103 protein-coding genes, 2 tRNA genes and 2 pseudogenes (2 of these 107 only partly in view) are annotated in these 111,848 nt (G+C 67.8%); 62 read left to right on the top strand and 45 right to left on the bottom strand.

Annotation, left to right across the window (positions count from 1 at the left end; all coding sequences use genetic code 11):
• The 5 genes from sucD to recA all read right to left on the bottom strand — a co-directional run.
• Positions 1 to 385, bottom strand: partial view of a succinate--CoA ligase subunit alpha gene (gene sucD / locus F7Q96_RS06645; RefSeq protein ID WP_006576698.1) — the beginning only. 497 nt of this gene lie to the left of the window's left edge; 385 of the gene's 882 nt are visible here — the first part of the coding sequence; its start codon is at positions 383 to 385; its stop codon lies beyond the left edge, outside the window.
• 73 nt (positions 386 to 458) lie between these two features.
• Positions 459 to 1,625: an ADP-forming succinate--CoA ligase subunit beta gene (gene sucC, locus F7Q96_RS06640; protein WP_053822362.1), complete on the bottom strand. Its 1,167-nt coding sequence runs from the start codon at positions 1,623 to 1,625 to the stop codon at positions 459 to 461.
• A gap of 102 nt (positions 1,626 to 1,727) precedes the next feature.
• A complete protein-coding gene (locus F7Q96_RS06635) occupies positions 1,728 to 2,420 on the bottom strand; it encodes a DUF2889 domain-containing protein (protein WP_053822363.1) in 693 nt (230 codons plus the stop codon).
• Between the two features lie 248 nt (positions 2,421 to 2,668).
• The gene (recX, locus tag F7Q96_RS06630; protein ID WP_053822364.1) at positions 2,669 to 3,136 is read right to left on the bottom strand and encodes a recombination regulator RecX; all 468 of its coding nucleotides are present in this window, start codon (positions 3,134 to 3,136) and stop codon (positions 2,669 to 2,671) included.
• A gap of 174 nt (positions 3,137 to 3,310) precedes the next feature.
• A complete protein-coding gene (recA, locus tag F7Q96_RS06625) occupies positions 3,311 to 4,363 on the bottom strand; it encodes a recombinase RecA (protein WP_006576703.1) in 1,053 nt (350 codons plus the stop codon).
• 404 nt (positions 4,364 to 4,767) lie between these two features.
• Between recA and F7Q96_RS06620 the strand changes: the two genes are divergently transcribed.
• From F7Q96_RS06620 to F7Q96_RS06600, 5 genes are all read left to right on the top strand, one after another.
• Positions 4,768 to 5,460: a response regulator gene (locus F7Q96_RS06620; RefSeq protein ID WP_053822365.1), complete on the top strand. Its 693-nt coding sequence runs from the start codon at positions 4,768 to 4,770 to the stop codon at positions 5,458 to 5,460.
• A 105-nt stretch (positions 5,461 to 5,565) separates the two neighbouring features.
• Complete coding sequence (locus tag F7Q96_RS06615) at positions 5,566 to 7,137, top strand: sensor histidine kinase (RefSeq protein ID WP_053822366.1); 1,572 nt, start codon at positions 5,566 to 5,568, stop codon at positions 7,135 to 7,137.
• Entirely contained in the window at positions 7,134 to 7,454 is a 321-nt protein-coding gene (locus F7Q96_RS06610) for a DUF4212 domain-containing protein (RefSeq protein WP_053822367.1), read from the top strand. The genes F7Q96_RS06615 and F7Q96_RS06610 overlap by 4 nt, the downstream gene beginning before the upstream one ends.
• A gap of 288 nt (positions 7,455 to 7,742) precedes the next feature.
• Positions 7,743 to 9,443 (top strand): MFS transporter, encoded by a 1,701-nt coding sequence (locus tag F7Q96_RS06605; protein WP_053822368.1) that lies wholly within the window; start codon positions 7,743 to 7,745, stop codon positions 9,441 to 9,443.
• Between the two features lie 149 nt (positions 9,444 to 9,592).
• Positions 9,593 to 9,669, top strand: a tRNA-Met gene (locus F7Q96_RS06600).
• Between the two features lie 139 nt (positions 9,670 to 9,808).
• On the opposite strand, the gene F7Q96_RS06595 is transcribed toward F7Q96_RS06600, so the two are convergent.
• Positions 9,809 to 10,843 (bottom strand): helix-turn-helix transcriptional regulator, encoded by a 1,035-nt coding sequence (locus F7Q96_RS06595; RefSeq protein WP_082371534.1) that lies wholly within the window; start codon positions 10,841 to 10,843, stop codon positions 9,809 to 9,811.
• Positions 10,844 to 11,180: 337 nt separating this feature from the next.
• On the opposite strand from F7Q96_RS06595, the gene F7Q96_RS06590 reads away from it, so the two are divergent.
• Both F7Q96_RS06590 and F7Q96_RS06585 read left to right on the top strand, forming a co-directional pair.
• Positions 11,181 to 11,444 carry a hypothetical protein gene (locus tag F7Q96_RS06590; protein ID WP_053823184.1) on the top strand — a complete coding sequence of 88 codons (264 nt, stop codon included), beginning with the start codon at positions 11,181 to 11,183 and terminating at the stop codon, positions 11,442 to 11,444.
• A gap of 298 nt (positions 11,445 to 11,742) precedes the next feature.
• Positions 11,743 to 12,180 carry a universal stress protein gene (locus tag F7Q96_RS06585; RefSeq protein WP_006579090.1) on the top strand — a complete coding sequence of 146 codons (438 nt, stop codon included), beginning with the start codon at positions 11,743 to 11,745 and terminating at the stop codon, positions 12,178 to 12,180.
• A 131-nt stretch (positions 12,181 to 12,311) separates the two neighbouring features.
• Here F7Q96_RS06585 and F7Q96_RS06580 read toward each other — a convergent pair whose 3' ends face one another.
• Together F7Q96_RS06580 and F7Q96_RS06575 are read right to left on the bottom strand one after the other, a co-directional pair.
• Positions 12,312 to 13,343 (bottom strand): serine/threonine protein kinase, encoded by a 1,032-nt coding sequence (locus tag F7Q96_RS06580; protein ID WP_170266009.1) that lies wholly within the window; start codon positions 13,341 to 13,343, stop codon positions 12,312 to 12,314.
• 31 nt (positions 13,344 to 13,374) lie between these two features.
• Complete coding sequence (locus F7Q96_RS06575) at positions 13,375 to 14,913, bottom strand: DEAD/DEAH box helicase (protein WP_053822370.1); 1,539 nt, start codon at positions 14,911 to 14,913, stop codon at positions 13,375 to 13,377.
• Between the two features lie 343 nt (positions 14,914 to 15,256).
• Here F7Q96_RS06575 and miaB point away from each other — a divergent pair, with 343 nt between their 5' ends.
• The 12 genes from miaB to gloA all read left to right on the top strand — a co-directional run bounded on the left by miaB (position 15,257) and on the right by gloA (position 28,425).
• Positions 15,257 to 16,669, top strand: coding sequence for a tRNA (N6-isopentenyl adenosine(37)-C2)-methylthiotransferase MiaB (miaB, locus tag F7Q96_RS06570; protein WP_053822371.1), 1,413 nt, complete (start codon positions 15,257 to 15,259; stop codon positions 16,667 to 16,669).
• A 67-nt stretch (positions 16,670 to 16,736) separates the two neighbouring features.
• The gene (locus F7Q96_RS06565) at positions 16,737 to 17,732 is read left to right on the top strand and encodes a PhoH family protein (RefSeq protein WP_053822372.1); all 996 of its coding nucleotides are present in this window, start codon (positions 16,737 to 16,739) and stop codon (positions 17,730 to 17,732) included.
• 1 nt (position 17,733) lies between these two features.
• Positions 17,734 to 18,495, top strand: a complete 762-nt coding sequence (gene ybeY / locus F7Q96_RS06560; protein ID WP_082371536.1) for an rRNA maturation RNase YbeY — start codon at positions 17,734 to 17,736, stop codon at positions 18,493 to 18,495.
• Between the two features lie 282 nt (positions 18,496 to 18,777).
• On the top strand, positions 18,778 to 19,650 hold the full coding sequence (locus F7Q96_RS06550) for an HlyC/CorC family transporter (RefSeq protein WP_043440367.1): 873 nt from the start codon (positions 18,778 to 18,780) through the stop codon (positions 19,648 to 19,650).
• Complete coding sequence (lnt, locus tag F7Q96_RS06545) at positions 19,647 to 21,350, top strand: apolipoprotein N-acyltransferase (RefSeq protein ID WP_151022266.1); 1,704 nt, start codon at positions 19,647 to 19,649, stop codon at positions 21,348 to 21,350. The genes F7Q96_RS06550 and lnt overlap by 4 nt, the downstream gene beginning before the upstream one ends.
• Before the next feature lie 434 nt (positions 21,351 to 21,784).
• Positions 21,785 to 22,759, top strand: a complete 975-nt coding sequence (glyQ, locus tag F7Q96_RS06540) for a glycine--tRNA ligase subunit alpha (protein WP_151022264.1) — start codon at positions 21,785 to 21,787, stop codon at positions 22,757 to 22,759.
• Complete coding sequence (locus F7Q96_RS06535) at positions 22,756 to 23,349, top strand: hypothetical protein (RefSeq protein ID WP_053822375.1); 594 nt, start codon at positions 22,756 to 22,758, stop codon at positions 23,347 to 23,349. The genes glyQ and F7Q96_RS06535 overlap by 4 nt, the downstream gene beginning before the upstream one ends.
• A gap of 64 nt (positions 23,350 to 23,413) precedes the next feature.
• Positions 23,414 to 25,537, top strand: coding sequence for a glycine--tRNA ligase subunit beta (glyS, locus tag F7Q96_RS06530; protein ID WP_053822376.1), 2,124 nt, complete (start codon positions 23,414 to 23,416; stop codon positions 25,535 to 25,537).
• 67 nt (positions 25,538 to 25,604) lie between these two features.
• Entirely contained in the window at positions 25,605 to 26,258 is a 654-nt protein-coding gene (gene gmhB, locus F7Q96_RS06525) for a D-glycero-beta-D-manno-heptose 1,7-bisphosphate 7-phosphatase (protein WP_082371537.1), read from the top strand.
• Entirely contained in the window at positions 26,255 to 27,007 is a 753-nt protein-coding gene (locus F7Q96_RS06520; RefSeq protein WP_053822377.1) for a lysophospholipid acyltransferase family protein, read from the top strand. The genes gmhB and F7Q96_RS06520 overlap by 4 nt, the downstream gene beginning before the upstream one ends.
• A complete protein-coding gene (locus F7Q96_RS06515) occupies positions 27,004 to 27,885 on the top strand; it encodes a M48 family metallopeptidase (protein ID WP_226994762.1) in 882 nt (293 codons plus the stop codon). Before F7Q96_RS06520 ends, F7Q96_RS06515 begins: the two co-directional genes overlap by 4 nt.
• A gap of 132 nt (positions 27,886 to 28,017) precedes the next feature.
• Positions 28,018 to 28,425 (top strand): lactoylglutathione lyase, encoded by a 408-nt coding sequence (gloA, locus tag F7Q96_RS06510; RefSeq protein WP_006576854.1) that lies wholly within the window; start codon positions 28,018 to 28,020, stop codon positions 28,423 to 28,425.
• 73 nt (positions 28,426 to 28,498) lie between these two features.
• On the opposite strand, the gene F7Q96_RS06505 is transcribed toward gloA, so the two are convergent.
• From F7Q96_RS06505 to F7Q96_RS06485, 5 genes are all read right to left on the bottom strand, one after another.
• The gene (locus F7Q96_RS06505) at positions 28,499 to 29,767 is read right to left on the bottom strand and encodes an ankyrin repeat domain-containing protein (RefSeq protein ID WP_151022262.1); all 1,269 of its coding nucleotides are present in this window, start codon (positions 29,765 to 29,767) and stop codon (positions 28,499 to 28,501) included.
• A gap of 205 nt (positions 29,768 to 29,972) precedes the next feature.
• Positions 29,973 to 30,785 (bottom strand): 16S rRNA (adenine(1518)-N(6)/adenine(1519)-N(6))-dimethyltransferase RsmA, encoded by an 813-nt coding sequence (rsmA, locus tag F7Q96_RS06500; RefSeq protein WP_053823188.1) that lies wholly within the window; start codon positions 30,783 to 30,785, stop codon positions 29,973 to 29,975.
• A 10-nt stretch (positions 30,786 to 30,795) separates the two neighbouring features.
• Positions 30,796 to 31,890 (bottom strand): 4-hydroxythreonine-4-phosphate dehydrogenase PdxA, encoded by a 1,095-nt coding sequence (gene pdxA / locus F7Q96_RS06495; protein WP_151022260.1) that lies wholly within the window; start codon positions 31,888 to 31,890, stop codon positions 30,796 to 30,798.
• Between the two features lie 45 nt (positions 31,891 to 31,935).
• A complete protein-coding gene (locus F7Q96_RS06490; RefSeq protein ID WP_053823189.1) occupies positions 31,936 to 33,441 on the bottom strand; it encodes a peptidylprolyl isomerase in 1,506 nt (501 codons plus the stop codon).
• Between the two features lie 9 nt (positions 33,442 to 33,450).
• A complete protein-coding gene (locus F7Q96_RS06485) occupies positions 33,451 to 35,874 on the bottom strand; it encodes an LPS-assembly protein LptD (protein WP_053822379.1) in 2,424 nt (807 codons plus the stop codon).
• A 157-nt stretch (positions 35,875 to 36,031) separates the two neighbouring features.
• Here F7Q96_RS06485 and F7Q96_RS06480 point away from each other — a divergent pair, with 157 nt between their 5' ends.
• From F7Q96_RS06480 to F7Q96_RS06410, 15 genes are all read left to right on the top strand, one after another.
• Positions 36,032 to 37,075, top strand: a complete 1,044-nt coding sequence (locus F7Q96_RS06480) for an aminoglycoside phosphotransferase family protein (RefSeq protein ID WP_053822380.1) — start codon at positions 36,032 to 36,034, stop codon at positions 37,073 to 37,075.
• Positions 37,075 to 37,806: an AzlC family ABC transporter permease gene (locus F7Q96_RS06475; RefSeq protein ID WP_053822381.1), complete on the top strand. Its 732-nt coding sequence runs from the start codon at positions 37,075 to 37,077 to the stop codon at positions 37,804 to 37,806. Before F7Q96_RS06480 ends, F7Q96_RS06475 begins: the two co-directional genes overlap by 1 nt.
• Positions 37,803 to 38,126, top strand: a complete 324-nt coding sequence (locus F7Q96_RS06470) for an AzlD domain-containing protein (protein ID WP_053822382.1) — start codon at positions 37,803 to 37,805, stop codon at positions 38,124 to 38,126. The genes F7Q96_RS06475 and F7Q96_RS06470 overlap by 4 nt, the downstream gene beginning before the upstream one ends.
• Positions 38,123 to 38,872 (top strand): N-acetylmuramate alpha-1-phosphate uridylyltransferase MurU, encoded by a 750-nt coding sequence (gene murU / locus F7Q96_RS06465; protein WP_053822383.1) that lies wholly within the window; start codon positions 38,123 to 38,125, stop codon positions 38,870 to 38,872. Before F7Q96_RS06470 ends, murU begins: the two co-directional genes overlap by 4 nt.
• A 133-nt stretch (positions 38,873 to 39,005) precedes the next feature.
• Positions 39,006 to 40,391, top strand: coding sequence for an aminopeptidase P N-terminal domain-containing protein (locus F7Q96_RS06460; RefSeq protein WP_053822384.1), 1,386 nt, complete (start codon positions 39,006 to 39,008; stop codon positions 40,389 to 40,391).
• The gene (locus tag F7Q96_RS06455; protein WP_053822385.1) at positions 40,391 to 40,864 is read left to right on the top strand and encodes a hypothetical protein; all 474 of its coding nucleotides are present in this window, start codon (positions 40,391 to 40,393) and stop codon (positions 40,862 to 40,864) included. The genes F7Q96_RS06460 and F7Q96_RS06455 overlap by 1 nt, the downstream gene beginning before the upstream one ends.
• Entirely contained in the window at positions 40,845 to 42,164 is a 1,320-nt protein-coding gene (locus tag F7Q96_RS06450; RefSeq protein ID WP_053822386.1) for a UbiH/UbiF/VisC/COQ6 family ubiquinone biosynthesis hydroxylase, read from the top strand. Before F7Q96_RS06455 ends, F7Q96_RS06450 begins: the two co-directional genes overlap by 20 nt.
• A gap of 280 nt (positions 42,165 to 42,444) precedes the next feature.
• A complete protein-coding gene (dusB, locus tag F7Q96_RS06445) occupies positions 42,445 to 43,503 on the top strand; it encodes a tRNA dihydrouridine synthase DusB (protein WP_053822387.1) in 1,059 nt (352 codons plus the stop codon).
• Positions 43,500 to 43,733 carry a Fis family transcriptional regulator gene (locus F7Q96_RS06440; RefSeq protein ID WP_006578759.1) on the top strand — a complete coding sequence of 78 codons (234 nt, stop codon included), beginning with the start codon at positions 43,500 to 43,502 and terminating at the stop codon, positions 43,731 to 43,733. Before dusB ends, F7Q96_RS06440 begins: the two co-directional genes overlap by 4 nt.
• Positions 43,734 to 43,749: 16 nt before the next feature.
• On the top strand, positions 43,750 to 45,324 hold the full coding sequence (gene purH / locus F7Q96_RS06435; protein WP_053822388.1) for a bifunctional phosphoribosylaminoimidazolecarboxamide formyltransferase/IMP cyclohydrolase: 1,575 nt from the start codon (positions 43,750 to 43,752) through the stop codon (positions 45,322 to 45,324).
• Positions 45,325 to 45,668: 344 nt separating this feature from the next.
• Entirely contained in the window at positions 45,669 to 46,214 is a 546-nt protein-coding gene (gene ruvC, locus F7Q96_RS06430; protein WP_006578757.1) for a crossover junction endodeoxyribonuclease RuvC, read from the top strand.
• Positions 46,215 to 46,393: 179 nt separating this feature from the next.
• Entirely contained in the window at positions 46,394 to 47,581 is a 1,188-nt protein-coding gene (locus F7Q96_RS06425; RefSeq protein ID WP_082371538.1) for a glycerophosphodiester phosphodiesterase, read from the top strand.
• A 98-nt stretch (positions 47,582 to 47,679) separates the two neighbouring features.
• Positions 47,680 to 48,261 carry a Holliday junction branch migration protein RuvA gene (ruvA, locus tag F7Q96_RS06420; protein ID WP_053822390.1) on the top strand — a complete coding sequence of 194 codons (582 nt, stop codon included), beginning with the start codon at positions 47,680 to 47,682 and terminating at the stop codon, positions 48,259 to 48,261.
• Positions 48,262 to 48,401: 140 nt separating this feature from the next.
• Positions 48,402 to 49,475, top strand: coding sequence for a Holliday junction branch migration DNA helicase RuvB (gene ruvB, locus F7Q96_RS06415; RefSeq protein WP_053822391.1), 1,074 nt, complete (start codon positions 48,402 to 48,404; stop codon positions 49,473 to 49,475).
• A gap of 29 nt (positions 49,476 to 49,504) precedes the next feature.
• Entirely contained in the window at positions 49,505 to 50,098 is a 594-nt protein-coding gene (locus F7Q96_RS06410; RefSeq protein ID WP_053822392.1) for a hypothetical protein, read from the top strand.
• An 88-nt stretch (positions 50,099 to 50,186) separates the two neighbouring features.
• Here the strand turns inward: F7Q96_RS06410 and cobA are convergent, their stop codons facing one another.
• The 7 genes from cobA to F7Q96_RS06375 form a co-directional block, all read right to left on the bottom strand.
• The gene (gene cobA / locus F7Q96_RS06405) at positions 50,187 to 50,951 is read right to left on the bottom strand and encodes a uroporphyrinogen-III C-methyltransferase (RefSeq protein ID WP_053822393.1); all 765 of its coding nucleotides are present in this window, start codon (positions 50,949 to 50,951) and stop codon (positions 50,187 to 50,189) included.
• Between the two features lie 46 nt (positions 50,952 to 50,997).
• Entirely contained in the window at positions 50,998 to 52,314 is a 1,317-nt protein-coding gene (locus tag F7Q96_RS06400) for a sulfate adenylyltransferase subunit 1 (protein WP_053822394.1), read from the bottom strand.
• Between the two features lie 48 nt (positions 52,315 to 52,362).
• Positions 52,363 to 53,349: a sulfate adenylyltransferase subunit CysD gene (gene cysD, locus F7Q96_RS06395; RefSeq protein WP_006577229.1), complete on the bottom strand. Its 987-nt coding sequence runs from the start codon at positions 53,347 to 53,349 to the stop codon at positions 52,363 to 52,365.
• 8 nt (positions 53,350 to 53,357) lie between these two features.
• On the bottom strand, positions 53,358 to 54,176 hold the full coding sequence (locus F7Q96_RS06390; RefSeq protein ID WP_053822395.1) for a phosphoadenylyl-sulfate reductase: 819 nt from the start codon (positions 54,174 to 54,176) through the stop codon (positions 53,358 to 53,360).
• Positions 54,173 to 54,751: a DUF934 domain-containing protein gene (locus F7Q96_RS06385; protein WP_053822396.1), complete on the bottom strand. Its 579-nt coding sequence runs from the start codon at positions 54,749 to 54,751 to the stop codon at positions 54,173 to 54,175. Before F7Q96_RS06385 ends, F7Q96_RS06390 begins: the two co-directional genes overlap by 4 nt.
• Positions 54,752 to 54,792: 41 nt before the next feature.
• A complete protein-coding gene (locus F7Q96_RS06380; RefSeq protein ID WP_053822397.1) occupies positions 54,793 to 56,472 on the bottom strand; it encodes a nitrite/sulfite reductase in 1,680 nt (559 codons plus the stop codon).
• Between the two features lie 66 nt (positions 56,473 to 56,538).
• Complete coding sequence (locus F7Q96_RS06375) at positions 56,539 to 57,312, bottom strand: sulfite exporter TauE/SafE family protein (RefSeq protein ID WP_053822398.1); 774 nt, start codon at positions 57,310 to 57,312, stop codon at positions 56,539 to 56,541.
• A gap of 157 nt (positions 57,313 to 57,469) precedes the next feature.
• On the opposite strand from F7Q96_RS06375, the gene F7Q96_RS06370 reads away from it, so the two are divergent.
• From F7Q96_RS06370 to denD, 15 genes and pseudogenes are all read left to right on the top strand, one after another.
• On the top strand, positions 57,470 to 58,411 hold the full coding sequence (locus F7Q96_RS06370) for a CysB family HTH-type transcriptional regulator (protein WP_006577802.1): 942 nt from the start codon (positions 57,470 to 57,472) through the stop codon (positions 58,409 to 58,411).
• A complete protein-coding gene (locus tag F7Q96_RS06365; RefSeq protein WP_053822399.1) occupies positions 58,408 to 59,613 on the top strand; it encodes a methyltransferase in 1,206 nt (401 codons plus the stop codon). The genes F7Q96_RS06370 and F7Q96_RS06365 overlap by 4 nt, the downstream gene beginning before the upstream one ends.
• Positions 59,614 to 59,724: 111 nt before the next feature.
• Positions 59,725 to 60,924: an ABC transporter substrate-binding protein gene (locus F7Q96_RS06360; RefSeq protein WP_053822400.1), complete on the top strand. Its 1,200-nt coding sequence runs from the start codon at positions 59,725 to 59,727 to the stop codon at positions 60,922 to 60,924.
• Positions 60,925 to 60,975: 51 nt separating this feature from the next.
• Positions 60,976 to 61,869, top strand: a pseudogene (locus F7Q96_RS06355) (NAD(P)-dependent oxidoreductase); the annotation flags it as partial.
• Between the two features lie 22 nt (positions 61,870 to 61,891).
• A complete protein-coding gene (locus F7Q96_RS06350) occupies positions 61,892 to 62,266 on the top strand; it encodes an HNH endonuclease (protein ID WP_053822402.1) in 375 nt (124 codons plus the stop codon).
• Between the two features lie 122 nt (positions 62,267 to 62,388).
• Positions 62,389 to 62,473: transfer RNA gene (locus F7Q96_RS06345), tRNA-Leu, on the top strand.
• 929 nt (positions 62,474 to 63,402) lie between these two features.
• Positions 63,403 to 63,816: a hypothetical protein gene (locus tag F7Q96_RS06335; RefSeq protein WP_144425831.1), complete on the top strand. Its 414-nt coding sequence runs from the start codon at positions 63,403 to 63,405 to the stop codon at positions 63,814 to 63,816.
• A 288-nt stretch (positions 63,817 to 64,104) separates the two neighbouring features.
• Complete coding sequence (locus F7Q96_RS06330) at positions 64,105 to 65,340, top strand: tetratricopeptide repeat protein (protein WP_082371540.1); 1,236 nt, start codon at positions 64,105 to 64,107, stop codon at positions 65,338 to 65,340.
• A gap of 882 nt (positions 65,341 to 66,222) precedes the next feature.
• Positions 66,223 to 66,927: a FadR/GntR family transcriptional regulator gene (locus F7Q96_RS06325; RefSeq protein WP_053822405.1), complete on the top strand. Its 705-nt coding sequence runs from the start codon at positions 66,223 to 66,225 to the stop codon at positions 66,925 to 66,927.
• 33 nt (positions 66,928 to 66,960) lie between these two features.
• Positions 66,961 to 67,857, top strand: a pseudogene (ltnD, locus tag F7Q96_RS06320) (L-threonate dehydrogenase); the annotation flags it as partial.
• Between the two features lie 55 nt (positions 67,858 to 67,912).
• A complete protein-coding gene (otnK, locus tag F7Q96_RS06315) occupies positions 67,913 to 69,253 on the top strand; it encodes a 3-oxo-tetronate kinase (protein WP_053822407.1) in 1,341 nt (446 codons plus the stop codon).
• Positions 69,250 to 69,888 (top strand): 3-oxo-tetronate 4-phosphate decarboxylase, encoded by a 639-nt coding sequence (gene otnC, locus F7Q96_RS06310; protein ID WP_053822408.1) that lies wholly within the window; start codon positions 69,250 to 69,252, stop codon positions 69,886 to 69,888. The genes otnK and otnC overlap by 4 nt, the downstream gene beginning before the upstream one ends.
• Positions 69,889 to 69,979: 91 nt before the next feature.
• Entirely contained in the window at positions 69,980 to 71,302 is a 1,323-nt protein-coding gene (locus F7Q96_RS06305; RefSeq protein WP_053822409.1) for an MFS transporter, read from the top strand.
• A 53-nt stretch (positions 71,303 to 71,355) separates the two neighbouring features.
• Positions 71,356 to 72,138, top strand: a complete 783-nt coding sequence (otnI, locus tag F7Q96_RS06300) for a 2-oxo-tetronate isomerase (protein ID WP_053822410.1) — start codon at positions 71,356 to 71,358, stop codon at positions 72,136 to 72,138.
• A gap of 69 nt (positions 72,139 to 72,207) precedes the next feature.
• A complete protein-coding gene (gene denD, locus F7Q96_RS06295) occupies positions 72,208 to 73,179 on the top strand; it encodes a D-erythronate dehydrogenase (RefSeq protein WP_053822411.1) in 972 nt (323 codons plus the stop codon).
• A 68-nt stretch (positions 73,180 to 73,247) separates the two neighbouring features.
• Here denD and F7Q96_RS06290 read toward each other — a convergent pair whose 3' ends face one another.
• A complete protein-coding gene (locus F7Q96_RS06290) occupies positions 73,248 to 73,898 on the bottom strand; it encodes a LysE family translocator (protein ID WP_053822412.1) in 651 nt (216 codons plus the stop codon).
• A gap of 293 nt (positions 73,899 to 74,191) precedes the next feature.
• Between F7Q96_RS06290 and F7Q96_RS06285 the strand changes: the two genes are divergently transcribed.
• Complete coding sequence (locus F7Q96_RS06285) at positions 74,192 to 75,415, top strand: MFS transporter (protein ID WP_151022258.1); 1,224 nt, start codon at positions 74,192 to 74,194, stop codon at positions 75,413 to 75,415.
• Positions 75,416 to 75,434: 19 nt separating this feature from the next.
• Here the strand turns inward: F7Q96_RS06285 and F7Q96_RS06280 are convergent, their stop codons facing one another.
• Genes F7Q96_RS06280 through F7Q96_RS06270 form a run of 3 tightly spaced genes read right to left on the bottom strand, consistent with a single transcriptional unit; the run spans position 75,435 to position 78,236 of the window.
• On the bottom strand, positions 75,435 to 75,680 hold the full coding sequence (locus F7Q96_RS06280) for an aminoglycoside adenylyltransferase domain-containing protein (RefSeq protein WP_053822413.1): 246 nt from the start codon (positions 75,678 to 75,680) through the stop codon (positions 75,435 to 75,437).
• Positions 75,681 to 75,683: 3 nt separating this feature from the next.
• Positions 75,684 to 77,144 carry an amidase gene (locus F7Q96_RS06275; RefSeq protein WP_053822414.1) on the bottom strand — a complete coding sequence of 487 codons (1,461 nt, stop codon included), beginning with the start codon at positions 77,142 to 77,144 and terminating at the stop codon, positions 75,684 to 75,686.
• A gap of 12 nt (positions 77,145 to 77,156) precedes the next feature.
• Entirely contained in the window at positions 77,157 to 78,236 is a 1,080-nt protein-coding gene (locus F7Q96_RS06270; RefSeq protein WP_212762909.1) for a Bug family tripartite tricarboxylate transporter substrate binding protein, read from the bottom strand.
• 116 nt (positions 78,237 to 78,352) lie between these two features.
• On the opposite strand from F7Q96_RS06270, the gene F7Q96_RS06265 reads away from it, so the two are divergent.
• Positions 78,353 to 79,306, top strand: coding sequence for a LysR family transcriptional regulator (locus F7Q96_RS06265; RefSeq protein WP_053822416.1), 954 nt, complete (start codon positions 78,353 to 78,355; stop codon positions 79,304 to 79,306).
• Between the two features lie 67 nt (positions 79,307 to 79,373).
• Positions 79,374 to 80,495 carry a Fic family protein gene (locus F7Q96_RS06260; protein ID WP_053822417.1) on the top strand — a complete coding sequence of 374 codons (1,122 nt, stop codon included), beginning with the start codon at positions 79,374 to 79,376 and terminating at the stop codon, positions 80,493 to 80,495.
• A gap of 35 nt (positions 80,496 to 80,530) precedes the next feature.
• Here F7Q96_RS06260 and F7Q96_RS06255 read toward each other — a convergent pair whose 3' ends face one another.
• Positions 80,531 to 81,451, bottom strand: coding sequence for a LysR family transcriptional regulator (locus F7Q96_RS06255; RefSeq protein ID WP_053822418.1), 921 nt, complete (start codon positions 81,449 to 81,451; stop codon positions 80,531 to 80,533).
• 114 nt (positions 81,452 to 81,565) lie between these two features.
• Here F7Q96_RS06255 and F7Q96_RS06250 point away from each other — a divergent pair, with 114 nt between their 5' ends.
• The 3 genes from F7Q96_RS06250 (at position 81,566) to loiP (ending at position 84,235) form a co-directional block, all read left to right on the top strand.
• Complete coding sequence (locus F7Q96_RS06250; RefSeq protein ID WP_151022256.1) at positions 81,566 to 82,573, top strand: zinc-binding alcohol dehydrogenase family protein; 1,008 nt, start codon at positions 81,566 to 81,568, stop codon at positions 82,571 to 82,573.
• A 63-nt stretch (positions 82,574 to 82,636) separates the two neighbouring features.
• Positions 82,637 to 83,293: an oxygen-insensitive NAD(P)H-dependent nitroreductase NfsB gene (locus tag F7Q96_RS06245; protein ID WP_053822420.1), complete on the top strand. Its 657-nt coding sequence runs from the start codon at positions 82,637 to 82,639 to the stop codon at positions 83,291 to 83,293.
• A 177-nt stretch (positions 83,294 to 83,470) separates the two neighbouring features.
• Complete coding sequence (loiP, locus tag F7Q96_RS06240; RefSeq protein WP_151022304.1) at positions 83,471 to 84,235, top strand: metalloprotease LoiP; 765 nt, start codon at positions 83,471 to 83,473, stop codon at positions 84,233 to 84,235.
• A gap of 70 nt (positions 84,236 to 84,305) precedes the next feature.
• Here the strand turns inward: loiP and hutG are convergent, their stop codons facing one another.
• The 11 genes from hutG to F7Q96_RS06185 form a co-directional block, all read right to left on the bottom strand.
• On the bottom strand, positions 84,306 to 85,121 hold the full coding sequence (gene hutG, locus F7Q96_RS06235) for an N-formylglutamate deformylase (RefSeq protein WP_053822422.1): 816 nt from the start codon (positions 85,119 to 85,121) through the stop codon (positions 84,306 to 84,308).
• Positions 85,122 to 85,254: 133 nt separating this feature from the next.
• Positions 85,255 to 86,646, bottom strand: a complete 1,392-nt coding sequence (locus F7Q96_RS06230; protein WP_053822423.1) for a formimidoylglutamate deiminase — start codon at positions 86,644 to 86,646, stop codon at positions 85,255 to 85,257.
• On the bottom strand, positions 86,643 to 87,923 hold the full coding sequence (gene hutI, locus F7Q96_RS06225; protein ID WP_053822424.1) for an imidazolonepropionase: 1,281 nt from the start codon (positions 87,921 to 87,923) through the stop codon (positions 86,643 to 86,645). The genes F7Q96_RS06230 and hutI overlap by 4 nt, the downstream gene beginning before the upstream one ends.
• Positions 87,920 to 88,567: a HutD/Ves family protein gene (locus tag F7Q96_RS06220; protein ID WP_053822425.1), complete on the bottom strand. Its 648-nt coding sequence runs from the start codon at positions 88,565 to 88,567 to the stop codon at positions 87,920 to 87,922. Before F7Q96_RS06220 ends, hutI begins: the two co-directional genes overlap by 4 nt.
• On the bottom strand, positions 88,564 to 90,264 hold the full coding sequence (hutU, locus tag F7Q96_RS06215) for a urocanate hydratase (RefSeq protein WP_053822426.1): 1,701 nt from the start codon (positions 90,262 to 90,264) through the stop codon (positions 88,564 to 88,566). The genes F7Q96_RS06220 and hutU overlap by 4 nt, the downstream gene beginning before the upstream one ends.
• Before the next feature lie 132 nt (positions 90,265 to 90,396).
• Positions 90,397 to 91,986, bottom strand: a complete 1,590-nt coding sequence (gene hutH, locus F7Q96_RS06210) for a histidine ammonia-lyase (protein ID WP_053822427.1) — start codon at positions 91,984 to 91,986, stop codon at positions 90,397 to 90,399.
• A gap of 125 nt (positions 91,987 to 92,111) precedes the next feature.
• A complete protein-coding gene (gene hutC, locus F7Q96_RS06205; protein ID WP_053822428.1) occupies positions 92,112 to 92,909 on the bottom strand; it encodes a histidine utilization repressor in 798 nt (265 codons plus the stop codon).
• An 88-nt stretch (positions 92,910 to 92,997) separates the two neighbouring features.
• Entirely contained in the window at positions 92,998 to 93,777 is a 780-nt protein-coding gene (locus F7Q96_RS06200; RefSeq protein ID WP_053822429.1) for an ABC transporter ATP-binding protein, read from the bottom strand.
• On the bottom strand, positions 93,774 to 94,658 hold the full coding sequence (locus tag F7Q96_RS06195; RefSeq protein ID WP_053822430.1) for an ABC transporter permease: 885 nt from the start codon (positions 94,656 to 94,658) through the stop codon (positions 93,774 to 93,776). Before F7Q96_RS06195 ends, F7Q96_RS06200 begins: the two co-directional genes overlap by 4 nt.
• 15 nt (positions 94,659 to 94,673) lie before the next feature.
• Complete coding sequence (locus tag F7Q96_RS06190; RefSeq protein WP_144425902.1) at positions 94,674 to 95,654, bottom strand: ABC transporter substrate-binding protein; 981 nt, start codon at positions 95,652 to 95,654, stop codon at positions 94,674 to 94,676.
• Positions 95,655 to 96,078: 424 nt separating this feature from the next.
• Positions 96,079 to 97,044, bottom strand: a complete 966-nt coding sequence (locus F7Q96_RS06185; RefSeq protein WP_053822431.1) for an NAD-dependent epimerase/dehydratase family protein — start codon at positions 97,042 to 97,044, stop codon at positions 96,079 to 96,081.
• Positions 97,045 to 97,053: 9 nt separating this feature from the next.
• On the opposite strand from F7Q96_RS06185, the gene F7Q96_RS06180 reads away from it, so the two are divergent.
• The 3 genes from F7Q96_RS06180 (at position 97,054) to F7Q96_RS06170 (ending at position 100,297) form a co-directional block, all read left to right on the top strand.
• Positions 97,054 to 98,109: a CDP-6-deoxy-delta-3,4-glucoseen reductase gene (locus tag F7Q96_RS06180; RefSeq protein ID WP_053822432.1), complete on the top strand. Its 1,056-nt coding sequence runs from the start codon at positions 97,054 to 97,056 to the stop codon at positions 98,107 to 98,109.
• Between the two features lie 335 nt (positions 98,110 to 98,444).
• Entirely contained in the window at positions 98,445 to 99,632 is a 1,188-nt protein-coding gene (locus F7Q96_RS06175; protein WP_053822433.1) for an acetylornithine transaminase, read from the top strand.
• 185 nt (positions 99,633 to 99,817) lie between these two features.
• A complete protein-coding gene (locus F7Q96_RS06170; protein WP_158507269.1) occupies positions 99,818 to 100,297 on the top strand; it encodes a nuclear transport factor 2 family protein in 480 nt (159 codons plus the stop codon).
• A 214-nt stretch (positions 100,298 to 100,511) separates the two neighbouring features.
• Here the strand turns inward: F7Q96_RS06170 and F7Q96_RS06165 are convergent, their stop codons facing one another.
• The 7 genes from F7Q96_RS06165 to F7Q96_RS06135 all read right to left on the bottom strand — a co-directional run bounded on the left by F7Q96_RS06165 (position 100,512) and on the right by F7Q96_RS06135 (position 107,651).
• On the bottom strand, positions 100,512 to 101,228 hold the full coding sequence (locus F7Q96_RS06165) for an ABC transporter ATP-binding protein (protein WP_006575654.1): 717 nt from the start codon (positions 101,226 to 101,228) through the stop codon (positions 100,512 to 100,514).
• A gap of 14 nt (positions 101,229 to 101,242) precedes the next feature.
• Positions 101,243 to 102,019, bottom strand: a complete 777-nt coding sequence (locus tag F7Q96_RS06160) for an ABC transporter ATP-binding protein (protein ID WP_053823191.1) — start codon at positions 102,017 to 102,019, stop codon at positions 101,243 to 101,245.
• A gap of 14 nt (positions 102,020 to 102,033) precedes the next feature.
• Positions 102,034 to 103,191, bottom strand: coding sequence for an ABC transporter permease subunit (locus F7Q96_RS06155; protein ID WP_053822435.1), 1,158 nt, complete (start codon positions 103,189 to 103,191; stop codon positions 102,034 to 102,036).
• Positions 103,192 to 103,204: 13 nt separating this feature from the next.
• Entirely contained in the window at positions 103,205 to 104,140 is a 936-nt protein-coding gene (locus F7Q96_RS06150; RefSeq protein ID WP_006575657.1) for a branched-chain amino acid ABC transporter permease, read from the bottom strand.
• Positions 104,141 to 104,360: 220 nt separating this feature from the next.
• Positions 104,361 to 105,557, bottom strand: a complete 1,197-nt coding sequence (locus F7Q96_RS06145; protein WP_053822436.1) for a branched-chain amino acid ABC transporter substrate-binding protein — start codon at positions 105,555 to 105,557, stop codon at positions 104,361 to 104,363.
• A 599-nt stretch (positions 105,558 to 106,156) separates the two neighbouring features.
• A complete protein-coding gene (gene ispH / locus F7Q96_RS06140; protein ID WP_053822437.1) occupies positions 106,157 to 107,116 on the bottom strand; it encodes a 4-hydroxy-3-methylbut-2-enyl diphosphate reductase in 960 nt (319 codons plus the stop codon).
• A 49-nt stretch (positions 107,117 to 107,165) separates the two neighbouring features.
• On the bottom strand, positions 107,166 to 107,651 hold the full coding sequence (locus F7Q96_RS06135) for an FKBP-type peptidyl-prolyl cis-trans isomerase (RefSeq protein WP_006575659.1): 486 nt from the start codon (positions 107,649 to 107,651) through the stop codon (positions 107,166 to 107,168).
• Positions 107,652 to 107,761: 110 nt separating this feature from the next.
• On the opposite strand from F7Q96_RS06135, the gene radC reads away from it, so the two are divergent.
• The 4 genes from radC to nadB all read left to right on the top strand — a co-directional run bounded on the left by radC (position 107,762) and on the right by nadB (position 110,849).
• On the top strand, positions 107,762 to 108,436 hold the full coding sequence (gene radC / locus F7Q96_RS06130; protein ID WP_053822438.1) for a RadC family protein: 675 nt from the start codon (positions 107,762 to 107,764) through the stop codon (positions 108,434 to 108,436).
• A gap of 178 nt (positions 108,437 to 108,614) precedes the next feature.
• Complete coding sequence (rpmB, locus tag F7Q96_RS06125) at positions 108,615 to 108,848, top strand: 50S ribosomal protein L28 (RefSeq protein ID WP_006575661.1); 234 nt, start codon at positions 108,615 to 108,617, stop codon at positions 108,846 to 108,848.
• Positions 108,849 to 108,861: 13 nt separating this feature from the next.
• Entirely contained in the window at positions 108,862 to 109,032 is a 171-nt protein-coding gene (rpmG, locus tag F7Q96_RS06120; protein ID WP_006575662.1) for a 50S ribosomal protein L33, read from the top strand.
• Between the two features lie 218 nt (positions 109,033 to 109,250).
• The gene (gene nadB, locus F7Q96_RS06115; protein WP_053822439.1) at positions 109,251 to 110,849 is read left to right on the top strand and encodes an L-aspartate oxidase; all 1,599 of its coding nucleotides are present in this window, start codon (positions 109,251 to 109,253) and stop codon (positions 110,847 to 110,849) included.
• A 46-nt stretch (positions 110,850 to 110,895) separates the two neighbouring features.
• Here the strand turns inward: nadB and nadC are convergent, their stop codons facing one another.
• Positions 110,896 to 111,780, bottom strand: a complete 885-nt coding sequence (gene nadC / locus F7Q96_RS06110; RefSeq protein ID WP_053822440.1) for a carboxylating nicotinate-nucleotide diphosphorylase — start codon at positions 111,778 to 111,780, stop codon at positions 110,896 to 110,898.
• Positions 111,777 to 111,848, bottom strand: partial view of a quinolinate synthase NadA gene (gene nadA, locus F7Q96_RS06105; protein WP_151022252.1) — the end only. 1,077 nt of this gene lie beyond the right edge of the window; only the last 72 of its 1,149 coding nucleotides appear in the window; its start codon lies beyond the right edge, outside the window; the stop codon is at positions 111,777 to 111,779. Before nadA ends, nadC begins: the two co-directional genes overlap by 4 nt.

Genomic DNA, 111,848 nt, shown 5'->3' with positions numbered 1-111,848 from the left:
AGTTCGGTCCGAGCAGCAGCGTCTTCTTGTTTTCGCGGCGCATGCGGTCCTTGACTTCCATCATGTCGCGCACGGGGATGCCTTCGGTGATGCAGACCACCAGGTCCAGGTCGGCGTCGACGGCTTCCCAGATCGCGGCCGCGGCGCCTGCGGGCGGAACGTAGATCACCGACACGGTGGCGCCGGTCTGCTGCTTGGCTTCCTTGACGCTCGCGTAGATGGGAATGCCCTCGAAGTCCTCGCCGGCCTTCTTCGGATTCACGCCGGCAACGAACGCGTTCTTGCCGTTGGCGTAGTCGCGGCAGCCACGGGTGTGGAACTGGCCGGTCTTGCCGGTAATACCTTGGGTGATGACCTTGGTGTCTTTGTTGATCAGAATCGACATGCTGTAATCCTTTGCTTGGCTGTCGCGGCGGGCGCACGGCGCCACGCCACTCGCTTTCGGTTTCGCGTCTGGCTTACTTGCCCGCGGCCGCGGCCACCACCTTCTGGGCCGCTTCTTCCATGGTGTCGGCGGAGATGATCGGCAGGCCCGACTCGGCCAGCATCTTCTTGCCGAGGTCTTCGTTGGTGCCCTTCATGCGGACGACCAGCGGCACGCCGAGCTGCACCGCCTTCGAGGCCGAGATCACGCCTTCGGCGATCACGTCGCAGCGCATGATGCCGCCGAAGATGTTGACCAGGATGGCCTGCACGTTCGGGTTCTTCAGCATCAGCTTGAAGGCCTCGGTCACCTTCTCGGTGGTGGCGCCGCCGCCCACGTCGAGGAAGTTGGCCGGCTCGCCGCCGAACAGCTTGATGGTGTCCATGGTGGCCATCGCCAGGCCGGCGCCGTTGACCAGGCAGCCGATATTGCCGTCGAGCGAGATGTAGGCCAGGTCGAACTTCGAGGCTTCGATTTCAGCCGGATCTTCTTCGTCCAGGTCGCGGTAGGCGACGATTTCCGGGTGGCGGAACAGCGCGTTCGAATCGAAGTTGAACTTGGCATCGAGCGCGATCACCTTGCCGTCGCCGGTCAGGATCATCGGGTTGATTTCGGCCAGCGAGGCGTCGGTGTCCCAGAACGCCTTGTACAGCCCCTGCAGCGCCTGGCGCGCTTGCGGCACGCTGGCGTCGGGCACGCCGATCTTGCGGGCGATGTCGTCCGCGTCCTTGTCGGTCAGGCCGATCGACGGCTCGATGATCAGCGTGTGGATCTTCTCGGGCGTCTGCGCGGCGACTTCCTCGATGTCCATGCCGCCTTCGCTCGAGGCCATCAGCGCGACCTTCTGCGACACGCGGTCGACGACCAGGCTGACGTACAGTTCCTTCTTGATGTCGGCGCCTTCTTCGATCAGCAGGCGATTGACCTTCTTGCCCTCCGGACCGGTCTGGTGCGTGACCAGCTGCATGCCCAGGATGTTGCTGGCATAGGTCTTGACCTCGTCCAGGCTCTTGGCCACCTTGACGCCGCCACCCTTGCCGCGGCCGCCGGCGTGAATCTGCGCCTTGACGACCCACACCGGGCCGCCAAGCTGTTCGGCCGCCTTCAGCGCTTCTTCGACCGAGAATGCGGGGATACCGCGCGGAACCGGCACATTGTATTTGCGCAGGATTTCCTTGCCTTGGTACTCATGGATATTCATGCGTGTTTCCTTTCGGGTAGGCGTAAATGGGTAGAAAAGCCGGGTAGTAAAGCGTGGTGATGAAGCGGGAGAGGTCGAGATCTCGGTGGGGACCCCGGCATCTCACCCGGAGGTTCCGGTGGACCGGTGCGAGGCGGCGCCGTCGTCGTCGGGAATCGCCTGCGCGGATTGCGGTGACTGCGGCGGTGACTGCGGCGGCGAGGCCGCGGGCGCATCGGCCCGGACTCTCGGTTTCGGCTGGTGTCCGTACCAGCGCGGGTAAAACTGGCGAACCACTTCCCCTTCGAAATGCAGCGCATGGCAGCCATGCAGCTGGTAGGGCGGTTCGGGATTGCTGTCGTCGCTGGCGCCGTCGCGAATCTTGAAGACGTCGCCAGCAAAGGCCTGGATTGCCGTCGTCGGCAGGATCCCGGCCAGCTCGGTCAGATGGGTGCAGCCGGCCACGCCGCCCAGGCGCTCGCGCACGGCCTTGCGAAAGCCCTTCATCAGGTTCAGGCCGATCAGCTGGCGGTAGGCCGGGCCGATGGTGTCGCAGTGGCCGGGATAGGGAACCCAGTCCGAGCAGGCCTCGGCGTCGACCACGTTCATGCGCAGGTCGATGGTCACGCGCAGCCACAGGTCGTGCAGCGGCTGGCCGATCGGCCGCACGCCGCCGCCGGCCAGCGGAATGTCGCGGGGCTTGGTGTCGGTGAGCCGGGCCTCGATGTCCCACAGGCCGTCTTCGCGGAGATACGCCTCGGCCGTGATGGCGCGGCGATGACGCAGGGCGCGATTGACGGGGGCGGAAAGCGGCATGGCACCAGGCTGTGACAAGGGAAGACGCGGTGGAACCGGCGTCTGAAGACGATTTGCTGCGGGCGCACGAATTCGCGGCGCGCTTGCGGAAAACTCGTGGAGTTTAACATGCCGAGCCACATTGGCCGGGAATACCCGGATGTGTGCAGTGTCGGCCCGGATTGTCGGCGCGGATGATCGGACTACCGGGGCGTCTGCATCACACTCCGCCTCTGGGCCGATCCGGCACGCCGTTCATTCGAACCATCTCACTCGGGCTGCTCGTCCGGCGGCAGATCGGCGTCGCGGATCACCCGGCTGATCGCCGCCTGGGAAAAGCCGCGCGCCGTCAGGAAGCGCAGCTGTTTGGCCTTTTCCTCCGGCGTGGCCGGCGCCACGCCAAAGCGCTTGCGCCAGACCTCTCGCGCGCGCTCCAGTTCCGTGGCGCGCAGCTGCTGCTGCAGGTCGGCCAGTTGCTCGCCGTCGAGCTGGTGCGTGCGGGCTTCCTGCATGACGCGGGAAGCGCCATAGCGGCTGGCGCGCCGGTGCACCAGGCTCTCGGCAAAGCGGGCGTTGGACAGCCAGTTCTCGCGCTCGAGCGTATCGAGCAGGCGCTCCAGTTCCTCCGGCGACTCGGCATGCGGCGCCAGCTTGCGCGCCAGCTCTGCGCGGCTATGCTCGCGGCGCGACAGGTAGCCGACCGCGCGCGCTTTCAGGGACAGCGGGGGACGGGGCATGAAGACGGCTTGGGATGTAGCGCGATCGCGATGCTGGGCAGACTCCCCCTCCCGCTTGCGGGAGAGGGGTGGGGAGAGAGGCAAGCGGCGCCTGGCATGCGGCCGCGGGTTGAAACCACCCGCTCTCCCCGACCCTCCCCCCTGAGGGGGAGAGGGAGAACATCATCAACCCGCTTACTCTTCCGCCAGCGCCGGCGTGCCGTTCATCGGCACCACGCCGAGGGCGGCGCGGACCTTGTTCTCGATTTCGTTGGCGATATCGGGATTCTCGCGCAGGAATTCGCGCGCATTGTCCTTGCCCTGGCCGATCTTCTCGCCGTTGTAGCTGTACCAGGCGCCCGACTTCTCGACGATCTTGGCGTCCACGCCGAGGTCGATGATCTCGCCCTGGCGCGAGATGCCCTGGCCGTACAGGATGTCGAAGAAGGCCTCGCGGAACGGCGGCGACACCTTGTTCTTGACCACCTTGACCTTCGTCTCGTTGCCGATCACGTCGTCGCCCTTCTTGATCGAGCCGATGCGGCGGATGTCGAGGCGGACCGAGGCGTAGAACTTCAGCGCGTTGCCGCCCGTGGTGGTTTCCGGCGAGCCGAACATCACGCCGATCTTCATGCGGATCTGGTTGATGAAGATCACCAGGCAGTTGGTGCGCTTGATGGTGCCGGTCAGCTTGCGCAGCGCCTGGCTCATCAGGCGGGCCTGCAGGCCCGGCAGCGCGTCGCCCATCTCGCCTTCGATTTCGGCCCGCGGCACCAGCGCCGCGACCGAGTCGATCACGATCAGGTCGACCGAGCCGGAGCGCACCAGCGCGTCGGTGATTTCCAGCGCCTGTTCGCCGGTGTCCGGCTGCGAGATCAGCAGGTCGCCGACGTTGACGCCCAGCTTGCTCGCGTAGTTGACGTCCAGCGCGTGCTCGGCATCGACGAACGCGCAGGTGCCGCCCAGCTTCTGCATCTCGGCGACCACCTGCAGCGTCAGCGTGGTCTTGCCCGACGATTCCGGGCCGTAGATCTCGACGACCCGGCCGCGCGGCAGGCCGCCGACGCCCAGCGCGACATCCAGGCCCAGCGAGCCGGTCGACACGACCTGGATATCCTGCTCGACCTCGCCATCGCCCATCCGCATGATCGAGCCCTTGCCGAACTGCTTCTCGATCTGCGCCAGCGCGGCCGCCAGCGCCTTCTGCTTCTCGGCGCTCACGCCAGCTGCCTTCTTGCCGTCATCCATGGTCGTCCTTCCGTCAATGGTGTATAAATAGGCCGCATGCGGCGCGCCGCCTGCTATTCGAAGCCGATATTGTGCGGCCACTCGTTACGCAGACCCACGCGCCCGACCCGCGCCACCCCGGCGGTCTGCATCGTCGGAGCGCGCTGCGGCAACGCATTCTAGAGGCGGAGCATGGCAGCCGTGAATCAGCATCGGCTCAAAAATGCCCGGTTGACCGGCGCGATCTCCGACGCGTGGCCTCGGTTGCGATCCAGCCCCATGCGCCCGCCTGGAATCAGCGGGTACTGTATAAAAAAACAGTATGCTTGGCAAGCCCCATTTCATCCCATAGTGCGCATGCCGATCGGGACGACAGGGGGAGCGGCGCCCGCCAGCGCCCACCCGCCAGGCCAGGGGAGACCACCATGCGCATTCTGATTGCCGAAGACGACGACGTGCTGGCCGACGGCCTGACCCGTTCCCTGCGCCATTCCGGCTATGCGGTCGATCATGTGGCCAACGGCATGGAAGCCGATTCGGCGCTGTCGACGCAGGCCTACGACCTGGTGATTCTCGATCTGGGGCTGCCCCGCATGCCTGGGCTCGAGGTGCTCAAGCGGCTGCGCGCCCGCGGCGCGATGGTGCCGGTGCTGATCCTGACCGCGGCCGACAGCGTCGACGAGCGGGTCAAGGGCCTGGACCTGGGCGCCGACGACTATATGGCCAAGCCCTTCGCGCTGTCCGAACTCGAGGCGCGCGTGCGCGCGCTGGTGCGGCGCGGCACCGGCGGCGGCGCGACGCTGATGCGGCACGGCCCGCTCGCGTTCGACCAGGTCGGCCGCATCGCCTATCTGAACGACCAGATGCTGGACCTGTCGGCCCGCGAGGTCGGCCTGCTGGAGATCCTGCTGACGCGCTCCGGCCGGCTGGTGTCGAAGGAGCAGCTGGTCGACCATCTGTGCGAATGGGGCGAGGAGGTCAGCAACAATGCGATCGAGGTCTACGTGCACCGGCTGCGCAAGAAGATCGAGGTCGGCGGCATCCGCATCGCCACCGTGCGCGGGCTCGGCTACTGCCTGGAGAAATACCAGCCGGCCCCGGCGTCAGCGCATCCCTGACTGCGCTGACGCCGCCGCGAACACCGACACGGACGCCGGCGACGCCGCGGCCTTCCCTGCCACCCTGACCCGCCACCGGCCGCTCTCATCGCTCCCGCCCTTCGCATGTATCCGCTGCGCCTGCCCTGGAAACGCCCGTCGCCGGCGCCAACCGACGCCCGCCGCCGCGCCGGCTCCGCACCCCGCGCCGAGGACGAGGTCAGCGACGAGATGCTGGCCGACGCGCTGCCCCATCTGGAAGACGACGCCGCGCACGCGTCGCCGCGCTCGCTGTTCGGCGAGATCCTCGACTGGATGCTGGCACCGCTGCTGCTGCTGTGGCCGCTGAGCATCGCGGTGACCTATCTGGTCGCAAAGTCGATCGCCAACGGGCCCTACGATCGCGCGCTCGAATCGAGCGCGATCGTGCTGTCGCAGCAGGTGCGCGAGGTCAACGGCGGCGTGACGCTGCAGCTGCCGCTGTCGGCCCGCGAGATCCTGCGCGCGGACGAGACCGACGCGGTCTACTACCAGGTGGTCGGCACACGCGGCGAGCTGGTGGCGGGCGATCGCGACCTGCCGCTGCCGGTCGAGGAGGACCGCGGCCACGCCGGACTGGTGTCGCTGCGCGACGATCAGGTCGCCGGCAACGACGTGCGCGTGGCGTATACCTACGTCGAGATGCCGGCGGTGCCGGGCGGCCATCCGGTGCTGGTACAGGTCGCCGAGACGCTCGACAAGCGCGCGCGGCTGGCCAACGAGATCATCAAGGGCGTGATCCTGCCGCAGTTCGTGATCCTGCCGCTGGCGGTGCTGCTGGTGTGGTTCGGGCTGTCGCGCGGGCTGGCGCCGCTGACCGCGATCCAGCAACGCATCCGCGCGCGCAATCCGGGCGACACCAGCCCGATCGACGAACAGGCCGCGCCGCAGGAGATCACGCCGCTGGTCGCCTCGTTCAACGAACTGCTCGAGCGGCTCGATCAATCGGTGCAGACGCAGAAGCGCTTCATCGCCGATGCCGCGCACCAGATGAAGACCCCGCTGGCCGGGCTGCGCATGCAGGCCGAACTGGCGCAGCGGGAGCAGTCGCCGGAGGAACTGCGCAAGTCGCTGGCGCAGATCGCCGGCAGCTCGCAGCGCACCGCGCATCTGGTCACGCAGCTGCTGTCGCTGGCACGCATGGAGAACTTCGCCGGCAGCGGCAATATGGCGCCGCTCGACCTGGCCGCGCTGGCGCGCGAGGTGGTCAAGGACTGGCTGCCGCAGGCCTGGGCCAAGCGCATCGACCTCGGCCTCGATGCGTCCGACCATCCGGTGATGGTCCGGGGCAATCGCCTGATGCTGACGGAGATGCTGAACAACCTGCTCGACAACGCGATCCGCTACACGCCGCCGGGAGGCCACGCCACCGTGCGGGTCAGCGCCGATCCGTTCGAGCCGTTCGCCTATCTGGACGTCGAGGATACCGGGCCCGGCATTCCGCCGGCCGAGCGGCCGCACGTGATGGAGCGCTTCTATCGCGTGCTGGGCACCAGCACGGAGGGCAGCGGGCTGGGCCTGGCGATCGTGCGCGAGATCGTGCAGCAGCACGGCGGCGACGTCGCCATCGAGGACCACGTCTACCAGCAGCAGCCGCGCCTGGCCGGTGCACGGCTGCGCGTCACGCTGCGGCGTCCGGCGCCCGGGGAGGCGGCATGAACGCGCCCGATCCGGTCCGGCTCGCGCGCCAGCAGCGCGCCGCGGCCGCCTGGCGCACCAACCTGCGCTGGACCGCGGTACTGCTCGCGCTGTGGTTTGCCGGCACGTTTGGCGTCAGCTGGTTCGCGCGCGAACTGCGCTTCGACTTCTTCGGCTGGCCCTTCTCGTTCTGGGCCGGCGCGCAAGGGCTGCTGATCCTGTACGTGCTGATGGCCGCCGCCTACGCCTGGCGCATGAACCGCGCCGACCGCGAGATCGGCGAGCCCAGCAACGATGCCGCGCACGCCGACGATGGCGATGCTGCGCGGCACCGCTGAACGCCGCCGCGCCTGCTGCCGCGCGCAGCGCGGATCGCCGCCCCCTCGCGCGCCCTGCCATCCCGCATCGCAGCATCGCACCGGCCGAGGCAAGGCGAGCCCAATCGCCGCGCGACGCTAGCGTATACCCCGAGCAATAAGGGCGCCCCCGCGCCCTTTGCTGTCAGAACACCGTAAGTTTCGCCTCCCAGAATCCACACACATTCGACGGCCTCCGCCGGTACGCGGCGTTGCCGCCCGCGTAGCGCGGCCGTGCGAAAGGACCCCTGAACAGTAGGAGGAGACAAGATGGCTAACGCCCAGAATGTCGCGATGCCGGGAGGCAGCGCGCAGAATGCGCCGATGACGCGCGAGGAGAGGAAGGTCATTCTCGCCTCGTCGCTCGGCACCGTGTTCGAGTGGTACGACTTTTATCTGTACGGTTCGCTGGCGGCGATCATCGCCAAGCAGTTCTTCGCCGGCCTCGATCCGACCTCGGCCTTCATCTTCGCGCTGCTCGCCTTTGCCGCCGGCTTCATCGTGCGGCCGTTCGGCGCGCTGGTGTTCGGCCGGCTCGGCGACATGATCGGTCGCAAGTACACGTTCCTGGTGACGATCCTGATCATGGGCGTGTCGACCTTCATCGTCGGCCTGCTGCCCAGCTACGCCACCATCGGCTGGGCCGCACCGGTGATCCTGATCGCGCTGCGGATGCTGCAGGGCCTGGCGCTCGGGGGCGAGTACGGCGGTGCGGCGACCTACGTCGCCGAACACGCGCCGCACGGCAAGCGCGGCTCGTACACGTCCTGGATCCAGACCACGGCGACGCTCGGCCTGTTCATGTCGCTGATCGTGATCCTGGTGTGCCGTCAGCTGACGGGTCCCGACTTCGAGGTCTGGGGCTGGCGCATCCCGTTCCTGCTGTCGATCGTGCTGCTCGGCATGTCGGTCTACATCCGGCTGTCGATGGCCGAATCGCCGGCGTTCCAGCGCATGAAGTCCGAGGGCAAGACGTCGAAGGCGCCGCTGACGGAATCGTTCGCGCAATGGCGCAACCTGAAGATCGTCATCCTGGCGCTGGTGGGCCTGACCGCCGGCCAGGCCGTGGTCTGGTACACCGGCCAGTTCTACGCGCTGTTCTTCCTGACCCAGGTGCTGAAGGTCGACGCCAAGACCGCGAACCTGCTGATCGCCGGCGCGCTGGTGATCGGTACGCCGTTCTTCGTGTTCTTCGGCGCGCTGTCGGACAAGATCGGCCGCAAGTGGATCATCATGGCCGGCTGCGCGCTGGCGATGCTGACCTACTTCCCGCTGTTCAAGGCGCTGACCCACTACGCCAACCCGGCGCTCGAACGCGCCCAGCAGTCGGCCCAGATCGTCGTCACCGCCGATCCGAAGCAGTGCTCGTTCCAGGGCAGCCCGATCGCGCGCGAGATCGACTTCCGCAGCTCCTGCGACATCGCAAAGCGCACGCTGGCGCAGTCGTCGGCAAGCTATGAAGTCGTCGAGGCGCCGGCCGGCACCACCGCCACCGTCAAGATCGGCGATCGCGAGATCCAGGCCTTCAACGCCTCGCTGGTGCCGCAGGGACACAGCTTCGATCCGGACAGCAAGGCGAAGATCGATGCCTTCAAGAAGGAGGTCGCCTCGGCCATGACGGCCGCCGGCTATCCGACCAAGGCCGATCCCGCCGAGATGAACACGGTGATGGTGCTGGTGATCCTGGTGATCCTGGTGATCTACGTGACCATGGTCTACGGTCCGATCGCCGCGATGCTGGTCGAGCTGTTCCCGACCCGCATCCGCTACACCTCGATGTCCCTGCCCTACCACATCGGCAACGGCTGGTTCGGCGGCATGCTGCCGACCATCTCGTTCGCCCTGGTCGCGCAGAACGGCAACATCTACTACGGCCTGTGGTACCCGATCGTGATCGCCGGCATCACGCTGGTGATCGGCTCGCTGTTCATCCGCGAGACCAAGGACGTCGATATCTACGCGCACGACTGATCTTCGACCGCGCCACGCCGGCCCGGGGGCCGGCGGCGAAACCGGCGGTCGGCCAGGGCCGCCGGTTTTTTTTTTGGCATCCGGATACCCGTGGACCGCACAAAAGTGTTGACAGCGATCCAGCGGCCCGTATAATGGCGGTCTTCGTCGGCGAATTAGCTCAGTCGGTTAGAGCGACGGAATCATAATCCGCAGGTCCGGGGTTCGAGTCCCTGATTCGCCACCAGTATTTCGAAGGGGTCAGCACAAGCTGACCCCTTTTTGTTTTGGCGCCACCCTCCAGGTTGGCGCCGCCCTCCAGGGTCCCGATCGGGGCTCCTCTCGGGAACCCCTCCCCACCACCCGCCCCCCCCCCAGTTCCGCCCTCAGTTCCGGCAGTAAGCCCGCGCCATCGACTTGACCTCGAGCGCCAGCGCGCGGCGCAGCGCCACCGGCTCCAGCACCTCGACCTGCGGCCCGAACGAGCGCAGCCAGCGCACCAGCCAATCGGCCATCTCCACCGTGCAGCGAACCACCAGCGAACCGTCGGGGCCGATCTCCTCGGTCTGATCGGGCGCCATCGGCGCGTCGCGCACGATGTCGCCGCAGCCCTTGGCAAAGCGCACCGCCAGCTTGATATTGCCGTCGCCGTGCAGCCCGAATTCGGCTGCCTCTTCGACGTAGTCGGCCAGCGAGAAATGGTCGGGATAGATGAAGCGCTCCTTCAACGCGTGCGCCGCGTGGACGCGGTCCAGCCGCAGGCATTGCGGTGCCGGCTCTTCGTCTTCCAGTCCGACCAGATAGACCATGCCGGCCTTCTCGACCACGCCAAGCGGCATCAGCACGGGCTTGCTCTCCGGTTCGAAGCGCGGCCGGTAGACGACCTCCAGGCAGCGCTCCTCGAAGACCGCGGTCAGCACCGGCAGCAGCACGACCTCGCGCAGCCGCGGCGGCACCAGCGGCGAACTGCGCTCGACCACCGACACCTTGCGATGCCAGGCGATCCGCCCGGTGCCGCCTTCTCCGGCGCGCCGGCGCAGCTGCGATTCGGCCGCATCGAACAACGGCCGCAGCAGGGTTGCCATCACCGACGTGATCTGGCGGCCGGCGAACCGTTTCAGCACCTGCAGGGCCAGCGCCTCCTCGTCGCTGAGCCAGGTGCCGGCGTTGGACAGCATCCGGCCGGCGCCTTCGGCGCGGCGCCACATCAGGCCGCGCCCTTGCGCGCGGCACTCCGCCGAGCCGTCGGCGAGCAACAGCACCAGCCGCTGCTGCAGCACCTCGGCGGGCGGCTCGGCGACGCCGAGGGCGGCAAGGCCGTGCGCCACGTCCTCGGCGCTCATCCAGCGGCGGGGACCACCGTCGTCAAGCAGGACGGAAAGAATGGAAACGTCGAGTTGCGAATCGAACTGTTGGGCCATAAAGCGCAATCAGAGGTTGGTCATCCGTGGGGAGAGCGAAGCCTATCAAGCGGGGCGTCCGGAAATGAAGGAAATGGACAAGGAACGACGGTTCCCGGCACGCACTTCGGCCCTCCGAAACGAAAGTGCGAGCAACAGCCTATGCGATGCCCGCCGGCACGCGGAGTGGGCAAGGCCCAGGCCGGTGCAGCACAAGCATTCGCATTGTTAAAAACTTTGAATAACTGATACGAGGCAGCGTCGCGTCGCTGCCCGGATGTGAGCCTATTCTTCTCACATCGGCTGACGACATCCCGCCGCAAAACGATTCTTAAAAATTCAACAAATGGAGAAAATCATGAAGATCACCACCACCCGCCTGGTTCTCAGCGCCGCCATCGCCGGTACCGCGCTGCTGTCGCTGAACAGCGTGTTCGCCGCGCCGGTGCGCGGATCGCATGCCGGCGACGACTATGGCTACACGTTCCGCTCGACGGACCGCTTCGCCGACGGCGGGCGTGCCTTCAACGTCTACGGGGACGGCGCGCGCACGCACGACGTCTACAGCGAGGGCGCACGTGCCAGCACCCGCGGCGATTACCCCGCTCCGATCGGCGAATGAGCCGGCACGTTGTGACGAAGCGAAGGAGCGCGCGATGAGCGTTCGAGACAATGCACTGATCGTGGCGGTGTGGATCGGCGCCTGCCTCGCCAGTGGCTGGCTAGTGACCTTTACGGGGATGCTGCTGTCGCAGTAAGTGCAGGATCAGGCATGCAATTCGGCGAAGTGCCGAGTTTTTGACCGGAATCATGGCGAGATCGCCGCCTAGCTGCCATCATGAATTCAGCCAGGCACGGCAACGCCGAACCGCCTGGCCGTCGACAACGCCTGCAAGGCCCCTGATAGGAGAACCCTCGCCATGACCCATATCGTGCTCGCCACTGACGGCTCCGCCTTCAGCGACGCCGCCGCCCGCTTTATCGCCGAAGGGAAGCTGCTGCAGGGCGAACGGACCGTGCATGTGGTGCACGTCGCCCCGGAGGTCACCGGACAGGTCCGCGCCTTCGTCAGCAAGGACGCGATCGACGACTGGCATCGGGAGGAGAGCGAAAAGGCGATGCGCTCGGTCTGCGACATCCTGGCCGCCGCGCAGCTGCGCGTGGAAAAGCATGCGCTGAGCGGCTTTCCGCCGGACCGGATCGTGGCGCTGGCCAAATCGGTCAACGCCGATGCGATCGTGATCGGCACCCATGGCCGCGGATCGTTCTTCGACGCGGTGCTCGGCTCGGTCGCCGGCCGCGTGGTGGCGCATGCGTCGTGCCCGGTGATCCTGGTAAAGGCGCCGGAGAAGGCGTGATGGTGTGATGGCCTGATGGCCTGATGATGCGGGCCATTCCAGGCCCACAGTGTGACGAGCGCCGCGGTCGCGCCCGGGACGATCGGCAGCCCGGCCGATCAACTCGCGATCAACTCGGGATCAAGCCGCGATCAAGCCGACCACAGCGGCGGCTCGTCCATCAGCGCGATCTGTTCGCGCAGTTCGAGGATGCGGTCCTGCCAGTAGCGCGCCGTGCCGAACCACGGAAACGCGGCCGGAAAGGCCGGATCGTTCCAGCGGCTCGCCAGCCAGGCGCTGTAGTGCAGCAGGCGCAGCGTGCGCAGCGCCTCGACCAGATGCAGTTCGCGCGTCGGGAATTCGGCGAAGTCCTCGTAGCCGGCCACGATATCGGCCAACTGGCTCTGCATCGCGGCGCGGTCTCCTTCCAGCAGCATCCACAGGTCCTGCACCGCGGGGCCGGTCCGGCTGTCGTCGAAGTCGACGAAATGCGGACCGGCGCTGCCGCCGCGGGCCTGATCCGCGTCGATCCACAACAGGTTGCCGCGATGGCAGTCGCCATGCAGCCGCAGCATCGCCACGTCGCCCGCGCGCTCGTAGCAGCGCCGCACGCCATCGATGGCGAGATCGGCGGCGGCCTGCCAGGCCGGCCGGAGATCGGCCGGGATGCAGTCCTGCGCCAGCAGCCAGTCGCGCGGCGCCACGCCGAAGGTCTCGACATCGAGCGCGGGCCGATGAAGATAGGGCCGGGTCGCGCCCACGGCATGGATGCGGCCGATGAATCGGCCCAGCCAGGTCAGCGTATCGGCGCGATTGAGCTCGGGCTCGCGGCCGCCGCAGCGCGGGAACACCGCGAAGCGAAAGCCCGCATGCGACAGCAGCGTGCTGCCGCCGCACTCGAGCGGCGGCACGGCGGGGATCTCGGCCTCGGCGAGCTGCCGCACGAAGGCATGTTCCTCGAGGATGGCGGCGTCGCTCCAGCGTCCGGGACGGTAGAACTTCATCACCAGTGGCGCGCCGTCCTCGACCCCGGCCTGCCAGACCCGATTCTCGTAGCTGTTCAGCGCCAGCAGCCGGCCGTCCGGCATGAAGCCGGCCGCCTCGAGCGCATCGAGGATCAGGTCGGGCGTCAGCCCCGCGAACGGAATGTCCGGCGAGGCGGCGGGATCGGGCGACGTCACCATGGCTAAGCGCTAGCTTAGGACACCGCGCGCGTCAGGACCCCTGCCGCGAACGCTGTCCGCCGAGCAGTGCCGCCTGCGGGCCGGGGCGGCGGTTGCGCGACGGACCGTTCGACTCGGACGCCGGGCGCGGCGCGGCCTGCGCACGTTCGCCGTTGCCGGCCGGGCGGCCGGGGCCCTTCGCCTGACCATTGGCCTGGCCGCCGGGCTTGCCGTTGCGCTGCAGCGCGGCGCCGGCTTCCTGCGGACGCGGGGAACGCGGCTGGCGCGGCGGCCGCGCTTCCGCGCGGCGCTCGCCCGACGGTGCGCCTGAGCCCTTACCGGCACCATTACCGCCAGGATTGCCGGCACCCTGCGAACGCCCCCGTCCGCCGCCGCCATTCTGGCCGCGCGCCTGGCGGCCCTTCTGGATCGGCTCGGGTGCGATGGTGGGATCCGGCTCGAAGCCCGGCAGCACGATCTGCTCGAGCTTGCGCTTGATCAAGCGCTCGATGTCGCGCAACAGGCCATGCTCGTCGACGCAGACCAGCGACACCGCCTCGCCCTCGGCGCCGGCGCGGCCGGTACGGCCGATCCGGTGCACATAGTCTTCCGGCACGTTCGGCAGGTCGAAGTTGACCACATGGGGCAACTGGTCGATATCGATGCCGCGCGCGGCGATGTCGGTCGCCACCAGCAGCCGCAGCGTGCCGGCCTTGAACTCGGACAGCGCACGCGTGCGCGCCGACTGGCTCTTGTTGCCGTGGATCGCCAGCGCCGACAGGCCTTCCTTGCTCAGCTGCTCGGCCAGCCGGTTGGCGCCGTGCTTGGTGCGGGTGAAGACCAGCACCTGGTGCCAGTCGTGCTCGCGCACCAGGTGCGCCAGCAGTTCGCGCTTGCGCTCGCGATCGACCGCATAGACGCGCTGCGCCACGGTCTCGGCCGTGGTGTTGCGGCGCGCGACCTCGATCGAGGCCGGATTGTCGAGCAGGCGGTCGGCCAGCGCGCGGATCTCGTCGGAGAAGGTCGCCGAGAACAGCAGGTTCTGCCGCTTGGGCGGCAGCACGTTCAGGATCTTGCGGATGTCATGGATGAAGCCCATGTCCAGCATGCGGTCGGCCTCGTCCAGCACCAGCATCTCGACATGCGACAGATCGATCGTGCGCTGGCCCACGTGGTCCAGCAGACGGCCGGGCGTGGCCACCACGATATCGACGCCGCGCTTGAGCTGGTCGATCTGCGGGTGGATGCCGACGCCGCCGAACATCACCATCGAACGCAGGCGCAGGTACTTGCCGTAGTTGCGCACGCTTTCTTCGACCTGGGCGGCCAGTTCGCGCGTCGGCGTCAGCACCAGCGCGCGGATGCGGGGCCGTTCGCCGCGGGCCGGCGGCTCGGCGCGCGACAGCAGTTGCAGCATCGGCAGCGTGAAACCGGCGGTCTTGCCGGTACCGGTCTGGGCGCCGGCGAGCAGGTCGCCGCCCTTGAGGATCGCGGGAATGGCTTGCGCCTGGATCGGCGTGGGCGTGGTATAGCCCTGCTCCGCCACGGCGCGGACAAGCTTGTCAGACAAGCCTAGTTCTGAAAAAGACATGGAATTCGTTTCGGCCGCCCCTTGCGCACGGATGCGCCAATCGTCGGGGCCGGCATGGATTGTGGCGACTGGCCGGCTGCCGCCGTCATCGCCTGCATGGGCGGGACGCGGGGTGCCGGGGAAGCGGAACGACTGCCTCCGCCTCCAGGTTCGGAAGGCCCGTAGTGTATCAGCCTCGGCGCATTCGCACCGGACGCCCCATGAGCCGAGCGGGTAGAATAGCGGGCTGTCCCGCCTGCCCTGCCCCCGCCCGCCCGCGCGCCCGGCGCCGGCCCCCGCGGCAGGCCATGTTCCGCCCCCTGAAGCATCCGATGCCCCCAGGTCAACCACTGAGATCGGCACCATGAATCCACGTCCCCAAGCCCCCGAGGCCACCCAGCCTGCGGCCGCCCCCGCCACGCCCGTCAAGAAGGTCTTCGTCAAGACCTACGGCTGCCAGATGAACGAGTACGACTCCGACAAGATGGTCGACGTACTGCACGCCAGCCAGGGCCTGGAGAAGACCGACAATCCCGAAGACGCCGACGTGATCCTGTTCAATACCTGCTCGGTCCGCGAGAAGGCGCAGGAGAAGGTGTTCTCGGAACTGGGGCGGATGAAGGCGCTGAAGGCCGCCAAACCCGACCTGGTGATCGGCGTCGGCGGCTGCGTGGCCAGCCAGGAAGGCGCGGCCATCGTCTCGCGCGCGCCGTATGTCGACGTCGTGTTCGGCCCGCAGACGCTGCACCGGTTGCCCGACATGATCGCGCGCCGCCGCCAGAGCGGCCAATCGCAGGTCGACATCTCGTTCCCCGAGATCGAGAAGTTCGACCATCTGCCGCCCGCGCGCGTCGAAGGCCCGAGCGCCTTCGTCTCGATCATGGAAGGCTGCTCGAAGTACTGCAGCTACTGCGTGGTGCCCTACACCCGCGGCGAGGAGGTCTCGCGCCCGTTCGACGACGTGCTGGCCGAGATCGCGGGCCTGGCCGACCAGGGCGTGCGCGAGGTCACGCTGCTGGGGCAGAACGTCAACGCCTACCGCGGCCGCATGGGCGACACCAGCGAGATCGCCGACTTCGCACTGCTGATCGAGTATGTGGCGGAGATCCCGGGCATCGAGCGGATCCGCTATACCACCAGCCATCCGAAGGAATTCACCGCACGGCTGATCGACGTCTACGCGCGCGTGCCCAAGCTGGTCGACCATCTGCACCTGCCGGTGCAGCACGCCTCGGACCGCATCCTGATGGCGATGAAGCGCGGCTACAGCGTGCTCGAATACAAGAGCATCATCCGCAAGCTGCGCGCGATCCGGCCGACCATGTCGATGTCGTCGGACTTCATCGTCGGCTTTCCCGGCGAGACCGACGCCGACTTCGACAAGCTGATGGCGATGGTCGAGGAGATCGGCTACGACACCTCGTTCTCGTTCATCTTCAGCCCGCGCCCCGGCACGCCCGCGGCCAATCTGCACGACGACACGCCGCACGAGGTCAAGCTGCGCCGTCTGCAAAGGCTGCAGGCGACCATCGAGGAGAACGTGCAGCGCATCAGCCGCGGCATGGTCGGCACGGTGCAGCGCATCCTGGTCGAAGGCCCGGCGCGCAAGGACCCGAACGAGCTGCACGGCCGCACCGAGAACAACCGCGTGGTCAATTTCGCGCTGCCCGGCGTGCCGCAGGCGAGCCGCGACCGGCTGATCGGCCAGATGGTCGAGGTCACGATCACCGAAGCCTTCCCGCATTCGCTGCGCGGCGAGATCCTGGTGCGCGGTTAAGCGGGACCCCCGGCACGCCGCGCGCCCGCCGACGGCCGACGACGAACAACAACGGAGCGCTCTCCCGATGAAAATTCCTTCCGCCGAATTCGTGGCGCCCAAGGACGACAACGCCCGGCTGCAGAACCTGTGCGGTCCGCTGGACGAAAACCTGCGCCAGGTCGAACAGGCGCTGGACGTCACGATCCAGCGGCGCGGCCACAAGATGACGGTGCGCGGCGCCAACGCCAACGAGGCCGCCGCCGCGCTGGAGCGCTTCTACAACCAGGCCCGCACGCCGCTGTCGATCGACGACGTGCAGCTCGGCCTGATCGAGACGCGCCAGTACGCCGCGCATGTCGCCGGCCCGCCGGGCGCGGACAACGACGCGGGGGGCGATGCCGACGACGAATCGCCGGTGCTGCATACGCGCCGCACCGGCCTGGTCGGCCGCACCGCGGCGCAGCGCGACTACCTGCGCAATATCGTCGCGCACGACCTGACCCTGGGCATCGGCCCGGCAGGCACCGGCAAGACCTATCTGGCGGTGGCCTGCGCGGTCGATGCGCTCGAACGCGACGCGGTCAAGCGCATCGTGCTGACGCGTCCCGCGGTCGAGGCCGGCGAACGGCTGGGCTTTCTGCCGGGCGATCTGGCGCAGAAGGTCGATCCGTATCTGCGCCCGCTGTATGACGCGCTGTACGACCTGCTCGGCTTCGACCGCACGCAGAAGATGTTCGAGCGCCAGATGATCGAGATCGCGCCGCTCGCCTATATGCGGGGCCGCACGCTCAACCACGCCTTCATCATCCTGGACGAGGCCCAGAACACCACGCCGGAGCAGATGAAGATGTTCCTGACCCGGATCGGCTTCGGCTCCAAGGCGGTGATCACCGGCGACACCACGCAGATCGACCTGCCGCGCGGCCAGAAGAGCGGCCTGATCGAAGCCCAGCACGTGCTGCGCGACGTGCGCGGCGTCGCCGCGACCCGCTTTACCAGCATCGACGTGGTGCGCCATCCGCTGGTGGCGCGCATCGTCGAGGCCTACGACGAATACCACGCCCAGCACAAGGACACCTGATTTGACCAGCAAGAAGATGGCTCCCAGCGCCGCCCCCAGCCTGATCCTGTTCGACGGCGAAGGCCGGGCCCGCAAGAGCGCCGCGCACGCGCTGCGCGTGCAGCTGCCCGACGGCCGCAGCCTGACCGTGGACCTGTCGCAGGCCGCCGACGGCGTGGTGTCGCTGCTGGCCGAGCACAGCGACCCGCGCCAGCGCGCCGGCCTGCTGGCCCGGCCCGACAGCCACGATGCGCTGGCGGTGGCGGTCACCGCCACGCCGCAGCTGACCACCACCGGCACGCCCGCCACGCCGCCCGAACTGACGCTGGACGTGCAGTACGGCGACGGCATCCGCGGCAGGCGCGGCCTGCCGCCGCGCGCGCGTCTGCAGACGTGGCTGCGCTCGGCGCTGTTCGCCGACGCCCAGCTGACCGTACGCTTCGTCGGCGAGGACGAGGGCCGCGCGCTGAACCGCGGCTTTCGCGGCAAGGACTATGCGACCAATGTGCTGACCTTCGCGTATGCCGAGCACGAGGACGACCCGGTCACCGCGGACATCGTGCTGTGCTGCCCGGTGGTCGAGCGCGAGGCGCGCGAGCAGCGCAAGCCGCTCGAGGCCCATTACGCGCATCTGCTGGTGCACGGCGCGCTGCACGCGCAGGGCTACGAGCACGAGGACGACGCGGAGGCAGAGGAGATGGAGGCCATCGAGACCGAAACGCTGCTGGCGCTGGGCTTCGCCGACCCGTACCGCGACGACCGCGGCCCGCGGCTGGGGCACTGAACGATCAGCGAGGGGGGGATCGGCGGGCGGCCCCGCTTGCCCTCTCCCCGGCTCCCTCCCCGGCTCCCTCCCCGGCTCCCTCCCCGGCTCTCTCCCCGGCTCTCTCGCCGGCTCTCTCCCCCGCTCCGTCCCCCGCAAGCGCGACGGGGAAGAAAACAGTCAGGTGCGGCGCCAGCGCCGCATTCGGCCGGCCAGGCGGCGGCGCCCCCCGGCCACCGCGGTCAGAACCGAAAAACAATTGGTGTATGCTTGCTCCGGTATCCACCACGCGCACCTTGCGCCATGAACGACCCTTACCCTAGTTCGAAACCAGTCGACCGGCCCCGGTCCCTGCTCGAACGACTGAGCGATCTGATTTCTCCCGAGCCCGAATCGCGGGCCGAATTGCTCGAAGTCCTCCAGGATGCCCACGCCCGCAATCTGATCGACGCGGAGTCGCTGTCGATGATCGAAGGCGTGTTCCAGGTCTCGGAATTGACCGCGCGCGACATCATGGTGCCTCGCGCCCAGATGGACGCGGTCAATATCGCCGATGCGCCGGAAGCCTTCATTCCCTTCATGCAGGAGACGGCGCACTCGCGCTTCCCGGTCTACGAAGGCAGCCGCGACAACATCATCGGCATCCTGCTCGCCAAGGACCTGCTGCGCTACTACACCGACAGCGAGTTCGACCTGCGGGAGATGCTGCGGCCCGCGGTGTTCATTCCCGAGTCCAAGCGCCTGAACATCCTGCTGCGCGAATTCCGCAACAACCGCAATCACATCGCGATCGTGGTCGACGAGTACGGCGGCGTCGCCGGACTGGTCACGATCGAGGACGTGCTCGAACAGATCGTCGGCGACATCGAGGACGAATTCGATCTCGACGAGGATGACGACAATATCGTGCCGCTGCCCGACGGCAGCTGGCGCGTGCACGGGCTGACCGAGATCGAGCAGTTCAACGAGGCCTTCGGCACCCAGTTCCCCGACGACGACGTCGATACGGTCGGCGGCCTGCTGACCAACCACGTCGGCCACGTGCCGCACCGCGGGGAAATCATCACGCTGCCGCCGCTGCGCTTCGAGGTGCTGCGCGCCGACGCGCGCCAGCTGCATCTGCTGCTGGTCCGGCGCGAAGCCCCCGCGGTCACCGACGCCGTGGCCAACGCATGAAGCGGCTGGCGCAGGGCTGGAACGGCGCCGCCGCCGCCGAACTCGATACACCACTGACCGACACCCGCCGCGGCCGCGCGCGCTGGGGCCGCCTGCTGCTGGCCGGCGTGCTTGGCGTCGCCCATACCCAGGCCTTCGCGCCGCGTGACTGGTGGTGGCTGCAGCTGCTGGCGCTGGCGGGACTGGCCGCGCTGCTGTTCGATACCCGCCGCGTGCGCGATGCCGCCGCGCTGGGCTACGCCTTCGGACTGGGCTGGTTCCTGTCCGGCATCTGGTGGCTCTATATCAGCATGCATGTCTACGGCGAGATGCCGGCCTGGATGGCCGCGCTCGCGGTGCTGCTGTTCTCGGGCTATCTCGCGCTCTATCCCGCGCTGGCGGCCGCCGCGTGGCATCGCGCCACCGCGTCGCGGCGCTTCGGTCCGGCCGCTTCCACCGCTTCCGCCGCTTCCGCGGACGCCGTCGGCTGGTTCGGGCTGGTGGCCGCGCCGCTGGCGTTCGGCGCCGCCTGGGGCCTGACCGAATGGCTGCGCGGCGTGATCTTCACCGGTTTCCCGTGGCTGGGCAGCGGCTATGCGCATACCGACGGACCGCTGGCCGGCTACGCGCCGCTGCTGGGCGTCTACGGCGTCGGCGCGCTGGCCGCGGTCTGTGCGGCCTGGCTCGCCGCGCTGGCGCGCATCGCGCGGCCGGCATCGGCGAAATTGCCCGATATGCCGGCGGGCGGTCGCACCGCCGGCATATCGGCAACGCTCGCGGTCCCGCTGGGCCTGGCGGTGCTGCTCGGCGCGGGCTGGCTGCTGGCCGGCCGCGCCTGGACCGAGCCGGTCGGCGCGCCGCTGTCGGTGCGGCTGCTGCAGGGCAACGTGCCGCAGGACATCAAGTTCGAGGCGGCCGGCATCGCCCGCTCCAACGCGCTGTACCGCGACATGATCACCGCCGCCCCGGCCGATCTGGTGGTCACGCCGGAGACCGCGTTCCCGCTGATCCTGCAGGACATGCCGCCGGAGATCGCGCTGGCGCTGCGGCAGTTCAGCGTCGGCACCGGCACCGCGCTGCTGTTTGGCGCCGCGGGCGCCGACTCGCCGGTCGACTTCACCAACAGCGTGTTCGGCATCGGCCCCGAGATGAAGGGGCTGTACCGCTACGACAAGCACCACCTGGTGCCCTTCGGCGAGTTCATCCCCTGGGGCTTCCGCTGGTTCGTCGACATGATGAAGATGCCGCTGGGGGACTTCCGCCGCGGCGGACTGGCGCAGGCGCCGCTGCCGGTGCGCGGCGTGATGGTGGCGCCCAATATCTGCTACGAGGATCTGTTCGGCGAGGAAATCGCGCGCACGCTGCGTGGCCAGCGGGAGCCGGCCAATGTGCTGGTCAACGTCACCAATCTGGCCTGGTTCGGCGACACCATCGCGCTGGACCAGCACCTGCAGATCTCGCGGATGCGCGCGCTCGAGACGCGCCGGCCGATGCTGCGCTCGACCAATACCGGCATGACGGCGGTGGTCGCACCCGACGGCAGCGTGCCGGCGCGGCTGGCGACCTTCACCACCGGCACGCTGAGCGCGCAAGTGCAGGGCACGCGCGGGCTGACGCCCTATGTGCGGGTCGGCAATGTACCGGCGGTGCTCGGCTGCCTGCTGGTGCTGCTGGTGGTGGCCTGGCGCGCGGCGTCGGGCCGGCGCGGCGCCGGCGCCTGAGCGTTTCGCCGGCCTGGGCGGCCGAGCCTTACTGGATCACGCTGGCGACGATCGATACCGCGGCAGCCGCTGCCATCACCGCCAGGGCGACCAGATAGGGTTTGCGCGAGAGAAGCGACATGATGTTTGTCCCCGTGGTGTTGGCGCCGGCGGCTGCCTGCACGGCGCCGCCCGCTGCCTCTGTCGAACAGCTTTTCAATAATGTATACAAAAATCGATAACGGCAGGCCCTTGCGGAACTTGAGATCCCTCGGGATTTACCCGAGGTCCTCGTCCAGCTGCCTGCCCCTCCCCGTCGGCGGCTGCCGGGCAAAAAACCGCTAGAATTCTGGGTTTGGCAACGGCGGGACCGGCCGGCCCGGCCGCCGTCCCCGCCCGCTTCCGCTTCGGTGGCCCGCCGCCGGGCCAACACTCCGCGATCCGTCGTCTTCGTTATGCTGACCTTCCAACAAATGATCCTGACCTTGCAGTCCTACTGGGACCGGCAAGGATGCGCGCTGTTGCAACCCATCGATCTGGAGGTTGGCGCCGGTACCTCGCACGTGCATACCTTCCTGCGCGCGATCGGCCCCGAGCCGTGGCGCGCCGCCTATGTGCAACCGTCGCGCCGCCCGAAGGACGGCCGCTATGGCGAGAACCCGAACAGGCTGCAGCACTACTACCAGTACCAGGTCGTGCTCAAGCCCGCGCCGGAGAACATCCTCGAGCTCTACCTGGGCTCGCTCGAGGCGCTGGGCCTGGACCTGAAGCAGAACGACATCCGCTTCGTCGAGGACGACTGGGAAAACCCGACGCTGGGCGCCTGGGGCCTGGGCTGGGAGGTCTGGCTCAACGGCATGGAGGTGACCCAGTTCACCTACTTCCAGCAGGTCGGCGGCATCGATTGCAAGCCGATCACCGGCGAGATCACCTACGGCATCGAGCGCCTCGCGATGTATCTGCAGGGCGTCGAGAACGTCTACGACCTGGTCTGGACCGAGTGGGAAGAGAACGGCAAGACGCGCCGTCTGACCTATGGCGACGTCTACCACCAGAACGAGGTCGAACAGTCGACCTACAACTTCGAACAGAGCAATACCGACATCCTGTTCCGCCATTTCGCCGAGCACGAGGGCGAAGCCAAGCGGCTGATGGGCGTCGGTGCCGAGGGTGACGCGGCACAGGCGGCAAGCGTCAAGCTGGCGCTGCCGGCCTACGAACAGGTACTCAAGGCCGCCCACACCTTCAACCTGCTGGACGCGCGCGGCGCGATCTCGGTGACCGAGCGCGCCGCCTACATCGGCCGCATCCGCAATCTGTCGCGGCTGGTCGCGCAGGCCTACTACGATTCGCGGGAGGCGCTGGGCTTCCCGATGTGCGCGCCGGCTGGCGCCGAGGCCCCCACCGGCACCACCGAGGCCGCCGCATGAACTCGATGGCACGCCGTGCGCTGTGCTGCGCGCTGGCGGTGGCCGCCACGGGCGGCGCGCACGCCATCGTGCCGTCGGCCTATGCCCAGGCCTCGCAGGTGCTCTACCCGTCGGCCGAGCAGGCCAACGTCTGCGAAGGCGATTCGCAGGCGCTGCAGCAGGCCATCAACAAGCATCTGCAGCCGAGCGCCAACGCGATCGACCAGTGGACGCAGCTGGTGCGCTCGATGTCGTGCGACCTGTCCGGGTCCAGGGACCTGGGCTGGCGGCGCGTGCCGCTGCGCGCCTACGAGAGCGCGATCCGCTACCCGCTGACCTGGGTCGAGACCGTACACCGCAACGGCCGGCAACGGCGCCTGGTGCGCACCTACCATTCGGCCTCGCAGCTGCCGCCGCGGATCGACTTCTGGATCGGCGGCCGCATCGACGAGATCCGCTACGATCGCCGCCATCACCGCCTGTATGCGCGCTTCTCCGCCAACAGCGAGAAGCTGGCCGGCAGCACCCAGTCCGCCTGCCGCTCCACCACGCTGCAGTTTCGCCAGCAGCATGGGCTATGGCTGCTGGCGGGCGTCGAACCGCGCTGTTGAGCGCCGCTGAACCTTTCCGGCGCCGCCGATGCCGGCGTGCGCCACAACCCGTTGGAACCGATTCATGTCGCAACCCCTGACCGATTCGCTGCTGATCGAACTGTTCACCGAAGAGCTGCCGCCGAAGGCGCTGGCGCGCCTGGGCGAGGCCTTTGCCCAGGGCCTGTTCGCCGGCCTCGCCGAACGCGGCCTGCTCGACGACGGCAGCACGGTGACGCCGTACGCCACGCCGCGCCGCCTGGCCGCGCGGATCAGCGGCGTGCGCGAAAGCGCGCCGGACCGCGAGCAGCGCGAGAAGGTGTTGCCGGTGTCGGTGGCGCTCGACGCGGCCGGCGAGCCGACCGCGCCGCTGGCCAAGAAGCTGGCCGCGCTGGCCAAGTCGGTCGGCGTCGACGCGATCGACTGGCAGACGCTGGAGCGCGCCTCCGACGGCAAGGCCGAGGCGCTGTTCTACCGCTACACCGCGCGCGGCGCGGTGCTGGCCGAGGGCCTGCAGGCCGCGCTGGACGAAACCATCGGCAAGCTGCCGATCCCGAAGGTGATGAGCTACCAGCGCCCGGACGGCAGCACCGTCAACTTCGTGCGCCCGGCCCACCGGCTGATCGCGCTGCATGGCGACAAGGTCGTGCCCGTCTCGGCGCTCGGGCTGGCGGCGGGCCGACGCACGCTGGGCCACCGCTTCCTGTCCGCCGGCGAGATCGACATCCCGCACGCCGAGCGCTACGCCGCCGTGCTGGAGGACCAGGGCAAGGTGCTGGCCAGCTATGCGCAGCGGCGCGAGCGCATCCGCGAAGGGCTGCTGGCCGCCGCCGGCGCCGATCGCGTGATCATGCCCGAAGCGCTGCTCGACGAGGTCAACGCGCTGGTCGAATGGCCGGTGGTCTATGCCTGCCATTTCGAGGAGGCCTTCCTCGCCGTGCCGCAGGAATGCCTGATCCTGACGATGCAGACCAACCAGAAGTACTTCGCGCTGACCGACGCCAACGGCCAGCTGCGCAACCGCTTCCTGATCGTGTCGAACCTGGCCACCGACACGCCGCAGTCGATCATCGGCGGCAACGAGCGCGTGGTGCGCCCGCGCCTGGCCGATGCCAAGTTCTTCTTCGACCAGGACCGCAAGAAGACGCTGGCCTCGCGCGTGCCCCAGCTCGCCAACGTGGTCTATCACAACAAGATCGGCACCCAGCTGGACCGCGTGCAGCGGCTGCAGCAGATCGCCGGCCATATCGCCGACGCGCTGGCCACGGCCGGCGTGCCGGTCGACAAGGCGGCCGCAATGCGCGGCGCGGAACTGGCCAAGGCCGACCTGCTGACCGACATGGTCGGCGAATTCCCCGAACTGCAGGGCACGATGGGGACTTACTACGCGCGCCACGACGACGAAGCCGAGGAAGTCGCGCTGGCCTGCTCCGAACACTACCGTCCGCGCTTTGCCGGCGATGCGCTGCCGTCGAACCCCGTCAGCATCGCGGTGGCGCTGGCCGACAAGCTCGAGACGCTGGTCGGCATCTGGGGCATCGGCCTGCAGCCGACCGGCGAGAAGGACCCGTTCGCGCTGCGCCGCCATGCGCTGGGCATCCTGCGCATGCTGGTCGAGACGCCGCTGCCGCTGGGCATCGACGCGCTGCTGGCGCTGACCGAGCAGGCCTTCGCCGGCGTGCCGGCGGTCAAGCCGGCGCGCGAGGACATCACCGACTTCCTGTACGACCGTCTGCGCGGCTATCTGAAGGACAAGGGCTACACCACCAACGAGGTGGAGGCGGTGGTCAGCCTGCGCCCGCAGCGGCTCGACGACATCCTCGGCCGCATGGAAGCGGTGCGCACCTTCGCCGCGCTGCCCGAGGCGGACGCGCTGGCGGCCGCCAACAAGCGGATCACCAATATCCTGCGCAAGAATACCGAGGCCGTCGGCGAAGTCGCGCCGGCGCTGTTCCAGGAAGACGCGGAGGGCGCGCTGCATGCCGCCATCGACAGCGTGCGGCCGGAGGTCGAGGCGGCGTTCGCACGCGGCGACTTCACCGCCGCGCTGCGCGACCTGGCCCGGCTGCGCGACGCGGTGGACCGCTTCTTCGACGGCGTGATGGTGATGGCCGAGGACGCGCAGCTGCGCGCCAACCGCCTCGCCCTGCTGGCCTCGCTGCATGCGCTGGCCAACCGCGTCGCGGACATCTCGAAGCTGGCCGCCTGACCCTCGCCGCCTTGCACGGACGCACCGCACAAGCCGCACCGACCGTACCCGTTACCGAAGCGCCGCCATGCCGCAGACACCGCCCAAATTCGTGATCCTGGACCGCGATGGGGTCATCAACCTCGACAGCGACCAGTTCATCAAGACGCCGGACGAATGGATTCCGATCCCCGGCAGCCTGGAAGCGATCGCCGCGCTGAACGAGGCCGGCTACCGCGTCGTGGTCGCCAGCAACCAGTCGGGCATCGGCCGCGGCCTGTTCGAGATGAGCGCGCTGAACGCGATGCACGAGAAGATGTACAAGGCGCTGGCCCGCCTCGGCGGCCGCGTCGAGGCGATCTTCTTCTGCCCGCACACCGCCGCGGACGCGTGCGACTGCCGCAAACCCAAACCCGGCCTGATCCAGCAGGCGGCGCAGCGCTTCGGCATCGAGCTGCGCGGCGTGCCGATCGTCGGCGATTCGCTGCGCGACCTGGAGGCCGGCGTCGCCCTCGGCTGCACGCCGCACCTGGTGCGCACCGGCAAGGGCGAAGGCACGCTGGCCAAGGGTGGCCTGCCGACCGGCACGCTGGTCCACGACGATCTGCGCGCGTTCTCGCGCTGGCTGCTGGAAGGCGATGGCGCGCGGCACGGCGCCGCGGCGGCATCGCATGCGGGTGCGGCACCTGTGGCAACTGCGGGCCGCGCCACGTCACCGGTTGACTCGACGAACCCTCGATGATCTTTCTACGCTCCCTGCTGTTCGCGTTGTACCTGCTGGTACTGACGCCCCCCTATGCCTGCGCCTGCTTCCTGGCCTTCCCCTTCATGAGCGCCAACCGGCGCTACCGCTTCGTGCGCGGCTGGCCAAAGCTGGTGATCGGCGCCGCCCGGCTGATCTGCGGCATCCGCTACCGCATCGAAGGCGGCGAGCACCTGCAGGCCATGATCGACAAGCCGGTGGTGCTGCTGTCCAAGCACCAGTCGGCGTGGGAAACCGTGGCGCTGGTGGCGACGATGCCCAAGCCGCTGTGTTTCGTCTTCAAGCGCGAGCTGCTGTTCGTGCCGTTCTTCGGCTGGGCGCTGGGCATGCTGAAGATGGTCCATATCAACCGCAAGGACGGTTCGCGGGCGTTCGCCTCGGCCGTGCGCCAGGGCCGCGAGCGGCTCGCCGAGGGGGCCTGGATCATCATGTTCCCGGAAGGCACGCGCACCCCGGCCGGCATGGAAAACCCGCGCTACAAGAGCGGCGGAGCCCGGCTGGCGGTCGAGACCGGCGCCTCGGTGATTCCGATCGCGGTCAATTCCGGGCGCCTGTGGCCGCGCAACTCGTTCCTGAAGTACCCCGGCACCATCACGATCTCGATCGGCCCGCCGCTGTCGTCGGCCCACAAGACCGCCGACCTGCTGAACCAGGAGGTCGAGCAATGGATCGAGCGCGACATGCGCCGCATCGATCCGGAGAGCTATCTGCGAGGGCAGCCTGCATGAAGCCGGCCCGCCGCGCCCCGGAACCCGCGGACGGCCAGATGGAGCTGCCGCTGATGGACTCCGGCGCCGGCACGGCCGGCGCGCGGCCGGCGGCCAGCGCGCTGGACGGCACCACGTCGGCCGGCCCGGCCACGGCAACGTGGCCGGCGCCGCAGCCCAACGCCCGGCTGCTGCGGCTTGGCGAACGTCCGCTGCACTACACGCTGAAGCGTTCGTCCCGGCGCACCATCGGCTTCGTCATCGACGACCGCGGGCTGTCGATCACCGCGCCGCGCTGGGTCACCATCGCCGACATCGAAGCGGCGATCGCCGAGAAGCAGCGCTGGATCTTCGGCAAGCTGGCCGAATGGCAGCAGCGCGATGCGCAGCGCGTGCTGCCCGCGGTGCAGTGGCGCGACGGCGCGACGCTGCCCTTCCTCGGCAAGCCGATCACGCTGCGGCTCGATTCGCCGACCGGTACGCTGCTGTTCGATGGGCAGGCGCGCGTGCTGCATCTGGCGCTGCCCGAGCAGGCCGACGAGCAACAGATCAAGGACCGCGTGCAAGCCTGGCTGCAGCACCAGGCCAAGCGGCTGCTGGCCGAACGGCTCGATATCTATGCGGAAAAGCTCGGCGTGCGCCACCGCGCCTTCGCGCTGAGCTCGGCCAATACGCGCTGGGGCAGCTGCACCTCGGACGGCAAGATCCGGCTGAGCTGGCGGCTGATGCATTTCCCGCTGTCGGTGATCGACTATGTGGCCGCGCACGAGCTGGCGCATCTGAAGGAAATGAACCACAGCCCGCGTTTCTGGGACACGGTGGCGTCGATCTTCCCCGAGTTCCGCGACGCCCGCGCGCAGTTGCGCAGCCATCCGCCCGAAGCGTTGCCGGCATTCTGACGCGGCGGCACCGGCGGCGCCCCCCGGATCGCTGCGCCGATCCGTTCTACACTAACGCCTTTGCCGCACTCCCTGCGGCACCCTGCAGTACCCCTACAAGACGTCAATAGAACACCCCAACAGAGGCTCATCATGCGACTCCTCCACACCATGCTCCGTGTCGGCGACCTGCAGCGCTCGATCGATTTCTACACCCGCGTGCTCGGCATGCAACTGCTGCGCGAGAGCGACAATCCCGAATACAAGTACCGGCTCGCCTTCGTCGGCTACGGCCCCGAGAGCGAAACCGCGGTGCTGGAACTGACCTACAACTACGGCGTCGACAAGTACGAGATGGGCACCGCCTACGGCCACATCGCGCTGGAAACGGATGATGCCGCCGGCGCCTGCGAACGCATCCGCGCGGCCGGCGGCAAGGTCACGCGCGAGGCGGGCCCCGTGAAGGGCGGCACCACGGTGATCGCCTTCGTCGAAGACCCGGACGGCTACAAGATCGAGCTGATCGAGCGCAACTCGACGCGCGACGCCAGCCGGCCCTGACGGGCTGCCTCGGGGCCCCAGGGCCCCAACGCCCCGGGGCTGCGCCGTCCGCGCACCGCGGCGACGCGCGGCCTCAAAGGATAGTGCAAACGCTCTCGCCCTTCGCCACGCGACGCATATTGCTTTCGAGCTGATAGTCCCTGACGGTCGCGCCCTTGCCGTCCACCATGTCGGTCCGCGCCCCCGCCACGATGATCTTGAAGATGAAGCCCGGCGGCTGGTCGCTCATATGCGCGTACATCAGTGGCGTGCGGCCCAGCGTATCGCGGCCATTGATGTTGCCGCCGGCATCGCGCAAGCTCTTGACGATGTCCAGGTATCCGTCCGACGCCGCCACCATCATCGGCGAGGTGCCGGCATCGTCGCGGACATCCGGGTCGGCGCCGTAGGCCACCAACTGCTGCACGGCACGCAGCTGACCTAACGTAGCGGCCAGATGCAGCGCCGTAATGCCGAGCGGGCCCGGGGCATCGACGGGAACGCCATGGAGCAGCAAGCGCGCGAACGGCGCGTCCGCGCCGAGCGCTATCGCGGTCATCAACGGCGTCATGCCCATGGCGGGCTCCGCTTGTTCGAGCACGGCGCGGTTGTCGACCGCCGCCGCCAGGTCGATCAGCGCGCAGGCCACGCGCGGCGCCTTGTTGCGCAAGGCCAGCTGCAACAGGTCCAGCCCGTCCTTGATCGGCATGTCGAGGCTCCAGTCGGCGCTGGTCACCAGGTGCCGCACGGCGGCCGCATCGTCGGCCTCGATTCCTGACAGCACGCTGGTCCGAAATCCATTCATCCAGTCGACCAGGGCGTCTTCCAGCGCCGGCAGGATCGCCGCATGGCCGAGTGCCGGCGCGCCCCCCACGTCCTTGCCGAGCTCCAGCGCGCTCCTGCCGTGCCGGTTCGGCTTGCCGAGGGCGCCGAGCCCGATGCCGCCGCCGTACCAGCGCCCGTGGTCCAGCAACGACTGCACCACCGCGGGCATGGTCGGACGCAGACCCAGCGCCAGGTGCATGCAGGTGTCGCCGTCGCAATTGGCGATGGCGGGATCGGCCCGATGGGCGAGCAGCGTATTGATCAGCGCCGGTTCGCAACGCGACTGGATCGCCGTGTGCAACGGTGTGTTGCCCTGCTCGTCGCGCCAGCGGATGGCGGCCGGTTCGCGCTGAAGCCACTCGCGCACCGCCGGGCCGTCGTGGCGCCGCAGCGCCAGCGCCAGTTCGCGGCCTGCGTGGTGGGGGCCGGCGCTGCCGGTGCATTCATCGCCTGTGGCGCGGCGCGCGCCGTGAACGGTGTCGGGTACGGGGCCGGACTGGAACAGCGGGACCTGGCTCGTGATACGGCTAGCATGCATGCTGCGCTCCTTTGCGGTTGAGAGATCGGGCGACGCGGCCCTGGGCCGGTCGCGGCGCGATTCTCATCCGCGCCGGAAGGCGCGCTTTAGCATTCGGGTGGAGTTCTTGCGCAGGCCGGCGACACAGTGCGCGGACACAGTGTGCCGACACCGTGTGCCGACTGCCGCGGCCCGCAGAGGGAAGGAAAGGGAAGAAAAATCGGGCTTACCCGCCGATGCGATTGGCCAGCTCGACGTACTCGGCCACCGGCACCTCTTCGGCGCGGCGGCCCAGGTCGAAGCCGATCGCGTCGAAGTCGACATGATCGCGCAGCATCGACAGCGTGTTGCGCAGCACCTTGCGGCGCTGCGAAAACGCCGCGGTGACCAGGTCGCCCAGCACCGTCATGTCGCACGCGGCGTACGGCGAGCGCAGCCGGCCGTCCTCGTGGCGCGGCCACGGAATCATGCGCACCACCGCGGAATCGACCTTGGGCGGCGGATTGAACGACTCCGGCGGCACGTCCAGCACGTATTCCATGTGGTAGCGGACCTGCAGCATGATCGACAGCCGGCCGAAGGCCTTGCTGCCGGGCTCGGCCACCATCCGCTCGACCACCTCCTTCTGCAGCATGAAATGCTGGTCGCGCACGTGATCGGCGAACTCCATCAGATGGAACAGCAGCGGGCTCGAGATGTTGTACGGCAGATTGCCGACGATGCGAAGCGGGCGTCCGGGCTGCTTCAGCTGGTCGAAATCGAAGGCCAGCGCATCGCCGGCGTGGATCGTCATGCGGTCGCCATAGCGGCGGCGCAGCCGTTCGACCAGATCGCGGTCCAGTTCGACCACGTGCAGATGATCGAGCCGCTCCAGCAGCGGCTCGGTCAGCGCGCCGAGGCCGGGACCGATCTCGACGACCAGGTCGCCGGCGTGCGGGTCGATGGCATTGACGATGCCATGAATGATGCTGTCGTCGACCAGGAAGTTCTGGCCGAATCGCTTGCGGGCCGTATGGCCCTGGTGCACAGGGGAACGCATCGATGTCTCTTCAGTGTCCGGCCGGCGAGCCGCCAGGCAGGTCGCGCCCGGCATGGCCGACCATGCCGATCGCGCAGCGGATCGCCTCGATCATGCTGCCGTGTTCGGCGCGGCCCGTGGCGGCCAGATCGAGCGCGGTGCCGTGATCGACCGAGGTGCGGATGAACGGCAGGCCGAGCGTGATATTGACACCATGGCCGAAGGTGCCGTATTTCAGCGGCGCCAGGCCCTGGTCATGGTACATCGCCAGTACGCAGTCGGCATCGCGCAGCAGCCGGGGCTGGAACAGCGTGTCGGCCGGATAGGGGCCGCGCGCGTCGATGCCCGCCTCGCGTGCCTTCGTCAGCGCCGGCGCGATGATGTCGATCTCCTCGCGGCCGAGGTGTCCGCTCTCGCCGGCATGCGGATTCAGTCCCGTCACCAGGATGCGGGGATGGGCCAGGCCGAAGCGCCGCCGCAGATCGGTGTCGACGATCGTCAGCGTCTCGAGCAGCATCGGCACGTCGAGCGCATCGGCCACGTCGCGCAGCGGCAGATGGGTGGTGGCCAGCGCCACGCGCAGCATCGCATTGGCATGCGCGGGCTGCGGGCCGGCCAGCATCATCACCACGCGCGCGACACCGGCCCGCTCGGCCAGATATTCGGTATGGCCGGTGAACGGTACACCGGCGTCATTGATGGTGCTCTTCTGCACCGGTGCGGTGACCACCGCCGCATAGCGGGCGGTCTGCCCCGGCTGCGGCTGCAGGCCGGCCAGCGCCGCATCGAGCAGCGCCAGCACATGGCGTCCGTTGCGCGCGTCGAGCACGCCGGGCTGGCATGGCACCGCCAGCGGAATATCGTCGACGACGACCTCGCCCGCAACGAGCTTGTCCTGCCATGCCTGCGCCAATCCGAGCACCGCGGCGCGTTCGGCCAGCAGCCGCGCGTCGCCGAGCACATGGAAGCGCGGGCCCGCCTTCCCGCCCGCCAGCTCCAGCACCGCCCGGATCGTGATGTCCGGACCGATGCCGGCCGGCTCGCCGGTCGTGATCGCGATCGGCAGCGACGCGGCCGGATGCGCGGAAACCGTTGGCGGGGAAGATGTGGCAGACGGCGCGGTCATCGTGGTGGCGATACGGTTCCCGTGGCGGGTCCTTCGCTGGATACCTTAGCGGGTCGCCTCGCGGTTGGTCCGGTATTCGACATAGGCGGCCTCGCGCAACTGGCGCAGCCAATCCTCGTAGGCGGCGCGCAGCTTCTGCTCGCGCACCTCGGCGCGGGCGAAGTCGCGCTGCTTCTCCGGCGACACCTCGACCTCGCGGCGGTTGTCGACCTGGATCAGGTGCACGCCGAACTGGCTGGTGACCGGCTCGGACACTTCACCCGGGCGCAGGCGGTTCATCGCCTGCTCGAACTCGGGGACCAGCTCGCCCGGCGACACCCAGCCGAGTTCGCCGCCGTTCTGCGCCGAACCGTCCTGCGAATAGCGCTTGGCGATATCGGCGAAGCTGGTGCCGTGCTGGATGCGGTCGCGCAGCGTCGACAGCTGGCGGCGCGCCTCCGCCTCGGGCATGTTCGGGCCGGTGCGGATCAGGATATGGCGCACCTGCGTCTGCGTGATGCGGCTCGGCGCGACATCGCCGCCAGCGGGCGCGGTGCGCTTGCCGGCGAGCTTCAGCACATGGAACCCGGCCGGGCTTTCGACGACCTCCGGTACCACCTTGCCCGGCTGCAGATCCAGCACGGCGTTGGCGAACTGCGCGGGCAGGCGGCCGATCTCGCGATAGCCGAGCGAACCGCCCTTGGCACCCTCGGCGCCGTCCGAATTGTTCTGCGCCAGCTGCGCGAAGTCCGCGCCGCCCTGGGCCTGCTTCAGCAGCCCCTCGGCCTTGGCGCGCAGTTGCGCCTTCTGCGCCTCGCTGGCGCCCTCGGGCACGCGCACGAAGATCTGCGCGACGTCGTACTGCGCTTCGCCGGCCGGCGCGGCGCCGCTGCGTGCGGCGCGCGCGGCCAGATAGTTGTCGATCTCGCCGTCGAACACCTGCACCTTGGAGTCGACCTCGCGCTCGCGCAGCCGGATCACCTGCACCTGCTTGCGCAGCTCGCTGCGGTACTTGTCCCAGGTCATGCCGCTGCGGTCGACCTGCGCACGCAGATCGGCCACGCTGATGCGGTTCTGCTGCGCGACCGACTCGATCGCGCGGTCGACCTCCTGATCGGTCACGCGGATGCCGGCGTCCTGCGCAGCCTGGGTCTGCACCCGCTCCATCACCAGCCGCTCCAGCACTTCGCCGAGCAGTTCCTCGCGCGGCGGAATCGGACGGCCGGCGGAGCGCAGCTGGTTCTCGATCTCGTCGGCGCTATCGAGCAGCTCGCGCCGCGTGATCACGGTGTTGTTGACGATCGCCACCACCTCGTCGACCAGCTGCGAGCGGCCGGTGCGCTGGCCCGAGCCCAAGCGCGGCTGGGTCGGCGAGGTCGGCGGCGTGGCCTGCGAACCCTGCGGCACGAAGATGCCGCTGGCGCGCGGCGTGGAGCCCGATGCACCGGGGGCCTTCAGCTGCGCGGCCGCCGGAACGGCCACGCAGGCGAGCAATGCGGACAGCACGATGCCGCGCGAACGCCGCGACGATGCCGCGGCAACGGAAAATACGGAGACTGCTTGACGCTTCATCATGGTCCGTCATTCGTAATGGTCGAACTGGGTCTGAGGGATCGGCGCGGCCGAGACAGGCTCGTAGCCAGGCACGTTCAACCTCATGATATCCAGCGGATTGGAGCCGATCTTCGACAGGCCGCGGAACTCCACCTGCAGAAACACGCGGCCGGTGTAGCCCTGCGTGGTATTGCGGAATCGCTGGTAAGCGACCCGGCCGACCCAGCAGTCGGCGGCATATTCGAGCCCCAGCAGCGTATCGACCAGCTGGTTCGCGCTCATGTCGTAGGCGACACGTCCGATGCCGTAGGTTCGCCGCGTGATCGGCCACTGGCTCGAGATCTCGAACTGGTCGATCGCGGTATTGTCGGTGACCGTGGTCGGACGACGGTAGCGGTAGCCGACGTTCAGCAGCTTGCGCGGCTCCGGCCGCCACGCGAACGCGATGTTCGACTGGATCACCCGGTCGTTTTCCGGGTTGTACTGCATCCCGGCATTGATGTAGTAGCCGCGGAACAGCTGGATGGTGGTGGCGCCCAGCAGGTCCGAGTAGCCCTTCTCCGCATCGTCGAGCGTGCCGGTCAACTGCACGCGTTGGCCGCTCATGTCGAAGCGTTGCGCCAGCGTACCACGGAAGCGTTCGATGCCCGTCTCGGACTCGATCAGTCGGGTGGTCACGCCCGCGGTCAGCTTGTTGTTGTCGGCGATGCGGTCGTAGCCGGTAAACGGATTCTCGCTGAAGATCTGGCCGTAGCCGAAGTCCGACTGCACCGTGTCGAACAGCGGGAACGCGCTCTGGTCGCGGAACGGCGTGTAGACGTAGAACAGCCGCGGCTCCAGCGTCTGCAGGTACCTGGTGCCGAACAGCCGGCTGATGGTCGGCGCGTCGCGCTCGAACGTCATGCCGCTGTCGATGCTGAAGGTCGGCACCGAGCGCGTCAGCGTGTTGTTGGCCCCCGGCGTGTTGGTCGACGGCTCCATCTGGTACTGGGCCGCGTTGAACATGACCTTGGGCGTCACGAACCAGCCCGGGCGCACGATCGGATAGCTGATCGACGGCTGGATGAACACGCGCTCGCCCTGCGGCTGCTGGAAGCCGGTGGTCGTCAGCGGGATGCGGAAGCGCGTGTAGTCGGCCTCGATCTGCACGTCGAAGCCGCCCCAGTTGTAGCGCGTGAACTTGCCGTTCAACTGCGGCACGCGCTCGTAGGTCGGCTGGCTCGGCGCCAGCGTCTGGAAGGTCTGCACCCGCGCCAGCAGCGAGAAGTCCTGCCAGTTGTAGGTGACCCCGCCCTCCTGCGTGTACTGCCGCAGCGTCGACTGCGCGACCGTGCGCGTCAGGTCGTCCGGATAGCGGTCGTCCGATACCCGGTTCAGGTTCACATAGGCGTTCAGGCCCTTGGCCAGGTTCTGCGTATGCTGGATCGAGTACAGCCAGCGGTCCGAGTTGGTCTTCTGGTCGTTCGGCAGGAACTCGCCGCGGATGCGGCCCGCATAGCCGTTGCCGATGTAGCGGAAGTCGCCGCCCAGCTGCACGCCCCGTTCGCTCATCACGCGCGGATACAGCGTCAGGTCGCGGTTCGGCGCGATATTGAAGTAGTACGGCACCGTCAGGTCGAAACCCGAGCGCGAGCTGTAGGCCATCAGCGGCGCGAGGAAGCCGCTGCGGCGCTCGTCGGTCAGCGGGAAGGTCACCGCCGGTGCCGCCAGGATCGGCACGTCGAAGAAGCGCAGCACGGCGCCGTGCGCGGTGCCGACCTGACGGTCGCTGTCCAGATCGAGCTGGCGCGCGCTGAAATACCAGTCCGCGTTGTCCGGCGAACAGGTGGTATAGGTGGCGCGCTGGATGGTGCTCTCGTTCTTGTTCAGGAAGTCGATGCGCTCGGCCGTGCCCGAACCGCCGGTCTGCTGGAAGTAGTAGTCCGGCGACAGCATGTAGCCTTCGTTGGCCTCGACGCGCAGCTTCGCCTCGGGGCCGACCGCCAGCGTGCCTTCGCGCGAGAGCCGGACGTTGCCGGTCGCCAGCGCCTCGTCGCTGTCCTGGTCGTAGGTCAGCTTGTCGGCCTTGATCACGGCACCGTCGCTGCGCAGCTCGGCATTGCCCTGCAGTTCCAGGCCGCGCTCGTTGTATCCGGTCATGCTGTCGCCGGAGACATAGGTCGGCGCGCTCGGGTCGCTCGGCGCGCTGCGCCAGGTGGCCGGCTCCGACAGATAGGGGATCAGTTCGCCGGGGCGCGGCGGCTGGCGCGGGTCGGCCGCCTCGGCCGTGGGCTCCGCAGCCGGCAGCGCGGGAATCGCCGAGCCGACCGCCTGGCCTTGCGCATGGGCGCCCAGCGACCAGCCGGCCATGGCCAGCACCAGCGGGCGCAGGGCCCGGACTGGCCGGCGCGCGGGCTGGCGGCCCGGCGCCTGGATTGCGGTGTGATTCGGTGATCGTTGTTGTTCGGTCATGCGTCGGGTCGTCGGTCGGACGGCGGGACGGTTGCGCAGAACCGCCGCAGCCACCGTCCAAACAGGCTGCCAGGCACAGGACGGGCCCACCCGGGAGCCGCCCGGCGCCCGGGTCTGGTCGGGTATTATACGGGGCAACTTATCGACCCTTTCCGGCATGGCAGCACTTCCCCTCGACCCGCGCCAGGACCAGCTCAAAGCGTGGGTGTCCGGACTCGCTCCGGATTGGTCCATCGATCCCGAATCGTGCGTACCGGCATCGGCCGACGCCAGCTTCCGCCGCTACTTCCGCCTGCGCACCGACAACCCGGCGCATCCGACCGTGATTGCGATGGATGCCCCGCCCGCCCGCGAGGACTGCCGCCCCTTCATCCATGTCGCCGCGCTGTTCGGCGAGGCCGGCGTCACCGTGCCGACCGTGCTGGCGCAGGATCTGTCGCAGGGCTTCCTGCTGCTGACCGACCTGGGCAGCACCACCTATCTGTCGAAGCTGGACATCACCACCGCGCGCGCGCTGTACGGCGACGCCGCCGCGGCGCTGGTCAGGATCCAGGCCGCGACCCGGCCCGGCACGCTGCCCGCCTACGACCGCGAGCTGCTGCAGCGCGAACTGGACCTGTTCCCGCAGTGGTACGTGGCGCGCCATCTCGGCGTGGAGCTCGATGCGGGCCAGCAGGCGGACCTGACCGAGGTCATGGAAACGCTGCTGGCCAACAACCTGGCCCAGCCGCAGGTCTACGTGCACCGCGACTACCATTCGCGCAACCTGATGGTGCTCGACGAGGGGGACAAACGCGGCAACCCCGGCATCCTCGACTTCCAGGACGCGGTGATCGGCCCGATCACCTACGACGCGGTCTCGCTGTGGCGCGACGCCTATATCGAATGGGACGAGGAGCTGCAGCTGGACTGGCTGATCCGCTATTGGGAGCGCGCCCGCAAGGCGAGCCTGCCGGTGGCGGCCGACTTCGGCGAGTTCTACCGCGACTTCGAATGGATGGGCCTGCAGCGGCATCTGAAGGTGCTCGGCATCTTCGCCCGGCTCTACCATCGCGACGGCAAGGACGGCTACCTGGCCAACATGCCGCTGGTGCTGAAGTACGCACGCGCGGTGGCCGGCCGCTACGGCGAGCTGCGCAAGCTGGTGCGCCTGTTCGATACGCTCGAAGGCGTCGAGCGCCCGGCCGGCTACACCTTCTGATGGATGCTGCCAGCAGCCCCACCCGGCGCGGCGAATGGTGGGCCGGTGTACGCGCGCTGTCGCCGATGCTGCTGGGCGTGGTGCCGTTCGGCCTGATCTACGGCGTGCTGGCGGTCGGCGCCGGCATGCCCGCGTGGCTGGCCTGCGCGATGAGCGCGATCGTCTTCGGCGGCGCGTCGCAGATGATCCTGACCCAGCTGTGGGCGGCGGGCACGCCGGCGGCGATCGTCGCCACCACGGTCGCGATGGTCAATCTGCGTCACGCGCTCTACTCCGCCACGATCGCGCCAGCGCTGTCGCATCTGCCGCGCCGCTGGAAGGCGCTGATCGCCTATCTGCTGACCGACGAGGCCTTTGCCGCGATGACGCGGCGGCTCGGCGACGACCCGGTGCAACGGCGCTACCGCCACTGGTACTTCTTCGGCGCGGGCGTCGCGCTGTGGAGCAGCTGGCAGCTGTCGACGCTGGCGGGCGTGCTGGTCGGCGCCCAGGTGCCGCGCCACTGGCCGCTGGACTTCTTTCTGCCGCTGACCTTCATCGCCATCATCGTGCCTGGCCTGAAGCATCGCTCGCACGTCGCCGCGGCGGTGACCGCCAGCGCTCTGGCGGTGCTGTGCTTCGGCGTGCCGCACAAGCTCGGCCTGATGGCCGCGGCGCTGGGCGGCATCGCGGTCGGCATGCTGCTGTTGCCGCGCCGCAGCGGCCCCGCCGGCAAGGAGCGCACCGCATGAGCCCGTGGATGCTGCTCGGCGTGATGGCGGCCGCGGGCCTGGCGACCTATCTGATCCGCCTGTCCTTTATTGCCGTCGAAGGCAAGGTGCGCCTGCCCGCCTGGTTCCGCACCGCGCTGCAGTTCGTGCCGGCGGCGATGCTGTCGGCGCTGATCGCGCCCGACCTGCTGATGCGCGATGGCCAGCTGGCCATCGGCCTCGACAATGCCCGCCTGATCGCCGGCGTGGTGGCCATCGCGATCGCCGCGCGCACGCGCAGCATCGGCTGGACCATCGCCGGCGGCATGGCCACCCTGCTCGTCCTGGAGACCCTGATTTGAAAGCGATGATCTTCGCCGCCGGACGCGGCGAGCGCATGCGCCCGCTGACCGATGGCTGCCCGAAGCCGCTGCTGCAGGTCGGGGGCAAGCCGCTGATAGTCTGGACCATCGAGGCGCTGGCCCGCGCGGGCCTGACCGAGATCGTGATCAACCACGCCTGGCTGGGCCAACAGATCGAGGCGGCGCTCGGCGACGGCAGCCGCTTCGGCGTGCGTCTGGCGTATTCGGCCGAGGGCGAGGCGCTCGAGACCGCGGGCGGCATCGCCAAGGCGCTGCCGCTGCTGCGCGACGGCGCCGGCGACGGTGGCGACGGTGGCCGCGGTGACAAGGGCCAGATCTTCGTCGCGGTGTCGGGCGATATCTATTGCGACTACGACTTCCGCGCGCTGTTGCCGCGCGCCGCCGCAATGGCCGGCGCGCCCGAGCCGCGCATGCATCTGGTGATGGTGCCCAATCCACCGTTCCACCCGGAGGGCGATTTCGCGCTCGGCGCCGACGGCATGCTGTCGCTGCCCGGCGAGGCGCCGCTGGCCGACGGCGCCGCCCGCCTGACCTTCGGCAATATCGGCCTGTACGACACCCGCACCTTCGCCGGCATCGCGCCTGGGCAGAAGGTCGCGATGACGCCGTTCTACCGCGCCGCCATCGCGGCCGGCCTGGCCACGGGCGAGCGCTTCGCCGGCCGCTGGGAGAACGTCGGCACGCCGGCGCAACTGGCCGCGCTCGACGCCGCGCTGTCGCGGTAGCGGCGCCGCGCGCTGCAATGCTGTCGTGCCGCCAGCGCGGGGCGACCGCAGGCGGGGGCTGCAGGCTTTCGCCGCGACCGGCGTTAGAATCGGGCCATTGCTCACTGCCTGCCCGATGCGAGTCGGTCCCCTCATGTCCGCACCAGATTCCGCCCTCCTCCAGGCCTGTCGCGCGCGCCGCGCCCGTGTGCTCGATCACCTGCGCGCCGCCGGCGGCGGCGTCGCGATCCTGCCCACGGCACCGGAAGCGATGCGCAACCGCGACAGCGACTTCCCGTACCGGCACGACAGCTACTTCTATTACCTGAGCGGCTTCACCGAGCCCGAGGCGGTGCTGGTGCTGATCGCCGCGCCGGCCGGCGGCGCCGACCGCAGCATCCTGTTCTGCCGCCCCAAGCACGAAGAGCGCGAGATCTGGGACGGCTTCCGCTACGGCCCCGAAGCCGCGCGAGAGGTGTTCGGCTTCGACGAGGCCCATGCGATCGAGGAGATCGATGCGCAGTTGCCGCAGCTGCTCGCCAACCAGAATCTGATCGCCTATCCGCTGGCCGCGTCGACCCGCATCGACATGCAGGTACGCCGCTGGCTCGATGCCGTACGCACGCAAGGCCGCGCCGGCGTGGTGGCGCCATCCAGCGCGCTCGATATCCGCACGCTGCTCGACGAGATGCGGCTGTTCAAGGATGCCGGCGAGCTCGGCATCATGCGCCGCGCCGCGCAGATCTCCGCGCAGGCGCATGTGCGCGCGATGCAGGCCAGCCGCGCCGGGCTGCGCGAATACCATCTGGAAGCCGAGCTGCTGTACGAATTCCGCCGCAACGGCGCGCAGAGCGTGGCCTACAACTCGATCGTCGCCGCCGGTCCCAATGCCTGCGTGCTGCACTATCGCGCGGGCCCCGCCGAACTGCGTGACGGCGACCTGTGCCTGATCGACGCCGGCTGCGAACTGGACGGCTACGCGTCCGATATCACGCGGACCTTTCCGGTGTCGGGCCGCTTCTCGCCGGCGCAGCGCGAACTCTACGATCTGGTGCTGGCGGCGCAGCAGGCCGCCATCGACGAGACGCGCGCCGGCGTGCCGTACAACGTGCCGCATGACGCCGCGGTGCGCGTGCTCGCGCAAGGCATGCTCGACACCGGCCTGCTGGACCGCGACAAGGAAGGCGGCGTGGACGACGTGATCGCCAGCGGCAGCTATCGGCGTTTCTACATGCATCGCACCGGCCATTGGCTCGGCATGGATGTGCACGACGTCGGCGAGTACCGCGTGCCCGGCCCCGCACCGGCCGAGGGCGAGCGCCCGTGGCGGCCGCTCGAGGCCGGCATGGTGCTGACGATCGAGCCCGGCATCTACGTCCGGCCGGCCGAGAACGTGCCGGAACGCTACTGGCATATCGGCATCCGCATCGAGGACGACGCGGTGGTCACGGCCGACGGCCCCTGTGAATTGATGACGCGCGGCGTCCCGGTCGACGGGGACGAGATCGAGGCACTGATGCGCGAACGGAGTGAGAAGTGATGGTCAGCTGGTTGAGAAAACTGTTCGGCGGTGCCGATGACAATGCGGCGGCGTCGCGGACGCAGGCGGAGCCGGAACAGCCGTTCATCGTCAATCTGTTCGACGACCGCGTGGTGGTGCATCGTCCCGATGGCCAGCGCGAAGAGCTCGAATGGCAGGCGCTGGAGCGCGTGGTGGCGCGCGTATCGCGGCGCGCACCGTGGACCGGCAGGGCCTGGCTGATCCTGGTCGGCGAGGAACGCCCCGACGGCCGCCAGCAAGGCTGCGTGACGCCGCTCGACGCGGTCAATCACGAGGCGCTGCTGTCGCGCCTGCGCGCGCTGCCCGGCTTCGATCAGGCGCTGCTCGACAACGCCCTGCGCGATGCGCGCAACGGCAGGACGCGCGAGGACGTGGTGTGCTGGCAGCGCGGCGACGCCGCAGTGAGCGGTGCCGATGCCGGAGGTGCCAACGATGACCCAGCCCAGCCCTGAACTGCACGGCGACGCCTGCGATGTCGCCATCGTCGGCGGCGGCCCGGTGGGCCTCGCGCTGGCCTGCCGGCTGCTGCAGACCAGCCCATGGCGCATCGCGCTGATCGACGCGGCCACGCCGGCGCGCGCCGCCCGCGATCCACGCGCGATCGCGCTGTCGCATGGCAGCCGCGATCTGCTGGCCCAGCTCGATGCATGGCCCGCGGCGGCGACGCCGATCGAGCATATCCATGTGTCGCAGCGCGGCCGCTTCGGCCACGTCAAGCTGCATCACGACGACTACGGCATCCCGGCGCTCGGCTATGTGGTCCGCTACGGCGACTTGTGCGCGGCGCTCGAACACGCGCTGTGGCGCGCCGGCGGCCAGCAGCGTCTGGTGCGGGCGTTCGACACGCGCATCGATGCGATCGACCAGGTTGACGAGCGCGATGCGCGCGCGGTCGGCGAGTCACGGCACGCCCCCCCCGGCGCTTCGTCCGAGGCCGTCGCCGCCGGCTCGCCCGATACCGCGCCGGTGCAATTGCGCGGCGCAGGACCCGATGGCCAGCCGGTGCGCCTGGGCGCGCGCCTGGCGGTGCAGGCCGAGGGCGGGCTGTTCCATCAGCAGGTGGCGCGCATGGCCGCGGCCGGGGCCAGCGGCACGCGCCGTCGCGACTACGGGCAGACCGCGATCGTCTCGCATGTCGCCTGCAGCCATCCGATGCCCGGCTGGGCATGGGAACGCTTCACCGAGCAGGGTCCGCTCGCGCTGCTGCCCCATGATCTGGACGACGACCCGCATGGCGACGGCGGCTCGGGCTATGCGCTGGTCTGGTGCTGCTCGCCGGAAGAAGCAGCGCGGCGCCTTGCGCTCGACGACGCCCGCTTTCTGGCCGAACTCGGCGAGGTCTTCGGCCCGCGCATGGGCCGATTCACGCGGGTGGGCAAGCGCCACGCCTTCCCGCTGGGCCTCAATGCCGCGCAGCTGACCGTCAAGGGCCGGCTGGTGGCGATCGGCAACGCCGCGCAGACCCTGCACCCGGTCGCCGGCCAGGGTCTGAACCTGGGGCTGCGCGATGCATTCGCGCTGGCGGACGAGCTGCGCACCGCCTGCACGCCGCAGGCGCTGGCCGCCTTCGGCACGCGCCACCGGGTCGACCGCGCGATGACCATCGGCGTCACCGACCTGCTGCCGCGCGTGTTCGGCATCCCCTATCCGCTGGCCGCGCACGCGCGCGGTGCCTCGCTGGCCGCGCTGGCCTGCCTGTCGCCGCTGAAGCACGCGCTGGCGCACCAGATGATCTACGGCATGCGCCGCTGAGCCGGCCGCCGCCGCGCGGTGACCGGCAGCGAGACGGCCTGGGCTGCGGCCCGGATCGCCCGATGCGGCCGCTCGGGTCGATGTGGCGCCGCAGCACATCGGCCCTGCTTATTTCTTGGGCAGCCGGCTGGTTTAGCGGTAAAATCCCGCCCTCGCACATGCCCCCCGCTTCACCGCCGACGCTGCTTCGGCCGGGCATGCCTTTCGCCATTCGATCCGTGACACCGCTGCTGGGCGGCCGGTCACGGCCAGCCTTTCTGGACGTCGCCGGACCCTAGCCGTGCAAATCGGACCTCATCTCCTTCGCAACAACCTGTTCGTCGCGCCGATGGCCGGCGTCACGGACCGCCCCTTCCGCCAGCTTTGCAAGAAGCTCGGCGCGGGCTACGCGGTCTCGGAGATGGTCGCCTCCAACGCCCAGTTGTGGAAGAGCGAAAAGACCATGCGCCGTGCCAACCATGACGGCGAGGTCGAGCCGATCGCGGTGCAGATCGCCGGCGCCGAACCCGGCATGATGGCCGAGGCGGCGCGCTACAACGTCGACCGCGGCGCGCAGATCATCGATATCAACATGGGCTGCCCGGCCAAGAAGGTCTGCAATGTCGCGGCCGGGTCGGCGCTGCTGCAGAACGAGCCGCTGGTGGTGCGCATCGTCGAGGCGGTGGTCGGCGCGGTCGGCGACCGCGTGCCGGTCACGCTGAAGATCCGCACCGGCTGGGACCGGCAGAACCGCAACGCGGTGCGCGTCGCGCGCATGGCCGAGGCCGCCGGCATCAGCATGCTGACCGTGCACGGCCGCACGCGCGCCGACCTGTATCACGGCGAAGCCGAATACGAGACCATTGCCGCGGTCAAGGACGCGATCCGCATCCCGGTGGTCGCCAACGGCGACATCACGACGCCGCAGAAGGCGCGGCACGTGCTTGCGGTCACCGGCGCCGACGCGATCATGATCGGCCGCGCCGCGCAGGGACGCCCGTGGCTGTTCCGCGAGATCGCGCATTTCCTCGAAACCGGCGAGCAGCTGCCGCCGCCGGAGGTGGCCGAGATCCGCGCGATCATGAACGCGCATCTGCAGGACCACTACGCCTTTTACGGCGAATTCACCGGCGTGCGTACCGCGCGCAAGCATATTGCCTGGTACACGCGCGGACTCAAGGGTGCCAATCTGTTCCGGCACCGGATGAACACACTGGAAAGCACCGAGGCGCAGCTGGCCGCCGTCAACGCTTTCTTCGACGAGCAGGCCGCGCTGTCCGACCGGCTGGTGTATGTCGACGAAGGCGACGCACAGACCGGCGCATCGAACAACAACAACAGGGAGTTGCTTGCCGCATGAGCCGCAACGTTATCGACCAATGCATCCGGGACAGCCTGAGCGCCTACTTCCGCGATCTGGACGGCGAGCAGCCGTCGAACATGTACAACATGGTGCTGGAGGCGGTGGAACGGCCGCTGCTGGAAACGGTGATGGCGCGTGCCGACCGCAACCAGTCGCTGGCCGCGGCCTATCTCGGCATCAATCGCAATACGCTGCGCAAGAAGCTGCAGCAGCACGGTTTACTTTGAAGCGTCCTCCATCACCATGATCAAGCAAGCCCTTCTCTCCGTTTCCGACAAGACCGGCATCGTCGACTTCGCGCGCGAACTGCATGCGCTCGGCGTGACGCTGCTCTCCACCGGCGGCACCGCCAAACTGCTCGCCGATGCCGGCCTGCCTGTCACGGAAGTGGCCGACTACACCGGCTTCCCCGAGATGCTGGACGGCCGCGTCAAGACGCTGCACCCGAAGGTGCACGGCGGCATCCTGGCGCGCCGCGACCTGCCGGAGCACATGGCCGCGCTGGCCCAGCACGACATCCCGACCATCGACCTGCTGGTGGTCAACCTGTACCCGTTCCAGCAGACCGTCGCCAAGGACGACTGCACGCTGCCCGACGCGATCGAGAACATCGACATCGGCGGCCCGACCATGCTGCGTTCGGCGGCGAAGAACCATCGCGACGTGACGGTGATCGTCGACCCGGCCGACTACGCGCCGGTGCTCGAGGAAATGCGCGCCAACGGCAACCAGGTCGGCTACGACACCAACTTCCGGCTGGCCACCAAGGTGTTCGCGCATACCGCGCAATACGATGGCGCGATCACCAACTACCTGACCAGCCTCGGCGCGGACAAGTCGCACCAGGCGCGCAGCGCCTATCCGCAGACGCTGAACCTGGCCTTCGAGAAGGTGCAGGAAATGCGCTACGGCGAGAACCCGCACCAGTCGGCGGCGTTCTACCGCGACCTGAAGGCGGTCGACGGCGCGCTGGCCAACTACGTGCAGCTGCAGGGCAAGGAGCTGTCGTACAACAACATCGCGGACGCCGACGCGGCATGGGAATGCGTCAAGTCCTTCGAGGCCGCCGACGGCGCCGCCTGCGTCATCATCAAGCACGCCAACCCCTGCGGCGTGGCGATCGGCGCCAATGCGCTGGAGGCCTACGAGAAGGCGTTCAAGACCGATTCGACGTCGGCCTTCGGCGGCATCATCGCGTTCAACGTCGAACTCGACGGCACGGCCGCGCAGGCGGTCGCCAGACAGTTCGTCGAGGTGCTGATCGCGCCGTCGTTCAGCGCGCAAGCACGCGAGGTGTTCGCCGCCAAGCAGAACGTGCGCCTGCTGGAAATTCCGCTCGGCAAGGGCGTCAACCAGTATGACCTGAAGCGCGTCGGCGGCGGCCTGCTGCTGCAGAGCCCGGACGCGAAGAACGTGCAGCCGTCGGAGCTGCGCGTCGTCACCAAGCGTCATCCGACGCCGAAGGAAATGAGCGATCTGCTGTTCGCGTGGCGCGTCGCCAAGTTCGTCAAGTCGAACGCCATCGTGTTCTGCGGCGGCGGCATGACGCTGGGCGTCGGCGCCGGCCAGATGAGCCGCGTCGACTCGGCCCGCATCGCCAGCATCAAGGCGCAGAACGCCGGCCTGACGCTGGCCGGCTCGGCGGTCGCCTCCGATGCCTTCTTCCCGTTCCGCGACGGCCTGGACGTGGTGGTCGACGCGGGCGCGACCTGCGTGATCCAGCCGGGCGGCTCGATGCGCGACGACGAAGTCATCGCCGCCGCCGACGAGCGCAATATCGCGATGGTGCTGACCGGTACGCGGCATTTCCGGCATTGAGTCCGGACCAAGGGGACCGAGCGGCAACGCGCCGCTCGCAGCCGGGCGAGCAGATCGAATGAGCGGTACGAACGCGCAGTTCGGCGAGCACCGGCTGTCCTCTCCCCTGCCCTCCCCCGCAAGCGGGAGAGGGAGAATGCCCCGGGCCTCCGATGCTTCGGTAGCGCGCTCGGTGGCCCGCCTCGACTCCCGGTCCTGCATGGCCGAAGAAGGGATCGGAAAGGGCTCGGGAAAGGGTAACATCGGTCGATACTCCGATACCCCCGCGCCATGCGCGACGACAATCGCGCAGCGCCCGCCACCAAATCCACCTACACTACCCCATCGCCACCTCTCCTAGCTCAATGCGCATCCTCGGCATCGACCCCGGCCTTCGTACCACCGGCTTCGGCGTGGTCGAAAAGCACGGCAACAAGCTCGCCTACGTCGCCTCGGGCACCATCAAGAGCGATGGCAACGGCAGCCTGCCCGAGCGTCTGAAGACGCTGTATGACGGCATTGCCGAGGTCACGCGAACCTATGCGCCCGATTGCGCGGCGATCGAGAAGGTGTTCGTCAACGTCAATCCGCAATCGACGCTGCTGCTCGGACAGGCCCGTGGCGCGGCGATCTGCGGGCTGGTGGGCTATGGCCTGCCGGTGTTCGAATACACCGCGCTGCAGTTGAAGGTCGCCGTGGTCGGCTATGGCCGCGCCAACAAGGCGCAGGTGCAGGAGATGGTGGCGCGGCTGCTGGCCCTGCCCGGCCATCCCAGCTCCGACGCGGCCGACGCGCTCGGCGTGGCGATCTGCCATGCCAATGGCGGCGATACGCTGGCGACGCTGAGCGGCCTGGCGCCCGAGCTCGCGCGCAAGGGCGTGCGGGTGCGGCGCGGCAGACTGGTCGGCTAGCGCCGGCTCTTTCGGCTCTCGGGCTCTCGGGCTCTCCCCGACTCTTCGGCTCCCCTGACTTCCCTGACTCCCCTGGCTTTCCGGCTCTCGCGGCTCTCCGGCCCCCGCGGCGCTGACGGCGTCCCAGGCGACGCGCGCCTCACTTACAATCGGCCTCATCCCGCGCTCGAGGAGGCCGCATGTCCCGTCCCAGCTTGATCCCCCGTTTTGCCTTGCAGTCCGCCGCCCGGCTCCACGCCGCGATGTCGGCGGCGATGCTGGCCACCCTGCTCGCGGGCTGTGCCACCCAACCCGTACCTCCCGCCGCGCCCGCCGCCGAACCGCCGCAAGCCGAACCGGCCCCGCCGCGGCCCAAGCCGCTGGTGATCGGCCATCGCGGCGCCAGCGCGCTGCGGCCCGAACATACGCTGGCCGCATACACCAAGGCCATCGAGGACGGCGCCGACCTGATCGAACCGGATCTGGTCGTCACGCGCGACGGCGTGCTGGTGGCCCGGCACGAGAACGAGATCGGGGGCACCACCAACGTCGCCACGCTGCCGCAGTTCGCCGACCGCAAGCGCATCAAGGTGATCGACGGCGAGCGGCTGGAGGGCTGGTTCACCGAGGACTTCACGCTGGCCGAGCTCAAGACGCTGCGGGCGCGCGAGCGCATTCCGAAGCTGCGTCCGGCCAATACGCAGTACGACGACAAGTTCGAGATCCCGACGCTGAACGAGATCATCGCGCTGGCCGCCAACGCCTCGCGCCGCAGCGGCCGGACCATCGGCCTCTATATCGAGACCAAGCATCCGAGCTACTTCCGCGGCATCGGCCTGCCGATCGAAGAGAAGCTGGTCGACGCGCTGCGTGCCAACGCCCATACGCGCCATGCGCCGGTCTATCTGCAATCGTTCGAGACGGCCAATCTGCGCGCGCTGCGCCAGCGGCTCGGCAAGTCGATGCCCAACGTCAAACTGGTGCAGCTGATCGGCAGCGGATCGAAGGCGCCGGCCGACTGGCGGCTGTCCGGCGATACGCGCCGCTATGCGGACATGGTCAAGCCGCTCGGACTGCGCGAGGTGGCCACGTACGCCGACGGCATCGGCCCCGAGCGTACGCACGTGCTGCCGCGCGACAGCGCCGGCGGGCTTGCCGCGCCGACCGCGCTGGTGCGCGACGCGCACGCGGCGGGCCTGGTCGTGCATCCTTACACGCTGCGGCCGGAGAACGCCTTCCTGCCCAAGAGCCTGCGCGGCCCCGGCGGCGATGCGGCACGGCATCCGGCCGGCATGATCCGCGAGGCGCGCGCGCTGATCGACGCCGGCGTGGACGGCTTCTTCACCGACGATCCCGCGCTCGGACGCCGCGCGGTGGACGCGCCCTAGACGCGCGGACACCCAGCCTCGCTGCGCTACACTGGCGCCCTTTCAGACCGACCCATGCCGGCGCGCGGCAGCGCCCGGCAGCCAATCCCGCAAGCACCATGATCGGACGCATCGCCGGCACCCTCATCGAGAAGAATCCCCCGCATCTGCTGGTCGACTGCCACGGCGTCGGTTATGAGGTCGACGTGCCGATGAGCACCTTCTACAACCTGCCGGCGGTCGGCCAGCCGGTCACGCTGCTGACGCAGCTGATCGTCCGCGAGGACGCGCATCTGCTGTACGGCTTCGGCAGCGCGGAGGAGCGCAATACCTTCCGCGAGCTGATCAAGATCAGCGGCATCGGCGCGCGCATGGCGCTGGCGGTGCTGTCGGGCATGTCGGTGGCCGAACTGGCGCAGGCCATCACGCTGCAGGAGGCCGGCCGGCTGACGCGCATTCCCGGCATCGGCAAGAAGACCGCCGAACGGCTGCTGCTGGAGCTGAAAGGCAAGCTCGGCGCCGAACTGGGCCATGTCGGCGGCGCGGCGGCCGCGCACGACAGCGCCGCCGATATCCTGAACGCGCTGCTGGCGCTCGGCTATTCCGACAAGGAGGCCGCCGCGGCGACCAGGCAGGTGCCGGCCGGCACCGGCGTCTCCGAAGGGATCAAGCTCGCGCTGAAGGCGTTGTCGAAGGGCTGAGACCGCGCGGGGCACGGGCACGTGCGGGCCAGTGTACGGGCCTGCGTACGAGCCGGTAAGCGGCTCGTGCTCGCCAAGACGGCGGACGGCGCCGACGGTGCCGTGGGCTACAATCGAGCCAGTTTTCCCGCCTCCGCGCCATGATCCAGACCGACAAGTTCGCCCCGAGCCGCCCTGCCGACAGCGGCGACCGCCTGATTGCCGCCACGCCCGCGTCCAGCAGCGAGGAGGCCTTCGAGCGCGCGCTGCGGCCCAAGCTGCTCGACGACTATGTCGGCCAGCAGAAGGTGCGCGACCAGCTCGACATCTTCATGCACGCGGCCCGCAATCGCCGCGAAGCGCTCGACCACGTGCTGCTGTTCGGCCCGCCCGGCCTGGGCAAGACCACGCTGGCCCATATCATCGCGCGCGAGATGGGCGTCAATCTGCGCCAGACCTCGGGCCCGGTGCTCGAGCGCCCCGGCGATCTTGCGGCGCTGCTGACCAACCTCGAAGCCAACGACGTGCTGTTCATCGACGAGATCCACCGGTTGTCGCCGGTCGTCGAGGAAATCCTGTACCCGGCGCTCGAGGACTACCAGATCGACATCATGATCGGCGAAGGCCCGGCCGCGCGCTCGGTCAAGCTCGATCTGCAGCCGTTCACGCTGGTCGGCGCCACCACGCGCGCCGGCATGCTGACCAATCCGCTGCGCGACCGCTTCGGCATCGTCGCGCGGCTCGAGTTCTATACCGCCGACGAGCTGGCCCGGATCGTCACGCGCTCGGCGCAGCTGCTGCACGCGCGCATCGATCCGACCGGCGCGCTCGAGATCGCGCGCCGCTCGCGCGGCACGCCGCGTATCGCCAACCGCCTGCTGCGACGCGTGCGTGACTATGCCGAGGTCAAGGGCGACGGCACCATTACGCGCGAGATGGCCGATGCCGCGCTGGCGATGCTGGACGTGGACCGCGTCGGCTTCGACCTGATGGACCGCAAGCTGCTCGAGGCCATCCTGCACAAGTTCAGTGGCGGCCCGGTCGGCGTCGACAATCTGGCCGCGGCGATCGGCGAGGAGCGCGACACCATCGAGGACGTGCTCGAACCCTATCTGATCCAGCAGGGCTATCTGCAACGGACGCCGCGCGGACGCGTGGCGACCCCCGCGGCGTACCGGCACTTCGGGTTGGCGATGCCCGGCGGCGCGCAGGGCAGCATCCTGCCGGACGAGTGATGACGCGATAAACCATTGTGGAGGCGCCGATGCGAAACGATCGAGACAGCACGATACGACGCGGGGCGCGCGCGCTGGCGCTGGCCGGCGCGATGGCCTGGGTGTTGACGGCCGGCGCCGTCGGCGAGGCGAACGCGCAGACGGCGCCCGCCACCACCGCGGCGGAGGTCGTCCGCATCGATGCCACGAACGCGGTGCTGGTGCGTGGACCGCAAGGTCAGCTGACCGAATTGATGACCGGCGACGAGGCGCGCCATTTCGGTACGGTCAATGCGGGCGACCGCCTGACGGTCACGCGCGGCCCGGCGCGCATCACGAAGCTGGAGCCGCTGCCGAGCCGCAATGTCGCGACCGCGGAATCGGTGGACCGGCTGTCGCGCCGTCTCGACGACGGCCGGCCCGGCGTGGTGCGCGAGATCACGACCACGGCCACCGCCGAAATCATCGCGGTCGATCCGATCGGCCGCACGGTGACGTTCCGCGGCCCGCGCAACGCGGAGCACGCGGCACGCGCGGACGACATCTCGATCGACGTGGCCGGGCTGCGGCCAGGCCAGATGGCCCGGATCGTTTATCGGGAGACGGTGGAGATTACGAGGGAAGGAGCAGCGGGAGCACGCTGAATGTTTTCTCCCCACTCCCACCAAGCGGGAGAGGGGCGAAAACCAGAGCGGGGAGCTATACGCCGCGGCGCGACTGCTGCGTGCGGACTCAAGCCGCCCGAGGATGCCGCGCGGATTCCTGCAGAGGGTGTTCGGCCACACCGCTCGCCCGCCCGCCCAACGCCTCACCGATCATCAGCAAGCTCGGATGCTGCGGATCGATCCACGCCGCGGCTTCTCCAGCGGCCATCTGCCGCAGCGTGAACTGGCGGCTGCGCTGGTGCGGGGTCGAGGCGGCCTCGACCACCCAGGCCGGCGTCGAGGCCGGCTTGCCATGCGCGATCAGCTGCGCGGCGATCGCCGCGGCCTGGTCGCGGCCCATGTAGTAGACCAGCGTATCGGCCTTGACGTCGGCTTCCACGTCGATGGTGTCGGGGGCCTTCGCCTGCGTGGCGAAGGCCACGCTGCGCGACACGCCGCGCTTGGTCAGCGGACGCGCGATCGCCGAGGCAGCGGCCAGCGCGGCGGTGATGCCGGGCACGATCTCGTAATCGATGCCCGCCTCTTCCAGCGCCTGCAATTCCTCGTCGGCACGGCCGAACAGCATCGGATCGCCGCCCTTCAGGCGCACCACGCGCTCGTGCTTGCGCGCCAGGTCGACGATCTGCCGGTTGATGAACAGCTGCGCGGTCGAGCGCTTGCCACAGCGCTTGCCCACTTCGACCAGCCTGGCCTGCGGACACCAGGCCAGCATCTCGGGCGACACCAGCGCATCGTGCAGCACCACGTCGGCTTCGCCCAATAGTCGTGCACCACGCACCGTAATGAGGTCCGCCGCGCCGGGTCCGGCGCCAATCAGGTAGACCTTGCCCATGTTGCTGCTCCTCGTGATTCCTGGATCGACTTCGATCGCTTCGATCTCAGGAATATGCACGGATCATGCCTGCGGCAACCGTGTGATTGGTCGCCTCGTCGATCAGCACGAACGCGCCGGTGGCGGGGTTGTCGCTGTAGACGTCGCAGACCACCGGCTTCTGCAGCGTGATCTGCACCGAGCCGATGTCGTTCAGGCGGATGTCGTGACGGCCGGTCTCGTGCGACAGCGTATGCACGTCAAGCACGCGGTCCACCGCGGACACGCGCGCGAACACGCTGGCGGTGGTGTGCTTCAGCACGTATTTGCGCGCGGTGTTCAGCGCCGCATCGTCGAACCAGCACAGGTCGGCCTGCAGCTTCTTCGCCGGCAGCGCCTGCTGGCTTTCCGCGGCCGCTGCAGCGACGAACATGTCACCGCGCGATACATCGACGTCTTCGGCCAGCCGGATCGTGATGGTTTCGCCGGCGCTCGCCTCTTCGGCGGCACCGTTCGGCGTCAGCACCTCGGCGACCACCGCCTCGCGGTTGGCCGGCAGCACGCGTACGGTCTGGCCCACGCGCACCGTGCCGGCCTCGACGCGGCCGGCATAGCCGCGGAAATCGTCCGACTGCGCACCGTCCTGGCGGATCACCAGCTGCACCGGGAAGCGCAGCGCGGCCTCGCCCTGCGGCGCGACCTCCTCGACCGGCAGCGCCTCGAGCAGCGGCAGCAGCGGCTCGCCCTGATACCAGGGCATCGCCTCGCTGGCGTGCACGATGTTGTCGCCGCGCAGCGCCGACACCGGCACGTAGCGCACGTCCTTCAGGCCCAGCTGGCTGGCCAGCTCGGCATAGGCGGTGCGGATCTCGTTGAAGCGCTGTTCGCTGTAGTCGACCAGGTCCATCTTGTTGACGGCGACGATCACGTGCTGCAGCTCGAGCAGCTTGACGATCGCGGTATGGCGCTTGGTCTGCGCCAGCAGCTGCGCGCGGCCATCGGCCACGGTCACGCGGGTGGCATCGATCAGCACGATCGCGGCGTGCGCGGTCGATGCGCCGGTGACCATGTTGCGCGTGTACTGCTCATGGCCCGGCGTATCGGCGATGATGAACTTGCGGCGTGCGGTCGAGAAATAGCGGTAGGCCACGTCGATCGTGATGCCCTGCTCGCGCTCGGCCTCGAGGCCGTCGGTCAGCAGCGAGAAGTCGATCTGCTCGCCGGCGGTGCGCTTGTTCTTGGCATTGGCCAGCGCGGTCAGTTGGTCCGACAGCACCGCCTTGCTGTCATACAGCAGGCGGCCGATCAGCGTGCTCTTGCCGTCGTCGACCGAACCGGCGGTGATGAATCGCAGAAGGCCCTGATGGGCGGCTTGGGTAGTCATGATGCAAATCCTGTGTCGGTGCGTCGCGCGTTGCGCAGAAATCCAGCCTCAGAAGTAGCCTTCCTTCTTGCGGCGCTCCATCGACGCCTCGCTGGTCTGGTCGTCCATGCGCGTGGCGCCGCGCTCGGTGATCTCGGTGACCGCGGTCTCGGCGATGATCTCGACCGGCGTCGCCGCGGTGCTGGCCACCGGGCAGGTGCAGCTGATGTCGCCGACCGTGCGGAAGCGCACCGACAGCACCTCGCTGACGTCGCCGTCCTGCTTGGGCGTGATCGGCGTCACCGGCACCAGCAGGCCGTTGCGGCGGACCACCTCGCGCTGGTGCGCGTAGTAGATCGGCGGCAGCGCCAGGTTCTCGCGCGCGATGTATTGCCACACGTCGAGCTCGGTCCAGTTCGAGATCGGGAACACGCGCATCTGCTCGCCCGGCGCCATGCGGGCGTTGTACAGGCTCCACAGCTCGGGACGCTGCGCCTTCGGATCCCATTGGCCGAACTCGTCGCGGAACGAGAAGATCCGTTCCTTGGCGCGCGCCTTTTCCTCGTCGCGGCGGGCGCCGCCCATCAGCGCGTCGAACTGGTGCTGCTCGATCGTTTCCAGCAGCGTGACCGCCTGGGCCGCGTTGCGCGAATCGGTTTCCTTGCGCAGCCGCACGGTGCCGCGCTTGATCGAATCCTCGACGTGGCCGACCACCAGCCGCGCGCCGATCTCGGCCACACGCTGGTCACGGAACGCGATCACCTCGGGATAGTTGTGGCCCGTGTCGATATGCACCAGCGGAAACGGCAGCTCGATCTTGCGATTGCCGAGCCGGAACGCCTTCAGCGCCAGGTGCAGCATCACGATCGAGTCCTTGCCGCCCGAGAACAGCAGCGCCGGGTTGCGGCACTCGGCGGCGACCTCGCGGATGATGTAGATCGACTCGGCCTCGAGCCGGTCCAGGTGGTCGTTCTGCACCTCGATCAGGTGCGCGATGTCGGGGTTGCCGTCGCGCGTGGCCGCGGCGCCGGCCTGGAGTTCGTTCATGATGCCCATCTGTGGCCTCAATGCTTGATGTTCTGTTCGTGCAGACCGCACTCTTTCGAGTCGCGGCTTTCCCACCACCAGCGGCCGGCGCGCACGTCCTCGCCGGCGCGCACGGCACGCGTACACGGTTCGCAGCCGATGCTGGGATATCCCTTGGCATGCAGCGCGTTGACCGGCACCGCATGCCGCTTCAGATAGGCCCACACCTCGGCCTCGGTCCAGTCCGCGAGCGGATTGAACTTCGGAATACCGCGCGCCTCGTCGATTTCCTCGAACGGCAGGTCGGCACGCGTGACGGCCTGCTCGCGGCGCTGGCCGGTCAGCCACGCATCCGCATGCGACAGCGCGCGGTTCAGCGGCTCGACCTTGCGGATGCCGCAGCATTCCTTGCGCAGCTCGACGCTGTCGTAGAACGCGTTCAGGCCGTGCTTGCGCACATAGTTCTCGATCGCCTCGGCGTCAGGCGTGAAGCGCTCGATCTCGTAGCCGTAGTGCGCCTTGACCTCGTCGAGCATCGCGAGCGTCTCGGCGTGCAGGCGGCCGGTCGCCAGCGTGAACACGCGGATGCCGGCGCGCAGCGCGGCCGAGCCGCGCAGGATCGCGTCGGTGATCACCATGTCCTCGGCGGCCAGGCTCGACGCAAAGCGGGCGCGGTAGAAGCGGCTCGCGATCGCTTCGAGCCGTTCGGCCAGCGCGGCCTCCTTGGCCTCGAGCGCGGCGGTGCTGCCGGTGTATTCCGGCGCCGTCCACAGCGATGGGCGCAGCGGCGAGGCGGCCGGGATCTCCAGAGCGTCGGAAGGAGTCGCCCGCAGTTCGACGATCGGAATCACGCTCATGCCGATTCCCGCTGTTCGGCGCGCGCCCGGCGGAACAGGGGCAGCGGCTCGTCCACCGAGGCCTGGTAGGTCACGGTGAATTCGCTGAAGCCCTTGAGCGCGTCTTCGATGTTCTTGTCGGCGCGCACGGCGAAGGCGTCAAAGCCGCAGCGCTTCATGAAGTTCAACTGGTCGCGCAGCACGTCGCCGATCGCGCGCAGCTGGCCCTTCCAGCCATAACGGGTGCGCAGCAGATACGCGGTGGAAAAACCGCGGCCGTCGCGGAACACCGGGAAGTCGACCGCCAGCAGCGACACGCGCGCCAGTTCGCCGGCGACATCGCCCGGCTCGTCGTCCGGTGCCAGCCAGATGCCGGTGCGGGGCGCGTCGCGGCCGGCCAGCAGGCCGTCCTTGTGCGCCAGCCAGACCGGCAGCGGGAACAGCACCGCGTCCTGGCTCGCTGCCGCCGCGGCGATCTGCTCGTCGGTCGGGGCCTGGCCTTCGTCGCCGCGCAGCACGGTCCACGCGTCGTCGACGATCGCCGGCACGGCGGCCTGGCCGCCGTCGGCGCGTTGCAGTTGGATGATCTTTGCCATATTCGTTCTCGATGCGTTTGCGTTCGTCGATGCCGTCGGGTTCAAGCTTCGGCGCGTTCGCGCTGCTTGTTCGCGTAGACGCGCTCCTTGAACGGCGCGACGCCGATGCGGGCGAAGGTGTCGATGAAGCGTTCGTCCTCGATGCGGTGCTCGACGAAGGTCTCGATGATGCGGCTGACCACGTCCGGCATTTCGTCGGCCTTGAACGACGGCCCGATCACCTTGCCCAGCGCGGTCTCGTTGCCCTGCGCGCCGCCGAGCGTGACCTGGTACCACTCCTCGCCGTCCTTGTCGACGCCGAGCACGCCGATGTTGCCGACGTGGTGGTGACCGCAGGCGTTGATGCAGCCCGAGATGTTCAGCGAGACCTCGCCGAGGTCGTGCACGAAGTCCAGGTCCTCGAAGCGCTGCTGGATCGCCTGCGCGATCGGGATCGACTTGGCATTGGCCAGCGAGCAGAAATCGCCGCCGGGGCACGAGATGATGTCGGTCAGCAGGCCGATGTTCGGCGTGGCCAGGCCATTGGCCTTGGCCAGTTGCCACAGCTCGTACAGGTCGCGCTTGCGCACGTCCGGCAGCACCAGGTTCTGTTCGTGCGCGACGCGCAGCTCGCCGTAGCCGTAGCGGTCGGCCCAGTCGGCCACCAGTTCCATCTGCTCGGCGGTCACGTCGCCCGGAGGCGCGGCCACGCCGGGCTTGGTCGACAGCGTCACCGCGGCATAGCCCGGCACCTTGTGGCCGTGCACGTTGCGGCGAACCCAGCGGGCGAAGGCCTTGTCCTCGAGCAGATGCTTCTCGAAGCTGGTGTCGGTGTCCGGCAGCCTGTCATAGGCCGGCGGCGCGAAAAACTGCGCGACGCGGTCGAACTCGGCCTGCGTCAGCGTGCCGGGGCCGTCCTTGCTGTGCTGCCATTCGGCCTCGACTTCCTCGGCGAACTTCTCGGCGCCGAGCGACTTGACCAGGATCTTGATGCGGGCCTTGTACTTGTTGTCGCGGCGGCCATAGCGGTTGTAGACGCGGATTGCCGACTCGATATAGGTCAGCATGTGCTGCCACGGCAGATCGTGCTTGATGATCGTGCCCAGGATCGGCGTACGGCCCAGGCCGCCGCCGGCCAGGATGTTCAACCGCAGCTCGCCGTCCGCGTTGCGGTAGGCGTAGACGCCGATATCGTGCATCTGCACCACGGCGCGGTCGTCCTTCGACGCAGAGATCGCGATCTTGAACTTGCGCGGCAGGAAGGCGAATTCCGGCTGGAACGTGCTCCACTGGCGCAGCAGCTCGGCCAGCGGACGCGGGTCCACCGCCTCGTCCGGCGCGACGCCGGCAAAGTGGTCGGTGGTGATGTTGCGCACGCAGTTGCCCGAGGTCTGGATCGCATGCATCTCGACCGACGCCAGGTCGGCCAGCGCATCGGGCACGCGCTCGAGCTCCATCCAGTTGTACTGGATGTTCTGGCGCGTCGAGAAGTGGCCGTAGCCGCGGTCGTAGTGGCGCGCCAGATGCGCGAGCATGCGCAGCTGCTTCGAGGCCAGCAGGCCATAGGGAATCGCCACCCGCAGCATGTAGGCGTGGCGCTGCATGTACAGCCCGTTCTGCAGGCGCAGCGGCAGGAATTCTTCCTCGGTCAGCTCGCCCGACAGGCGGCGACGCACCTGGTCACGGAACTGCGCGACGCGCTCGGCAACGATGCGCTGGTCGTATTGATCGTACTGATACATGGTGTGGGTCCGTTCAGTATGCGTTCGTGTTCGTTCGTAGGGACGCGCGGGGCAGTGGCACCGGCGCTAGGAAACCAGCTTGATCGCCACCAGCGTCAGCGTGGTGGCCAGCGCGCCGCGCACCAGCCGCTCCGGCAGCGCGCGCGACAGCTGCGCGCCCAGCCAGATGCCGGGGATCGAGCCCACCAGCAGCGCCAGCAGCAGATTCCAGTCGACGGTGCCGAGCCACACGTGGCCCAGCCCGGCCAGCGCGGTCAACGGCACCGCGTAGGCGATATCGGTGCCGGCCACCTCGGCCGGCTTCATGCGCGGATACAGCAGCAGGATCAGCGTCGCGCCGACCGCGCCGGCGCCGATCGACGACACCGTGACCAGCACGCCGATCACGACGCCGACGATCACGGTGGCCACCGCCTGGGCGCGGCCTTCCAGTTGAAAACGGGGATTGCGGGCCAGCCATTCCAGCAGCTGGCGGCGGAACAGCAGCGACAGCACGGTCAGGATCACCGAGATGCCGATCGACAGACGGATCGCGTGCAGCCAGCCGGCGTCGAGTTCGCCGGCGCTCTTGAGCACCAGGATGGCAGCCAGCGCCGCCGGCAGGCTGCCCAGGCACAGGCGCTTGACCACCTGCCATTGGATGTGACCGTGGGCGCGGTGCGCCAGCGTGCCGAAGCCCTTGGTGATCGCCGCGAAGGCCAGATCGGTACCGACCGCGGTGGCAGGCGAGAAGCCGAACAGCAGGGTCAGCAGCGGCGTCATCAGCGAGCCCCCGCCCACGCCGGTCAGACCGACGAGGACGCCTACCAACAGACCGGAAACGGTAAAGGCCAGGGACATGGGGGCGCACCGAAGTGGGTCCCCGCCGGGCCGCGCCGGCCTTGTAACGCCGGGCGCACGGGGACTAGCCGTTCATTAACAAAGTTCGCAAATCGTAATAAACTCGCCTCATATCTCAAACTAATAAGAAGTTGTTTGTTTATACGGACGACGATATATGAACCTGCACCAATTTCGCTTCGTGCGCGAGGCCGTCCGTCAGAACTTCAACCTGACCGAAGCCGCTAAAGCGCTCTACACGTCACAACCCGGGGTCTCCAAGGCAATCATCGAGCTCGAAGAAGAGCTGGGTGTCGATATCTTCACCCGTCACGGCAAGCGGATCCGCAGCCTGACCGAACCGGGCCGCCGCATCCTGACCTCGGTCGAGAAAATCCTGCAGGAGGTCGAGAGCCTGAAGCGGGTCGGCAAGGACTACGCCGCCCAGGACCAGGGCAACTTCACGATCGCCACCACGCACACGCAGGCCCGCTACGCGCTGCCGCGGGTCATCGGCGAGTTCACCAAGCGCTACCCGAAGGTGCGGCTGTCGATCCAACAGGGCAATCCCGCCCAGATCGCCGACATGGTGCTGCACGACCAGGCCGACCTGGGCATCGCCACCGAAGGCATTTCGGGGGACAAGAACCTGGTGTCGCTGCCCGGCTACCAGTGGCAGCACACCATCGTGACGCCGCCGGACCACCCGTTGCTGGACAAGCCGCATCTGTCGCTGGAGGACCTGATCGGCTATCCGATCGTCACCTACGACCCGAACTTCGCCGGCCGCCCCAAGATCGACAAGGCGTTCGAGCTGCGCCACCTGCAGCCGGACATCGTGCTGGAGGCGATCGACGCCGACGTGATCAAGACCTATGTCGAGATCGGGCTGGGCATCGGCATCGTCGCCGGCGTGGCGTTCGATCCCGAACGCGACCGCAATCTGCGCGGCATTCCGGCCGGCCACCTGTTCGGCACCAATGTGACGCATCTGGCGGTCAAGCAGGGCGCCTACCTGCGCAGCTTCGTCTATACCTTCATCGAACTGTTCTCGCCGACGCTGAACCGCAAGCTGGTCGAACAGGCGATGTCGGGCGACCACGAGGCCTACGAACTGTGAGCGCACACCAACCCGAGCACCGGCCGGACGCCGAGCCCATCATCGAGTGGACCGAGGAAGGCGTGCCGCATCGCGCGCGCTGGCGCTCCGAGGCCGGCATGCCGCCGCCGCGGCGCGTGGTGATCGCCGACGACCGCACCGACGCCGATACCGCCTACCGGCTCGCCTGCGAAGGCACCGCCCTGCTGTGGCGCGGCGACTTCCAGAACGCGCGCCAGCTGCTGCAGGCGATGGCGCGCCGGGTCGAGCGCAAGCCGCGCCGGGCGCAGCGCCAGGCCAAGGCCAAACCCGCGCCGGCCACCCCGGCCGAGGCCTTCCACCTGCATCGCCAGGCCCAGGCGCAGCGCGCCCGCACGCTCGGCATGCTGCTGCTGCCGTTCGAGTCCGATCACACCGTGCCGCTGCGGCGCGCGCCCGATGTGCGCGAGGCCTGCACCGAGGCCTACGGTCCGGCCGACCAGCCCTATGTCGCGTCGATGCGCGAACTGCTCGGGCTGATCGGCGCGCACGAATGGCGCAAGAAGGGCGTGCCGGTGCCGGCGCTGGGCGACCGCATCCATCCCTGGTATGGCGTGTTCTCGCCGGTGCGCGGCGAGTATGTCGACCTGGTCGGCCAGGCGCCGTTGCCCGCAGCGCTGGCGCGCGAATCGCTGGCCTTCGATATCGGCACCGGCACCGGCGTGCTGGCCGCGATGCTGGCCCGGCGCGGCGTCAAGCGCGTCGTCGCCACCGACCAGGACCCGCGCGCGCTGGGCTGCGCCGCCGACAATATCGGCCGGCTTGGGCTGACCAGACAGGTCGAGATCGTGCAGGCGGACCTGTTCCCGGACGGCCGCGCCCCGCTGGTGGTCTGCAATCCGCCGTGGGTGCCGGCGCGGGCCAATGCGCCGATCGAGCACGCGATCTACGACCCGGATAGCCGCATGCTGCGCGGCTTTCTGGCCGGCTTGGCCGCGCATCTGAGCGACGACGGCGAAGGCTGGCTGATCCTGTCGGACCTGGCCGAGCATCTGGGCCTGCGCACGCGCGAGGCGCTGCTCGGCATGATCGACGCCGCGGGCCTGCAGATACTGGGCCGCATCGACATCAAGCCGCGTCACCCCCGCGCCGCCGATGCCGATGATCCGCTGCACACGGCCCGCGCCGCGGAGACGACCTCGCTGTGGCGGCTCGCGCCGAAGGCCGCCGCCCGGCCAGGTTGATGCCCGGCTCCCGACTCGATGGAAGCCAGATAGAAGCCGGATAGAAGCCGAACAGAAGCCGGATGGAAGCGATATCCATATAGAAGCCAACAAGCCGAAGGAGGAGACCCCATGCCAAGATCCACCCCGCCCCGCCTGCGACGCTCGCTGCGCGTTGCCGCTCTGGTGCTTGCCGCCGCCGGCACCGCCGGCGCGCTGTTCTCCGGTGCCGCCCACGCCGACATCCGCGTCGGCATCGACGTGTCGACCACCGGCCCCGCCGCGTCGATCGGCATTCCATCGAAGAACACGATCCTGATGTGGCCGGCGACGCTGGGCGGCCAGAAGGCCGAGTACATCCTGCTCGACGACGGCTCGGACCCGTCCGCCGCGGTGCGCAACGTCCGCAAGCTGATCTCCGAGGAAAAGGTCGACGTGATCGTCGGCCCGAACATCACGCCCACCGCGCTGGCCGCGCTCGACGCGGTATCGGAAGGCGAGACCCCGATGGTTGCGCTGGCCGCCTCGGCCGCGATCGTCGAGCCGCAGACCGACCCCAAGCGCCGCTGGGCCTTCAAGATGCCGCAGAACGACTCGCAGATGGCGACCGTGCTGACCGAGCACATGAGCAACCACGGCGTGCGCACGGTCGGCTTCATCGGCTTCAACGACGCCTACGGCGAGAGCTGGTGGCGCGAGTTCTCCAAGCTGGCCGAGGTCCGCAAGATTCGCGTGGTCGCCAGCGAGCGCTTCTCGCGCAACGACACCTCGGTCACCGGCCAGGTCCTGAAGCTGATGGCCGCCAACCCCGATGCGATCCTGATCGCCGGCGCCGGCACGCCGTCGGTGCTGCCGCAGAAGACGCTGGGCGAGCGCGGCTACAAGGGCAAGGTCTATCAGACGCACGGCATCGCCACCGGCGAATTCCTGCGCATGGGCGGCAAGGACGTCGAAGGGACGCTGTTTCCGACCGGTCCGGTGGTGGTCGCGCGCCAGTTGCCGGACACTCACCCGGTCAAGAAGGTCGCGCTCGACTTCGTGACCCGCTACGAGGCCAAGTACGGCGCGGATTCGATCACGCAATTTGCCGGCGATGCCTGGGGAGCGTGGCAGCTGCTCGACGATGCGGCGCGGCGCGCGCTGAAGACCGGCGCGCAGCCGGGCACCAAAGAATTTCGCGCGGCGATGCGCAACGCGCTGGAAACCACCGCCAATCTGACCGTGCCGAACGGCGTGCTGAACCTGAGCCCGCGCGACCATCAGGGCTTCGATCAGCGCTCGCGCGTGATGGGCGTGATCCGCAACGGCAAGTTCAGTTACGCGGGACAATAAGGCCGGCATTGCCGGGCGCGACACGGGCGAACGCGCACTGCCGCGCAACAACAAGATCAGGAAGGAGCTGTCGACATGACTACCATTGCCTTTATCGGCCTGGGCGCGATGGGCTCGCAGATGGTGCGCCATCTGCTCGCGGCCGGCCACACGGTGCGCGCCTCGGTGCGCCGGCCGGAAGCCGCCGACGCCGCGCGCGAACTGGGCGCCGAGCCGTTCTTCAGCCCCGCCGAGGCGGCGCGCGGCGCCGAGGTCGTATTCACCAACGTCACCTCGTCCGAGGATGTCCGCATGGTGCTGCTCGGCGAAGGCGGCGTGATCGAAGGCGCCGCGCCCGGCACCATCTGCATCGACCACAGCACGATCTCCCCGGTGGTCACGCGCGAGATCGCCCAAGCGCTGGCCGAACGCGGCATCGAGGCGCTGGACTGCCCGGTGTCGGGCGGCACCGTCGCCGCCGAGGCCGGTACGCTGACCATCATGGTCGGCGGCAAGGCCGAAGTGCTGGCGCGCGTGCAGCCGCTGCTCGCGTGCTACGGCAAGACCATCACGCACATCGGCGACAACGGCGCGGGCCAGGTCGCCAAGCTGTGCAACCAGATCGCACAGGTCGTCAACATCGAAGGGATCGCCGAGGCGATGCGCTTCGCGCAATCGCAGCAGGTCGACATGCAGCGCGTGCTGCAGGCGATGTCGACCGGCATGGCGGGCAGCCGCATGCTGGACATGATGGGCCCGAAGATGGTCGCCCGCGATTTCGCCGCCGGCATCCAGGCGCGGCTGCACGACAAGGACTTTGGCCTCGCCGCCGACGTCGCCCGCGAAGCCGGCCTGGCGCTGCCCGCAATGCAGGCCACCGCGGCGCAGCTGCAGACGCTGATGCGCAACGGCTGGGGCAAGGACGACACGTCGTCGCTGCTGCGGGTGCTGGAGGATCAGGGCTGATCTGGCATGAAGGTGGCCGGGCATGGTCGTCAAACGGCATCTTCGCGTGGGCAAGGCCGGCCGCGGTGATCAGCACGGACCACCGGCCCCGGCCGACACGCCAGCCCTGCTCGAGACCTGCCCGCTATGCGGGCGGCCACTGATCGCGGGTCCCAGCACCGACCTGCACCACCCGGTGCCCCGCTCCCGCGGCGGAACCGAGGTGGTGCCGATGCACCGGGTCTGCCACCAGAAGATCCACTCGGTCTTCACCGAAGCCGAGCTCGCCACCGAATTCCACGACTGGGACAAGCTGCGCCGCCACCCCGCCATGGCCGACTTCATCCGCTGGATCGCCCGCAAGCCGCCGGAGTATTACGACCGCAACCGCTGGACCAACGACAAGCGCCGGCGCTAGACCGCGCCGCCCCGCGGCAGGCCCCCCTCGGTTGTCCCGTCAGGCGATTTGCGGCATAATCCGCTGCTCAGCGCAGTGCCCCCGCCGCTTCTCCGGCAACCCTCCGGCACGATCGCGCACCCGCCCGGGTGGTGAAACAGGTAGACGCAGGGGACTCAAAATCCCCCGCCGCAAGGCGTGTCGGTTCGAGTCCGACCCCGGGCACCAAAAACAAATCTCAAGCAGCCCGAAGAGGTCAACCGAACCCCTTCCAGCTTAGCTTTTCGGGGTTTTTTGTTTCTCGCAGAGTCCAAGAATGTCCATTGACAGCGGGCGCCTTGGGCGTCTTTGAGGGCACAAGGGCAAAAGTGCGGATGCCTCCACCGAATATGCCCCCGAGGAAACGCCATACCCCTTACGGATACCGCTGCCGTAACGCCGCGCCGCGCGAGAAGCCCTACCCGGCTTGCGGACGGCGGCGAGATGTACCTGGAGGTCTCGCCCGCTGGCGGCAAGTATTGGCGAACCATGCATGCAACATCGAGCGCTTCGAGGGGGTAAGCACTTCTTCAAGCTCGAAGGTGTGGCGCTGCGCGAGTTCAAAACAGACCTACTTCCGGTCAGTCGCATGCCGCACCTCAACTGGGGGGCAGAGCGACCTAATCATTATGCTGCGAAGTGGTGCAATTCCACTCTCATTGCATATCATGCCTAGACGTCGGAAGCGACCGACGATGCAGCAACTCCAAAATCGATGCCTGCGAGAAGCCTTCCTAAGGGGGTTGTTGGCTTGCCTTGCCTTCGTAGGCGCCTATGCCATCAATACCGTGGCAGGCACGGCGGTCCGTAGCCTGGCTGCCGCAGCACCGTGCCAGCCGACCCTGCCAATCGCCTACTCAGCGTGGCCCGTCCTAGTGTTGATTGGCTGCGCCGCGGGTGCGTGACGCTTCTACCGCGACTACTACTGCGGTGTCATCGCACGGGATTTTATGAGTAGCCACGCCTTCGTAGTTATCGCATTACTCCACTGCAACTCGAACATTGCCAGCTATGCACCCAAAGGCCGATAGCCGCAATACCGGTGGCAACAATCCACGGGGGCGGAATAAAGACCCTGCGCACGAACAGTCCTTACCTGAAGGATTCTTCGCGAAGACGTGCACCGACACCTCTCCAATGCGCTGACCACGGCGGGCACAACCATCACACAAGGGGCGATAAATTGGGAATCTAAGGTCGTCAAGCACTTGGCTGTGATAAGCGCCGCCGGACTTGCCGGTGCAACTGCTCTTTACTCTTCGCCATCCAAGATGGCAGCACTCGGGGCTGTCACGTATTTTCTCGTTGGGCTGCTGATCGCCGCCACGATGGTGTCGATCTACTTCGTAAGGCTGATTTACTCGGGATGTTTCAGCAGAGGGCTAATTGCGGTGATCTGTAATCTCAGCCGTCTGGGCGCCGCCAAGCCACCAAGCTGGTTGATCGTGCTAATCGGCGTGGATTGGCTTCTGGCCGGTTGCTCGATTGCCTCCTTCGTGCTTGGCGTTGTCCGGCTGACGGTGGTCGTCTAGTTGCGAGGTGGGCTTGGAACTGCCTAGAGGCCGTCGGCCCTTGCTCCCCGTGTCGCACGGGCGCTACGAGTAAGTCTTGGTTGCCTTGCTGTCGAAAATTACAAAAATATCAACCAAATCAATGCGCTATATACCCACCCTTTTCTTGTCGCATTTAAGTAAGACATAGTCGTGCGAAAATGCTTCCACGCTTCACGACTTCCCCGTGTACCAGTTGACGGGTCTCGGACGGGGATAACAACACACCAGGGTGGTCCTGGTAGGCATCGACAGACATAGCGACTCAGCATGAGCAATCAGAATAAGACCGACACGCTTAAAAAGGCGGAGCATGCGGGCAAGAGCGCCGCAGCAGACAGCCCGCGTTCGAACACTGCTCCAGTGGGGGGCCAAGCAGGGCAGAGAACATCAAACGGTGACACATTCTGGGTGCGCTTCTTCTCCCACTGGCTTCCCCTGTATGCAATAGTCGGCAGCATCTGTTTCATTGCCGTCGCTAATCTGTGGCCCTTGGGCGCACGGAGGGCTGAGGACAAGATGACCATTAGCCAAGCTGCGGCACAAGGGATGCCATCGATGCCCGCCGGCGCAGCTGCATCCGCGGCCCAACCAATGCCACGTCAACTGAACACGGGAACATCGCAAACTGCGAGCCCGGCGGTGCCCGTCGCGCAATCAACCAACTCGTCTTCTGAGGTCAAAGTCACAGACGTCGCTAAGATGGCTATCGATGTAACCAAAGAGCGCGTCGACATGATGAAGGAGAGCTATGATCGACAGTTCTCCTTGCTAGCAGCCCTCGGAGCTCTGCTGGCATTCTTCGGCTTCAAAGGCATCGAATCCTTTTTTGCTGCGCGCGCCAAGGCCCAGGAGACATTGGAGAAAGCGCAAAACGCGGTGCAGCAGGCAGAGGAGGCAAAGCGGGAAGCCGATGAGGCAAAGCGAGAAGCCCAAGAAACAGTCCAGGCATTACACAACTTTGTTAAGACTAGGTATGCACGCGACAACAATGCCGAAGTCAACGTCGCGCACGGGATCGTGCTCCGAGAAATCGCTGAGGTCTACAAGGAAGTCATGAGCCCAGAGAAGTTAGGGCCGGTTGAGCGGACGCAGTTTGATGCCAACCATAAGTTCTATCTCCAAGAGAGCAAGAAGTACTTGCTAAAGGTCACGGAGATGGAACGCGAGGATGACATGGACCAAAAGGTGATCTCTAAGGCTTACGGCCACCTCGCTATGGTCTACAAGAGACTTGGCGATCCAGAGCGCGCGCTCGAAGCTGTGCAGAAGGCGGTGAGGGCCAACGATGCGGACTATTCAGCACATTACAACATGGCGTGCTACCACTGCCTAGTGGGCGAGCGTTCTTCAGGTGATGCGCGAGAAGAACACTACGCAGCAGCACTGAAGAGTTTGGAGACCGCGATCTCCATGAACAGAAAATTCGCGCGACAGGCGAAGTCGGATCCAGACTTGAGGTCGCTCGAAGCCGACCCACACTTTGAGAAGCTCATCGCCAAGTAGGATCGGAAAACACAAAGCCCGCAGTTAGCGGGCTTTGTGGTGGACGCACAGTGAGAACTGCGCCGGTTGAACAGTGGTTAGGGCATGGGCCGTACATCGATCATGTTCATACAATTCCTCACTCTGACATGCGTCTTAGTATAGTTTTTTGCGGAGAAGTTTCAGCTAAACCGCAACATCATACGAACCAGCGCTTCGTTCGTCAACTTAGAGCACTGAATCGTCGTGCTCCCGTTCAATGTAAAGGCGCCTTGATCTCGATGCAAGACGCAACGGCGATTTCCCTACAGATGCTGAGGGCTTCTTCGCCTGAAAAGTCACACAGAGTGATACCAACAAGCGAGAGAGAAGGCCCGCAGTTACTTTGACGCTGTCTGTTGATACAAAATATGCTTTATACGTCACCCAGTGCTGCAAACGATGGGTGCAGTGCGGCTCATCTGACGGTTTTAACGTCAGATCGATAGCTGCACGGCAACACGGAGCCCAATACGTCTGGGGGCATTTTTTCGAGACAAACAACCATGGGCTAAGACTGTGGAGGACCTAGCGACTAGTGTTCGAGTCCGGCCCCCGCCCCCGCCATCACGCATATCCCCTTGCTTCTATTTGTTGGGGCGCTCCATTGAGGGGCCGCCCTGTATCGGAAAGGTCCTCCGCGCCTTTCGCGCGATGGCGGGCTGCTTCCTCCAACGTATGAAGATGCATCACGATAGCTGATAAGTATCACAGCAGATGATGTGATACCTCCCAAGCCTGGCCGCACCATCTCGCCAAGATAGGCACATGTCCGCCCCCAAGGGTTGACACCAATGGAACGCACTTGGTCCAAATTTGTATTATGACCTTATTACCTGATAAGACGTCATTCCGGCCCAAGCCATGTTCGACAAGGTCTCCGCCCCCGCGATGAGCGACACCGTCGCTCAGCAACTGCTCAAGCAGATCGAGATCGGCAGTTTTTCCGCGACCGGCAAGCTGCCCACCGAGGCCGTGCTGGCGCAGCAGTTCGGCGTCAGCCGTACGGTGATTCGCGAGGCGATTTCGCGGCTGAAGAATGAAGGCGTGGTGGAGCCGCGCCAGGGCAGCGGCGTGTTCGTCAAGGAGCATGGCGCGATCCGGCCGCTGCGGATCGATTACGCCGAGGCGATCGAGCCCAGCTCGATGCCGCATCTGCTGGCGGTGCGCCGCGCCATCGAGGCGGAGGTGGCCGCGGAGGCCGCGCGGCGCTGCACGGATCGGGATATCGCCGAGATCGACGTGGCGCTGGCGAATATCGACGAGGCGGCGGCCGCCGGACGCGATGGCGTGGCCGAGGATGTCGCCTTTCACCGCAAGATCGCCGCGGTGACCGGCAATCCCTATTTCATCAAGACGCTGAATTTCCTGAACCAGTATCTCGAGGCCGGGGTCGCGGTGACCCGCCGCAACGAGGCGACGCGCGACGATTTTTCGCGCCAGGTGCGCGAGGAACACGCGGCGATCGTCGACGCGATCCGTGCGCGCGACCCGATGGCGGCGCGCAACGCCGCCCTGACCCACCTGTACAACGCCGAGCGCCGGCTGTCGCAAGCCGGCATCTGCTGAGCCGCCGACGCGGCGGCCCGCCCCAACCAGAGACAGATCATGTCACGACATATTGGAGTCATCGGCCTCGGTGCCATGGGCCTGGGCGTTGCGCGCTCGCTGTTGCGCGCGGGCTTTCGCGTCCACGCCTGCGACGTGCGCGACGAGGTGCTGCGCGCCTTCGCCAACGAAGGCGGCATCGCCTGCGCCACGCCGGCCGAACTGGGCGCGCAGTGCGACGTGGTGGTGACCCTGGTGGTCAATGCCGAGCAGACCGAAGCGGTGCTGTTTGGCGAGCAAGGCGCGGTGGCCCGCATGAAGCCCGGCGGCGTGGTGATTGCCAGCGCCACCGTGGCGCCGGACTTCGCTGCGAAACTGGGCGCGCGAATCGAAGCGGCCGGCCTGCTGATGCTCGACGCGCCGGTCTCTGGCGGCGCCGCGCGCGCGGCATCGGGCGAGATGACGATGATGACGTCGGGGCCGGCGGCCGCCTATGCCGCCTGCGAGGATGTGCTCGAGGCCATCGCTGGCAAGGTCTACCGCCTCGGCGAGCAGTACGGTGCCGGCTCCAAGGTCAAGATCATCAATCAATTGCTGGCGGGCGTGCATATCGCGGCGGCCGCCGAAGCGATGGCGCTGGGTCTGCGCGAGGGCGTCGATCCGGACGCGCTGTACGACGTGATCACCCATAGCGCCGGCAACTCCTGGATGTTCGAGAATCGGGTGCCCCATATCCTCAAGGGCGACTACACGCCGCTGTCCGCCGTCGACATCTTCGTCAAGGATCTGGGCCTGGTGCTCGATACCGCCCGCCGCAGCAAATTCCCGCTGCCGTTGTCGGCCACCGCTCACCAGATGTTCATGAGCGCGTCCAGCGCCGGCCATGGCGGCGAGGACGATTCCGCGGTGATCAAGACCTTCCCCGGCATCACGCTGCCGCCCGCACGCTGACTCCGAACACGCTGAGCGCCCTTCGTTGCCGCTGTCCGTTCTTCCTCGTTCGTCCATGTCCCAGTCCAACTTGCCCCGCCCGCTTCTTGGTTGTATCGCCGACGATTTCACCGGCGCCACCGATCTGGCCAATATGCTGGTCAAGAGCGGCATGCGAACCGTGCAGACCATCGGCGTGCCGCCGTCCGCGGCGCCGCTGCAAGCGGACGCCGTCGTGGTGGCGCTCAAATCGCGCACCATCCCGGCAACCGAAGCCATTGCGCAATCGCTGGCCGCGCTCGCCTGGCTGCAGGAACAGGGCTGCCGCCAGTTCTTCTTCAAGTACTGCTCGACCTTCGACTCGACCGACGCCGGCAATATCGGCCCGGTGGCGGAGGCCCTGCTCGATGCGCTGGGCCAACAGCCCGGCTTCTCGATCGCTTGTCCGGCCTTTCCGGAGAACGGCCGCACCGTCTTTCGCGGCCATCTGTTCGTCGGCGACGCGCTGCTCAACGAGTCGGGCATGCAGAACCACCCGCTGACGCCGATGCGCGATGCCAATCTGGTGCGCGTGCTGCAACGGCAGACCCGCGGCAAGGTCGGCCTGCTCCGCTATGACACGATCGCCGCCGGCGCGGCCGCGGTGCGCGAGGCGATCGCCCAGCTGCGCGCCGATGGGGTACGGCTGGCGATTGCCGATGCGCTGTCCGACCGAGATCTGCACGTGCTCGGCGAAGCGTGCGCCGATCTGCCGCTGGTGACCGGCGGCTCGGGCATCGCGCTCGGCCTGCCCGCCAACTTCCGCCGTGCGGGCCTGTTGGCCGAGCGCACCGATGCCGCGCAACTGCCGCGCATCGAGGGCTACGCCGCCGTGCTGGCAGGCAGCGCATCGCAGGCCACCAATGCGCAGGTGGCGGCGTGGCGTGGAGAGAAGGCGAACGTCAATTCCAATACGAACTTTGCAGCAGACGCCCGCCCAAGTTTCCGCATCGACCCGCTCGCGGTGGCACGCGGCGAAGCGGTGGTCGAACAGGCGCTGGCGTTTGCCCGATCGCATCTGCCCGAGCCGGTACTGATCTATGCCACCGCCACGCCCGACGAAGTGCGCAGCGTGCAGCAGGCGCTGGGCGTAACGGAGGCCGGCCAACTGGTGGAGGCCACGCTGGCCGCCATCGCGCGCGGTCTGCGCGAGATGGGCGTGCGCAAGTTCGTGGTCGGCGGCGGCGAGACGTCGGGCGCCGTGGTGCAGGCGCTCGACGTGAAATCGCTGCAGATCGGCGCGCAGATCGATCCCGGCGTGCCGGCCACCGCCACCATCGACGCCGAGCCCTTGGGGCTGGCGATGAAGTCGGGCAATTTCGGCGCGGTCGACTTCTTCGCCAAGGCGCTGCGCCAACTGGAAGGAGGCGCCCAATGAGCGAGGAAGCGCGACTGCGCGAGGAGATCTGCACGATCGGCGCGAGCCTGTATGCGCGCGGGCATGCGGTCGGCAGCGCCGGCAATATCAGCGCCCGGCTCGACGACGGCTGGCTGATCACGCCGACCGATGCCTGCCTGGGCCGGCTGGACCCGGCACGCATCGCCAAGGTCGATGCCAGCGGCCAGCATCTGTCCGGCGACAAGCCATCGAAGACGCTGGCGCTGCATCGGGGCATCTATGCCAACGACCCGAACGCGCACGGCGTGGTGCATACGCATTCGACCCATCTGGTCGCGCTGACGCTCGCGGGCGTCTGGCGCGAAGACGACGTGCTGCCGCCGATCACGCCCTACTACGTGATGAAGGTCGGCCATATTCCGCTGCTGCGCTATCGGCGCCCCGGCGACCCCGAGGTGGCGGCGCAGGTCGCCGCGCTGGCTTCGCGCGTGCGCGGCGTACTGCTGGACCGGCTCGGCCCCGTGATGTGGGGTCCGTCGGTATCGCAGGCGTCCTGGGCGCTCGAAGAGCTCGAGGAGACCGCGCGCCTGTGGTTGATGACCGATCCCAAGCCGGCGCCGCTCGACGCCGCGGCGCTCGAAGAACTACGCCAGACCTTCGGCGCACGCTGGTAGCGCGCGCCAGCCCGCGGTGTGCACGGGCTTTCATCACGCACACCGGCGCCGGCGCGACAGCCGGCCCGACACAATCCATAGGAGACAACCGATGACAGCCTACGACGCGGCAGCGCCCGCCTACGTCGACGCACCCGGCAAAGCCGAACTCGACCTGACCTACCGCAAGGTGTTCTGGCGCATCGTGCCGTTCCTGATGCTGTGCTACGTGGTGGCCTATCTGGACCGCGTCAACGTCGGCTTCGCCAAGCTGCAGATGTCGCAGGACCTGGCCTTCAGCGAGACGGTGTTCGGCCTGGGCGCCGGCATCTTCTTCCTCGGCTACTTCCTGTTCGAATTGCCGAGCAACATGCTGATGCACCGGATCGGCGCCCGCATCTGGATCGCCCGCATCATGATCACCTGGGGCATCCTGTCCGCGATGTTCGCCTTCGTCACGACGCCGACGCAGTTCTATGTGCTGCGCTTCCTGCTCGGGCTGGCGGAAGCCGGTTTCTATCCCGGCGTGATCCTTTACCTCACCTACTGGTTTCCATCGCACCGCCGCGCCAAGATCATCGCGGTGTTCATGTCCGCGATTCCGGTATCGGGCATCTTCGGCAATCCGCTGTCCGGCTGGATCATGGAAAGCTTCCACGGTGGCGCGGGCTTCCACGGCTGGCAATGGATGTTCGTGCTGGAGGCGATCCCCGCGGTGCTGATCGGCATCGCGACGATCCTCTATCTGGACAACAACATCCGCAGCGCCAAATGGCTGACCGAACGCGAAAAGCAGCTGCTGGCCGACGAGATCGCCGCGCAGCCGCAGGAGCAGCAACAGCATGCGCATTCGCTGCGCGCGGTCTTCCGCGACCCGCGCATGTGGTGGATGTCGCTGATCTACTTTGCCTTCGTGTCCGGGCAATACGGGCTGACCTTCTGGATGCCGACCTTCGTCAAATCGACCGGCATCAAGGGCACGCTGGAAATCGGGCTGCTGAGCGCGATCCCGTTCGTGGTGGCCATCGTCGCGATGAACCTGTTCGGCCACAGCGCCGACAAGCGCCGCGAGCGGCGCTGGCATCTGATCGTGCCGGCGCTGATGGGCACCGTCGGCTTCACCATTGCCGCTTCCGCCACCGGCAACACCACGCTGTCCATCGTCGCGCTGTCGGTGGCCGCCGCCGGCGTGCTGACCTGCGCCCCGCTGTTCTGGTCGCTGCCGACCGCGTTTCTTGCCGGCAGCGCGGCCGCGGCCGGCATCGCGATCATCAATTCGATCGGCAACCTGGCCGGCTTCGCCAGCCCCTATCTGATCGGCTTCCTGCGCGACGCCACCAACAGCACGGCGGCCGGCATGTACGTGCTGGCCGGCATGCTGGTGCTCGGTGCCGTCGCCGTCTGGCTGACGCCGGCCAGGCTGGTCAACCGCTAATATGAACGCGGCGCGCTTGCGCCGCCCTCTTCCACTTATCCCGACCTGCTGCCATGCCACGCTTTGCCGCCAATCTTTCGATGATGTACAACGAGCACGCGTTCCTGGACCGTTTTGCCGCGGCCGCGAACGATGGCTTCCGCGCCGTCGAGTATCTGTTTCCCTATGATTTTCCGGCGGCCGAGCTGAAGGCGCGGCTCGATACCAACGGCCTGCAGCAGGCGCTGTTCAATGCGCCGCCGGGCGACTGGGCCGCCGGCGAGCGCGGCATCGCGTCGCTGCCCGGACGGGAAGACGAATTCCGGCGCAGCATCGATACGGCGCTCGACTACGCGCGCGTGCTCGGCAACGACAAGCTGCACGTGATGGCGGGCCTCGCGGCGGCGGGCGTGTCGCGCGAGCAGCAACGCGCCGTCTATCTGCGCAACCTGGAGTACGCCGCCCGAACTGCGCAAGCCGACGGCATCACGGTAGTGATCGAGCCGATCAACACGCGCGATATCCCCGGCTTTTTCCTGAACCGCCAGGACGATGCGCAAGCGATCTGCCGCGAGATCGGTGCACCCAACCTCAAGGTGCAGTTCGACTGCTATCACTGCCAGATCGTCGAAGGCGACGTGGCGACCAAGCTCAAGCGCGACATGGCCGGTATCGGGCATATCCAGATCGCGGGCGTGCCGGAGCGGCACGAACCGGATATCGGCGAACTGAACTATCCCTATCTGTTCGACGTGATCGACGCGCTTGGCTACCAGGGCTGGGTCGGCTGCGAATATCGCCCCAGGGCTGGCACCAGCGAAGGGCTTGGCTGGCTGCGCCCCTGGCTGCAGCGGTAATCTTTGCCGGCGGCTGGCACATTCACCGCCGGCTGCCCGCCGATCTCGCGATCAACAAGGCAACGCATCATGAAAGTACTGATCACCGGCGGCGCCGGATTTCTCGGCCAGCGTCTGGCCAAACAGCTGCTGTCGCGCGGCGAACTGACCGGTCCCGACGGCAAGGCGGCTTCCATCACGGAACTGGTGCTGGTCGATGTCGTGCATGGCAACGATCTGGGCGACAAGCGCGTGACCGCGCTGGTCGGCGATATCGCCGATCCCGCGCTGCTCGAACGCGCGATCGACCGCGATACCGCTGTGGTGTTTCATCTGGCTGCCATCGTCAGCGGCCAGGCCGAGGCCGACTTCGATCTGGGCATGCGCATCAACCTCGATGCCTCGCGCGCGCTGCTCGAAGTGTGCCGGGCCCGCGGCCATCGGCCGCGCGTGGTGTTCACCAGCTCGGTGGCCGTCTATGGCGGCGCGCTGCCCGAGGTGGTGCGCGACGATACCGCGCTCAATCCGCAATCGTCGTACGGCACGCAGAAGGCGATTGCCGAATTGATGCTGTCCGATTACAGCCGGCGCGGCTTTGTCGACGGCGTCGTGCTGCGGCTGCCGACCATCAGCGTGCGTCCGGGCCGGCCCAATGCCGCGGCATCGTCGTTTGCCAGCGGCATCATCCGCGAACCGCTCAATGGCGAGGAGGCGATCTGCCCGGTGCCGGGCGACACGCGGCTGTGGCTGCTGTCGCCGCGCCGGGCCATCGAGGCGCTGATTGCCGGCAGCGAGCTGCCGGGCGAACGGTTGGGCAATCGGCGCATCGTCAATCTGCCGGGCGTTTCCGTGACCGTGGATGAGATGATCGCCGCGCTGCGGGAAGTGGCCGGCGACGAGGCCGCCAACCGCATTCGCCGCGAGCCCGACGCTCGCGTGCAGCAGATCGTCGGCAGCTGGCCAGGCCGCTGGGACACCACGCGCGCCGAGCAGCTGGGCCTGCGCGGCGACACCAGCTTCGCCGACGTCATCCGCGCCTATATCGAGGACGAGCTGCGGTAAGGCAAGCGAGCGGCGGCAGCGCCGTTCGCGCAGCTGGCTCGCTTTCCGGGACTTGCTCTTTTCGAGACTTACTTCTTGTTGGGTCCAGAGAATGCGGCAGCAATGCCCAATCCGACCAGCAGCGTGCCGCCGACGTAGCGCTCGAACGTCAGATAGCCGCGGCTTTGGCGCAGCCAGCGGCCCGCCGCACTTGCGGCCAGCGCGTAGCACGCATCGCTGATCAGGCCGAGCAGCGTGAACAACAGGCCGAGAAAGACGATCTGCATCGCCACGTGGCCACGGCTGACGTCGACGAACTGCGGCAGGAAGGCCAGGAAGAACAGCGCCGTCTTGGGATTGAGCAGATTGACGATGAAGCCGTCGCGGAACAGCCGCGCGTAGCGCCGCTGCTGCGGCACCGCATCGACGACGACCGGCGCCGGACGGCCGAAGATCTTCTTCAACCCCAGCCAGATCAGATAGGCGGCACCGGCATACTTCAGGATGCTGAACGCCACGGCGGACGAGGCCAGCAACGCGGACAGCCCCAGCGCGGCGGCCAGCACGTGGACCAGCGTGGCCGTATGGATGCCGAGATCCGACACCATCCCGGCCTTGCGGCCCTGCTCCACCGACTGCGCGATGATGTACAGCACGGCCGGGCCTGGAATCACCAACAACACCAGGGCGGCGCTGACGAACAGAACCAGATTTGCGGTACTGGGGATAACGAATTCCATGGCTCGGTCTCCATATGGCGAGCATCGGGGGAAGAAGAACCGTTACTCTACCGCAGGACCATTTCTCGCCCGGTCGTGCGGTGCAGCATGTTGTTCCCTTGCTCGGGCGCCGCTGCTCCGATCGACTCCTGCGCGACGACTTCCGCATCGATAAAGCGATTCTTTCGCTGATCGATACTTAATCTTGTTTGCAGGTCGGGGATAATCCGCCAACAATCGCCTGTCGTCCCGCCGGAACTCCGCCATCGACCCACGGTCCCGAGCGCGAATCCCCATTTCTCCGAGGTATTGTCTTGTCGAACGCCGCCCCTGCCGCACTGAGCGAATCCGTCGCCGAACTCTCCGAGCGCGACCAGCGCGGCAATATCCTGCGCCTGACCGTCGCGCAGGCGCTGGCCGGTGCCAATTCCGTCGTGGTCTATGCGACCGGCGCGATCGTCGGCGACATGCTGGCCCCGGACAAGACGCTGGCCACGCTGCCCATTTCGATCTTCGTCGTCGGCATGGCGGCATGCATCCTGCCAACGGGCGCGATCGCGCGCCGGTACGGCCGACGCGCCTCGTTCCTCGCCGGCACCGCCTGCGGCGTGCTGGTCGGTTTGCTGGCGGCCGCCGCCGTCGTGTGGAGCTCGTTCTGGCTGTTCTGCCTGGCGACGTTCTTCGGCGGCGCCTATGCGGCCGTCGTGCTGTCGTTCCGCTTCGCCGCGGCCGACGGCGTCTCGCCGGCGCTGCGCCCGCGTGCGCTGTCCTTCGTGATGGGAGGCGGCGTTGTTGCCGGCGTCGTCGGACCACAGCTGGTCACGCACACGATGCATCTGTGGCCGCCGCACATGTTTGCGGCGACCTTCGTCATGCAGGCCGTCGTCGCGCTGGTGTCCGCGTTGGTGCTGTGGGGCGTGCGGCTGCCGATGCCGACGGCGGCGGAAGTCGCGAAGGGCCGCCCGCTGTCGACGATCGCGCGCCAGCCGCTGTTCGTCACCGCGGTCATGTGCGGGGCCGTGACCTACATGCTGATGAACTTCCTGATGACCGCGGCGCCGCTGGCAATGCATCTGTGCGGCCATTCGCAGGAGAACGCCAACCTCGGCCTGCAGTGGCACGTGATCGCAATGTATGGACCGAGCTTCTTCACGGGCCGGCTGATTACGCGCTTCGGCGCGCAGCGCGTCGTCACGGCGGGCCTGCTGCTGACCGGCGTTTCGGCTGCGATCGGCCTGACCGGCATCGATGTGGCCCACTTCTGGCTGACCTTGATCCTCCTCGGACTGGGCTGGAACTTCGGCTTCGTGGGCGCCTCGGCGCTGGTGCTGGAATGCCATCGGCCGGAGGAAAAGAACAAGGTGCAGTCCTTCAACGATTTCATCGTCTTCGGCACGATGGCGCTCGGCTCGTTTGCCTCCGGGGGACTGTTGGCGGCCTACGACTGGGATACGGTGTTGTGGGTATCGTTCGCCCCATTGGCCCTGGCGGTGATCGCGCTGGTGCTGATGGCGGTCCAGCCGAAACGCACCGCCTAGCGAGCGATGGCGTGCGCGATCATGCGGCGCCGCCTTCCCGCAGCATCCGCGCGATCGCCTGGCTGACATCGTCGACCCATGCGCGGACGTGGGCCCCGCGTTCGTGCCAGGCCTCATCGGCGCCATCGCCGCCTTCGCCACGATAGGCATCGCGTGCCGTCGCCAATAGCGCGCGCTGGGCCTGCGGCAGGCGCGGCAGCAACCAGTCGGCGGCCGCGTCCTTCGCCACGATCTTGCGCGTGGCCAGCGTGACGCGCGCGTCCATGGCTCACCGTTCCAGCGCGTCATAGGACCTCGGCATCCCCGCATCCCGCTCGATCACCCTGCCGGCTGCGAGCAGCCGCTGTTCGCGGAAGCTTGCGGCCACCAGCTGCACGCCGCTCGGCAGTCCGTTGTCGATACCGGTTGGCACGTGCAAACCCGGCAGGCTCATCGCGGCGACGCCGATCAACGGGGACTGATCCCGCAGCAGCATCTGCATCCGCTCGAGATCGTGCAGATCCTCGCCCCACGGCATCGGCGCACGGAAGGATGTCGGCATCAGCACCAGCGGATAGCGGTCGAGGAACGCATTCCATTCGCGCCGAAGCGCATCGCGCCGCGCGAAGGCCGCGGCATAGGTGCGCAGGTCTGGCGGCGGCGCGCACGCGGCCATGTTTCTCACCGACGCGATGATCGTCGGGTCGCGCGTCGCCTCCACGGCGGCCATCATCCCCAGCCGGACTTCCGTCATCACGATGGCCAGCCAGATATCCAGCGCTTCGTCGAGCCGCGGCGGCACGGCGCGTTCGACGCGGTAGCCGGCCGCCTGCAGCGCGCTGGCTGCCTTCCCAAGGGCGCGTACCACTTCCGGAGCGAGCCGGATGCCTGGAATCTCGTCCACGCAGGCCACGCTGACAGGCGCCGCGTCGTCCGGGGCATCCAGCGGCATGCCGACCCATGTCGGATCGCACGATCCGCTCGAAGCCATGGCACGGAATCCGAGTTCGACGTCGTCCACGCATCGCGCCAGCGGCCCCTGCGCCGAGAACAGCTGCAGGCCGGCGAGGCGCGGATCGGCGGTCGGCTGACAGGCCGGCACGCGTCCGGGCGTGGGGCGCAAGCCGACCACGCCGTTGACATAGGCCGGATAGCGGATCGACCCGGCGATGTCGGTGCCGTGCGCGAGCCCGCCCATGCCCGCGGCTACCGCGACCGCCGCGCCGCCGCTGGACCCTCCCGACGTGATATCGGCGTTCCAGGGATTGTGCGTCCTGCCGTGCAGCGGGTTCTCGGTGAACCAGCGAAACGAGAAGGGCGGCACATTGGTCCGCCCGACCACGATCGCACCGGCGCGCCGCAGGTTCGCGACGACGGGACCATCCTCGCGCGCCACGCGGCTGCGGTAGGCCGGCACGCCGTTGGTCGTCGCCTCGCCTTCGACGTCGGCGTTGAGCTTGATCGTCACCGGTACGCCATGCAGCGGTCCGAGCAGGTCGGGCGAAGCCGAACGCAATGCGTCGGCCCGCCTTGCCGCTTCGAACGCCCGCTCTCGATCCGCATGGACGATCGCATTGAGACGCGGATTGATGGCGTCGATGCGCTCATACACGCTGTGGACCGCCTCCACGCTCGACACCGTGCCGGCGCGAATCTGCGCCGCCATGTCGGCGACGTCCCATTGCCACAATGCCGCCGGCAGCGAGGCTGCCCGGGCTGCGGGGCCGATGTCGTTGGGCTTCTTTCGCATGCTCGTCCGTTCTCAATCGAGCTTGATGCCGTTCTGGCGGACGACCTGCTCATAGGTGGCGCTGCGCGCCTCGATCGCACGGCGCATCTGCGCGCCGCTCCACGGCGTGGCCTCGAAACTGAAGGTCTTGTAGCGCGCCTGCACGTCCGGGCTGGCGGCGGTGAGCAGGTCCTTGTTGATCCGGTCGAGAATCGCCGCGGACGTGCCCTTCGGCGCCAGCAGCGCGACGAAACCGCTGGGCACCGCATTGGCCGGACCGCCGGACTCGGCCAGTGTCGGCACATCGGGCATGGCAGGCAGCCGCTGCGGGCTCGTCACCGCGAGATAGCGGACGCGACCGGACTGATAGACGAACTCTGTCGATGCCATCGCCCCCAGGGCCCAGTCGGTTTCGCCCGTGCTGACGCCGGTATAGAGCTGCCCCATCTCCTTGTACGGCACGTGCAGCATGCTGACGCCGGCCTGGTTCGCCAGCAGCGCGGACTGCAGATGCGCCGTGCTGCCGACGCCCCAGGTCCCATAACTGACCTTGCCCGGCCTGGCCTTCGCGGCCGCCAGCAGATCGCCGACGTTCTTCCACGGGGAGGACGACGGCACCACCACAAAGAACGGCGTGCTGTAGAGCACGCCGACCGGCTCGAAGGCATCGAACACGCGGAAATTGCGGCTCTTGAACAGATGCGGCAGCGCGCTCAACGCATCGCCATCGTGCAGCAGCAGCGTATGGCCGTCCGGCGCCGCCGCGCGCGCCGCATTGATGGCAATGAAGCCCGCGCCGCCCGGCCGGTTCTCGATGACGACGGGCGTCTTCCATTGGAGCGCCAGTTTTTCGGCGACGGCGCGCATCATCGCATCCGGTCCGCTGCCCGCCGAGAACGTGCTGACGATGGTCACCGGTTTGGTCGGAAAGGCGCCGTTGCCGGCGGCGAATGCCGGCCTTGGCAAGGCCGGCGTCAGCAAGGCGACCGCCAGCAGCGTCGCCGCGATGCCTTCGAGGACGAGGACGGTCCACGGGCGCCGCGTCGATGCCTTGGCGTTGGTCGAGCGCACTGCGGGGCCTCTGGTGGGCGAAACTCTGGTGCTGGGAATCATCGCTGTCTCCTCCCCGGTTCGATGCAACCCATTCTTGTGCCGGCCGACCTCGCGAGCAACAGCGCAGCGGAATACCATCTATCCAATTTTTCGATATCCCTGTGCGGAGACATCCGATGGCGTCGCTGGACCTGGAGTGGATTGCGGTATTCGACGAGGTCTACAAGGCCGGCAGCGTGTCGCGCGCGGCGGACAAGCTCGGCATGACGCAAGGCGCGGCGAGCACGGCGCTGAACCGCTTGCGTGCCTACTATGGCGATCCGCTGTTCACACGCACCGCGCGCGGGGTATTGCCGACGCCCCGGGCCGACGCCCTGCACAAGGTGCTGCGCGAGGTCCGCGCGATGCTCGAACAGGCCCGCACCGGGTCGGCCTTCGATCCCGCCAAGGCGAAGCGTTCGTTCCGGATCTGCATGACGGATCTGGGTGAAATCGCCTTGCTGCCGCGGCTGCTCAATTACCTGCAGCGCCATGCGCCGGGCATCGACATCGATGCGGAACGCATCACCGCCGACAGCGCGCGGCGGCTCGAGGAAGGCGCGGTCGATGTCGCGGTCGGCTACATGCCGCAGCTGGAGGCGGGCTTTTATCAGCGCACCCTGTTCGAGCAGGACTTTGTCTGCATCGCCAGCCGCTCGCATCCTCGCATCGGCAAGACACTGTCGAAGGCGGTCTATCGGCGCGAGCGGCATGCAACGGTGGCCGCCACGGGCACTGGCCACACCGTCATCCTCGACAAGGCCCTGGCCGGTCATGGCGCGTCACCGCGCGTCGCCCTGCACGTGCCCAGCTTCCTGGCCCTGGCCCAGATCGTCGGCGAGACCGAACTGCTCGCCACAGTGCCGCGGCACTACGCTGCCGTGATGCAGTCGCGCGAGCCCATCCGGCTGCTCGCGCTGCCGTACGAGATCCCTCGCTACCAGGTCAAGCAGCATTGGCACGTGCGCTACCACCGCGATCCGGCCAATGCCTGGCTGCGGCAGGTCATTGCCGACCTGATGCCGTCGGCGGTGATGAGCCCGCCGGCGATGCCGCGACGGTCGCCTGGAAAGATCGGAAAGGCCGCTTAGCTCGCTTTTTATGTGCTTTTTGGGTCATAAATTTGACCGTGCAGGAAATACGCGCCATAATCTCCGCATGAATTACGGCGAATACGTCTGGCAATCTCCGCACTGGCCGCGGTGGCAGTACGACCTGGCCGCCCTGGCGACCCCCATGGCGGAGACCGCCCGCGCTCAGGGCCTTCTGCTTGGCAGACTGGCCGATCTCGGCATGGGATTCAGAAATGAAGCGTGCCTCGCGGTCCTGACCGAAGACGTCGTGAAGACGAGTGCTATCGAAGGCGAATCGCTGAATGTGGCGTCGGTCCGATCTTCCGTGGCCCGTCGGCTCGGCGTCGATATCGGAGCACTGGCTCCGGCCGACCGACACGTCGATGGCGTCGTGGACATGATTCTGGATGCCACGAGCAACGCCCAGCAGCCGGTCAATGCCGATCGTCTTTTTGGCTGGCATGCCGCCCTCTTCCCGACTGGTTATTCGGGCATGAGCCGAATCCGCGTGGCCGCGTGGCGGGACGACGCCAACGGCCCGATGCAGGTCGTATCCGGGCCCATTGGCAGGCAGCGCGTTCATTACGAAGCACCGCCTGCCGACCGCCTCGAAGCCGAGACGGCACGCTTCGTGGATTGGCTGAACGGATCCGGCGAGGACCCACCGCTACTCAAGGCGGGCATGGGCCATCTTTGGTTTGTCACCCTGCACCCGTTCGACGACGGCAACGGCCGTATCGCGCGCGCGATCGGCGATCTGCTGCTTGCGCGCGCCGACGGCACGCCGCAGCGCTTCTATAGCCTCTCCGCGCAAATCCAGCGAGAGCGCAAGGCCTACTACGACATCCTTGAGCGGACCCAGAAAGGCACTCTCGATATCACGCAGTGGCTTGCCTGGTTTCTCGCGACGTTGCACGCGGCCGTGTTGCAGGCCAACAAGACACTGGATCGGGTACTGCTCAAGGCGCGCTTCTGGCAGCGGGCCGCGACGGTGCCGATGAACGAGCGGCAAATCAAGGTGCTGAACCGCTTGCTGGACGGCTTCGAGGGCAAGCTGACGAGCGCGAAATGGGCGGCCATCGGCAAATGTTCGAACGACACGGCATTGCGCGACATCAATGAGTTGGTGGAACGCGGTGTGCTGCAGAAGTCAGCGGCTGGTGGACGCAGCACGAGCTACGAGCTAGCCGCGTCGGCGGAGATCTGACGCGACGGTTTTCGATCGCAGCAGCGACAAGCGGCTCAAGCCACCGCCGCCGCATACAGCGCCGTCAGCCCCGCGCACCGCTCCTTCAGCAACGCCTGCAATTGCCGCACGGCCGGCGAGAACTGCTTGCGGTGCGGGCAGACCAGATTCAGCGGCGTGCTTTCTCCCGGCTCGTGCGGCAGCAGCACGGTCAGCCGACCGGCCTGCACATCGCCGCAGACGTCGAGCCACGACTTGTAGGCGATGCCCTCACCCTGCACCGCCCAGCGGCGGACCACGTCGGCGTCGTCGGTGTACAGGCTGCCCTTGACCTCGACCAGGCGTCGGCCGCGCGCGGTTTCGAACGGCCATTTGTCGTAGACGCGGCCGCTCAGGTGGTACAGCAGGCAGCGATGCGCGGCCAGTTCATCAAGCGATTGCGGGCGGCCATGCCGGGCCAGATAGGCCGGCGAGGCGATCAGCACGCGGCGGTTTTCCGGCGCCAGCGGCAGGGCGACATAGCTGGCCTCCTCGATGCGCCCGTAGCGGATCGCGACATCGATCGGATCGCGGAAGACATCGGTCACGTGGTCGGACAGATAGAGCCGCAGCGTCAGGTCGGGATGGGCGCGGCGAAATTCGGTGATCCAGGGCAGCAGCACATTGCGCCCAAGATCCGACGGCGCCGTGACGCGCAGCAGCCCGCTGAGCGCCGCGCCATCGCCGCGCAGCCGGTCGCGGCCCTCGTTCAGCGTGGCCAGCACTTCCTGCGCGTAGGGCAGATAGCGTTCGCCCTCGGCGGTCAGGCGCAGGCTGCGGGTCGAGCGCGCGAACAAGCGGATATCGAGATCGCGCTCCAGCCGCTTGACCGCGGCGCTGACCTGCCCCGGCAGCAGATCGGCCTCGCGCGCCGCGCTGGAAAAGCTGCCCAGAGCAGCGCTGCGCACGAACAGGGTCAGGTCTTCGAGGCGGATCATTTTCACTCGCAGAGAGAAAGTGCTGGTGGATTTTACCGCTTACCGGATAGGCGGCGACGGCGCAAGATAGCGGCACCGTCCAGGCAAACCCTCTCCTCAAGTCACGGAGCCCACATGAAAGCCATCGCCTACCTCCAGCACGGCCTGCCGATCGACGACCCGGCCGCGCTGATCGACGTCGATCTGCCGACGCCCGAACCCGGTCCGCGCGACCTGCTGGTGCAGGTGCGCGCCATCGCAGTCAACCCGGTCGATACCAAGGTCCGGGCATCGTCCGCGGTCGCGGCCATGCGCGTGCTGGGCTGGGACGCGGTCGGCAAGGTCGTCCGCGTCGGCAGCGCGGTTACGCTGTTCGCGCCGGGCGACGACGTCTACTTCGCCGGCTCGATCACGCGTGCCGGCAGCAATGCGGAGTACTGCCTCGTCGACGAACGCATCGCCGCGCGCAAGCCGGCCTCTCTGTCGGACGCCGAAGCCGCGGCATTGCCGCTGACGACGATCACCGCGTGGGAACTGCTGTTCGACCGGCTGCGCGTTGCCGAGCACGGCGGGGCGGGCCAGCACCTGCTGATCGTCGGCGCCGGCGGCGGCGTCGGCTCGATCCTGACCCAGCTCGCGCGCCAGCTGACCGGCCTGACCGTGATCGGCACGGCGTCGCGTCCGGAGACACGCGACTGGGTGACGTCGCTCGGCGCCCATCACGTGATCGACCACACCAGGCCCTTGCGTGAAGAACTGGAGCGCATCGGCGTGCCGCAGGTCGAGCATGTGGCCAGCCTGACCCATACCGACCAACACTACCCGCAATTGATCGACGTGCTGGCGCCGCAGGGTCAGCTCGCGGTGATTGACGATCCCGCCACGCTCGACGTGATGCCGATGAAGCGCAAGTCGCTGTCGCTGCATTGGGAGTTCATGTTTGCGCGGCCGATGTTCGAGACGCCGGACATGATCCGCCAGCACGAACTGCTGACCCGCGTCGCGCAGCTGATCGACGCCGGCACGATCCGCACCACGCTCGGCGAACACTTCGGCACGATCACCGCCGCCAACCTGCGCCGCGCCCATGCGCTGATCGAAAGCGGCCGCGCGCGCGGCAAGGTCGTGCTCGAAGGGTTCTGAGCACCGGCGCCTCCTCATCGCGACAACAGACACACACGACATACCAATATCAAGAGCATGCCCATGTCCCTCTCCGATCTCGCCCGCACCCGCTATACCACCAAGGCATTCGATCCTGCCGGCAAGGTATCCGACAGCGATCTGCAGGAGCTGATCACGCTGCTGCGCTACAGCCCCTCGTCCGTCAACTCGCAGCCGTGGCACTTCGTGGTCGCGGGCAGCACCGCGGCAAAGACCCGCATCGCCAAGGCGGGAGCGCAAGGTCCCTACGCCTACAACGCGCCGAAGATCGAGCACGCGTCGCACGTGATCGTGCTGTGCGCGCGCACCGGCCTGCCGGACGCGCAGCTGGACGCCATCCTCGACCAGGAGGAGCGCGACGGCCGCTTCCAGACGCCTGAGGCGCGCGGGAACCAGCGCAAGACCCGGCAAGGCTTCGTCGATCTGCATCGCTATACGCAGAAAGACCTGCAGCACTGGATGGAGAAGCAGGTCTATCTGGCGCTCGGCACGCTGCTGCTGGGCGCCGCCACGCTGGGCATCGACGCGACGCCGATGGAAGGATTCGACGCAGGCGCGCTCGACGACGAACTGAACCTGCGCGAGGCCGGGTACACCAGCGTGGTGCTGGTCGGCCTGGGCTATCGCGCGGACAGCGACTTCAATGCGGCGCTGCCGAAGTCCCGTTTGCCGGCGGAGACCGTGGTTCGGTACCTGTAACGCCATGGGGTCATGCCGCCGACATGCCGCCAAAAATGCCGTACGCGGCGACATGACGCCCCATTGCCGAGACGAGTGATCTTCGCTACGTCGGACATCGCCCGCTACCGGCTCGCGGCTGCGCTGCGTATGCTGCTGGATTCTCCAGCATCAACAGGAACCGCCATGACCCCAGCCATGCCACGCCGCACCGCCTTGCGCGCCAAGGCCCCCCTGCTCGCGACCCTCGCCGCCGCCCTGCTCGCCGGATGCGCCGGCGCCGACATGCAGGGCCTGACGCAGGCCGGCGGCAGCCTGTTCACCGCCGCGACGCTGTCCGACGCCAGTATCAAGACGCTGTCGGACCAGTCGTGCGCCGAGATGGACAAGAAGAACAAGATCGCCGCGCCGACGAGCACCTACGGCCAGCGCCTGACCAAGATCATGGCGGGCCTGCAGAACACCGGCCTGCCGCTCGACGCGAAGGTCTACGAGACCAAGGAAGTGAATGCCTGGGCGATGGCCAACGGCTGCGTGCGCATCTACAGCGGGCTGATGGACATGATGACCGACGACGAAGTGCGCGGCGTGGTGGGGCACGAGATCGGCCACGTGGCGCTGGGCCATACCAAGGCGGCGATGCAGGTGGCCTACGCGACCGCTGCCGCGCGCGGCGTGCTGGGCGCCGCGGGCAGCGCGACGCTCAATGCGCTGTCGTCGTCGCAGTTGGGTGAGCTGGCCGAGACGCTGGTCAACTCGCAGTTCTCGCAGCGGCAGGAAACCGCGGCGGACGACTATTCCTTCGATCTGCTGACGAAGAACAAGTCCAATCGGGAGGCGCTGGTGACCGCCTTCCGCAAGATGGCGGCGCTCGACGGCGGGCAATCGAGCATGCTGAGCACGCACCCCGGTTCGCTGCAGCGCGCCCAGCATATCGAGGAGCGGCTGCGCAGCGGGAAATGACGCTGGCGTGAGAACCGAGACGGCATGCGCCGTCTCGGTTTGCCGATGCCAGCACGCCATCAGCACGCCATCAACGCGCCTCGACGAACGCCAGCACGGCCTCGAGCATCCGCCGCAGCGTCGGCTGCAGCTTGCCCGCCAGCGCTTCGTCGTAGTCGAACGGATATTGCTCACTCATATAGGTGCATTGCGACAGCTCGAGCTGGATCGCATGCACGCCCTGCGCGGGCTGCCCGTACTGGCGCGTGATATAGCCGCCCTTGAAGCGGCCGTTCAGCACCGACGTATACCCTTGCGCTTCGCCGGCGATCTTCGCGACCTGGTCGGCCAGCGTGGCATCGCAGCTGGCGCCGTTGGCGGTGCCCAGATTGAAGTCCGGCAGCTTGCCGTCGAAGAAGCGCGGCAGCACCGAGCGGATCGAATGCGCGTCCCACAGCGCGATCGTGCCGTGCTCCGCGCGCAGCCGCGCCAGCTCGCCGGCCAGCGCGTCGTGATAGGGGCGCCAGACCGCATCGCGGCGCGCGAAGATCTCGGTCTCGTCGGGACCGACGCCGTTCGCATACACCGGCGTCTTGTCGAAGGTATCGACCGGACAGAGCCCGGTGGTGTCCTGGCCCGGATACAGGTTGGCGTTGTCGGGCGGGCGGTTCAGGTCGACCACATAGCGCGAATGCGTCGCCATCAGGACCGACGCGCCAAGCTCGCGCGCGAAGCCGTAGAGCCGGTCCATGTGCCAGTCGGTATCCGGCACGGTGCGTGCCTCGTCGGTCAAGCGGTCGGCGACCGACGGCGGCAGATAGGTGCCCACATGGGGCATCGAGATCAGCAGGGGGCGCGTACCGCGCTGCAGCGTGAAGGCCGGGGTATCGGTGGAGAAGGAAGTCATATTGCTGCTACGAGTGGCATCGCCGCCGGCCGCGCGCCTGTCGGGCGTTGCCGGTGGCGATATCAAAGGTTCGTCTGGAAAGGGGTCCGCGGCGTCGGCGTGGCGACCGTGTTGGAGGCCGCCCCGCTCATCGTCATGGCGCCAGCAGGCTGGCACGCGCGCTGGCGAAGGCCACGCCCGCTTCGGCCTGCAAGGCATGGACGCCGCGCTGCACGCGGCAGCGTCCCGCGCTGCGGACTTCCGCTAGTGTCTCATGTCCTTGATTGGCGAACACGTGGACGGCCAGCGCCTGCTCGCCGCGCAGGCCGGCCAGCGTCGGATGATTGCCGTCCAGCACGACGAAGTCCGCCTGCTGTCCGGCCGCCAGCCCGCCCACCGCACGTCCCGCCGCCCGCGCGCCGCCGGCGACCGCATCGAGATAAAGCCGATCGGCGACCTGCGGATGGCGGCTCGAAGCAAGCACATTGCGCTTCTGCAGCGCGAGCCGCTGCCCGTATTCGAACAGCCGCAGTTCCTCGCTGACGCTGACGCTGGCGTGGCTGTCCGAGCCGATGCCCCATGCCCCGCCCTGCTCCAGGTACGGCGCGGCGTCGAACACGCCATCGCCGAGGTTCGCCTCGGTAGTCGGGCAGATGCCGGCCACGGCGCCGCTGTGCGCCAGGCGCCGGCGCTCGTCCCAATCCAGATGGGTTGCATGGACCAGGCACCAGCGCTTGTCGACCGGCGCATGGTCCAGCAGCCAGTCGACCGGGCGCGTGCCGCACCACGCCAGGCATTCGTCGACCTCGCGCTGCTGCTCGGCGATATGGATGTGCACCGGCGCGGTCGGGTCCATCGCATGCAGGCCCGCTACCGCCGCGCGCAGGCTGTCGGGCGGCACAGCGCGCAGCGAATGCGGCGCCAGGCCAAGCCGTGCCGTACCCGTGCAGGCCGGCGCCAGCCGCTGCAGCAGCGCCAGCATCGCGTCGGTCTCGTGCAGGAATCGGCGTTGTTCGGCCAGCGGCGGCTTCGGTCCGAAGCCCGCGCTCTGGTACAGCACCGGCAGCAGCGTGATGCCGATGCCCGCGCGCTGCGCGGCGCGCAGCAGGCGCAGCGACATCTCGGCCGGATCGGCGTAACGCGTGCCGTCGGCCTGGTGATGGACATAGTGGAATTCGCAGACGCTGGTATAGCCGGCGCGCAGCATCTCGATATAGAGCTGCGTGGCGATCGCCTCCAGCGTCTCGGGCGCCAGTCGCAGCGCGAAGCGGTACATCAGCTCGCGCCAGCTCCAGAACGAATCGTCGGCCGCCGAGCGGAACTCGGTCAGGCCGGCGAAGCCGCGCTGGAAGGCGTGCGAATGCAGATTGGTCATGCCGGGCAGCACCGGCCCTGCGGCGCGCGGCGTACCGGCGGCGGGCGCGGCGTTGGGCGTCACGGCGGTCAGCTTGCCGTCGGCGTCCCAGCTCAGCTGCACGTTGCTGGCCCAGCCATCGGGCAGCAACGCCTCGGCGGCGAACAGCGTTCGATCGGGGACTGGACTCATCTCGACACTCCTGCGGGTCCGGCGAACACGCGGCCCTGGCGCACCACGGCGGCGAGCGGGTTGCGGCCGAACCAGTAGGCCAGCTCGGCCGGCGAATCGATGCGCCACAGCGCAAAATCCGCGCCCCGCCCCGCTGCCAGCAGGCCATGCCGATCGCTGGCGCCGAGCGCGCGCGCCGCGTGCACGGTGACGCCGGCGAGCACCTCGGGCACCGTCATGCGGAACAGCGTGCAGCCCATATTGAGCATCAGCAGCAGCGAGGTCACCGGCGACGTGCCGGGATTGTGGTCGGTCGACAGCGCGATCGGCACGCCGTACCGGCGCAGCAGCGCGATCGGCGGCAGATGCGTGTCGCGCAGGAAGTAGTACGCGCCGGGCAGCAGCACCGCGACGGTCCCCGCCTCGGCCATCGCCGCGACGCCCGCCTCGTCCAGATGCTCCAGGTGATCGGCGGACAAGGCGCGATAGCGGGCCGCCAGCGCGGCGCCGCCGAGATTGCTCAGCTGTTCGGCATGCAGCTTGACCGGCAGGCCATGCCGGTGCGCGGCCTCGAACACGCGCTCGGTCTGCGCCGGCGAGAAGCCGATGCCCTCGCAGAACGCATCGACCGCATCGACCAGTCCTTCCTGCGCCAGCGCCGGCAGCATGGTGTCGCAGACCAGTGCGATGTAGTCGTCGGCGCGATTGGCGTATTCGGGCGGCAGGGCATGCGCGCCGAGGAAGGTCGTGTGCACGGCCACACCATACGCCTTCCCGAGCCGCCGCGCGACGCGCAATTGCTTGCGCTCGGTGGCAAGGTCCAGGCCGTAGCCCGATTTGATCTCGATCGCGGTGACGCCCTCGGCCAGCAGCGGCTTGAGCCGTGTCGCGGCCTGCGCGAACAGCGCGTCTTCGTCGGCGGCGCGCGTGGCACGCACGGTCGAGACGATGCCGCCGCCGGCGCGGGCGATGTCCTCGTAGCTGGCGCCGGCGAGCCGCATCGCGAATTCGTCGGCGCGCTGGCCGCCATAGACGAGATGCGTGTGGCAATCGATCAGGCCGGGCGTGACCCATGTCCCGTTTGCGTCGTGATACGGCAGGCTGCGGTAAGCCTCGGGCAACTCGGCCTGCTTGCCGAGCCAGGCAATACGACCCTGCTCGACGACCAGCGCGGCATCGCGGATGGCGTTGGCCGGATCGGCATCCGGCAGCAGATGGCAGCGATGCCAGACGCCGTCGGCGGACGGCGCGTCGGACACGCCGGCGTCGACGGCGAATTCTTCAGCGGACTGCGTCATGACTGGGTTTCCCTATCGGAGGATGGCTGCGTCGATTGCAGCCTGACGACGAGGCAGCGGGCGCCCTCATGTTCGGGCAGCCAGCGGAAGGCGCTGCCGGGTGGCAGCAACAAGCCGCTGCCCGCTGCCAGCACATCGGCGTCGGCGCTCCGCGCATCATCGCTTCGCCAGCGGCCGGCCAGCACATAGAGCACGACCGTCGTATCCGCCTGGACCTCGGCGCTGTCGATGGCCGCGCCGGCGCACTGGACACGCGCATGGCAGCGGCCGCGCCGCGTCATCACATTGAAGTCGCGCGTCGGCCCGCCCAGCAGCGTGGCGTCGACGGTCGCTTCGCCGGCAAAGGCGAACGGCTCCCCGACCGCCACCAGACGATGATCGAAGCTGCCATCGCGCGCTTGCAGGCGCACGCCGGCGCCATCGAGCAGCACGATCTGGCGGTCGATGCCGGGGAACGCCGAGAACGGGCCATCGGCCGCAATGTCGGCAATGCTCAGGCGCCAGTCGAACGCGTCGAGCCCGGCGGCGGGCGGCCACGCGGCGATCTCGCGCGTGGTGCCGCCGCCGTTCTTCCACGGCATCGGCGTCAGCTCGGCCAGCGCAAAGCGCCGTGCTTGCGCCGGCAGCGATGGCGCCGCGCTCATCCGCGGTTGACCATCGGCAGGTTCAGGCCCTTCTCGCGCGCGCAGTCGATCGCGATGTCGTACCCCGCGTCGGCGTGGCGCATCACGCCGGTGGCCGGGTCGTTCCAGAGCACGCGCTCGATGCGGCGGGCGGCGGCATCGGTGCCGTCGCAGACGATCACCACGCCGCTATGCTGCGAGAAGCCCATGCCGACGCCGCCGCCATGATGCAGGCTGACCCAGGTCGCACCGCCCGCGGTATTGAGCAGCGCGTTGAGCAGCGGCCAGTCGGAGACGGCATCCGAGCCGTCCTTCATCGCCTCGGTTTCGCGATTGGGCGACGCTACCGAGCCGCAGTCCAGATGGTCGCGGCCGATCACCACCGGCGCCTTCAGCTCGCCCGACTTGACCATCTCGTTGAAGGCCAGGCCCGCGCGATGGCGCTCGTCCAGGCCGACCCAGCAGATGCGCGCCGGCAGGCCCTGGAAGGCGATGCGCTCGCGCGCCATGTCGAGCCAGCGGTGCAGGTGCTTGTCCTCGGGGAACAGCTCCTTCATCTTGGCGTCGGTCTTGTAGATGTCCTCGGGATCGCCGGACAGCGCGACCCAGCGGAACGGGCCCTTGCCGCGGCAGAACAGCGGACGGATATAGGCCGGCACGAAGCCCGGGAAGTCGAAGGCGTTCTTGACGCCCTCGTCGAACGCAACCTGGCGGATGTTGTTGCCGTAGTCCAGCGTCGGCACGCCCATCTGCTGGAAGGCGAGCATCGCCTTGACGTGCTCGACGATCGACGGCCGCGCCGCGGCTTCCACCGCCTTCGGATCGGCCTTGCGCGCGGCTTCCCATTGCTCGACGGTCCAGCCGGCCGGCAGATAGCCGTTGACGAGGTCGTGCGCCGAGGTCTGGTCGGTGACGATATCGGGCCGCATGCCGCCGGCCTGCGCGCGCTTGACCAGCTCAGGCACGATCTCGGCGGCATTGGCTAGCAGGCCCACCGAGATCGCCTGCTTGCTCGCCGTGGCCTCGGCGATCATCGCCAGCGCCTCGTCCAGCGTGGTGGCCTTCTTGTCCAGATAGCGCGTACGGATGCGGAAATCGATGCGCGACTCCTGGCATTCGATCGCCAGCACGCAAGCGCCGGCCAGCACGCCGGCCAGCGGCTGCGCGCCGCCCATGCCGCCCAGGCCCGCGGTCAGGATCCACTTGCCGGACAGGTCGCCGCCGTAGTGCTGGCGGCCCGCCTCGACGAAGGTCTCATAGGTGCCCTGCACGATGCCCTGCGTGCCGATGTAGATCCACGAGCCGGCGGTCATCTGGCCGTACATCATCAGGCCGGCGCGATCGAGCTCGTTGAACTTGTCCCAGTTGGCCCAGTGCGGCACCAGGTTGGAGTTGGCGATCAGCACGCGCGGCGCGTCGGCATGGGTGCGGAACACGCCGACCGGCTTGCCGGACTGCACCAGCAGCGATTCGTCCTCGCCCAGGCGGCGCAGGCTGTCGAGGATCGCGTCGAAGCACTCCCAGTTGCGCGCGGCCTTGCCGATGCCGCCGTAGACCACCAGGTCCTGCGGCCGCTCGGCGACGTCCGGGTCCAGGTTGTTCTGGATCATGCGATAGGCGGCTTCGATCAGCCAGTTCTTGCAGTGCAGCTCGGTGCCGCGCGGCGCACGGATTTCGCGCTGTCCGCGCGCGAGGAATTGCTGTTCGTTGGCGTTCATGTCTGGTTCTCCTGCTTTGGTGGTGTCTCGTTCGGTGGTGTCGGGCGGCTCCGGTTTGCGGGCGCCGCTGCCCTCTCCCCTGCCCTCTCCCGCGTGCGACAGAGGGTCCGAGGCAGAGGGCCAGCGCCCGCGTCAGCCCGCTTCGCCCTGCGCCGGCAGCACGGCGCGCACGGCCTGCGGCCAGCCCGCGCCGGCGTCGCCCTGCAGCACCCACTGCTTCATCGCCTCGATATCGGGCGCCAGATAGCGGTCGACCTCGACGAAATCGACGCGCTCGCGAATGCGGGCCAGTTCGGTCTCGATCAGCGGCGAGGACTTCAGCGGCCGATGGAATTCGATGCCCTGCGCGGCGGCCATCGCCTCGATGCCGACCACGACGGCGGTGTTCTCGGCCATGTCGCCGAGCCGGCGGGCGCCGTAAGTCGCCATCGACACGTGGTCCTCCTGGTTGGCCGAGGTCGGCAGGCTGTCGACGCTGGACGGATGGGCCAGCGACTTGTTCTCGGAGGCCAGCGCGGCGGCGGTGACCTGCGCGATCATGAATCCCGAATGCAGGCCACCGTCGCGCACCAGGAACGGCGGCAGGCCCGACAGACCGGTATCGAGCAGCAGCGCCAGGCGCCGCTCGGAAATCGCGCCGATCTCGGCCAGCGCCAGCGCGATGATGTCGGCGGCGAACGCCACCGGCTCGGCGTGGAAGTTGCCGCCGGACACCACGTCGCCCTGCTCCGAAAACACCAGCGGGTTGTCCGACGCGGCATTGGCCTCGATCTGCAGCACGCGGGCGGCGTGGCGCAGATTGTCCAGGCAGGCGCCCATCACCTGCGGCTGGCAGCGGATCGAATACGGGTCCTGCACGCGGCCGCACTGGCGATGCGAGTCCACGATCTCGCTGCCCGCCAGCAGCTCGCGCACCGCGCCGGCGACCGCGATCTGGCCGGCCTGGCCGCGCGCCGCGTGGATGCGGGCGTCGAACGGCTTGACCGAGCCCTTGATCGCTTCGAGCGACAGCGCGCCCGCCACCAGGCCGGCGGCGAACACGTCTTCGGCGGCGAACAGGCCGGCCAGTGCCAGCGCCGTCGATACCTGGGTGCCGTTCAGCAGCGCCAGGCCTTCCTTGGGCCCGAGCTCGAATGGCTTCAGGCCGGCATGCGCCAGCGCCTCGACCGCCGGCAGGCGGCGGCCGTCGACGATGGCCTCGCCGACGCCGATCAGCGTGCACGACAGATGGGCGAGCGGGGCCAGGTCGCCCGACGCGCCCACCGAGCCCTTGGCCGGGATGCAAGGCGTGACGCCGTGGTTGGCCAGCGCCAGCAGCGCCTCGATCAGTTCCGGACGCACACCCGAATGGCCGCGCGCCAGGCTGACAGCCTTGGTCGCCAGGATCAGGCGCACCGTATCGGCGGGCAGGTCGCGGCCGGTACCGACGCTGTGCGACAGCACCAGGTTGCGCTGCAGCTCGGCCAGCTTGTCGTGCGGGATGCGCGTGTTGGCCAGCTTGCCGAAGCCGGTGTTGATGCCGTAGACGACCGCATCGGTGTCGACGATCTGCTGCACGGTGGCCTGCGCGGCGCGCACGTCGGCCCAGGCGGATTCGGCCATCGCGAGCCGGACCTCGCCGCGGTAGATGCGGCGCAGTTCGGCAAGGGTGACCTCGCCGGGATGCAGGGTCAGCGTGGGTTGTGCCTGGGTCGATTGGGAAGCGGAGTGTGGCGTTGTCATTGTATGGTCCTGTCTATACAGCTTGGTACGGCTTAAATCAGCTTAGGTCGAATCGGGGTCGAAGTCAGGTGCGCAAGCGCTCGGTTCGTGCGGTGGAAACGGCAGCGGGGCCGCAGGCCGCCACGCTAGCCGAACGCCGGATTGCCATCGGCACGGAAACGGCTGCCGAGGCGATAGCGGTTGCCGGGATGCAGGCAGCGCACGAAGGTCACCGGCGTGCCGGCGGTCCACGTGCGCCGCGTCAGCAGCAGGCAGGGTTGGGTCACCGGCATCTCGAGCTGGCTGGCCTGCTCGGGCGTCGCCGCGACTGCGTCGACCACGTGCTCGACCTGGTCATACGGCACATGCCGCAGCAGATATTCGCCCGGCTTGACGCCGCTGAAGTCCTGGTTGATGAAATCGGGCGCCACGCGCGGATTGACGTAACGGTCCTCCAGCTGCACCGGCACGCCGTCCTCGCGATGCACGCACACCGAGTGGAAGACCGACTCGCCGGTGCGCAGATCGAGCGCCGCCGCGACCTCGATCGAAGCCGAGGCGCGCTCGACCAGGATCACGTCGCAGGCGTAGTCGTGCCCGCGCATGCGGATCTCGTCCTGCAGATTGACGACCGACAGCAGCGTCGACTGCGGCTTGTGTTCGGCGACGAAGGTGCCGACCCCCGCCACGCGCACCACCCTGCCCTGCTCGGCGAGCTCGCGCAGCGCGCGGTTGACCGTCATCCGCGACACGGCGAAGCGGTTGACCAGCTCCTGCTCGGACGGCACGCGATCGCCCGGCTGCCAGGCACCGCTCTGGATCTGGCGCGCGATGTACTCCTTGACCTGCTGGTACAGCGCGGTCGGCGTGGCATCGGCCGACGGGCGAGGGCCGTTGGCGTCGGGACGGGTGGCGGGACGGCGGGTGCCGGCTTCTACGGTCATGGTCGGTGGTTGCGTGGGTCGGTGCGCGTGTCGGCGGGCGTGTCGGCGGGCGAGTCGGTCGGCAAGTCGGTGGACATCATGGGCCGGCTCAATGCTCGGCCGAGACCATCGCCTCGGCACGGATCTCTTCGGTCAGCCGCGCCTTCAACGCCGAGAACTCCGGCGAGGTCTTGATCGTGTAGTGCCGCGGATGGGCGAAGTCGACGGCGATCTCGGTCTTGATCCGGCCGGGCCGCGCAGAGAATACCGCAACCCGGTTGGCCATGAAGATCGCCTCGTCGATATCGTGCGTGACGAACAGCACCGTCTTGCGCGCGCTCTCCCAGATGCCGAGCAGCAGTTCCTGCATCAGCACGCGGGTCTGGTTGTCGAGCGCGCCAAACGGTTCGTCCAGCAACAGGATCTTCGGATCGTTGGCCAGCGCGCGGGCGATCGCGGTGCGCTGCTGCATGCCGCCCGACAGCTGCTTCGGATAGTGATGCTCGAAGCCGCGCAGGCCCACGCGGGCGATGAAGAAATCGCTGCGCTCGCGCTGCTCGGCGACGCTCATGCCGCGCTCGCGCAGGCCGAAGCGGACGTTCTGCTCGATCGTCAGCCACGGGAACAGCGTATAGGACTGGAACACCATGCCGCGGTCGGCGCCCGGCCCGGTGACCGGCTCGCCGTCGAGCAGCACGCGGCCAGAGGTCGGCGTGTCGAGGCCGGCGACGATGCGCAGCAACGTCGATTTGCCGCAGCCGGACGGCCCGAGGATGGTGACGAAGTCGTTCTCGCGGACCTCGAAGTCCACCGGCAACAACGCCTGGGTCTGGCCGCCGCGCGGATTGACGAAGGTGCGCGACACCTGCTGGATCGACAGCGCGCTCATTGGATGGTGCTCCACGGAAACAGCCGCTGGTTGGCGAGCTTGAACAGCAGGTCCGAGACCAGGCCGATGCAGCCGATCACGATGATGCCGAAGATGATCTGGCCGGTATTGAGCAGCGCCTGGCTGTCGGTGATCATGTGGCCGATGCCGGACGACGAGCCGATCAGCTCGGCGACGATCACATAGGTCCAGGCCCAGCCCAGCACCAGCCGCAGGATCTCCGCGATGCCGGGCGCGGCGCCGGGTATCAGCACGCGCTTGACGATGCCGGCGCTGTTGGCGCCCAGCGTATAGGCCGCCTCGACCAGGTCGCGGCGCGCGCCGCCCACGGTGACGGCGACCATCAGCACGATCTGGAAGAACGAGCCGATGAAGATCACCAGCAGCTTCTGCGTCTCGCCGATGCCGGCCCACAGGATCAGCAGCGGAATGAAGGCCGACGCCGGCAGGTAGCGGCAGAACGAGACGAAGGGCTCGAAGAAGGCTTCGGCGGCCTTGTAGGCGCCCATCAGGATGCCCAGCGGCACCGCCAGCACGGCGGCCAGCACGAAGCCGCCCAGCACACGCCAGACGGTCATGCCGATATCGCCGAGAAAACCGTACTCGGTAAACAGCAGCCACGCCTCGCGCGCCATCGTGATCGGATCGGCAAGGAAGGTCGGCGGCACCAGGCCGCCCAGCGTCACCGCGCCCCAGACGGCGAAGAACAGCACGAAGAAGCCCAGGCCAAGCACCCAGCGGGTGCGCGGCGACACAGGGGTCAGCGGCGTCAGCCACGGATGGCTGCGGCGCGCACGCGGCGCGGCCGGCATCGTCCTGGCGGGCGCCGGGCTGTCGGGCGCGACGGCCCGCAGCGAATCGGCGTGCAACGGTTGTGTCATCGCGGCTCCCGGCGCTTAGCGGATGAACCGCGGGTCATACAACGTCGTCACGTCCGGCACCTTGCGGATCACGCCGACGTCGAGCAGCACCGCGGCGGCTTCCTTGCTGAACTCGGCCAGCTCGCCGGCGAAGAACTTGCGGTTGGCCTCGCGGTCCTGCCAGCGCAGATACGACGCCGACTTGGCGAACTGCTCGGCGGTCTGCTTGACCGCGGCGCCCATGATCTCGTTGGACTTGGCCGGGTCCTTGCGAATCATCTCCAACGCTTCGAAGTAGCCGTCGACCAGCGCCTGCGCGGCCTTCGGGTTCTCCTTCAACCATTTCGGCGAACAGCCCAGCGTGTCCATCACCATCGGGTAATCCAGCGTGGTGGCGAGGATCTTCCCCTTCTCCGGGTTCTGCCGCACGGTCGACAGATACGGCTCGTAGGTCATCGCCGCATCGTTCTGGCCCGAGACGAAGGCCTGTGCGGCCGCCTGCGGCGACAGCGTGGTGGTCTTGACGTCCTTGATGGTCATGCCGTTCTTCTTCAGCATCCACGCCAGCCCGAAATACGGCGCGGTGCCCGGCGCGTCGACGCCGATGGTCTTGCCCTTGAGGTCGGCGAAGGACTTGACGTCGCTGCGCACCGCCAGCCCGTCGGCGCCATAGGACTTGTCGAGCTGCACGATCTGCGTGATCGGCACCCCGTTGGCATTCCAGGCCACATGCGTTTCCACCGTGGTCGCCGCGCACTGGATCGCACCCGAGGCCAGCGCCAGATGGCGGTCCTTCTGCGGAATCATCTTGATGTCGACATCGACTCCGTGCTTCTCGAAGATGCCGGCCTTGGCGGCCAGCGTCAGCGGCGCGAAGCCGGTCCAGCCGCTCATGCCCAGCGCCACCTTGGTGGTCTGGGCCTGCGCCACGCCCGCACCGGCTGCGAGCGCCAGCGTGGCCAGCCAACCGAGCGCACGGCCGGCGCCCCCTTGATTCCCCAACTTCCGCTTCTGCATCTGCACTGTTTGGCTCCTTTGGTGTCGCGAACGGTGCCGCCGGCTGGCGGCCCGCCCGGGTCGTGCCGGCGTCCTCGGTCGGGGCGCCGGTCGGTTTCCGGGCAATGTAGCAATCCTGTATATACAAGTCAAGGCGATGGAACGTCACTACGGCGCCTCGAGAATGCAGCGTCTCCAAAGCCGGCCACGGTGATCGGCCGCTGCTCGCAAACCCTCGCAAACCCTGATAGGGAAAGCGATAACGGGCGATGCGAGGCGCCGGCGGCGCCTTCGACCGCCAGCCCGACCGGCATTTCGCACCAGGCTGGTGACCACGCCGCACGGCCAGCGGGCATCGTGCCCCAAGATGCTGTATAGACAGGAAAGCGCGGCGTAATGACGCAATCGCCATGCCATCGCCGGCGCGGCGGATGCCGCGGGGTGGTCAGGTTTCGAAGAAGTGGTGAACCGTCGGATAGCGCAGCCGCAGCCGCAATTCGCGCTTGAGCCGCGCGTTCTCGAGCCGGCGGGATTCGCTCATGAAGCTCAGCAGCGCCGGCTCGACGGCCTCGCGGATCTGCTCGCGCGACAGCCGGGGGGGCCGCGGCAACCCGCGCCGGTCGGCCACCAGATCGAAATAGTCCGCCATCCGCAGTTCGCTGTCGTCGCTGGCATGGACCACGCGCTGCGGCTTGCCGCGCAGCAGCGCGGCGATCATCGCGCGGGCCAGATCGTCGGCGTGGATGTGGTTGGTGTAGACGTCGTCGTCCCTCACCAGAGCCGGCGTGCCCTTGAGCAGGCGTGCCACGGGCAGGCGGTCCTCGGCGTAGATGCCCGGAATCCGCACGATGCCGGCGCGCCAGCCACTGGCGCGGCCGAAGGCCCGCACCGCCCGCTCGGCAGCGACGCGGCGGCGAGCCCGCGCGGTCTGCGGCCGTACCGGCTGGGCCTCGCCGACGCGCGCGCCGCCGCGGTCGCCATAGACGCCGCTGGTGCTGGCGTAGACCAGCGCCGGCGCGCGGCCAGTGCCGGCCACGCCGGTCCCCCGTCCGGGCCGCTCGGGTAGAATGCGGGGTTCCCGCGCGGGGCGGCGCCATGCGCCACGCCGCAGCGCCCGCAACAGCGCGACGGTACGCGGATCGTCATCGCCGCGCGCCGGCGGCGGCGCCAGGTGCAACACGCGATCGGCCAGGCCATGCAGGCGCTTGAGCGTGGCCGGCTCGTCGAGGTTCGCCACCAGCGGCACCGCGCCCGCCGCCCGCAAGGCCGCCACGCGGCCGGGCTGCGAGGTCACGGCGAACACGCGCCAGCGCGGGGCAAGCATTTGCAGGCAACGCATGCCTACGTCCCCGCAACCCACGATCAGCAATCGCGGGCGGGCCAGACGGGGTGGCGACAGATCTTTGCTCATCGAGAGATTATGGCTTATCAAGTAACCGTGCTGCCGAGCGGCCGCCAGTTCGAGGCGGAAGCGAACGAAACCATCCTGTCGGCGGCGCTGCGTCAAGGCATCGGCCTGCCGTACGGCTGCAAGAACGGCGCCTGCGGTTCGTGCAAGGGCCGCGTCACCGCCGGCGACATCGTCCAGGGCGACCACGCCGCCTCCGCGCTGACCGCGCAGGAAAAGACCGAGGGCCGCGCGCTGTTCTGCTGCGCCAATGCGGCATCGGACATCACCATCGAATGCCGCGAGGTCCATGGCGCCGGCGACATTCCGATCAAGAAGGTGCCGTGCCGCGTGCAATCGCTGGAGCGCGTGGCCGAGGACGTCATCGTCGCGAAGCTGCAGCTGCCGGCCACCGAGCGGCTGCAATACCTGGCCGGCCAGTACGTCGAATTCCTGCTGCGCGACGGCAAGCGCCGCAGCTATTCGATCGCCACGCCGCCGCACGAGGAAGGCCCGATCGAACTGCATTTCCGCCATATGCCCGGCGGCGCGTTCACCGACTACGTGTTCGGCGCGCGCGAGGGACAGCCGGCGATGAAGGAGCGCGACATCCTGCGCTTCGAAGGTCCGCTGGGCAGCTTCTTCCTGCGCGAGGACTCCGACAAGCCGATCATCCTGCTGGCCTCGGGCACCGGCTTCGCGCCGATCAAGGCCATCGTCGAGCACGCCGCCTACACCGGCATCACGCGGCCGATGACGCTGTACTGGGGCGGGCGCCGTCCGCGCGACCTGTACATGCATGCGCTGTGCGAGCAGTGGGCGCGCGAGCTGCCGAACTTCCGTTACGTGCCGGTGGTCTCCGACGCGCTGCCCGAGGACGACTGGGACGGCCGCACCGGCTTCGTCCACCAGGCCGTGATGACGGACTACCCGGATCTGTCCGGCCACGAGGTCTATGCCTGCGGCGCGCCGGTGATGGTCAACTCGGCGCGGCGCGACTTCACCGCCGAGTGCGCGCTGCACGAGGACGCGTTCTTCGCCGACTCGTTCACCTCCGAGGCCGACCTGCATCCGGCCGGCGCTGCCTGAAAGAAGGCTTGCGGTGCGGCCCGGCTGGCCCGGATCGCGCCCGGCCCGAACCTGCGCCCGGACCGCACCAGCACCGCGCCACCGTTTCGCGAGAACAACAATGACGCCCCGGACCGCCACCGTCGTCTTTGACACTGGGGTAACTGCGTCTTATAGTAGGCCGCATGAACCACGCCAACATCCGACGCAGCTTCCGTACGTCGCATCCCGCCAGGGTGCCACGCGGCTGACCGTCGACAGCGTCTGTTCAGGTCATCAAGCCACGGGCAACCCCCGTGGCTTTTTTGTTTTGCCGCCCTTCCCTTTTCCCTGTTTGCCGATCCCTGGAGTCCGCCATGGCATTTGCTGAGTATCCCGTCCAATCGCTGATGTACATCACCAACCGGCCCGAGCTCGTCTTCACCGAGGGCAAGGGCTCGTGGCTGACGGACCATCAGGGCAAGCGCTATCTGGACTTCGTGCAGGGCTGGGCCGTCAACTGCCTGGGCCACTCCAACGAAGGCATGATCGCGGCGCTGAACGAGCAGTCCCGCAAGCTGATCAATCCGAGCCCGGCGTTCTACAACGAGCCGATGCTGCGGCTGGCCAAGACGCTGACCGACCACAGCTGCTTCGACAAGGTGTTCTTCGCCAACAGCGGCGCGGAGGCCAACGAGGGCGCGATCAAGCTGGCGCGCAAATGGGGGCGCAAGCACAAGAACGGCGCCTACGAGATCATCACGATGGACCACAGCTTCCATGGCCGCACGCTGGCGACCATGAGCGCGTCCGGCAAGGCCGGCTGGGACACGATCTTCGCGCCGCAGGTGCCGGGCTTCCCGAAGGCCCAGCTCAATGACCTGGCCTCGGTCGAGGCGCTGATCAACGACAAGACGGTCGGCATCATGCTCGAGCCGGTGCAGGGCGAGAGCGGCGTGGTCCCCGCCACGCGTGAATTCATGCAAGGGCTGCGCGCGCTGGCCGACAAGCACAAGCTGCTGTTCATCGTCGACGAAGTGCAGGCCGGCTGCGGCCGCTGCGGCACGCTGTTCGCCTACGAGCTGTCGAACGTCGAGCCGGACATCATGACGCTGGGCAAGGGCATCGGTGGCGGCGTGCCGCTGTCGGCGCTGCTGTGCAAGGCCGAGGTGGCGAGCTTCGAGGCCGGCGACCAGGGCGGTACCTACAACGGCAATCCGCTGATGTGCGCGGTCGGCAGCGCGGTGTTCGAGCAGCTGCTGGCGCCGGGCTTCCTGCAGCAGGTGCAGGAGAAAGGCGCGTATCTGCGCGAACAGCTGCTGGCGCTGTCCACCGAGTTCGGCCTGGCCGGCGAACGCGGCGAAGGCCTGCTGCGCGCGCTGATGCTGGGCAAGGACATCGGCCCGCAACTGGTCGAGCAGGCGCGCGAGATGCAGCCCGACGGCCTGCTGCTCAATTCGCCGCGTCCGAACCTGCTGCGCTTCATGCCGGCGCTGAACGTGACCCGCGAGGAAATCGACCAGATGATCGGCATGCTGCGGACGCTGCTGAAGGCGCTGGCCTGATCTTGCCGCACCGGCCGTCGACCGCGGCCGGCAACAGCGACAGATCGGAACACGGCCGCCCTGCTGCGATGGCAGGGCGGCTTTTTCATTGGCTCGTCCGTGTCCGACCGCCACCCGCCGCGCGTGGGGACGACGGTAATATTCGCTTGCCTATACTGATGCCATCCAGGTCCAGGAGAACAACAATGGGCGGTCGCCTCCATTCGCACAGGCGTGGGCTGGCCACTACGTTTGCCGTGGCGGCCCTGGCGCTGCTCGGCACCCTGGCCGCCGAAACGGCCGCGGCCGACGAGGCCGCCGACCACGCCGCCATCCTCAAGGCCGAGCAGGACTGGCTGGCCGCCACCGAGTCGGGCGACCGCGCCGCGCTCGAGCGGCTGCTCCATCCGACCTTCGTCAACATATCTCCGCTGGGCGGCATGCGCAACCGCGCCGAATCGCTATCTGCGGGCCCTCCGCCGCCCGGCTCCAGCCAGACGCTGACCGAACTGAAGGTACGCACCTTCCGCGACAGCGCGGTGGTCACCGGCGTCAACCGTTATCGGCCCAACGCGAAGGCCAAGCCAACGGACGTCGTCTTCACCGATGTGTTCGTCCGCACGCCGCAGGGGTGGCAGGTGGTGTCGTCGCACAATTCGATCCGGCCCGCGCCGGCGGAGCGGTAATTACCTGCTGCGGTAGCGCCGCATCAACAGTGTTCGACGAGACGATCATGCGGCGCGAACCTCCTGCGGCACAGATCGGACACCTCATCATTACAACTCCTTGCAAGACACGAAAAGGAAACGCTGGACCGAGTAAAAAAGCCCCGCGCATGCAGGCATGGCGGGGCTTGGTACGGCGCGGCGGCATGCGGCCGCCGTTCCTATCGCGACGGACTCATTCGCCGAGGTAGGCGGCGCGCACCTTCGGATCGTCGAGCATGTCGGCGGCGTTGCCGTTCATCGTGATCAGGCCGGACTCCATCACATAGCCGCGGTCGGCGGCCTGCAGGGCCAGGCGGGCGTTCTGCTCGACCAGCAGCACCGTGACGCCCTGGCTCGAGATATCGCGCACGACCTCGAAGATCTTCTCGACCATGATCGGCGACAGGCCCATCGACGGTTCGTCCAGCAGCAGCAGGCGCGGCTGGCTCATCAGCGCGCGCGCCATGGCCAGCATCTGCTGCTCGCCGCCCGACATGGTGCCGGCCAGCTGATTGGCACGTTCCTTCAGGCGCGGGAAGATGCCGAACATGCGGTCGATATCGTCCTTGATGCCGGCCTCGTCCTTGCGCGTGAAGGCGCCCATCAGCAGGTTCTCGGTGATGGTCATGCGCGCGAACACGCCGCGGCCTTCGGGCACCATTGCCAGGCCCTGCTTCAACAGGTCGTAGCTGGGCACGCCCTTGATCGAACGGCCCAGGTATTCGACGTCGCCGCCGGCCCACGGCTGCAGGCCGGTGATGGCCTTCATCGTGGTGGTCTTGCCGGCGCCATTGGCGCCGATCAGCGTGACGAGCTCGCCGTCGCGGATTTCCAGGTCGATGCCCTTGACGGCCTGGATGCCGCCGTACGCGACCTTCAGTCCGGCGATCTTCAGTAGTGTTTCTTTCATTGGCTGCTCCCCCGTCAGTGGGCCGAAGTGCCGAGGTAGGCCTCGATCACCGCCGGGTTGTTCTGGACATCGTGCGGCAGGCCCTGGGCGATGACCTTGCCGTAGTCCAGCACGGTCATGCGGTCGCACAGGCCCATCACGAGCTTGACGTCATGCTCGATCAGCAGGATGGTCCTGCCGTCGCTGCGGATCTTGTCGAGCAGGCCGCGCAATTCGACCTTCTCGGTCGCGTTCATGCCGGCCGCCGGCTCGTCGAGCGCCAGCAGCTTGGGCTCGGTCGCCAGCGCACGGGCGATCTCGAGGCGGCGCTGGTGGCCGTACGACAGATTGCGCGAGGTGAAGTTGGCGTACTTGCCGATGCCCACGTAATCGAGCAGGTCGTGCGCCATGTCCTCGACGCCCTCCTCTTCCTGGCGCACCGCCGGCGGGCGGAAGATCGCGCCGATCACGCCGGCCTTGGTGCGCACGTGGCGGCCGACCATCACGTTCTCGAGCGCGGTCATGTCGCCGAACAGGCGGATGTTCTGGAAGGTACGGGCGATGCCGGCCTTGGCCACCTCATGCACCGCGGTCGGCCGATAGGGCTTGCCGTCCAGCACGAACTCGCCGGAGTCGGGCGTGTACAGCCCGGTGATCACGTTGAAGAAGGTCGTCTTGCCGGCGCCGTTCGGGCCGATCAGGCCATAGATCTCGCCGGCCCGGATTTCCAGGCCCACATCGGACAGCGCCTGCAGGCCGCCGAAGCGCTTGTTCACTCCCTTGACGGACAGGAGGATGTTTTCGTTGCTCATCAGGTCCTCCCGCTTCACAGACGTCCAACGCTACCGGGGCGGCGGATCACCGGCCGGTCTTCCTTGCGCGGCGACGGCCACAGGCCCGCCGGGCGATACAGCATCACGCCGACCAGTGCCAGGCCGAACAGCAGCTGGCGCAGCACCTCGGCATCGACGATCACTTCGCCCAGCATCATCCGCTGCACCGGCTCGGCCACCACGCGCAGCAGTTCCTGGAAGCCGATCAGCAGGATGCCGCCGAGGATCACGCCCGGGATATGGCCCATGCCGCCGAGCACCACGATCGCCAGCACGTAGATCGACTCCCACAGCGTGAACGATTCCGGCGACACGAAGCCCTGGAAGGCGCCGAACACCGCGCCCGACACGCCGCCAAACGACGCGCCCATCGCGAACGCCAGCAGCTTGATGTTGCGGGTATTGATGCCCATCGCCTTGGCCGCGATCTCGTCCTCGCGGATCGCCACCCAGGCGCGGCCGATGCGTGAATTCTGCAGCCGCAGCGACACGAACACGATGGCCACCACCAGCAGGATCAGCAGGTAGTAGTACATGAACACCGGCGTGAATTTCAGGCCGAAGAACTCGTGCGTCTTGGAGAAGTTGAAGCCGAAGATGGTGATCGGATCGACCGCGGTGATGCCCTTGGGACCGTTGGTGATATTGACCGGCCGGTCCAGGTTGTTCATGAAGATGCGGATGATCTCGCCGAAGCCGAGCGTGACGATCGCCAGATAGTCGCCGCGCAGCTTCAGCGTCGGCGCGCCCAGCAGCACGCCGAAGATGCCCGCCACCAGCGCGGCCAGCGGCAGCACCCACCAGACGCTGACATGGAAGCCGTTCGGGAACAGCTGCGCGATGGTCTCGAACTGGTTGGCGAGGTGCGGCGAGCCGAGCAGCGCCATCAGGTAGGCGCCCACCGCGTAGAAGGCGATATAGCCAAGGTCCAGCAGGCCGGCAAAGCCGACCACGATGTTCAGGCCCAGCGCCAGCATGATGTACAGCAGCGCGAAGTCGAGCACGCGCACCCAGTAGTTGCCGCCGAGGAACTGCACGGCGAACGGCGCGCACAGGCCGATCACGAGGAAGGCGGCCAGCGCGAACATGGTCTTGGCCGGGGTCTTGGTCAGCGGCGCGGCCTGCGCCGTCGTAGAAATCGGAGTGTTCATCGTTGCGATCCCCTTACGCCCGGTCGGCCACACGTTCGCCCATGATGCCGGACGGACGGAACACCAGCACGGTGATCAGCACGATAAAGGCGAACACGTCCTGATAGTTCGAACCGAACACGCCGTTGGTCAGGTCGCCGATATAGCCGGCGCCCAGCGCCTCGATCAGCCCCAGCAGCATGCCGCCGACCATCGCGCCGGCGAGGTTGCCGATGCCGCCGAGCACGGCCGCGGTGAACGCCTTCAGGCCGGGGATGAATCCCATGTAGAAGTGCGCGTTGCCATAGTTGGTCGCCATCATCACGCCGGCCAGCGCCGCCAGCGTCGCGCCGATCATGAAGGTGGCCGAGATCACGAAATTCGGGTTCACGCCCATCAGGCCCGCCACGCGCTGGTTCTCGGCGGTGGCGCGCATCGCACGGCCGAGCTTGGTACGGTTGACCAGCGCCAGCAGCCCTGCCATCACCATCACGGCCATGCCGATGATCACCATCTCCTTGCCGGTGATGGTCGCGCCGGTGGTGCCGATGTCGATGGGCTCCGACGGCAGCAGTTGGGGGAACGTCAGCGGATTGCGCGACCAGATCATCATCGCGATGGTCTGCAGCATGATGGAGACGCCGATCGCGGTGATCAGCGGGGCCAGCCGGGGCGCATTGCGCAGCGGCCGGTAGGCAATCCGTTCGATCGAATAGGACAGCATCGCGCAGACCGGCATCGCGATCAGCGTGGCGATCACGAGCGTCAGCCATTCCGGCAGGCCGGGGGCGAATTGCTGGAGTGCGAGAATCGCCGACAGTGCGGTCAGCGCGCCGATCATCAGCACATCGCCATGGGCGAAGTTGATGATCCCGAGAATGCCGTAGACCATGGTGTAGCCGAGTGCAATCAGCGCATAGATGCTGCCGAGCACCAGACCATTCACGATCTGCTGGATAAGGATATCCATGAATACTCCTGGCTTGCCGCCCGCACTTCCGGCATGGATGGATGCCGACCGGGCAGCTTGGTGTGAGTGGTTTGGTAAGGGGTTATGTGCTGGTAAGCGGGTAAAGCAACGGCCTGCCGCGTTCCACCCATGGTAAGGGCGCTGTCACAAAAGGCGAGGCTAAAAAGAACGGCACCGCAAAGTACTCACGGTGCCGTTCGGTGGACCGGGTAGGTCCGAATTACATCTTCACGACGTCAAGCACGGACTTCTTCTTGTCCTTGTAGTCGTACAGCGTGATGGTGCCTTCCTTCATGTCGCCCTTCTCGTCGAAGGCAATGTTGCCGATCACGCCCTGGTAGTTGGTCTTGGGCATCTCCGCCAGGATCGCCGCGGGCTCGGTCGAGCCGGCGCGCTTCATCGCATCGACGATCACCATCACGGCGTCGTAGGTGAACGGCGCGTAGATCTGCACCGGTGCGTTGAAACGTTCCTGATAACGCTTCTGGAACTCGGCGCCCTTCTCCATCTTGGACAGCGCCAGGCCGGCTTCGGAGCAGATGATGTTGCTGACCGCGTCGCCCGCCAGTTCCGCCACCTTGTCGGTGCAGACGCCGTCGCCGCCGACGATCTTGGCCGGGATGCCCAGCTCCTTGGCCTGCTTGGCGAACGGACCGCCGGTGGCGTCCATGCCGCCGTACATGATGACGTCCGGCTTCTTGCCCTTGATCTTGGTCAGGATGGCCTTGAAGTCGGTGGCCTTGTCGTTGGTGGCCTCGCGCGCCACGATGTTGACGCCGGCCGCCTTGGCGGTCTTCTCGAACTCGTCGGCCAGACCCTTGCCGTAGGCGGTGGCGTCGTCGACGATCGCCACGCTCTTGGCGTTCAGGCTCTTGGCGGCGTAGTTGGCCAGGGCCGGGCCCTGCTGGGCATCGGTGGCCACTACGCGGAAGGTCGTCTTGAAGCCCTGCTTGGTGTAGTCGGGGTTGGTCGAGGACGGCGAGATCTGCACGATGCCGGCATCGCTATAGATCTTGGAGGCGGGAATCGACACGCCCGAGTTCAGGTGGCCGACCACGGCGACGACCTTCTCGTCGACCAGCTTCTGGGCCACCGAAGTGCCGGTCTTCGGATCGGCGGCATCGTCTTCGCCGACCAGCTCCAGGCGGACCTTCTTGCCGCCCAGTTCCAGACCGGCCTTGTTGACCTCTTCGACGGCCAGGCGCGCGCCGTTCTCGTTGTCCTTGCCAAGGTGGGCAATCCCACCGGTCAGCGGCGCCGCGTGGCCGATCTTTACCACCACCTCGCCGCCAGCCGGTGCTGCCGCGGCAGGTGCCGAGGCCGTCGCACCGGGCGCCGCCTCTTCCTTCTTGCCGCAGGCAGAAACCAGTGCCACTGCCGCTGCGATCGGCAGAATCTTGGCAAACGTGATTTGCATGAGTGATCTCCTAGGATTCACAAGATCAGGGTTACGCAACGCCTCCCGTCCGTTTCCCTGCACCGCCTTGGTTTAGTTTCAATTTGAAACGCGCGCATTGTATCCCCTTTTTTTGCGGATGCAATACGCGACGCAACAACCTGAGCCTTTTACCCTTCTATTGAGCTAGGTAATTTCCCCAATGCCCTCATTGGGGCAATTCCCATTCACAACAGGGGCCCTTTGCGATACCTAACAAGATCCGTGCCCGCCACGTCACCGGAGCGCACTGCGGGGCGTCAGGGCGTGGCTGGGACGGCACCTCCATTTATAGAAATTAATTAGGCATTTCATAAAAGCAATATGCACCAACTTTGAATATCGGCAATCCGCGTTCGCACCAATCAAGGGAAAACCCGCATTTAGGGGAATTACCCTAAAGTCCGTCGCAAAAGGCAAGCAAGGTTCGAGTCAATATATCGTTGTGACGATTAAGTTTCTTTGACGCGCTGCACCGTATTGACAGGGGAGAACGATGGCGGGTCGAGGCACGCGCCCAAAACGACAACGCCCCGCTCGAGGCGGGGCGCTGACGAAGACCGAAGAAGATACTGTGGGACTCAGGCGGCGTTCGCCTGCAGGCCCTTGGGAAGCGGAAACGACATGTTCTCCTCGATGCCTTCCAGCGGTCGCACCTGCCGCGCACCGAGCGCGCGCAGCCGGTCGACGATCGACTGGGCCAGCGCCTCCGGCGCCGAGGCGCCCGCGGTCAGGCCGATGCGGCGCTTGCCGGCGATCCACTCGGGGCGAACCTGTTCCGGCGCATCGACCATATAGGAAGGCACGCCGAGCCGCTCGGCCAGTTCGCGCAGGCGGTTCGAGTTCGAGCTGTTGGGGCTGCCGACCACGATCACCACGTCGACCTGCGGCGCCATGAACTTGACCGCGTCCTGGCGGTTCTGCGTGGCGTAGCAGATGTCCTGCTTCTTCGGCTCGCGGATCGCCGGGAACCGCGCCTTCAGCGCGGCGACGATCTCCTCGGTCTCGTCGACCGACAGCGTGGTCTGCGTGACATAGGCGAGCCGCGTGGGATCGGCGACCTGCAGGGTCTGCACGTCGGCGGGCGACTCGACCAGCAGCATGCCGCCGTCAGCCTGGCCCATCGTGCCCTCGACTTCGGGGTGGCCACGATGGCCAATCATCACGATCTCGCAGCCTTCGGCCCGCATCTTGCCAACCTCGACATGGACCTTCGTCACCAGCGGACAGGTCGCGTCGAACACGTTCAGGCCGCGCGCCTGTGCCTCGGCGCGGACGCTGCGCGAAACGCCGTGCGCGCTGAAGATCACGGTCGCGCCGGCCGGCACCTCGTCGAGGTCCTGCACGAAGATGGCGCCCTTGCGGCGCAGGTCGGCCACGACATAGGCGTTGTGCACGATTTCATGGCGCACATAGATCGGCGCGCCAAAGCGCTGGAGCGCGCGCTCCACGATCTCGATCGCGCGATCGACCCCGGCGCAGAAGCCGCGCGGCTGGGCCAGCAGGATCTCGGCGTCGGGGGCGGGAGTCAGTTCGGGCATGCGGGAAGGTAGCTGCGCTCCGGCCGGCCAGGCGGCCGGAGCAAGGTCGTCAGAGAATGCCGATCAGCTGGACGTCGAACAGGATGGTCTGTCCGGCCAGCGGATGATTGAAGTCGAACAGCGCCGAGGTCTCGCCAATCTCCTTCAGCACGCCGGCATATTTGCCGCCGCCGGGCGCGTTGAACTCGACCAGGTCACCCGGGCTGTAGTCCTCTTCGAACGAGCTGTTCTCGCGCAGCGTGGCAAGCGACACGCGCTGCAGCAGCTCGGGATTGCGCGGGCCGAAGGCGTGTTCCGGCGCCAGACGGTAGCTGGTGCGCTCGCCCTCGGCCATGCCGAGCAGCGCCTGTTCCAGCGTGGGGGCGAACTGGCCCTGCCCTAGCAGCAGCGTGGCGGGCTTGTCGTCGAAGGTGCTGACGACCTCGGTACCGTTCTCCAGCGAGATGCGGTAATGCAAGGTCAGGAAGGAATCGGCCTGCACGGTCTTGCGCGCGGTGGCGCCGCCGGAGTCCGACGCAAAAGTTTGCGAATTCATGAATGCTCAACCAGTCGAGAACCCGTATTGTAAGCGACTGAACCCGGCGCCGCCGAACCCCGCCGCCGCCGCTTCCTCCCCCGCCACCCCGCTCCCAGACCGAGACCGCCATGCCCATCCCAGATTGGCCCGCCAGCGAACGTCCTCGCGAAAAGCTGCTGCAAGCCGGTGCCGCGGCGTTGTCCGACGCCGAGCTGCTGGCGGTATTCCTGCGCGTCGGCGTGCCGGGCAAGAGCGCGGTCGACGTCGCGCGCGAACTGATCGCGGCGTTCGGCTCGCTGACCGGACTGCTGGCGGCCAGCCAGGCCGAACTGAGCCGCGTGCGCGGGGTCGGCAGCGCCAAATACGCGCAGCTGCAGGCGGTGGTCGAGCTGACGCGCCGGGCGCTGGCCGAGCAGTTGGCGCTGGCGCCGGGCCTCGAATCGCCGCAGGCGGTACGCGACTACCTGCGCCTTTCGTTGGCGCAGCGGCCTTACGAGGTGTTCCTGTGCCTGTTCCTCGACGCGCGCAACCGGCTGCTGGCCGCCGAGGAACTGTTCCGCGGCACGCTGACGCAAACCAGCGTCCACCCGCGCGAGGTCGTCAGGCAGGCATTGGCGCATAATGCGGCCTCGGTGATCGTCGCCCACAACCATCCGTCGGGCAATCCGGCGCCGAGCGCGGCCGACCTGGCGATGACCAAGACGCTGGCGCATTCGCTGGCACTGATCGATGTCCAGGTGCTGGACCACTTCATCGTCGCAGGCAATACGACCTATTCGCTGGCGGAGCATCGCCAACTGTGACGCCCGAGGCACTGGCGCATCGCCGTGGCGTCAACGCACAGAAGGCATTGATCGAGCGAGGGATTTCGGTCTATAATGCCCGTTTTGCTGAAGTCTTAACCGCTGCAGTCCGGGCCCGCGCGCCTTTTGTTGATCTGTTGCGAACATTGTCCACGAATAGAAGATTTAGGAGTGCTTCATGGCACGCGTCTGTCAAGTGACCGGGAAAGCGCCGATGGTCGGCAACAACGTTTCCCACGCAAACAACAAGACCAAGCGCCGTTTTCTGCCCAACCTGCAGAACCGTCGTTTCTTTGTTGAATCGGAAAACCGCTGGGTGAGCCTGCGCGTCTCGAACGCCGGTCTGCGCCTGATCGACAAGAAAGGCATCGACTCCGTGCTCGCCGACCTGCGCGCACGCGGCGAAGTCTAATTAGGAGTTCATCATGGCCAGCAAAGGCGGACGCGACAAGATCAAACTGGAATCCACCGCGGGTACCGGTCACTTCTACACCACCGACAAGAACAAGCGCACCATGCCGGAAAAGATGTCGATCAAGAAATTTGATCCGGTCGCGCGCAAGCACGTCGAGTACAAGGAAACCAAGATCAAGTAATTGATCCTGCGTTCCAGCGAAGAACCCCGCCATGGCGGGGTTTTTTGTTGCCCGCGCGTGCCTGCCGATGCCGGCTCGCCGCCCCCTGGCCGTCGTCGCGCAGCAGCGGCCGCGGCACGCCGTGCCAGCAGCAGGGGCAAGGCGCCGCCGCGTCGTCCGCGGTGTACACTTTCGAGCTTTCCCGCACCACCGGCGCCCTCGGCGCGCCACCACGCATCATGAACTTCGACGTCGCCATCGTCGGCAGCGGCCTGGCCGGCCTCACGGTCGCGCTGCAACTGGCCGACAGCCACCGGGTTGTCATCGTGAGCAAGCGCGCCATGACGCAAGGCGCCAGCGACTGGGCCCAGGGCGGCATCGCGGCGGTGCTCGACTCCGGCGACAGTCACGACGAACACACGCAGGACACGCTGATCGCCGGCGCCGGGCTGTGCGATGAAGGCGCGACCCGCTTCATCGTCGAGCACGGACGCGAAGCGATCCAGTGGCTGATCGACCGCGGCGTGCCGTTCACGCGCGACGAACAGGCCGAGCTTGGCTACCACCTGACGCGCGAAGGCGGCCACAGCCATCGGCGCATCATCCACGCGGCCGACGCCACCGGCCATGCCGTGGTGACGACGCTGACCGAGCAGGTGCGCCGCCATCCCAACATCACGATCCTCGAGGACCATTTCGCGATCGACCTGATCACCTCGCGCAAGATGGGACTGGGCGGCAACCGCTGCCTCGGGTTGTACGTGCTCGACGACGCCAACGGCCAGGTGCATACGCTGACCGCCAGCCACACGGTGCTGGCCACAGGCGGTGCCGGCAAGGTCTATCTCTATACGACCAACCCGGATACCGCGACCGGCGACGGCATCGCGATGGCCTGGCGCGCCGGCTGCCGGGTCGCGAACATGGAGTTCATCCAGTTCCATCCGACCTGCCTGTACCACCCGTACGCCAAGTCCTTCCTGATCTCCGAGGCGGTGCGCGGCGAAGGCGGCCGGCTGGTGCTGCCCGACGGTACCCGCTTCATGCCCGAGCACGACGCGCGCGCCGAGCTGGCGCCGCGCGACGTCGTGGCCCGCGCGATCGACTTCGAGATGAAGAAGCGCGGCCTGGACTGCGTGTATCTGGACATCACGCATCAGCCCGCGCCCTTTCTGCGCGAGCACTTCCCCACGATCCATGCGCGCTGCCTGGAGCTGGGCATCGACATCACGCGCCAGCCGATCCCGGTGGTGCCGGCCGCGCACTATACCTGCGGCGGCGTGGTCACCGACACGGCGGGACGCACCGATCTCGACAATCTGTACGCGGTCGGCGAGACCGCCTACACCGGCCTGCACGGCGCCAACCGGCTGGCATCGAACTCGCTGCTCGAATGCATGGTGATCGGCCGTGCCGCGGCCAACGACATCGCGTCGCGGGCCAAGGCCCGCGAACCGGACCTGACGCTGCCGCCGTGGGACGAGAGCCGCGTGTCGGACGCGGACGAGGAGGTCGTGGTCTCGCACAACTGGGACGAGCTGCGCAGGATGATGTGGAACTACGTCGGCATCGTGCGTACCAGCAAGCGGCTCGAACGCGCCCAGCATCGGATCGCGCTGCTGCGCGAGGAAATCACCGAGTACTACGCGAACTTCCGCGTCACGCGCGATCTGCTGGAACTGCGCAATCTGGTCGAAGTGGCAGCGATGATCGTCGACAGCGCCTATGCGCGTCACGAAAGCCGTGGCCTGCATTTCAGCCGCGACTATCCGGGCACGCTGCCGAAGGCGCTGCCGACCGTGCTGCAGCCGCCCAACGGGCGCCGTCGCGGCAACTGACCCGCCACCGGCGATCGCGCCGCGGCCCGATCGGACCCCGGCGAGCTCAGCCGATGATGCGCAACGAGTAGTCGGTTGCGCGCACGTCCTTGGTCAACGCACCGACCGAGATCCGGTCGACACCAGTCTCGGCGAAACGGCGGATCGTATTCGCGTTGACGCCGCCGGACACTTCGAGCACCGCGCGGCCGCCATTGATCCGCACCGCCTCCCGCATCATCGGTTCGGTGAAGTTGTCCAGCAGGATCGAGACCGCACCGGCGGCCAGCGCCTCTTCCAGTTCGACCAGCGATTCGACCTCGACCTGCACCGGCACGCCCGCGTTCAGCGCGGCCGCCGCGCGCAACGCCGCGGTGATGCCGCCGGCCGCGGCGATATGGTTTTCCTTGATCAGGATGCCGTCATAGAGCGCCAGCCGCTGATTGTCGCCGCCGCCAATCTTGACCGCATACTTCTGCGCGAGGCGCAGCCCCGGCAAGGTCTTGCGCGTGTCCAGCACGCGGGCGCGCGTACCGGCGACCAGATCGGCGTAGCGCCGCGTCGCCGTGGCCACGCCCGACAGCAGCTGCAGGAAATTCAGCGACGGACGCTCGGCGGTCAGCAACGAACGGGCCGGGCCGTCGATTTCGCAGACCACCGAATCGGCCGCCATGCGCGCGCCTTCCTGTTGCAGCCAGCGAACCTGCAAACGCGGATCGACGGCCCGCATGCAGGCATCGAACCACGGCTGCCCGCACAGCACCGCATCCTCGCGCACGATCACGCGGGCACGCGCCTGCTTGTCGCCCGGTACCAGCTGGCCGGTCCAGTCGCCGGAGCCGACGTCCTCGGCGATCGCCGCGCGGACGTTGTCGCGCAGCGCCTCGGCCAGCGCGGGCCCGTATTGGTCGAAGACCGGATTCACCGCGTCGTTCATCGAGGAATCGCTCATGCCGGTCCGATCCCTTGGAACAGCGCCTGTTCCTTGGCCAGGTCGGCAGCGGGCCGTACGTTGGCCTT

Source organism: Cupriavidus gilardii (assembly GCF_008801915.1).
In the GTDB taxonomy this organism is placed as follows: Bacteria; Pseudomonadota; Gammaproteobacteria; order Burkholderiales; family Burkholderiaceae; genus Cupriavidus; species Cupriavidus gilardii.
The sequence above is the reverse complement of the archived record's forward strand: the minus strand, read 5'-3'. Positions and strand labels throughout refer to the sequence as shown.

What these genes read in the sequence shown, in the direction of transcription:
- sucC (WP_053822362.1), bottom strand. Translation starts at nt 1,625, where the DNA reads ATGAATATCCATGAGTACCAAGGCAAGGAAATCCTGCGCAAATACAAT.
- F7Q96_RS06635 (WP_053822363.1), bottom strand. Translation starts at nt 2,420, where the DNA reads ATGCCGCTTTCCGCCCCCGTCAATCGCGCCCTGCGTCATCGCCGCGCC.
- recX (WP_053822364.1), bottom strand. Translation starts at nt 3,136, where the DNA reads ATGCCCCGTCCCCCGCTGTCCCTGAAAGCGCGCGCGGTCGGCTACCTG.
- recA (WP_006576703.1), bottom strand. Translation starts at nt 4,363, where the DNA reads ATGGATGACGGCAAGAAGGCAGCTGGCGTGAGCGCCGAGAAGCAGAAG.
- F7Q96_RS06620 (WP_053822365.1), top strand. Translation starts at nt 4,768, where the DNA reads ATGCGCATTCTGATTGCCGAAGACGACGACGTGCTGGCCGACGGCCTG.
- F7Q96_RS06615 (WP_053822366.1), top strand. Translation starts at nt 5,566, where the DNA reads ATGTATCCGCTGCGCCTGCCCTGGAAACGCCCGTCGCCGGCGCCAACC.
- F7Q96_RS06610 (WP_053822367.1), top strand. Translation starts at nt 7,134, where the DNA reads ATGAACGCGCCCGATCCGGTCCGGCTCGCGCGCCAGCAGCGCGCCGCG.
- F7Q96_RS06605 (WP_053822368.1), top strand. Translation starts at nt 7,743, where the DNA reads ATGGCTAACGCCCAGAATGTCGCGATGCCGGGAGGCAGCGCGCAGAAT.
- F7Q96_RS06595 (WP_082371534.1), bottom strand. Translation starts at nt 10,843, where the DNA reads ATGGCCCAACAGTTCGATTCGCAACTCGACGTTTCCATTCTTTCCGTC.
- F7Q96_RS06590 (WP_053823184.1), top strand. Translation starts at nt 11,181, where the DNA reads ATGAAGATCACCACCACCCGCCTGGTTCTCAGCGCCGCCATCGCCGGT.
- F7Q96_RS06585 (WP_006579090.1), top strand. Translation starts at nt 11,743, where the DNA reads ATGACCCATATCGTGCTCGCCACTGACGGCTCCGCCTTCAGCGACGCC.
- F7Q96_RS06580 (WP_170266009.1), bottom strand. Translation starts at nt 13,343, where the DNA reads ATGGTGACGTCGCCCGATCCCGCCGCCTCGCCGGACATTCCGTTCGCG.
- F7Q96_RS06575 (WP_053822370.1), bottom strand. Translation starts at nt 14,913, where the DNA reads ATGTCTTTTTCAGAACTAGGCTTGTCTGACAAGCTTGTCCGCGCCGTG.
- miaB (WP_053822371.1), top strand. Translation starts at nt 15,257, where the DNA reads ATGAATCCACGTCCCCAAGCCCCCGAGGCCACCCAGCCTGCGGCCGCC.
- F7Q96_RS06565 (WP_053822372.1), top strand. Translation starts at nt 16,737, where the DNA reads ATGAAAATTCCTTCCGCCGAATTCGTGGCGCCCAAGGACGACAACGCC.
- F7Q96_RS06550 (WP_043440367.1), top strand. Translation starts at nt 18,778, where the DNA reads ATGAACGACCCTTACCCTAGTTCGAAACCAGTCGACCGGCCCCGGTCC.
- lnt (WP_151022266.1), top strand. Translation starts at nt 19,647, where the DNA reads ATGAAGCGGCTGGCGCAGGGCTGGAACGGCGCCGCCGCCGCCGAACTC.
- glyQ (WP_151022264.1), top strand. Translation starts at nt 21,785, where the DNA reads ATGCTGACCTTCCAACAAATGATCCTGACCTTGCAGTCCTACTGGGAC.
- F7Q96_RS06535 (WP_053822375.1), top strand. Translation starts at nt 22,756, where the DNA reads ATGAACTCGATGGCACGCCGTGCGCTGTGCTGCGCGCTGGCGGTGGCC.
- glyS (WP_053822376.1), top strand. Translation starts at nt 23,414, where the DNA reads ATGTCGCAACCCCTGACCGATTCGCTGCTGATCGAACTGTTCACCGAA.
- gmhB (WP_082371537.1), top strand. Translation starts at nt 25,605, where the DNA reads ATGCCGCAGACACCGCCCAAATTCGTGATCCTGGACCGCGATGGGGTC.
- F7Q96_RS06520 (WP_053822377.1), top strand. Translation starts at nt 26,255, where the DNA reads ATGATCTTTCTACGCTCCCTGCTGTTCGCGTTGTACCTGCTGGTACTG.
- F7Q96_RS06515 (WP_226994762.1), top strand. Translation starts at nt 27,004, where the DNA reads ATGAAGCCGGCCCGCCGCGCCCCGGAACCCGCGGACGGCCAGATGGAG.
- gloA (WP_006576854.1), top strand. Translation starts at nt 28,018, where the DNA reads ATGCGACTCCTCCACACCATGCTCCGTGTCGGCGACCTGCAGCGCTCG.
- F7Q96_RS06505 (WP_151022262.1), bottom strand. Translation starts at nt 29,767, where the DNA reads ATGCATGCTAGCCGTATCACGAGCCAGGTCCCGCTGTTCCAGTCCGGC.
- rsmA (WP_053823188.1), bottom strand. Translation starts at nt 30,785, where the DNA reads ATGCGTTCCCCTGTGCACCAGGGCCATACGGCCCGCAAGCGATTCGGC.
- pdxA (WP_151022260.1), bottom strand. Translation starts at nt 31,890, where the DNA reads ATGACCGCGCCGTCTGCCACATCTTCCCCGCCAACGGTTTCCGCGCAT.
- F7Q96_RS06490 (WP_053823189.1), bottom strand. Translation starts at nt 33,441, where the DNA reads ATGAAGCGTCAAGCAGTCTCCGTATTTTCCGTTGCCGCGGCATCGTCG.
- F7Q96_RS06485 (WP_053822379.1), bottom strand. Translation starts at nt 35,874, where the DNA reads ATGACCGAACAACAACGATCACCGAATCACACCGCAATCCAGGCGCCG.
- F7Q96_RS06480 (WP_053822380.1), top strand. Translation starts at nt 36,032, where the DNA reads ATGGCAGCACTTCCCCTCGACCCGCGCCAGGACCAGCTCAAAGCGTGG.
- F7Q96_RS06475 (WP_053822381.1), top strand. Translation starts at nt 37,075, where the DNA reads ATGGATGCTGCCAGCAGCCCCACCCGGCGCGGCGAATGGTGGGCCGGT.
- F7Q96_RS06470 (WP_053822382.1), top strand. Translation starts at nt 37,803, where the DNA reads ATGAGCCCGTGGATGCTGCTCGGCGTGATGGCGGCCGCGGGCCTGGCG.
- F7Q96_RS06460 (WP_053822384.1), top strand. Translation starts at nt 39,006, where the DNA reads ATGTCCGCACCAGATTCCGCCCTCCTCCAGGCCTGTCGCGCGCGCCGC.
- F7Q96_RS06455 (WP_053822385.1), top strand. Translation starts at nt 40,391, where the DNA reads ATGGTCAGCTGGTTGAGAAAACTGTTCGGCGGTGCCGATGACAATGCG.
- F7Q96_RS06450 (WP_053822386.1), top strand. Translation starts at nt 40,845, where the DNA reads ATGACCCAGCCCAGCCCTGAACTGCACGGCGACGCCTGCGATGTCGCC.
- F7Q96_RS06440 (WP_006578759.1), top strand. Translation starts at nt 43,500, where the DNA reads ATGAGCCGCAACGTTATCGACCAATGCATCCGGGACAGCCTGAGCGCC.
- purH (WP_053822388.1), top strand. Translation starts at nt 43,750, where the DNA reads ATGATCAAGCAAGCCCTTCTCTCCGTTTCCGACAAGACCGGCATCGTC.
- ruvC (WP_006578757.1), top strand. Translation starts at nt 45,669, where the DNA reads ATGCGCATCCTCGGCATCGACCCCGGCCTTCGTACCACCGGCTTCGGC.
- F7Q96_RS06425 (WP_082371538.1), top strand. Translation starts at nt 46,394, where the DNA reads ATGTCCCGTCCCAGCTTGATCCCCCGTTTTGCCTTGCAGTCCGCCGCC.
- ruvA (WP_053822390.1), top strand. Translation starts at nt 47,680, where the DNA reads ATGATCGGACGCATCGCCGGCACCCTCATCGAGAAGAATCCCCCGCAT.
- ruvB (WP_053822391.1), top strand. Translation starts at nt 48,402, where the DNA reads ATGATCCAGACCGACAAGTTCGCCCCGAGCCGCCCTGCCGACAGCGGC.
- F7Q96_RS06410 (WP_053822392.1), top strand. Translation starts at nt 49,505, where the DNA reads ATGCGAAACGATCGAGACAGCACGATACGACGCGGGGCGCGCGCGCTG.
- cobA (WP_053822393.1), bottom strand. Translation starts at nt 50,951, where the DNA reads ATGGGCAAGGTCTACCTGATTGGCGCCGGACCCGGCGCGGCGGACCTC.
- F7Q96_RS06400 (WP_053822394.1), bottom strand. Translation starts at nt 52,314, where the DNA reads ATGACTACCCAAGCCGCCCATCAGGGCCTTCTGCGATTCATCACCGCC.
- cysD (WP_006577229.1), bottom strand. Translation starts at nt 53,349, where the DNA reads ATGGGCATCATGAACGAACTCCAGGCCGGCGCCGCGGCCACGCGCGAC.
- F7Q96_RS06390 (WP_053822395.1), bottom strand. Translation starts at nt 54,176, where the DNA reads ATGAGCGTGATTCCGATCGTCGAACTGCGGGCGACTCCTTCCGACGCT.
- F7Q96_RS06385 (WP_053822396.1), bottom strand. Translation starts at nt 54,751, where the DNA reads ATGGCAAAGATCATCCAACTGCAACGCGCCGACGGCGGCCAGGCCGCC.
- F7Q96_RS06380 (WP_053822397.1), bottom strand. Translation starts at nt 56,472, where the DNA reads ATGTATCAGTACGATCAATACGACCAGCGCATCGTTGCCGAGCGCGTC.
- F7Q96_RS06375 (WP_053822398.1), bottom strand. Translation starts at nt 57,312, where the DNA reads ATGTCCCTGGCCTTTACCGTTTCCGGTCTGTTGGTAGGCGTCCTCGTC.
- F7Q96_RS06370 (WP_006577802.1), top strand. Translation starts at nt 57,470, where the DNA reads ATGAACCTGCACCAATTTCGCTTCGTGCGCGAGGCCGTCCGTCAGAAC.
- F7Q96_RS06360 (WP_053822400.1), top strand. Translation starts at nt 59,725, where the DNA reads ATGCCAAGATCCACCCCGCCCCGCCTGCGACGCTCGCTGCGCGTTGCC.
- F7Q96_RS06350 (WP_053822402.1), top strand. Translation starts at nt 61,892, where the DNA reads ATGGTCGTCAAACGGCATCTTCGCGTGGGCAAGGCCGGCCGCGGTGAT.
- F7Q96_RS06330 (WP_082371540.1), top strand. Translation starts at nt 64,105, where the DNA reads ATGAGCAATCAGAATAAGACCGACACGCTTAAAAAGGCGGAGCATGCG.
- F7Q96_RS06325 (WP_053822405.1), top strand. Translation starts at nt 66,223, where the DNA reads ATGTTCGACAAGGTCTCCGCCCCCGCGATGAGCGACACCGTCGCTCAG.
- otnK (WP_053822407.1), top strand. Translation starts at nt 67,913, where the DNA reads ATGTCCCAGTCCAACTTGCCCCGCCCGCTTCTTGGTTGTATCGCCGAC.
- otnC (WP_053822408.1), top strand. Translation starts at nt 69,250, where the DNA reads ATGAGCGAGGAAGCGCGACTGCGCGAGGAGATCTGCACGATCGGCGCG.
- F7Q96_RS06305 (WP_053822409.1), top strand. Translation starts at nt 69,980, where the DNA reads ATGACAGCCTACGACGCGGCAGCGCCCGCCTACGTCGACGCACCCGGC.
- otnI (WP_053822410.1), top strand. Translation starts at nt 71,356, where the DNA reads ATGCCACGCTTTGCCGCCAATCTTTCGATGATGTACAACGAGCACGCG.
- denD (WP_053822411.1), top strand. Translation starts at nt 72,208, where the DNA reads ATGAAAGTACTGATCACCGGCGGCGCCGGATTTCTCGGCCAGCGTCTG.
- F7Q96_RS06290 (WP_053822412.1), bottom strand. Translation starts at nt 73,898, where the DNA reads ATGGAATTCGTTATCCCCAGTACCGCAAATCTGGTTCTGTTCGTCAGC.
- F7Q96_RS06280 (WP_053822413.1), bottom strand. Translation starts at nt 75,680, where the DNA reads ATGGACGCGCGCGTCACGCTGGCCACGCGCAAGATCGTGGCGAAGGAC.
- F7Q96_RS06275 (WP_053822414.1), bottom strand. Translation starts at nt 77,144, where the DNA reads ATGCGAAAGAAGCCCAACGACATCGGCCCCGCAGCCCGGGCAGCCTCG.
- F7Q96_RS06270 (WP_212762909.1), bottom strand. Translation starts at nt 78,236, where the DNA reads ATGATTCCCAGCACCAGAGTTTCGCCCACCAGAGGCCCCGCAGTGCGC.
- F7Q96_RS06265 (WP_053822416.1), top strand. Translation starts at nt 78,353, where the DNA reads ATGGCGTCGCTGGACCTGGAGTGGATTGCGGTATTCGACGAGGTCTAC.
- F7Q96_RS06260 (WP_053822417.1), top strand. Translation starts at nt 79,374, where the DNA reads ATGAATTACGGCGAATACGTCTGGCAATCTCCGCACTGGCCGCGGTGG.
- F7Q96_RS06255 (WP_053822418.1), bottom strand. Translation starts at nt 81,451, where the DNA reads ATGATCCGCCTCGAAGACCTGACCCTGTTCGTGCGCAGCGCTGCTCTG.
- F7Q96_RS06250 (WP_151022256.1), top strand. Translation starts at nt 81,566, where the DNA reads ATGAAAGCCATCGCCTACCTCCAGCACGGCCTGCCGATCGACGACCCG.
- F7Q96_RS06245 (WP_053822420.1), top strand. Translation starts at nt 82,637, where the DNA reads ATGTCCCTCTCCGATCTCGCCCGCACCCGCTATACCACCAAGGCATTC.
- loiP (WP_151022304.1), top strand. Translation starts at nt 83,471, where the DNA reads ATGCCACGCCGCACCGCCTTGCGCGCCAAGGCCCCCCTGCTCGCGACC.
- hutG (WP_053822422.1), bottom strand. Translation starts at nt 85,121, where the DNA reads ATGACTTCCTTCTCCACCGATACCCCGGCCTTCACGCTGCAGCGCGGT.
- F7Q96_RS06230 (WP_053822423.1), bottom strand. Translation starts at nt 86,646, where the DNA reads ATGAGTCCAGTCCCCGATCGAACGCTGTTCGCCGCCGAGGCGTTGCTG.
- hutI (WP_053822424.1), bottom strand. Translation starts at nt 87,923, where the DNA reads ATGACGCAGTCCGCTGAAGAATTCGCCGTCGACGCCGGCGTGTCCGAC.
- F7Q96_RS06220 (WP_053822425.1), bottom strand. Translation starts at nt 88,567, where the DNA reads ATGAGCGCGGCGCCATCGCTGCCGGCGCAAGCACGGCGCTTTGCGCTG.
- hutU (WP_053822426.1), bottom strand. Translation starts at nt 90,264, where the DNA reads ATGAACGCCAACGAACAGCAATTCCTCGCGCGCGGACAGCGCGAAATC.
- hutH (WP_053822427.1), bottom strand. Translation starts at nt 91,986, where the DNA reads ATGACAACGCCACACTCCGCTTCCCAATCGACCCAGGCACAACCCACG.
- hutC (WP_053822428.1), bottom strand. Translation starts at nt 92,909, where the DNA reads ATGACCGTAGAAGCCGGCACCCGCCGTCCCGCCACCCGTCCCGACGCC.
- F7Q96_RS06200 (WP_053822429.1), bottom strand. Translation starts at nt 93,777, where the DNA reads ATGAGCGCGCTGTCGATCCAGCAGGTGTCGCGCACCTTCGTCAATCCG.
- F7Q96_RS06195 (WP_053822430.1), bottom strand. Translation starts at nt 94,658, where the DNA reads ATGACACAACCGTTGCACGCCGATTCGCTGCGGGCCGTCGCGCCCGAC.
- F7Q96_RS06190 (WP_144425902.1), bottom strand. Translation starts at nt 95,654, where the DNA reads ATGCAGAAGCGGAAGTTGGGGAATCAAGGGGGCGCCGGCCGTGCGCTC.
- F7Q96_RS06185 (WP_053822431.1), bottom strand. Translation starts at nt 97,044, where the DNA reads ATGAGCAAAGATCTGTCGCCACCCCGTCTGGCCCGCCCGCGATTGCTG.
- F7Q96_RS06180 (WP_053822432.1), top strand. Translation starts at nt 97,054, where the DNA reads ATGGCTTATCAAGTAACCGTGCTGCCGAGCGGCCGCCAGTTCGAGGCG.
- F7Q96_RS06175 (WP_053822433.1), top strand. Translation starts at nt 98,445, where the DNA reads ATGGCATTTGCTGAGTATCCCGTCCAATCGCTGATGTACATCACCAAC.
- F7Q96_RS06170 (WP_158507269.1), top strand. Translation starts at nt 99,818, where the DNA reads ATGGGCGGTCGCCTCCATTCGCACAGGCGTGGGCTGGCCACTACGTTT.
- F7Q96_RS06165 (WP_006575654.1), bottom strand. Translation starts at nt 101,228, where the DNA reads ATGAAAGAAACACTACTGAAGATCGCCGGACTGAAGGTCGCGTACGGC.
- F7Q96_RS06160 (WP_053823191.1), bottom strand. Translation starts at nt 102,019, where the DNA reads ATGAGCAACGAAAACATCCTCCTGTCCGTCAAGGGAGTGAACAAGCGC.
- F7Q96_RS06155 (WP_053822435.1), bottom strand. Translation starts at nt 103,191, where the DNA reads ATGAACACTCCGATTTCTACGACGGCGCAGGCCGCGCCGCTGACCAAG.
- F7Q96_RS06150 (WP_006575657.1), bottom strand. Translation starts at nt 104,140, where the DNA reads ATGGATATCCTTATCCAGCAGATCGTGAATGGTCTGGTGCTCGGCAGC.
- F7Q96_RS06145 (WP_053822436.1), bottom strand. Translation starts at nt 105,557, where the DNA reads ATGCAAATCACGTTTGCCAAGATTCTGCCGATCGCAGCGGCAGTGGCA.
- ispH (WP_053822437.1), bottom strand. Translation starts at nt 107,116, where the DNA reads ATGCCCGAACTGACTCCCGCCCCCGACGCCGAGATCCTGCTGGCCCAG.
- F7Q96_RS06135 (WP_006575659.1), bottom strand. Translation starts at nt 107,651, where the DNA reads ATGAATTCGCAAACTTTTGCGTCGGACTCCGGCGGCGCCACCGCGCGC.
- radC (WP_053822438.1), top strand. Translation starts at nt 107,762, where the DNA reads ATGCCCATCCCAGATTGGCCCGCCAGCGAACGTCCTCGCGAAAAGCTG.
- rpmB (WP_006575661.1), top strand. Translation starts at nt 108,615, where the DNA reads ATGGCACGCGTCTGTCAAGTGACCGGGAAAGCGCCGATGGTCGGCAAC.
- rpmG (WP_006575662.1), top strand. Translation starts at nt 108,862, where the DNA reads ATGGCCAGCAAAGGCGGACGCGACAAGATCAAACTGGAATCCACCGCG.
- nadB (WP_053822439.1), top strand. Translation starts at nt 109,251, where the DNA reads ATGAACTTCGACGTCGCCATCGTCGGCAGCGGCCTGGCCGGCCTCACG.
- nadC (WP_053822440.1), bottom strand. Translation starts at nt 111,780, where the DNA reads ATGAGCGATTCCTCGATGAACGACGCGGTGAATCCGGTCTTCGACCAA.